Here is a 112,888-nt window from a genome sequence, read left to right as displayed (position 1 = left end):
CGCAGCCCGCCGTCAGCAGCGCCTGCTCACCGGAACCACCCGACATCGCGCCGGTCCTCAAGTCCGAAACGAAGGGCCAGGTGCCGAAGATCGCCGGATGGCCGGGCGACATGGCATTGACGTAGACGACACCCGCCAGGCATTCGGCGACCGCCTGCACGATCGCGGTCGCAAGCGGCGCCGGCGCAGTCGCCCCCGCCTGCCCTGCCGAAAGCAGCAGCACCGGCATGCCGCCTCTGATGCAGGCTTCCATGGTGATGCAGCTTTCCTCCGCGAATTTCATCGGCGGCACGACGAAGCAGTTGGAATTGGAAACGAAAGGCCGCGCCCGCCAGTTTTCCTCGCCGCCGGCGATCATATGGATCAGGTCGAAACAGCCCTCGACATGCGACGGATCGGAAAAGCTGGTGCCGACATGTTTCGTCGTTCCGGCGCAGCAGGCATAGAGCGTATTGATGTCCATCAGGAAGTTGTCGGGAACGTCGCGGCAGACCATCGCCCGCTGGAAGAAATGGACATTGTCCAGGTGGTGAACGAGTTGCGCCGCGTTCAGCAGGTCCTTCGCGGTCGACTCTCGGTATTCCCGCTTCTCGACATCGACAACGTGAACCGCCGCACCGGCGGTGCCGTAGTAGACGCGCGTACCGCTGAGCTCCAGATCCTGCTTCGGATCGCGGGCATGAAGCGTGATATCGCGGGCGGCAATGGCGAGCATGTCCTCGACCAGCGCGCGGGGGAAGCGAAGACGGCCGTCATCGCCGAGGACGGCGCCGGCACCAGTCATGATCTCGACGCCGGACTTCGGCGCATTGGCAAGCCCGATCTGCTCCAGCGCATCGAGCGCCGCTTCATGGATGCGCCGGACATTCGCCTCGCTCAGAGGCTTGTACTGACCGCCGGGAAGACCGGGGCGCACCGGCCGGATGTTTTCCGCAAGCGGCGCGGACCGAAGCGCCACACGCGCCGCTCGTCCGCCGGATCTCCTAGAAACCGCAACTGCGCATTCCTCAGCCATCATTCATCTCCCAATGGCGCTATAGCTCTTTGCCCTCACCCTGACCCTCTCCCCGCGCGCGGCGAGAGGGGACGAGCCGGCGCGGCAGGCCCTTCTCCCCGTATGCGGGGAGGAGATCGCGGCAGCGGGAAGAGGGGCATTGCGTGATTTGTCCGAAAGCCGGGCGGACCACCCCTATGCCCGCACCCGCTCCGCCTTCGGGTCATACATCGGCTTCAGCGAAGCCTCGGCCTTGACCCGCGTTCCGGCAATCTCGATCTCGTAGCTCGACGCCAGCACATCCGCGACGCTCTCGCCCCGGCAGGGCACATAGCCAAGGCCGATGGCGCCGCCGAGATAATGGCCGTAATTGCCCGACGTGATCGTGCCGACGATCTCGCCGTCGCGGACAATCGCTTCGTTGTGGAAGAGCAGCGGCTCCGGGTCGGCAAGCCGGAACTGCACCAGGCGGCGCAACAGCCCCTTGTTCTCTTTGGCAAGGACCGCCTCGCGGCCGATGAAATCATCCTTGTCCTGCTTCACTGCGAAGCCGAGCCCGGCTTCGAGCACATGATCCTCGTCGGTTATGTCGTGCCCGAAATGGCGGAACGCCTTCTCGATCCGGCAACTGTCGAGCGTATGCAAGCCGCAAAGTTTGAGGCCGACATCCCCGCCTGCCGCTTCCAGCGCCTCGAACACATGCGCCGCCTGGTCGGTCGAGACGTAGAGTTCCCAGCCGAGCTCGCCGACATAGGTCACGCGGTGGGCGCGGGCGAGGCCCATGCCGATCTCGATTTCGCGCGCCGTAGCGAAAGGATGCGCCTGGTTGGAGAAGGCGTTGGGGCTCACCTTCTGCATCAGCTCGCGCGCCCTCGGTCCCATCACGCAAAGCACGCTTTCGGCGGCGGTCACATCGGTGATCACCACGAACTCGTCGCGAACATGCTTGCGCAGCCAGGCGAGATCGCGCTGCAGCGTCGCGCCGGGCACCACCAGGAAGAAGGCGGTTTCCGAAAGTCGCGTCACGGTCAGGTCACTCTCGATGCCGCCGCGCGCGTTCAGCATCTGGGTGTAGACGATTCGGCCCGGCTCGACATTCATCTCATTGGCACAGAGCCGCTGCAGGAACGAAAGCGCATCGCGGCCCTCGACGCGAATCTTGCCGAAGGACGTCATGTCGAAGAGACCGACGCCATTGCGAACAGAGAGATGCTCCGCCCTCTGGTTCTCGAACCAGTTCTGACGCTTCCATGAATGGCGGTATTCGCGTTCCTGTCCGTCGTTGGCGAACCAGTTGGCACGCTCCCAACCCGCCACTTCTCCGAAGACGGCGCCGCGGGCCTTCAGATGTTCATGCAGCGGCGAGCGGCGGATGCCGCGCGCCGTCGCCATCTGGCGATAGGGAAAGTGATCGGCATAGAGCAGGCCGAGCGTCTCCGACACGCGTTCCTTGAGATAGCTGCGGTTCTTCTGGAACGGCTGCGCCCGGCGGATATCGACCTCCCAGAGATCGAAGGGCGGCTCGCCATCGTTCATCCATTGCGCCAGCGCCATGCCGGCGCCGCCGGAGGAAACGATGCCGATCGAATTGTAGCCGGCGGCAACCCAATAACCTTTCACCTCCGGCGCCTCACCGAGATAGTAGCGGTCGTCCGGCGTAAAGCTTTCCGGTCCGTTGAAAAAAGTGTGGATGCCCGCTGTTTCCAGCATCGGCATGCGGTTGACCGCCATTTCGAGGATCGGCGCGAAGTGGTCGAAGTCCTCCGGCAACTGATCGAAGCAGAAGTCCTCGCGGATGCCGTCCATGCCCCAGGGCTTGGCCTTGAGCTCGAAAGCGCCGACCAGCATCTTGCCCGCATCTTCCTTGTAATAGGTGCACTCGTCCGGCACGCGCAGCACCGGCAGACGGGTGAGGCCCGGGATCGCCTCGGTGACGATGTAGAAATGCTCGCAGGCGTGCAGCGGCACGGTGACGCCCGACTGGCGCGCGAACTCCCTGCCCCACATGCCGGCGCAGTTGACCACATTCTCCGTCTCGATCGTGAAGCTCTCGCCGTTCTGCTCGCAAGTGACGCCGATCACGCGGCCGTCTTTCTTGAGAACGGAGGTGACTTTCACACCCTCGATGATGCTCGCACCGTTCTGGCGTGCGCCTTTGGCAAGCGCCATGGCGATATTGGCGGGGTCGCACTGGCCGTCCAGCGGCAGATGCACCGCCGCCTTGACGTCGGAGGTGTTGAGATGCGGATACATCGCCTTCACCTCGTCCGGCGTAATTTCGCGGACATCGACGTTGAAGGCGCGGGCGAGCGAGGCCTGGCGGTAGATCTCTTCCTTGCGCTCCTCCGTCAGCGCGACAGTGATCGACCCGTTCTGGCGCATGCCGGTGGCGATGCCAGTTTCGGCCTCGAGCTTGACATAGAGGTCGGCCGAATATTTCGCGAGCCGCGTCATGTTCTGCGAGGCGCGGAGCTGGCCAATCAACCCGGCCGCATGCCAGGTCGTGCCAGACGTCAGTTGCTTGCGCTCGAGCAGCACCACGTCCGTCCAGCCGAGTTTCGACAGGTGATAGGCGACCGAGCAGCCGGAGACGCCGCCGCCGATGATGACCGCACGGGCCTTTGCAGGAATGGGCTTCGTCATGCTCTCAATCTTTCATTCGAGGAATCCCAGAGCGGCTGGTCCGGCTGAACGATCGCTTTGAAGCGGTCACCGAAAATCTCGACCTCGATTGCCTGACCCGGTACGGCGAGATCCGCGCGCAGCATCCCGAGCGCGATCGACTTTCCGACGCGATAGCCCCAGTTTCCGGAGGTCGTCTCGCCGACAACCTCGCCGTTCGACCAGAGCGTCGACATGTAGGGCGCGTCGCATTCGCCGGCCTCGACCGTCAGGGTGACGAAGCGCTTGCTGACACCCTGTTGCTTCTCGCGCTCCAGCGCCGCCTTGCCCTTGAAGGCCGGCTTCGACCAATCCACGAAGCGCTCCAGCCCGCCCTGCAGGATCGTGTAGTCGGTCGACAGGTCGCCCTTCCAGGCACGGTATCCCTTCTCGATCCGCAGACTGTCGAGCGCCTCCATGCCGAAAGGTTTGAGGCCGTGTTTCTGGCCGGCCGCCCAGACCGTGTCGAAGATCGCCGCCGTGTCGTCCACCTTAGTGTGGATTTCCCATCCGAGTTCGCCGGCGAATGATACCCGAACGAGCTGGCAGTAACGCCCGGCGATTTGTGCAGTCTGATGCGTGAGCCAGCCTTTCGAAAGGTCGGCGTCCGAAACTTCCGCCAAGATGTCGCGCGATTTCGGCCCGGTGAGGATCTGGCAGGAGAAATTCGCGGTCACGTCGTCAAGTGTGAAGGCCGCGTCCGCCGGGCGGTGCTTCTGCAGCCATTCGAAATCATGCCATTGCGCCGTCGCCGCGGTAATCAGGAAAAAGAAATCCTCCTCGATCGCTATCACCGACATTTCGGTGACGATGCGGCCCTTGTCGTCGGCGAAATAGGCAAGGCCGATACGTCCAGGCTTCGGCACACGACCCGTGATGAGCCCTGTCAGCCACTCCCGCGCCCCCTCGCCCTTGATGCGAAAGCGCGAGAAGCCCGGCAGGTCGAGAATGCCGGCGGCATCGCGGACCGCCAGGCATTCCTCCTCGATGCGTCTTGCCCACGGCCCTTCGCGACCCCAGGTCTGCGTCGCTTGCTCGGACGTGTCATCGCCGGGTTTCGCGTACCACATGGCACGCTCCCAGCCGTTATAGGGCTTGAACTGGGCGCCGAGCGCAGCGATACGGTCGTGGATCCGCGAGAGCTTCTTGCCGCGGCCTGCCGGCCAGTAGTGTTTCGGAAAATGCATCGCATATTCGTGGCCGTAGATTTCCATGCCCTTGGCGATGCAATAGTCCTGGTCGGTGTAGTCGGTGTAGCGGCGTGGATCGCAGGACCACATGTCCCATTCCGTCTGGCCTTCGGTCACCCATTCGGCGAGCACCTTGCCGGCGCCGCCGGCCTGGCAGATGCCGAAGGTGAAGACGCAGGCTTCGAAGGCGTTCGGCACGCCGGGCATCGGCCCGATCAGCGGATTGCCGTCCGGCGCGTAGGGGATCGGCCCGTTGATCACGCGCGAAAGACCGGCGGTGCCGAGGATCGGTACGCGCTCGACCGCGTCGTTCAGATACCATTCCAATCTTTCCAGATCGTCGGGGAAGAGCTGGAAGGAGAAGTCCTCCGGCATCGGATCATCAGGCGTTACCCAATGAGCGCGGCAATTCTTCTCGTAGGGCCCGAGATTCATGCCGTATTTCTCCTGCCGGAGATAATAGGAGGAATCGACATCGCGCAGCAGCGGCAGCTTGTGCCCCGCCTCCTTCGACCAGGCGGCGAGTTCGGGGATTTCATCGAAGAGAATATATTGATGGCTCATCACCATCATCGGCACGTCGCGGCCGAACATCTTGCCGACTTCGCGAGCGTAGTAGCCGGCGGCGTTGACGACATATTCACAGCGGATTTCGCCCTGCGGCGTGGAGATCACCCATTCGTCATTTTCGCGGCGCGCTCCCGTTACCGGACAGAAGCGGATGATCTTCGCGCCCAAGTCGCGCGCGCCTTTGGCGAGCGCCTGGGTGAGTTGCGCCGGGTCGATATCGCCGTCATAGGGGTCGTAGAGCGCGCCTGTCAGCTCGTGGGTTTCCAGGAAGGGATAGCGGCCGCGCATCTCGGCCGGCGTCAGGATGTCGAGATCCATGCCCTGGTAGCGCCCCATGCCGACGACGCGCTTGAACTCCAGCAGCCGCTCCTTCGAATGACCGAGGCGGATCGATCCGGTGACGTGATAGTTCATCGGGTAGTCGACCAGCGCCCCCAGATCGCGATAGAGCGAGGCCGAATAGCGCTGCATGTTCATGATCGACCAGGACGAGGAGAAGGTCGGCACATTGCCGGCCGCGTGCCAGGTCGAGCCTGCGGTCAGTTCGTTCTTTTCCAGAAGCACGCAGTCGGTCCAGCCGGCCTTGGCAAGATGATAGAGCGAGGAAGCGCCAACCGCTCCCCCGCCGATGATCACGACGCGCGCGTGAGACGGCAAATTCGACATGCGTAGTTCCCTCTTTTGAGGGGATATTTGACGACGAGCGAAAGACCATCAAGCAGCGAAACGAGGTTTTATTGATCGAGGATTTCGATTAGTCTTCCCGCGTTTTGGAGGCGGCGCGTCGCAAAGATGCAAGTTGAACTGATCGAGACGTTTCTGGACCTGATGGAAACGCGGAGCTTCAACCGCACGGCTGAGCGGTTGAACATCACCCAGTCGACCGTTTCTCATCGTGTGAAGGCGCTGGAGGCGCAGTTCAGCCGCAAGCTCTTCACCCGCAGCAAGGGCGGCACAGTCCCGACCGCATCGGGCCTGCGCTTTCTGGATTACGCGAAAGCGCTTCAAAATCAATGGCATGAAGCGACGCGAGCCGTCGCTAGCGCCGGTGCTTTCGAGCGTTCGATGCGGCTGGGTATCCAGCACGATCTGGCCGAGACCTTTGCCGGTGACTGGCTCGCCGCCGTCCGTCGCGAGTTGCCTCAGACCGAGATCTACATGGAGGCGGACTATTCCAACCAGATGAACCGCGATCTCGCGGCCGGGGAGCTTGACCTGGCGATTCTCTATACGCCCCACTACCTCCCTGATCTCCACTATGAACGGATCGGCGAACTGCATTACCTGCTGGTCAGCACCGAGGCCCGCGACATGGCCTCCGTCAATCCCGAAAGGTATATCCGCTCCAGCTATTCGCCGGCTTTCGACCGTGCCCATCGGCTGGCTCTGCCGCATCTCTCGGCCGCTTCGCTCTCCGCGGGGCAGAACATGGCGATCACGGGCCTGCTTCGCGCACTCGGTGGGGCCGCCTATGTGACGAAGGCCACCGCCGAACGACTCTCCGAAGATGGCGTCGTCGAAACGGTCGCCGACGCGCCCGTCATCCCGCAGGCCGTTTACGCGGCGACCAGCCTCCGCACCCGCCATGCGCATCAGCACCGCAAGATCATCGGCGCGATGGAGGGGCTGCTGTCTGCATTATAGCGGCGCAGCTTGGCGGAATTGCCCCTCACCCTAGCCCTCTCCCCGCAGAGGGGACTGGAGGGCGCGGCATTGTCCCTTCTCCCCGCGTGCGGGGAGAAGGTCGCGGCAGCGGGATGAAGGGCGCAAACCGCACACACTCCACTCACTGCGCCCCAAACTGCGCCTTCAGCCGGGTGACGTCCGCGGGCGTAACCGCCGGCGGATCGACCACCGCCATCCAGGCATCGATATAGTGCTCCGGCGCATAGACATGGCCGTAACCGATCGGCGACGTCGTCGCCAAGGCCATGTCGGCAAGAAGCTGCAGCCCGGTAACGACGGGAAACCAGCTTAGCGCTGGCGAGACATCGGGCCCCCGCGGCGCTTTCATCCATTGCGGCTCGCGATAGAAGGCATGGGGATCGAAGAAGGTCACGGGATCGCTCGCATATTGCAGGTAGACGATCCGCATCGCGCCCCAGCGCGCGCCTTCAATATCGAGCGCATTCTCCTGGCTCGTGAAGCGGATGACCGAACTGTCCCGGTAGCGCGGCAGCCATGCCGGGGAGGCAGGATCGCGGTCCGCGGTTACCGATTGCCACATCCCGCTTGGAAAGGGCGGCCCGCTCCAGAGCGCGCCCTGAAAAGGATCGCTTATGACGTCGAAGAGATCGACCGAGCCCTGCGAGTTCATCGCACCAAGACTCAAGCCGTGGAGATAGAGCTTCGGGCGCCGGTCCTTGGGCAGCGTCGTCCAGTAGCTGTAGACTTCATCGAAGAGCGCATTGGCGGCCTCGGCCCCGTAGCCCGGCTCGACCAGCAGCGACAACCAGCTCGTGAGATAGGAATATTGCACCGCGACGCTCGCGACATCGCCGTGCAGCAGATATTCGACCGGATCGAGTGCCGCCGGATCGATCCAGCCGGTGCCGGTCGGGACGACGACGAGCAGCGACTTGCGCTCGAAGCCGCCGGCGCGTTTCAGCTCTTCGAGGGCGAGCTTCGCCCGCTCTCTCGCGGTCTCAGCAGAATTCAGCCCCACATAGACCCTTACCGGGGCCTTCGCCTGACCGCCGAAGAGGGCACCGATTTCGGCAGCCGTCGGGCCGGAGGCAATAAACTGACGGCCCTGCCGCCCAAGCTCATCCCAATTGACCAGCGATGCGGCGCTGCCCGTCTTGACCGGATCCGATGGTGGTGGGATCTCGGCGTCGATATAGGCATCGAGCGTCTGGAACGAACTGTCGGCGGCACGCAACGCGAACTTGAAGATCAAGCCATCGGCCACGGACCAGAAAAGTGCAATGGCTGCAAGCCCGCCGATCGCCCTCGCGATGGGGCGGGTCACAAGGCGCTCCAGCATGCGCGAGAGAAAATGGAATGTCAGCCGGAACAGCCGCGCCAGAAAGACGAGCACGACGAAGATCGACGCCGCAATGAGACCGAGCTTCAAGGGTTCCGCCGTTTCGATCGGCGTGAGCCCCATGATGTTCCGGACGGTGTTCTGCCATCCCGCGGTCTGCCACAGGAACACAGCGACTGCCGCGCCGCAGACGAGCCCCGCCACGATCTTCAGCGTGCGTTGGCGCCGCGGAGACGCGTCCGGAAGTTCGAAGAAGGACCAGAGCCAGCGCAGGAAGACGCCGATTGCATAACCGGCCGCGAGCGAGAAGCCGGATATCGCTCCCTGGATCAGGTAGGGCCGCGGAATGAGGCTCGGCGTCAGCGAAACGGCGAAGAACAGCACGCCGACGAGCAGCCCGGTCGCAGAAAACGAATCCCAGAAGCTTGCAGGATTGCTTGAGAGCCGCGGCCGCGACATGTCCGTCCGTTGAAGGTGTTCCATGCGACCCTCCACTCTACAGCGCCGTGCGTCTTTTCAGACGCACAAAGGTCGCTGTAACACTTTGAATCGCTGCATGTTTTCTTCCTTAAATCGAATACGATTTAAGGAAACATGCAGTAGAGGCACTATCACCGGAATGTCCGGCGCGAGCGACGCGCAGGGAGCAATGTCGCCTCGCACTCTCTTGCAGTCAATTGTTGCGGCCAGCGCGATGCAGCCTAAATTCGTCGCTCCTTGATCGTGTTCATCACAAAACTCGTCTCGATCGAGGCGACGCATTTCAGCCGGGCGATCTTTTCCTTGATGAAGCGCTCATACTGTTCGAGCCCGGCACTCATGACTTTCAGCACATAATCGCGCGAGCCGGTGACAAGATGGCATTCGAGCACTTCGTCCCAGCCGCGGATCGCGTCTTCGAACATCACGATCTCGTCTTCGTGCTGGCGGCTCAGCCGGACGGTCGCAATCGCCGTCATCGTCCAGCCTTCGATCGCCGGATCGACGAGCGCGGTATAGCCGCGGATGACACCGCTTTCCTCCAGTCGCCGCAGGCGCCTGAGGCAGGGCGAGGCCGAGAGCCCCACCCGATCGGCGAGCTCGTTGTTGGTGATCCTTGCGTCGGCCAGCAATTCCTTCAAAATCCGTCGATCCATTTCATCGGCAATTTTCTGCGTCATATCTCTTCGTTTCCGGCAATTATTTGCGCTTATCAAAGCGAAGTGATCGCAAATAGCAAGGACCCGTCCAAGCGTCTGATATAATTTAGCGGTTAGTCGAGTCCGTTTCGTTCGAGGAGAAAAGCCATGACCGCGCCGCATCCTTCCAAGACCCACATCGGCAACCACAAGCTGCATCCTGAAACCCTCATGCTGAACTATGGTTACGATCCGGAGCTCTCGGAGGGCGCGGTCAAGCCGCCGGTCTTCCTAACGTCCACTTTCGTTTTCCGCTCCGCCGAGGAAGGCCGCGATTTCTTCGATTTCGTTTCGGGCCGACGCGAACCGCCTGCGGGTGTCGGTGCGGGGCTCGTCTATTCCCGCTTCAACCATCCGAATAGCGAAATCGTCGAGGACCGGCTGGCCGTTTTCGAGCGCGCGGAAAGCGGCGCCGTCTTTTCCTCCGGGATGGCGGCAATCGCAACGACCCTGCTCGCCTTCGTGCGCCCGGGTGACGCCATCCTGCACTCGCAGCCGCTTTACGGCGGCACCGAAACGCTGCTCGCCAGGACCTTCCTCAATCTCAACGTCTCGGCGGTCGGTTTCGCCGATGGCGTCGACGAAGTGGCTGTCAATCTTGCAGCCGAGGAGGCGATGAAAAACGGGCGCGTCGCCGTCATTCTCATCGAGACCCCCGCCAACCCGACCAACAGCCTCGTCGATATCGCCATGATCCGCCGCGTTGCCGACATGATCGGCGAGAGACAGGGGCACCGGCCCATCCTTGTCTGCGACAACACGCTGCTTGGTCCGGTCTTCCAGCACCCGATCGACCATGGCGCCGACGTTTCCCTTTATTCGCTGACCAAATATGTCGGCGGCCACTCGGACCTCATTGCCGGCGCAGTGCTTGGCTCGAAGGCAATCATAAAGCAGATCAAGGCGCTGCGCGGCGCGATCGGCACGCAGCTTGATCCGCACTCCTGCTGGATGCTCGGCCGCTCGCTGGAAACACTGTCGGTCCGTATGCATAAGGCGAACGACAATGCCCGCATCGCCGCCGAGTTCCTGCGCGACCATCCGAAGGTCGAGCGGATCCATTATCTGCCCTTCCACGACGGGGTCTCGCCGGTCGGGCGCACCTTTGCCGCCCAGTCGACCGGCGCCGGTTCGACCTTCTCCTTCGACATCGCCGGCGGTCAGGATGCCGCCTTCCGTTTCCTCAACGCGCTGCAGATCTTCAAGCTGGCCGTCAGCCTCGGCGGCACGGAATCGCTTGCGAGCCACCCGGCCGCGATGACGCATTCGGGCGTGCCGATCGAGGTGCGCCGCCGGATCGGCGTGCTCGAATCGACGATCCGCCTGTCGATCGGCATCGAGCATCCGGACGATCTCGTGGCCGATCTCGCAAACGCGCTCACGGTTGCCTGACGCGTTACGGGGCCCGTGCCATCATGCTCCCGGGGCCCCTCACAAAACACGGCACGCGATCACCGCCCCACTAGCGCGCTCTTCACCAGCAAGGCCGCCGCCGCGCCCGCGGTTTCCATATAGGTCGGGTCGCGGTGAAGCAGCACCACGGCAAAACTGCCGTCGAGGAGCAGCAGCACCTGCCGCGCCAGCATCAGAGGCTGTTCGACCCTTTCCGCTTCAAACACCTGCTGCAGCCAGGCCTCGAACCTCTTCTTGTGGGCGGCACCGACGCGGATTGCCGGATGGCCGGGCATGCTGGCGAGCTCGACGGACGTGCGCAAAAAGCCGCAGCCCTTCCATTTCGGGTGTCGGGCGGCGCGCGCCAGATTGCGAAAGATACCTTCGATCTTGGCTGCCACGTCACCCTCGGTGTCGGCAAACCATTTCTGAAAGAGCTTGAGGTTCGGCTGGTCGCGGCCATCAAGATAGGCGGCGATCAGATCGTCCTTGCTGTCGAAATGATAGTAGAGCGTGCGTTTCGTAACGCCGGCGGCCGCCGCTACGGCGTCGACGCTGACGGCGCGGATGCCTTCCGCATAGAAGAGCTTGGCTGCCGCGGAGACGATGCGGTCGCGAGTGGAGGAGGTACCCGTCATGCTATGTATACCGACTAGTGAATATACAGTCGCTTATCGCTCCCCTAGCCTGCTTCCGTCAACACCACGGGAGATCGCCATGTCCGACACAGTGCTTTTCGACGTCTCCGAAGGCGTCGCGCTGCTCACCTTCAACCGGCCGGAAAAGCTGAACGCGTTGAATTATGAACTGATAGACCGGCTGCTTGTCCTGCTCGACCTGATCGAAGTCGACGACACGGTCCAGACGGTCATTCTCACCGGCGCCGGCGAGCGGGCCTTTTCAGCCGGCGGAGACATTCCTGAGTTTTCCAGAAGCGTAGCGAAAGGTGTAAACGCGGCCGTCCGTGATTTCGTGCGGCGGGGACAAAGGCTTACCGCCCGTCTCGAAGCCTTTCCGAAACCGATCATTGCCGCCGTCAACGGCCTTGCCTATGGCGGCGGCTGCGAAATCACCGAAGCCGTGCATCTCGCCATAGCCAGCGAGCAAGCACGCTTTGCCAAGCCCGAGATCAGGCTGGCCATGCCGCCGACCTTCGGGGGCACTCAGCGCCTGCCGCGCCTCGCCGGTCGCAAGCGCACGCTCGAACTGCTGCTGACTGGAGACGACTTTCCCGCGAGCCAGGCGCTCGATATGGGGCTCGTCAACAAGATCGTGCCGCATGGCGACCTCATCACAGCCGCCCGCGAATTGGCTGCCCGCATCATGCGCCACTCGCCCCTTGCGACCGCCGCGATCATCACTGCTGTCACCCGGGGCCTCAACATGACGATCGGAGAAGGCCTGCTGAACGAGAGCGAACAGTTCGCGCGCATGGTGCCGAGCCATGATCTCGGTGAGGCACTCGCGGCTTGGAAGGAACGGCGCGAGCCGCACTACGCCGGACGCTGAACAGACGCTTAAATCGCGCCTAGCTGCGGGCGAAGCCAAGTGCGAAGAGCGCCAGCGCTCCGATCGACGCGAATGTCCGCACGTGGTTCCACCAGACCCAATCGGTCAGGTACCGTTTCTGCCAGAGCTCGTTGGCTGCCGGTCCGGGGGCCGCGGCCGCAAGCGAGTCATTCAACGGCACATTGAAGACGATCGTCACAAGCAGCGTGCCGACGACATAGGCAAGCCCGCCGGCCGCAAGCAGCCAGCTGCCCTGCCCGCCCGAAAAGAAGGCCGCGGCAATGAGGATCAGCCCGAGGAGCGCCGTTCCCATGAAGGCGCTGAGAAACAGCGGATTCTGGATCACCACGTTGATGGCATTCATTGCGGCGATGCCTTGTTCGGGCGGCAACCGCGACAAGGCCTGCATGATGCAGACGGAGAAGATGAAGAACAGGCCGGCCATGAGGCCGGAACCGACGACGGCGGCAAAAGCCAATGCGGGAATTAGAGCAGCCATCACATCATCCTTTTAGAAAATATGAGCAGTCCTCACATTTGCAAATGTGATAAACCCTCGTATTTTGAGTGTCAAGCAAATGTGAGGACTACTCATGAAATCAAATCCGGCGACCAGACCGACCGAAGAGGAACCAACCCTTCGCCGCAAGCCGAGCCAGAAGCGTAGCCGTGCGCGTGTCGAGCACATTCTCTCCTGTGCCATCAGGCTGATCGAGAGAAGGGGAAGCGACGCCATGCGCATGAGCGAGCTCGCGGAGATGGCCGGCATCTCCATCGGCTCGCTCTATCAATATTTTCCCGAGAAGGCGGCGATCGTGCGCACCCTTGCCGAACGCTACAATGCCGCCAGCCGAAACTGCATCGCGAGCGAATTCGCCAAAGTCACCACGCTCGCCGAATTGCGCAGCGCCTTTTCGGCACTCTTCGACACGTATTACGACATGTTTCTCGCCGAGCCGGTGATGCGCGACATCTGGTCGGCGATGCAGGCGGACAGAACCCTGCGCAAAATCGAACTCGTGGAAAGCCGGGCGAACGGAAAATTGCTCGCTGACACCTGGGCGAGGGTCGCTCCGGAAACGCCGCGCGAGAGAATCGAGAACGCCGCCTTTCTCATCATGCATCTCGGGGAATGCACGATGAGGCTCGCGGTCTCGGTCGACAGACCCGAAGGCGATCGCATCGTCAAGGCCTACGAGCACATGATCCTTCGGGAATTTGTCGCAGATGCCACTTGAGAAGCCGCAAGCTCAATTGACATCGCCGGCAACCGATCCTAATCATCTGAGATCGATTGGTTCCCGGAAAGCGAACGCCTTTCGGGAGTAAACGGGAACGTGACGGATGGACCCAAACTGGGCATCTCAATCACGGCCGACCCCGCGACTGTAGAGCGGCGTGAATTTGCCGTTCCGGAGCGATCCGGAAGAAGCCACTGGGAAGGACCGCGAGAGGGCGGTTCGATCCTGGGAAGGCGAGGCAAATCCCTGGTGACTAGAACACCGTGTGTTCAGATGAACGCGCAAGGATCTTGGCACCTGACGCCGTGAGCCAGGAAACCTGCCAGTTGATGCGGGCATTGTGCCCAACCCGGGAAACGTCCCAACGCCATCACGGAGGTTGTTATGGCTACGTCTACAGTTTCGAGCATTCCACTTTCCCTTAACGATCGTCTGGTCGCGGGCATCTCTGCCCTGTTGATCGGCGCTTTCCTTGTCTTCGGTGCAGGCCTCGCGAATTCGGCCGTTCTGCACGACACGGCGCACGACACCCGCCATTCCTATGGCTTCCCCTGCCACTGATCGATGCCATGGAACGCGCATGGCGTTCCATCGTTCGTCCGGCGTATAGCACGCGGGCGCAGTTGCCGTTTGGCATGCGCCCCAGCGTGCTCCGCTGGCATTTTGCATCCACGGAAACCGGAAATGGCGCCGGCTGTGGCGTCTGCACGGCGTTCGCGGATGCTGAATGACGCGCTGCGCTTCGGAGTGGCCGCGCGCCCGATTGAGGAATATCGACAATGATCGTCAAGACACTTCTGGCCGCGATCGTGGCCGGACTGATCGCCGGCGTCTTCATGACCGCCGCGCAGGAAATGCGCGTCGTGCCGCTGATCCTGCACGCCGAGAAATACGAGGGCGAAGCGCCGTCGGCGGATCATCCGGCAACGCAGGAGCCCGTCGCCGGTCACGACCAGCATTCATGGCTGAACGGGACTTCGGCGCTCGGTGCGCTGCTTTCCACGTTCTCGCCAGTCACACCGGCCCATGCACATGAACATGAGGGCGAGCATGAGGAAGGCGGCATCATGTTCGGCATGAGCCGCTTCTCCGGCACTCTTCTCGCCAATCTCGTGACCGGCGCCGGTTTTTCGCTGCTGCTTGCCGGCGTCAGCCTTGTGATCGGTTATCCGATCACGCTCGCGAACGGCGCCTTCTGGGGCGCCTTCGGCTGGCTGGCCGTCCACTTGCTGCCAGCGATCGGCCTTCCACCCGAACTGCCGGGCTTCCCGGCGGCCGAACTCGGCGACCGGCAGGTCTGGTGGGCCGCAACCGTGCTGCTTTCGGCAGTAGCCCTCTATCTGCTGGCGCTGCGCCGCGAACTGGTCGCCAAGATCGCGGGTCTGGCGCTCATCGCCGCACCGCAGATCTATGGCGCGCCGCAACCGCTCGACATTTCCAGCAACGTGCCCGCCGTCCTCGGTGCGGAGTTCGCCGTCGCCGCGCTTGCGACCACGCTTGCCTTCTGGCTCGTGCTCGGGGTGGTTTCCGGCTTCATCAACGACCGTTTCGTCAAGGCGCATTAGCGGAGACGGGGATCAAGGCACCGCCCGAAAATTCCAACGCCCCCACCTTCGGGGGGCGTTGGAGAGCGGCGGGCGATGAGGGCCGAAAAACTCAGCCCATTCGGTCGCGAGCAGTATCGAGCAGATGCGCGCGCAGCCGCTCGCGCCGAGTCTCGGGCTCCAACAGCACGCAGCTGTCGCAATAGCTGCCGCCGTCGGTGCGATAGTAGAGACAGCACCCGCCGCGCATCCTGTAGGTCCGCGTAAAGCCTTTCTCGCCCACGGCCGCTTCGATCTTCTCGTAGCAAAGCGCCTCGGAGCTGAGCGGGGACCCGACGCGCTTGACGATCGCCAGCGCCTGCGCGATCGCCTCCGCCTCCATTCCGCGCCGTCGTCCGACTTCGAGAAAGGCACCTGCCATGCTGTCGGCAGCAAGCCGCCATTGCGCGCGCGCCGACAGGCCGCAGCGCCACTTCAAGAGTGCGATGATCGGCTTCAGATGAGCGACAAAGAGATCGTGAAAAAGCTCGTCGGGATCGTCGGGCACGCAGCCGGCGACTTCCTTCAGTGTCATACAAAAACGAAAACGCCCAGCCTCGACGACACCCGCCTCGAGCGGACGCGCATAATGCTCGAAGCGCAAATGCTTCACGTCCGGAATGAGACTGCCGCAGAGATAGATGGCTGCCGCCGCAAGGCTGAGTTGATGACTATAGAGGGCGATGAGATGCGCCGCCCGCACCTTGTTGTCCATGCCGGCGGCGAAGCGCTCCTGATAAGCGAGACAGGTCTCCACATTGGGCGATCCCTCGGCCCAGAACGCCGACGGCAGCCGCATGTCCTCGTCCGGCGTTAGCGAGCAGGCAACCTCGGGAAACGCGGCCTCGAGCCAGGCGATGGCGGCCCTCGCCTTCCCCTCGCCGGCGGTGTCTCCCATCTCCCGCTTCCGCGCATTCTCCATCCCGTCTCCGTCGCGATCAGATTCGCGGGCCACCCGCCGACAGCCAGCCACCCTCGAAGCCGGCCCGGCGCAGTCCGCGGCCGAAGGCCGGGATGCTGCGTGTGATATCCCAGAGCAATCCGCTTCTCCAGTTCTCGATCATCATGACGGACAGGCCCTGGTCAAGTCCCACGACCCTGTCGTCCACCCAACCCTCGGCCCCCGCGCCCGGCAGGCTTGGATTGAAGCCGCCGGGAAGGCGGTCTTCGCTGAGCAGCGCCGGATAACGGGAAAGCAGATGACTGATGCCACCAAGGCCTGCCTCCGGTTCGAAGGGCAGGCAAGCGACCGGCGCCCAGGGAACGAGCGTCCCGTCGTCGGCTCCGAAGGGCGCGCCGCGCGCCGCGTAGCCGAGCATGCGCTGCCAACGGCCGTCACGAAGTCGCAACCGACCCTTCGGCGCGTGGCAGGCGCTGAAGCCCCAGAGATCGCGGCAATAGCCGGCGAAGGCGCCGGGGTTTTCCTCTGCATGCGCCCGCTGGAGCGCGATCGCCCGACGGGTGTTCTCAAAATAATCGCTCCCGGTCTTGCCCATCTCGGCATCGCGAAGGGCGCGGAAATCGATCCATGCATGGGGAAAGAGGTGGATGAAGAGCGCACCCGCGTGAAGATGCCGGCCGCCATCGATCGGTAGCCATTCATGAGCAGCGGTGAAAGCGTCGTAGTTCTCGGCCGCGATTGCGTGGCGCGGTGCGGCGAGCGCCAACACATAGAGCAACAGCGCTTCGCTATATCCGCGCCAGCGGTACCGCAGGAAACGACCGGGCGGACGCCACCCCATCGTCAGCGTGTCGCCGCGATTGAGTGCCCATGCCCAGTCCGCTCGCTCGAAAAGCCGTTCGGAAAGGCTGCGGATCTCCACCTCGTCCCGCCCGCGCTCCGAGAAATAGGCGGCTGCCGTCAGCATGCCGGCAAAAAACAGAGCGCTGTCGATGGTCGAAAGCTCGCTGCTCCAGGTGCGCTCGCCGGTGCGCATATCCAGGAAATGATAGTAGAGGCCGCGATAGCCGGTGGCGCGTGTATCGCTTGCCTGCCTGCTGGGCGCAAGAAAACGCAAGACCGTCAGCACGCGACGGGCGGCCTCAGCGCGGCCCATCCAGCCGCGTTCAACCGCGACAGGGTAACAGGCGAGGCCGAAGCCTGTCGCGGCGATGCTTGACGGCGATCCTGCGCGGGACGTGTCCGCGACGAGACCCGTCCTGGCATCGGAATATCGAAGAAAATAGCCAAAGCCAGCGCGTTGCAGCCGGTCGATCCGCGTATTGTCCGTGTCCAAGGTGAATTGAAGCATCCCAAGTTCCGTCTGACGCGCTTTCTCGCGGGATCGCTCAACGCGTTCGCGCCGACTGCGTCAGCGATATCTAACGCTCAACGCCCCTTACATGCACCCGCGGATAATACCCGTTCAAGGGCAAAATCGGGCGATGTTCGGCTCCACCTGCAGGCAAAGACATCGGCGATCACCGAATATTGTAGAGCGGATCGTTCGCAACGGTCGCACAGCCGCAATCCTGTGCTACATTCTCCCAGATGCCTTGATTTTGGCGTGATGCAATCCAAGCATCACTGATGTGATCAATTTTTTGAAGTGCAGGGTGCGGGCAGACCACCTTATATTTCTCCGCATTCAGCCACGAAGTGACCACGCAATAGGTTGATGCGATGTTGAGCACGTTGGCATTGATCCTGGCCCTCAGTGGGAGTCCGATTCAATCGGCCGCCATGCCGGCGGACGTCGATGTGGAACTGGTACTGGCCGTCGACATGTCCGGATCGATGGACATGGAAGAGGCTCGGGTGCAGCGGTCCGGCTATCTGCAGGCGCTGCGGCATCCGGACTTCATCAACGCGGTCAAGGGCGGCCTGCTCGGGCGTATCGCGATCGGCTACTTCGAGTGGGCGGGACTTGTGAACGAGCAGTCGGTGGTCACCTGGCAAGTGATCGACGATGCAGGCGACGCCGAGGCTTTCGCGGCCAAGGTCGAGGCCCGCCCGATCGGCACGCGCCGCGGCACGTCGATTTCCAACGCCATCCTGTTCGGCACGAGCCTGATCGATTCCAACGCCTTTTCCGGCGCACGCCGGGTCATCGATATTTCCGGTGACGGCCCGAACAATACCGGCCCGCCGGTGACGCCCGCCCGCGATGGGGCGGTTGGCCGCGGCATCATCATCAACGGGCTTGCGATCCTCATCCGCCCGTCGGTCTCGACCGGACCGCTCGACCAGTATTATTCGGAATGCGTCATCGGCGGACCCGGATCCTTCGTGCTGCCGGTGCATGAACCGGAGGATTTCGCGATCGCGATCCGCCAGAAGCTGATCCTCGAAGTGAGCGGGCTCACTCCACCGCCCGCTCTTCATCTGGCCGCAACAACTGCGCCCGGCACCGATTGCCTGATCGGCGAGAAGCTCCGACCGGGATTTCTCGACCGGATCTATCCGGAGCTCGACCGATAGACAGTGTCGCGGTCACTGAATTGACAACACTGCTTCCTTCATTCGCTGCCAGGCATGAGCGCGGAGACGCCGCCGTCGACGAAAAGGGTCGTGCCGTCGATGAAGTCGGAATCGGCGGAGACCAGGAAGAGGATGGCGCGGGCGAGATCGTCCGGAACACCGGGCCGGTCACGCAGGTTCAAGACGGGTCGGGTCGGATCGAAGGTATCCTTGCCGACCGGCGAGCCGATCTTGTTCGGCACCACGCAGTTGACCCGGATCTTGTGCTTGGCGAGCTGGATCGCCAGAGAGCGCGAGAGATTGGTGACACCCGCCTTGGCCGCCGTGTAGGCAACGGCACGCGGACGGCCGTAGAAGCCCGAGGTCGAGCCGACATTGACGATGTTACCGCCATGGCCCTGCGCCACCATCTGCTGGGAGAAATATTTGCTCATGAGAAATGTGCCGGTCAGCGTCACCGCGATCACCCGGTCCCATTCCTCCTTCGTGACGTCCAGAATGTGCTTGTTGTCACTGATGGCGACATTGTTGACGAGGATATCCACCTTGCCGAAGCGGTCGGCCACGCCTCTGACGAGCGAAATGACGCCTTCTTCGTCGGCAACGTTGGCGAGGAACACCTCGGCCGTGCCACCTGCTGCGCGGATCTCCTCCGCGACGCGTCCGGCACGCTCGGCGTCGATGTCGGTCACGGCGATGCTTGCGCCTTCCCTTGCCAGAAGCTTCACCGTTGCCTCGCCGATATTCCGGCCGGCGCCGGTGACGACCGCCACTTGATCGATCAGTTTCATTCTGTCCTACCGTTCTTTGGCGTGGAGTGATCCGGCCGGCCGCTGAGGGCCGGCCACGAGACTAGAGCTTGTTGTCCGGCCGCCACCGGTCGAAGCGGCGCTCGATCATCCTGAGTATGTTGGTGAGATCGACGCCGGCGGCCGCGATCAGAATGATGCCGAACATGACCCGGTCGGTCTGGAAGGTGGCGCCGGCGACGGAGATGAGATAGCCGACACCCGCCTGTGCCGAGTACATCTCGCCCACCACGATGCCGATCAGCGCGTGGCCAAGGCCGAGGCGCAGGCCCGTCAGCAGGAAAGGAACGGCCGCCGGGAAAGCGACGGTCAGGAACATCTGCCGGTCGTTCGCACCGAAGGAACGGGCCACCTTGATGTAGTCGCGCTCGACGGTCTGCACGCCGGCGGTCGTGTTGATGAGAATCGGGAACACGGAGCTCAGAAAGATGATCGCGAACTTCGAGCCGAGACCGATGCCGAACCAGATCATGATCAGCGGCAGGAGCGCAATGCGCGGCGTCGCGTAGAGCGCCGAAATGATCGGATCGAGTGCCGCGTTGAAGCGACGATACCAGCCCATCAGAATGCCGAGCGGGACGCCGACGACGATCGCCAGTCCATAGCCGACAAGCAGTTCCAGTCCGCTGATGGCAAGGTGCGGATAGATGCTGCTGTCGGCGAACATAGCATAGCCTGTTGCGATGATGCGGCTCGGCGAACTGGTGAAGAGCGGATTGACCAGGTCGAGGCGGACGACCGCCTCCCAGAGCAGGAGCGCCATGATCATGGTGAAGCCCCCGAGCAAGGCGTTCTCGTGGCGTACCAGAAACTCGTAGATGGCGAATTCCGATTTGCGCTGTCTTGGGATCTCTTGTTCTTCGGTAACGGACGTCATCTCTCGCTCCCTCAATGAACGCGCAGAAGGCCCATGCGGGCACTTTCCTCTTCGATCAGGCGCCAGATATGGCGAAAGATCTCCATGAAGCGCGGCGTATGCTTCAGATCGAGCGTGCGCTCCTTCGGCAGATCGATCTCGACGATTTCCTTCACCTTTGCCGGGCGTGCCGAAAACACGACGACGCGGTTGGAGAGGAAGATCGCCTCGTCGATCTGGTGGGTGATGAACACGCCGGTTTTCTGTGCCCGGTCGAGAATGCGCAGCAATTCGAACTGCATGAATTCGCGCGTCTGAGCATCGAGCGCCGCGAAGGGCTCGTCGAGAAGCAGCAACTCCGGATCCACGGCCAGCGCCCTTGCAATGTTGACGCGCTGGCGCATGCCGCCCGAGAGTTCGCTCGGATAGCTGTCCTCGAAGCCGGCGAGTCCGACAAGCTCGACGAACTTGCGCGCCCGTGCGCCAATCTCCTCCTTGCTGAAAATCTTCTGGATCTCCAGGCCGTAGGCGACGTTGCGCTGGACCGTACGCCAGGGAAAGAGCGAATCCTGCTGGAAGACGAGCCCGCGATCCGGCCCGGGTTTCGTCACCTCCCGCTCGTCGATCAGGATCCTGCCGCCATCGATCGCGACGAGGCCGTCGACGGCGGCGAGAAAGGTCGATTTCCCGCAGCCGCTCGGGCCGACGATGCTGACGAGTTCACCCTCGTTGACGCTGAAGTCGATGCCGTCGAGTACGCTCAGATCGCGTTTGGTGCGATCGTTGTAATAATTCAGCCTGACGCTGTCGGCCTTCAGCTTGACCGGCGTTGCCTGCAACATGGGTTTTCCTCCCGCCTTGTTCGCAGTTTCAATCGAGCGCTTTGAAGAAGCCTTCGCTGTCGAGCGCATCGAGCGTGCTTGTGTCGACGATCGCTTCCGGCTTCACGGAGGCGGCAGCCGGCAGCGTTTTTGAAAGCTCGGCCAGAACGGCAGCCACGCCCGGCATCGAGGGACGCAGGTTCTGCGGGAACACCTTCTCCGAATAGAAGCGGAACGCCTGCTCTACCGACGGCCCTTTCTCGAGTTTCAGGAAAGATGCCGTCACCTCCATCGCGTCCTGCGGGTTGGCACGGAAGCCGTGGAGGCCCTCGCCCATCGCCATGAAGAAACGCTTGAGGACGTCGGGGTGCTCGGAAAGGTAGTTCCGTGAGGTCACATAGGCGGTGTTCGGATAGTCCTTGACGATCTCGGTCACGTCCACGAGCATTTTCGAGCCAGCATCGACCATCTCCTGCGTGCGCGGATATTGTGACATCAACCCCTGCACCTGGCGGGTTTCAAAGGCAGCCGCCCGCGTGCCCTCGCCGCCGAGCTGCAGAATGTTGACGTCCGACGGCTCGAGTCCGAGCGATTTCAGGGCGAACTTGACGGCGGTATCAGTCGACGAACCGAGCTTGCTGATAGCGATGCTCTTGCCACGCAGCTGCTCGGCATTCTGGATCGAGGCATCGACGACGAGCTGGAACGGCAGTTTGTTGGCCATGCTGCCGATGATGACGACGTCGGCACCGGCAACGGCGGCGGCAATCGACGGGGTGTAGCCGTTCTGAGCGATATCGATCGAACCGCCAACGAGCGCCTGGGTGAGCACGGAGCCGCCCTCGACGTAGACGAGGTTGACGTCGAGCCCATGCTTCTTGAAGAGGCCCTTGGCAAGCGTGTACTGGATCGGCGCGCTCGTCATGGTGAAGCCGTCATAGGCGACGTTCACCTTTGTAAGGGCTTCTTCCGCCGCTGCCGGCGAGATGACGCCGGCAAACAGGCTCAACCCCGCCGCACAAACAACTTTCAATAGATTTCTCATGCTCTCCTCCACAGTTGGCTCGCCCTCACCCGGCTCTCCTCCAAGCTTCGGGTAGAGGGTAACAGTTTGAATCACTGCAAGTTTCGTCTCGATTACGCTCCGATTTAACACGCAGCAGTTTTAGCTAAGCAGGCTCTGCATTCGTTCCCTGTTCATCGACTTCATGAGCTGGTCGACGAGGCCGTTGAGCGGCAAGGGCAGCTTGACGCTCTGCGCAAGGTCGAGGGCGACGTCCATGTCCTTCTCCGCCCATTTGCCGGTGCTCTTGCCCCAGCGCGACAGCGACCAGTTGGCACCGGAAGAATGCATCAGCGCGGAGACCAGCGTCGGCACATCGGCACCGAGCTGCTTCGCGAGGCTGAGCGCCTCGAAGTTCGCGCAGATGCACGCCCACAGCAGCATATTGTTGGCCGTCTTGGCGATCTGGCCGGTGCCGCTCGGTCCGATGTGCAGGATGTTGCCGCCGAAGGCAGAGAGCACGGGGCGCGCCTTCTCGAGCCATTTCGCTTCGCCGCCGACGAAGACCGTCAGCGTGCCGTTGTCGGCCGCTTCCTGGCCAAGCACCACCGGCGTGTCGAGAACGCCGATACCCTTTTCAGCCGCCTCGCGCTCGAGCTGCCGGCAGGTGTCTGGCGCAATCGAGCTCGCAATGCAGATGACCGATCCCGGTGCCAGAGACGCGAGAAGTCCGCCTTTGCCGATCACGTCGACGACCTGCTTGTCGGCCTGAACCATGACGACGACGACGTCTGCGCCGCTGCCGACTCCGGCGATGTCCGCCTTGGTCGGAATGCCGATCGCCTGCGACTTGGCCGTGGCCTCGTCAGAAACGTCATAGCCGGAAACTGCGAAGCCCTTCTCCTTCAAGTGTCGGGCCATCTGGTAGCCCATGGCACCCAGGCCAATCACGCCGGCCGTCGGCTTGTTCATGATTCCATCCATTGTCTTCCTCCTGATCTCGCTTCAAGCCGCCCCGGCCTTCGACCGCGCCGCACGCAGTCTCTGCGTCGCCTCCTCGTCGAGGCGCGGCCCCTTCGGCCCCGCCACCAACACCACGCCATAGTCGCGCCCCGCCGCCTCGACCGAGACATACCCTTCCCTGACGTCGGCAAGCACCGATGCCGGATCGCGCGTCAGCGGATCGCCATAACCGCCACCGCCCGGCGTTTCGAGTTCGAACACATCGCCGGCCTTGAGCGGATAATCGGCGTAGCGCGAAGGCAGGCGCTTCCAGCTATCCTCACTCGGATTGATCCTGATATCGCCGGTCCGGCCCGGCAGGCCGTCGGCATAGCCCTCGGCGGGAATGACGTGCTTGGTCGAGCGGATGGAGAAACGCGCATCGGCGAGGTTCAGATATTTGCGCCGGATACCGAGTCCGCCGCGAAACTTGCCCGCTCCGCCCGAGTCGCGGATCAGCTCGAATGCAAGGAGCCGGGTCGGAAACTCGCTCTCGATGATCTCCACCGGCGCGATCTTGGCGTTGCTTTGGTTGACCGTCGTTCCAGAGGCGCCATCGCGTGTCGAGCGCGCCCCCGCCCCACCGCCGACGATCTCGTACTGCACATAGCTGCTGCCGGTATTGGTGCCGCGGCCGCCGAGGATGATCGACCGGCTGCCGCAGCCATCGGCTCGTGAACGTTCCGGCACCAATTGCCCGAGCGCCGCGAAAATCGCGTCGACGACGGCGTGCACCGTCGGATTGTAGGTGTTGACCGGCGCCGGATAACGCGGGTTCAGCACACTTGACGACCGGGTCTCGACGGTAAATGCGCGCAGGATACCGCTGGTGATGAAGATGTTCGGATCGACCAGCGAGATCAGCGCATAGGCGCAGGCCGCCTGGACGAGCGGCGGGCGGATGTTCGCAGGCCCTCGCGTCTGATCGGCCGAGCCGGTGAGGTCGAAGCGGATGGCGTCGCCTGTTTTTTCCACCCGGACATGGATGCGCACCGGTTTCGACAGCTCGACGCCGTCGTCGTCGACATAGCGTTCCGCCTCGAAGACGCCGTCCTGCCACGTCTTGATGATTGCCCGCATCCGCCGCTCGGCGATGCTGCCCAATTCATCGAAGGCCGCAACGCATTTGGCCAAGCCGAATTTTTCCAGAAGGGCGGCAAGCCGGCGCTCGCCAAGCCGTGCGGATCCCAACTGGCCGCGAATGTCACCGAGCACCAGTTCCGGCGTGCGGCTGTTGGCGGCAATGATCCGTTCGACATCGCCGAAGGGAAGGTAGTTGCGCTGGTAGCGCACCGGCGGCAGCTGCAGGCCTTCGTTGAAGACTTCACGCGCCTGGCCGGAGCAACTCCCCGGCACCGGGCCGCCGATATCGCCCTTGTGCGCAATGCTGGCGCAGAAGGCGACCAACGTGTCCTCGAAGAAGAGCGGCGTGATCACCGCCATGTCCGGCGCATGCGGGCTGCCACCCTCATAAGGGTCGTTGATGAGGAACGCATCGCCGGGCGCGATTTCGCCGGCAAACGCCCGCAGCACAGCCTCAGTGCACGCCGGGAAAGCACCGATATGCAGCGGCAGGACCACATGCTGGGCGATGACTGCCGCATTGGCGTCGAGCAGCGCGCAGGAAGCATCCTGCGATTCCCGGATGATGGTTGAAAAGCCGGTGCGGAACAGCGAGTTCTGCATTTCCTGCACGATGCCGCCAAGGCTCGCGCGAATGACTTCAAGTTCGACGGCAGTCGGCCTGCCAAGCGAAGCGCTACGCTGCAGCATCACGCGACCTCCGTTACGATGAGATTCTTGAACTCGTCGACCCGAACCTGCTGGCCCGACAGGATGACGGTCGTGCAGTCGAACTGTTCCACGACGGCCGGCCCGGCAAAGACGAGCCCGACGTCCAGGCGTTCGCGCTGGTAGACGGCGCAATCGAGGTTCTCGCCGTCGAAACGGACCGGACGGCGGCCGAGAAAGGCGTCGGCAAGCATTCCGCCGCTCGGTTGGTAGCGCTTGGCGTCGACCGGCGGCACGAGGCCGACGGCCTTGACCCGGTAGGACACGATCTCTACGGATTCGCCCGACGCCTTGTGGCCGAACATCACTTCATGCGCGGCATCGAAGGCGCTGCGCACGGCGTCGACCTCCGTGGCATCGGCCAGCGCACCGATCGGAACGGTCAGTTCGTACCCCTGCCCGGCATAGCGGAGGTCGAGAGCCCGCTCGATGCGAATGTGGTCCGCCGGGAACCCTTCCTCTGCGAGGTCGGCAAGCGCCTGCCCTTCCATGCCGGCGAAAATCGCGTTGAGTTCGCTCGCCGAAGCGCCGTCAAGCGGTGTCAGCCGTGAGCGCACATAGTCATGCGTGACATCCGACATCACCAGGCCCATGGCCGAGAACACGCCGGCATGCAGCGGCACGACGAGACCGGCCATGCCGAGCTCGCGGGCGATGCGGGCGGCATGGAGCGGACCGGCGCCGCCGAAGGGCAGCAGCATGAAGTCGCGAAGATCGTGGCCGCGCATCGTCGAGATGGCCTTGATCGCCTCCTCCATCTTGACGTTGATGATCCTGACGATGCCCTCGGCCGCTTCAAGCACATCCATGCCGAGCGGGGCGGCCACGTGGGTTTCCACGGCCAGGCGCGCTTTCTGCGCATCGAGGCGCATCTTTCCGCCGAGGAAATTTTCTTCCGAGAGATAGCCGAGCAGGAGGTTGCAGTCGGTGATCGTCGGCTTTGTGCCGCCGCGGCTGTAGCACGCGGGGCCAGGAATAGCGCCGGCGCTTTCCGGCCCGACCTGGAGGACGCTGAAGCGGTCGACTTCGGCGATTGTGCCGCCGCCGGCGCTGACCGTGTTGATGTCCATCATCGGCATTGCGATGTCGCGACCCTCGACCTTGCCGCGGTTGGCAATCACCGGGGCGCCGTTCTTGATCAGCGCCACGTCGCAGGATGTGCCGCCCATGTCGAAGGTGACGATGTCGTGGTAGCCGGTCGAGCGTGCCATCGCGACGCTCGCAGTCACGCCGCCCGCGGGACCGGAAAGCACGGTGGTGACGCCTTTCTTCGCCGTCGCCTCGAATGTCGCCATGCCGCCGTTCGACTGCATGATGTATTTCTGCGGCGTCTTCACGCCTGCCGCTTCCAGCCGGTCGGCGAGCCGGGCGATGTAGCGGGCAAGGACCGGCTGCAGGTAGGTGTTGATCACCGTCGTGCTCACGCGGTGATATTCGCGGATCTGCGGCACGATTTCCGACGAAAGCGATACCTCGCAGTCCGGCAGTTCCTCGCGAACGATCTCGCGAATCCGCTCCTCGTGGCGCGGATAGAGGAAGGAGAAGAGCAGGCAGACCGCAACCGATTCCACGCCCTGGCCACGGAGTTCGGCAAGCGTCTCGCGGAGCGCCGCCTCGTCGAGCTCGGCAAGAACACTGCCATCGTGAACCACCCGCTCCGATACTTCGCCGGTCAGCGACGGCAGCACGATCGGCGAAGGCTTCTCGTAGAGGATATCGAAGATCGCCGGCCCATGCGGACGGCCGCCGCAATGCTATCGCCCGCGATGTCAAGCGCGCAATGGCGTTTCGTTCCTTAGGTCCGACTTACCGCGATGGCCGGTCAAGCCTGCACGGATCTCATGCAACGACGATGCGGAGTCGTTCGCTCCAGTCGCCGACATGGGCACAAGGAAAGGGTCGACACACTTAGGGAAGACGTTTCGCCAGGAGCATGCGAAGGCACAAACCACTGCCTTTCGCATCCACATCAAGGATCCGAAGCTCGAAGTCGTCGGCCTTCAACGGTCCACGCCGACAGTGCATTGCACGCCAAGCGCTGCGGCATCCCCTCGCCGTCGTTCGCAGAGCCCATAGGCCACATTATCGACGATCAGCGGCAAACCGGAATTGCCGAGACGTCAAATCTGATCCTTGGTAACCTTCGGCGGAACCCGACCAGTATGGTGGACCGGATTGTCCTTTCCGGCTCCTTCCGTGGGCTGCTCGCGCCGCGCCGCCTGGCCACTCCTTGCCGGCGGCTGATCAGCATCTTCCGTGCCGGATTCTGCAGCCTGGTCGGGAAGCGGTTGGGGATCCACGTGCATCTCCTTGGTTTCAGGCTTCCACGTCGGAGACGGCATCGGCTGGTCGGTGAGGTCATCGTATTTGGGGTCACTCATCTTTCAAATCCTTTCTTTCGAGGTCTCAACCTATGGCACCCGTGAAGGTTCCTTCTTGTGACGAATGGGTTGATTACGATCGGCCGAACAGCAGCGACTCGTCGAAATGCCACGGCGCGCCAGAGGAACAAGTTCGCGGCAAAGGGCCCGAGTGGACAGCCAATCAGCTCACCCGACGAGTCGTTGATTTTAAAAGGCAATGGTGGGCCCGGAGGGACTCGAACCCCCAACCAAGCGGTTATGAGCCGCCGGCTCTAACCATTGAGCTACAGGCCCGTGCCGGTAATCCACCGGTGACCGCGAACCAATGGTAATTCGCGGGTCGCAATGGCTCTAGCGGAAAACCTTTTTGACGACAACCCATTGCCGCAATGCCTACACAATCGATAAGCAAGAGTTCGGCATAAAACAACCGGAGAGAAATAACCATGTTTTCTACACGCATCGCCCGCACGGCTCATGTCGCTGCCATGGCCGCTGCCCTTGCCGGCGCCTTTGCGGCTGCCGCTCTTGCGGATGACAGCAACGGCAACAAGGGGGGTGGCAATGGGCGTCCGGATGGCGTGCGGGGCCGGCAGGCATTGATCAAGGTCTCCGGTGAGGGCCGTGCAACCGCAGCGCCCGACATGGCGATCGTGCAACTGAGCGTCGTCAAGGATGCCAAGACCGCGCGTGAGGCGCTCGACGCCAACAACAAGGCCATGGCGGAGGTGCTTGCCGCGCTGAAGCAAGGCGGCATTGCCGAGCGCGACCTGCAGACCAGCGGCTTCTCGATCAACCCGCAATACCACTATCCGCAGAACAACGATGGCAGCAACCGCCCGCCGGAACTGATCGGTTATCAGGTCGTCAACGGCGTCACAGTCCGTGTGCGTGAGCTGAGCGAACTCGGCGAGGTCCTCGACAAATCCGTGACGCTCGGCGTCAACCAGGGCGGTGGCATCGAGTTCACCAAGGACAAGCCCGACGATGTCATCACCGAGGCCCGCAAGGCCGCCGTGGCCGATGCCATCGTGAAGGCGAAGGTGCTGGCCGAAGCCGCCGGCGTCTCGCTCGGCCGACTGATCGAGATTTCGGAACAGGCCTCGCGCCCGGAACCGGTTCCGATGGTGCGCAGCATGGCCAAGGAATTCGCCGCCGATGCCGTTCCGATTGCGACCGGTGAAAACACCTACAACGTCACGGTCAACGTGACCTTCGCTATCGATCAGTGATGCAACCCCGGCTCGGCGCGGACAAGGAATCCTCGCCGGCCCTGTTCGCCCGAGATTAAACGGGCCAGGGCAATTCAAAGGGCTTTCGCGCGAAGACAACTGAAAGCCCCGGGCGAGTCGCTTCGCGCGGGAATTTATCGAATCAGAAGCCCCTCGCGGAGACCGTGAGGGGCTTGTTTCCGCCAGCCGGGGGAGACGAGACGGAAATCCGGCAGCTTACCAGCGGCCGATCACCGGGCATCCGCGCACATTCGCGAAGATGATTGCCTCGCGGTAACCGTGGCGGCGGCCCTCGACGATAACCTTGCGCCGCGCGACATTGGCGACATGGGCCCGGCGTAGACCGAGATCACGTGCCTTTTCAACGGCAAGCCACCGGTCACAACGGCCGCGGCGCTCACCGCCCCAGCGGGGCCGATCCCGGCGCCAGTCGCGATCGTAGTCGCGGTCGTAGTCACGGTACTGCACGTCGACGCCGCGCGGCGAGCCGAATTGAAAGACGAGCGAATCAGCGGAAGCCGTGGTCGCCGTCCCAACAAGACCGGTCAATCCGATGACGGCGGCAACGGCGGCTTTGACGAGGAACTTTTTCATAGCTTTTCTCCGGTATGGCGAAGGTTCGAGATTGGCGATTACCGCTCTCGACCATTGAGCCAAACATAGACTGGATAAACTGAACGGTACCGGAATCCTCCGTTCATGTGCTGTTCAGGTTGATGAATCCCGCGTGGACGAAACAGGATTGCAAGACAATTCGCTGCCTCGGCCCCTCGCATCTCTTGGCGCGCTGCCCCGACGCAGGAGAAAAATACGACAGAGATTCAAAAGGTTACGCGCGGAGAACCACTCAACCCGCCAGTTCCCGTTCGAAGATGCGTAGATTGCGGTAGTGGCTGAGGCGGGTAATGGCGCCATCCTCGATTTCGAAGATGAAAACGCTCGGAATGGCGTAGCTCTGGCCCGAGGCCTCGGGGAAGCCCGACATGGTCTCGCGATAGGTGCCGCGGGCTGTCATGTCGGCGGCGACCCGCTGCCCGAAGGCATCGTGCATCAGCACGACGTCGTTGAACGTTTCGTCGAAATGGCGCAGATAATTCATGATCCAGGCCCTTAACGGATCGACGCCGAGGGTCCGCTGACCGGTAAGCGAATCGAGCGCGATGTCCTCATCGACGAGGCGGGAAAGCGCATCGAAATCGCGTTCGTTGACGGCCTCGATGAAACGGCTGGCGATGGTCTGCGCGTCTGTCATCATCTCCCCCTGAAGCTGAATGATCACTCACTGTACTGCTGAATTTCCGTCCGGAGCAGAGGTTCACGCGCCCAGATGCAGGACGACTTCACGCTGGTGCGGCCGGTCACGATGCTCGAAGAGGTAGAGCCCCTGCCAGGTGCCGAGCACCATGCGCGCATCGGTTACCGGGATGCCGATCGAGACCTGCGTGAGCGCAGCCTTGATGTGCGCCGGCATGTCGTCAGGACCCTCCTGGGTGTGGACGATCCAGCGCATGGAGGGATCGGAGGACGGCGGCACCAGGCGATGGAAGAATTCATCGAGGTCGCGTTTCACATCCGGATCAGCATTCTCCTGGATGAGCAGGGACGCGGACGTATGACGCACGAATACGGTGAGCAGCCCCTCCTCGACGCCGGACTTCCGCACGTAACCGGCCGCCGCATCGGTGAACTCGTATAGTCCCTGGCCACGGGTAGCGATGGGGATGACTGTCTGCGGCATTGCGGCTCTTCCCGTTCACTGGCGGCGACGAAGGAACACGTCCTTGAACGAATCTATTTAGGAAAAATATCCGGCAATTCAAAATTCGCCGCCGCCCATTTAGGAACGAGCAGAGCGTCAAGGGCCGGGCGTCACCGGCGCAGCCGGCGAGCGCTACTGCGTGTCTCCTTGGATCGTAGCCGATTTAAGACGCACGGCGCTGCGGCCCCTGTCCCGCTATAGCTGCAGAAACGGTTGGAAGCCTCCATAAATCATACGCTTGCCATCGAAGATGGACTTCCACTCGTCACCTTGAAGCCGCGGATCGGCCATGACTTTGGCGACGATCGCATCGCGATCCTGGCGCGACCCGTAAAGGACCCAGGAGAAGACCACCGTCTCGTCGTCCTTCGCCTGCACCGCGCGAGGAAAGGACGTCAATTCGCCGTAAGGTACGTCGTCCGCCAGGCACTCGACATAGCTGAGCGCCCCGTGCTCCTTCCAGACGTCGCCCGCCCGACGCGCGAGCGCCTTGTATTCCTCGACCTTCGCCTTCGGCACGGCGATGAGAAAACCATCGACATAGGGCATGTATCTCTCCTCCTGTTTTGGCTGGACAGGCAAAGGACGATCGAAGCGGAAAGGTTCCGACAAGGGATGATGATTTTTCGTGATCTTCGTCGGGAGGCGAGACCGCTTTCGCTGACGTCCATGGGCGACGGAGCAGAACGCGTCGATTGCGCTCTCGGAACGCCCACTTCCCATTCATCCAGCGTAACGGTTTGCGTCTGGAAAGACGCGCGGTGCTGCGGTCACGAACCACAGCCGCGCAGTTGCCCCGCATAGATCGCCGCCACACTGGCCGCGCGCTTCGCGCCTGTCTGCGCCGTTGCGCTCCAGTTGCCCCGCGCGTAACCGCCATGACCGTGATAGTAGGCAATGTAGAGCCGGTAGGGATCGTTGAGCGCGATGCCGTTCCTCTGATGGCTTTGATTGTGGTACCAGGCAATGAAGCGGATCGCGTCGGCGAAATCCGTCCGGCGCGCCATCCAGCGTCCGGTTTCGGCCTGGTAGCGGGCCCAGGTGCCATCGAGCGCCTGCGAGTATCCATAGGCGGTCGAGACGCGCGTCCAGGGAATGAAGCCGAAGAGCTTGGTGCGCGGCGGCCTTGCATTGTGGCGGAATCCGGACTCCGTGTAGATCGTCGCCATCAGCACGGGCACGGGCACGCCATATTCGCGTTCCGCCGCATAGGCGGCCCGACGCCAACTGTTGAAAAGACCGTCTCGCTGCTCGAAAACCGCACAGGCGTTCCGGGTGTCCCTCGGCACCGTTCCGCAGCCGGCCAGCAACAGGAGGACGACGACAAAAACGCAACGCATCGTGGAACCTCTCGTTTGCGAGAGATTGATAAAGCGTAAATGTTAAGGATCGGTTTTGAGGCGAAGTTGAATGACCGCCAGAATGACAGCCGTCCTGCCGGTTCTCGTCATGCTTGCCGGCGTGCTCTCTCCGGTGCGAGCGTGGGCCGGCAACACGCAGGATCTCTACACGAGCGACGCGATCGTCACCGGCACCGGCGAGGAAAATCGGCAGATCGGTTTCCGCGAATGCCTGGGCGAAGTCCTCGTGAAGGTCTCCGGCGACCAGCATGTGCTCGCCTCGCCCGCGCTCGCACCGCTCATCGAACGCGCCGGCAGCTTCGTTGCGTCCTTTGCCTATCGGGATCGGCTCGAGGGCATCCCGATCCACGATGAACAGGGGACGCACGACCGGCCGCACGACCTGACCTGCCGATACGAGCCGGCAACGATCGACCACCTGCTCGATACGCTCGGATCGAGGCCCTGGCTTCAGCCGCGGCCACGGATTGCCGTCTTCCTCGCCGTCCATGACCAGAAACGCAGCTTCATGCTGACCAGCGACGGCGACGAAAGCCCCTATATGGCCGAGTCGCTCGCCGCCGCGACCGTGCCTCTCGCACTTGAAGCAAGGCTGCCGGCCCGCAAAACGCTTGCCGCGGAAAAGCTCGGCCTCGACGTCCTGTCAGCCGAAGAAGCTGCGCAACTGGAACGGCTCGCAAAGAAGATCGGCGGCGATGTCGCGCTCGCCGGGACGATCTCCTGGAGCGACAAGGCGCTCGGCTGGATAGCCGCGTGGCAACTCGCTAGCGCCGGGAAGACGCACCGGTGGCAGCTCCGCGGCGTCAGCTTCGACGACGCCTTTCGCAATGCGATCCGCGGGACAGCGCAGGTCCTGTCGGGTAACGGCGAGCCTTGACGCAGACTGGAGCGCCGTGCGTTCAAATGAACGCACAAAGGATGCTCCAGCGCTTCGATTCTAGAGCACCTTATCTGCTTTGGGTGATTCCATCTGAAAACGGGATGCTCTAGGCCTTCGCGCGCCAGTGGCGTGCCAGTCAGTCTCAGCGATGGAAATCACCGGGCCGTCGACCAGCCGTTGCTTTAGCCGAGCGTACCGATCAGTTCCCGATAGGCCGCTTCCGGAAATGCCTTCAATGTGCGGGTGCGGACATTGCCGTTCATGCCGAGCGTTAACGCAAACCGCGCAGCGACCGCGTCATCAGGTGCTTCGCAGATTGCGACCATGTCGTATTCACCCATGGTCAGATAGAAATCCTTGAAGGACCCGCCCATTTCGGTAAGTACCTTCTTGGCAGCATCCAGCCGCTTCGGAGACTCGCGCACATTCTTGATACCCTGCTCGGTCCAATTGAGAAGCACGACATAAGTAGTCATCTCACACCTCCCGCAGAACATCCCGCTTTCGGATGAAAGCGAACAAAATGCTCTGGATTTAAAGAACTAGCGGGATGAGGAAAAGTGTACGCGGCCCGCATCCCGCTCCAACTCACTAGAATCGATCACAATGATTTTTGGTCGATTCGATCTAAAATCATTGTGATCTCGCGCGCCGATGATGCGTACATCGCATGGGCGCTCTCGGTTCACACCCGCGGTGCGTCCTCTCCTGCGTCGCGGGCTCGTTGCGAGCCGCAAATTATAATCCCGTGGTCATGGGCGAACAAGCGCGACCGGAACAGGGTGCGTCCGCAAAAACCAGAAAGATGGCCGCACAAAAAAGCCGGACGCGAGGCCCGGCTTCTTCGAAATCTCAGTGGCGCTTAGCTGTCGAGGAACGAGCGCAGCTTGCGCGAACGGCTCGGGTGCTTGAGTTTCCTCAGCGCCTTCGCTTCGATCTGGCGGATACGTTCGCGGGTGACCGAGAACTGCTGGCCGACCTCTTCGAGCGTGTGGTCCGTGTTCATGCCGATGCCGAAGCGCATGCGCAGCACGCGCTCTTCGCGCGGCGTCAGCGAAGCGAGAACGCGGGTCGTCGTTTCACGCAGGTTCGCCTGGATGGCGGCGTCGATCGGCAAGAGCGCGTTCTTGTCCTCGATGAAATCGCCGAGATGTGAATCTTCCTCGTCGCCCACCGGCGTTTCGAGCGAGATCGGCTCCTTGGCGATCTTCAGCACCTTGCGCACCTTCTCGAGCGGCATGGCGAGCTTTTCGGCCAGTTCCTCCGGCGTCGGCTCGCGGCCGATTTCGTGCAGCATCTGGCGCGAGGTGCGAACGATCTTGTTGATCGTCTCGATCATGTGCACCGGAATGCGGATCGTGCGGGCCTGGTCGGCGATCGAGCGGGTGATCGCCTGCCGGATCCACCAGGTGGCATAGGTCGAGAACTTGTATCCGCGGCGATACTCGAACTTGTCGACCGCCTTCATCAGGCCGATATTGCCTTCCTGAATGAGATCCAGGAACTGCAGACCGCGGTTCGTGTACTTCTTGGCGATCGAAATGACGAGACGCAGGTTGGCCTCGACCATTTCCTTCTTGGCGATACGCGCCTCGCGTTCGCCCTTCTGCACCATGGAGACGATGCGGCGGAACTCGGCGATGGAAATGCCGGTTTCCGTCGCGAGATTCTGGATCTCCTGGCGGATATCCCGGATCGTCTGGTTCTCGGCCCTTGCAAACTCCTTCCAACCCTTGCCGGCGAGATTGCTGATCGACTTCATCCAGTTCGGATCGAGTTCGGCACCCGAATACTGTTCCAGGAAGGAGTCGCGCTTGACGCCGTAGGACTCGGCAAGGCGCAGCAGCCGGCCTTCGTTCTGCATCAGGCGCTTGGAAATGTCGTAGAGCTGCTCGACCAGCGCATCGATGCGGTTCTGGTTGAGCGACAGCGACTTCACCGCCTTGATCAGCTCGTCCTTCAGTTCCTTGTAGCGGCGCTCCTGTGCAGGCGACAGGGTGCCGGTGGCGGCAAGACGCGCCTCGACCTGCTGGTCCTGCAGCTTGCGGAGCTTCTTGTAGGTCTCGGCGATGATGTCGAGCGTTTCCATCACCTGCGGGCGCAGTTCCGCTTCCATCGCGGCGAGCGAGAGGTTCGATTCATCATCGTCCTCTTCTTCTTCCTCCGGTGGCTGGCCATCGCCGCCGACATTGGTGATGTCGTCGTCATTGGCTGCGGCTGCGCGCGTCTTGCGCACCTTTTCCTTCTCTTCGGCGGCCTTGCGGTCAGCCTCGATCTTTTCCGGGCTCTGGAACTGCGGGGCAGCCTTCGCCTCGGGACCGGAATAGGTGGTTTCGAGATCGATGATCTCGCGCAGAAGCGTCTGCCCTTCGTTCAGTTCATCGCGCCAGATGATGAGTGCCTGGAAGGTAAGCGGGCTCTCACAGAGACCCGCGATCATCGTTTCGCGACCGGCCTCGATGCGCTTGGCGATCGCAATTTCGCCTTCACGGGAGAGAAGTTCAACCGAGCCCATCTCGCGCAGGTACATGCGCACCGGATCGTCGGTACGATCGGTCGGTTCCTTCTTCTTGCCGGTCGCAAGCGCGGTACCGGTGGAGGTGGCCAGTTCGCCGCCTTCGCTGTCGCCGTCGTCACCGCCGTCTTCGTCGTCACCGCCACTGGCAGCTTCCTCGGCTTCCTCATCTTCGATGACATTGATGCCCATGTCGGAGAGCATGGCCATCGTGTCTTCGATCTGCTCGGAGGTGACTTCTTCGGACGGCAGGACCGAATTCAGTTCGTCCATCGTCACGTAGCCGCGCTTCTTGGCGGCCTTGATCATCTTCTTGACAGCGTCGTCGGAAAGGTCGAGAAGCGGGCCGTCCGGAGCGCCTTCGCGTTCAACGTCTGCTTCTTCGTTTTCTTTGACTTTAGTTGCCATTTATTCGTCGCTTTCCTTGTCGCAACCAGCGTGCGCCTGGTGCCAATGCCGCTTCGTGGTTCGGGCGCCGCGCACCCGCCACCGAATCATTTCCCCTGACGTAACGGGATGATGTTTAATTCCTGATTAACCACGACAGCGATCGCGGTTGAGCGGGCAGGCTTCGACAGCCCTGCCACTGAAACCTCTCAGGCATGATTTTCCTATCCGCCGTACCGTGTCGCCATTTCTGCCTGAAATGGTGATTCCCAGAATTTTTGATCCCGTCAAGCATTTCCGGTGAAAAACCGCGTAAATCGGCAAAAAACGCTACTCCGCGGGTTTTTGCGCTGTTTATCAGCTTTCGCTCAAGATGTAGGAGCAGTCCAAAAAAAGACAAGGGTGGCGCTGGTTTTCCCGAGATCCAAGCCGGCAAAGCAGCAATCCGGCAGCGCGCATTGGCGCGATCCGCGGCGCTTACCAGTCCATCACCACCTTGCCGGAATTTCCCGACCGCATCGCCTCGAAGCCCTCACGGAAATCGTCGATCCCGATCCGGTGGGTGATGACCGGCGAGAGATCCAGCCCGCCCTGGACGAAGGCGATCATCTTGTACCAGGTCTCGAACATCTCGCGTCCGTAGATGCCCTTCAGGTTGAGCATCTTGAAGATGACCTTGTTCCAGTCGATCTCGAATCCGGCCGGTGCGATGCCGAGGATGGCGATCTTGCCGCCGTTGTTCATCTTGTCGATCATGTCGCGGAAGGCCGGCGCCGCGCCCGACATTTCAAGACCTACGTCGAAACCTTCGGTCATGCCGATCGATCGCATGACGTCGGCGAGGTTTTCCTTGGAGGCATCCACGACATGGTCGATGCCGACCTTGCGGGCGAGTTCGAGGCGCGTCGGGTTGATGTCGGTGATCACCACCTTGCGTGCGCCAGACCGCTTGGCAACCATGGCACCCATGATGCCGATCGGTCCCGCCCCGGTGACGAGCACGTCCTCGCCGACGAGATCGAAGGAAAGCGCCGTGTGGACGGCATTGCCGAAGGGATCGAAGATGGCGGCGATCTCGTCCGGCACATCATCCGGGATCGAGACGACATTATATTCAGGGATGCAGACGAACTCGCCGAAGGAGCCCGGACGATTGACCCCAACTCCAAGCGTGTTGCGGCAGAGATGGCCCCTGCCTGCCCGGCAGTTGCGGCACTTGCCGCAAACGATGTGGCCCTCGCCCGACACCCGTTCGCCCACGTGATGCTTGGTGACGGCGGAGCCGACCTCCGCTATTTCGCCCATGAACTCATGGCCGACGACCATCGGCACGGGAATCGTCTTCTGCGCCCACTGATCCCAGTTCCAGATATGAACGTCGGTGCCGCAGATCGCCGACTTCTTCACCCGGATCAAGACATCGTTGGGGCCTACTTCCGGCACCGGCACGCGCTCCATCCAGAGCCCGACTTCCGGCTTCGTCTTGACCAGCGCCTTCATCATGTTCGTCATCGCAAGATCCTCCGCCCCTCACCCTAACTCGTCAGATCACGCCGAGATCGCGACCGACCTCTTCGAAAACGGCGATCGCACGCCGGACGTCCTGCTCGCTGTGGGCGGCCGACATCTGGGTTCGGATCCGCGCCTGGCCCCGCGGCACCACGGGGAAGGAGAAGCCGATGACATAGACGCCCTTCTGAAGCATCCGGGCGGCCATCTCCTGGGCAAGCGTGGCGTCACCTAGCATAACGGGAATGATCGGATGCCCTTCGCCGGCAAGCGTGAAGCCGAGCTTCGACATTTCGGCGCGGAACAGCGCGGCGTTCGCATAAAGCCGTTCGCGCAGCTCATCGCCGTTCTCGATCAGATCGAAGACCTTGAGCGAGGCGGCGGCGATGACGGGAGCCAGCGTGTTGGAGAAAAGATAGGGGCGCGAGCGCTGCCGCAGCCAATCGACGATTTCGGCCTTGGCCGAGGTGTAACCGCCCGAGGCACCGCCGAGCGCCTTGCCGAGCGTGCCGGTGATGATGTCAATCCTGCCCTCGACGCCGCAATGCTCGGCGGAGCCGCGTCCGTGCTTGCCGACGAAACCGACCGCATGGCTGTCATCGACCATGACCATCGCGCCGTATTTCTCGGCAAGGTCGCACACACCCTGAAGATTGGCGATGATGCCGTCCATCGAGAAGACACCATCGGTGGCGATCAGCTTGAAGCGGCTGCCTTCAGCCTTCTTCAACTCCTCCTCGAGCGCTGCCATGTCGTTGTTGGCGTAGCGGAAGCGCTTCGCCTTGGAGAGGCGCACGCCGTCGATGATCGAGGCATGGTTCAACGCATCGGAGATGACCGCGTCTTCTTCTCCGAGCAATGTCTCGAACAGCCCGCCATTGGCATCGAAGCAGGAGGAATAGAGGATCGTGTCCTCCATTCGAAGGAAGGAGGAGATGCGGGCCTCGAGTTGCTTGTGCTCTTCCTGTGTGCCGCAGATGAAGCGCACCGAGGCCATGCCGTAGCCGTAGCGATCGAGCGCCTGCTTGCCGGCCGTGGCAAGCTCTTCGTTGTCGGCGAGACCGAGATAGTTGTTGGCGCAGAAGTTCAGCACGCGATCGCCGGACGCCACCTCGATTTCACCCGCCTGCTTCGAGGTGATGACACGCTCGGACTTGTAAAGGCCGGCGGCCTTCAGGCCCTCAAGTTCAGAACGAAGATGGGACAGAAAGGCTTGGGTCATGGCGGCCGCTCTCGCTGTAAGAAGGACGTTCGAATCGGGGCACCGCGCGTTCGCACGCTGTGGGCACCCGACATCTTAAATCTGCGCATAGGCTCCTGCGAAGCTCGATTTCGAACTTCACTGGAGCGTTAGACGACTACCACGACAACCCGCCTCTTGCAGCAATTTCCAGCGCCCTCGGAGGGCCGGAACGCATGGACCGGCGAAAACGACAGGGGCTTTCACGCAGGGCGCCGCCTCCGGATAGTTTCTGTCTCCCGGAGCGCCTCAGGCGACATTTTCATTCGCGAGATGCGGAGCGGTCCACGGGGCCAGACTGAAGCTGCTATCCATCGAGATAGCTGTCGATGACGGCCAGGAATGCCTCGCCGTAGCGTTCGCGCTTGCTCTCGCCGATGCCGGGAATATCGAGAAGGTCGTCGAAATCGCGCGGACGCTGCTTCGCCAGCGCGATCAACGTTGTGTCCGGGAAGACGACATAGGGCGGCACGTTCAATTCCTTGGCGATCGAGAACCGCTCGGCGCGCAGACGTTCGAAAAGCTCGAGATCGGAGCCGGCGAGATCGGCTCTCTCACGCTGGGCGCCGGATTTCGCTGTTCGTGCGGCCTTGCCCGAGGTCGGCCTATCCTTGCGGAAGAACACCTGGCGCTCGCGTTTGAACACCGCGCGCGCCTCCGGCTCGAGCTGGATCGCCCCGAAGGCGGATTGATCGACCCGGACGAGGCCGGCGGCGAGCAACTGTCGAATCACCGATTGCCACGTTCGTGCCGGCAGGTCCTTACCGGCACCGAAGACCGGCATATCGACATGGCCGAAGCGCTCAGTCTTCTCGTTGATCGTCCCCATGAGCACATCGATCACGTGGCCGGCGCCGAAGCGCTCGCCGGTGCGGTAGACGGCGGCGAGCGCCTTGATCGCGGCTTCGGTGCCGTCCCAGGTCTCGACCGGCTTCAGGCAGGTGTCGCAATGGCCGCAGCGGCCGGGATGCGCCTCTCCGAAATGCGCAAGGATCGCCTGCCGCCGGCAGCCCGCGGTCTCGCAGATCGCAAGCAGCGCATTGAGCTTCGCCCGCTCGATGCGCTTGATCTCCTCCGCGGCGCCGCCCTCGTCGATCATCCTCCGGCGCTGGATGACATCGGCCATGCCATAGGCCATCCAGACCTCCGAGGGCAGCCCATCGCGCCCCGCGCGGCCGGTTTCCTGGTAATAGGCTTCGACCGACCCCGGCAGATCGAGATGGGCGACGTAGCGGACATCCGGCTTGTCGATGCCCATGCCGAAGGCGACCGTCGCCACCAGACAGAGATCCTCCTCCTTCAGGAATGCATCCTGATGGGCGTCGCGCAGGACGCGGTCCATGCCGGCATGATAGGGAAGCGCGCGCACCCCTTGCGCGTTCAGCCATTCGGCCGTGTCCTCGACCTTGGCGCGGGACAGGCAATAGACGATGCCGCTCGATCCCTTGAAGCGGGAGAGAAAGCGAAGAAGCTGATGGCGCGGTTGGTCGCGCTCCACGATCTCATAGGCAATGTTCGGCCGGTCGAAGCTGGTCGTGAAGATCTTCGCTCCGGTGAGCGCCAGCCGCTCGATGATATCGTCGCGCGTATGCGGATCCGCCGTGGCCGTCAGTGCGACGCGCGGCACGCCTGGAAAGCGCGACGCGAGGCAGTCGAGGCCGCGGTATTCCGGCCGGAAGTCATGTCCCCATTGCGAGACGCAATGGGCTTCGTCGATCGCGAAGAGCGCGATATCCATATCGCCGATCATCTCGGTGAAACCGTCGGTGACGGCGCGCTCCGGCGTGACATAAAGCAGGTCGAGCGCGCCCGCCGAAAGCGCGCGTCGGACCGCGATCGCCTCGTCGCGCGTCAGAGAGGAATTGAGCGCAGCGGCGCGAATGCCGAGCTGCTTCAGCGCCTCGACCTGGTCGCGCATCAAGGCGATCAAGGGAGAAACGACAATGCCCACACCTCGGCGGCAGAGTGCCGGGATCTGGAAGCAGAGCGATTTGCCCGCGCCCGTCGGAAAGAGGACCACCGCATCGCCGCCCGCCGCCACGTGCTCGACGACGTCCTGCTGCTTTCCCCGGAAAGCGGAGTAACCGTAGACGCGTTTCAGAACGTCGAGAGGATTGGCGGCGCCTTCTCTTTCGAACAGGGGCACAGTACTGTGGGTTCTTTCGGACATGGAATCGCTTTCGTGAGGCGTGCAGTATGGGATTTGTGCACGCCGGATGTAAACGGGACGGAGACTTGCCCTTCACCCTGCCCTCTCCCCGCGAGCGGGGCGAGGGTGCGTCGCATCTGGGGCTCGCGTTGTGCACCAACTGCACGAGGCCTTGCAGAGCCGGCGCGGCAGACGGATGAGGGGCAGTCCATGCGACGCTACCGCGCGGCCGGACCCTTCACCCTCCCCGAAAGCACGCCGAAGCCTTCGATGATGGCTTCCTGGTTCTCAAGCCGCGTCACTTCGAGCTGGACCTCCTGGAGCGTCCGCAGCAGCTGTGGCACGACCTCGAGGTCCCCCTCCTCGGTGGCGTGCGCCAGTTCACGTTCCAGCTCGCGCCGCTGCCAATGAAGGGCTTTGCTGCGCCTGTGGAGCGCAAGCGCCTGGAGATAGCCTTCGCGCGCATCTTCCGGCGCCGCCGCGGTCGTCGCGGTCCAAAGGCGCGCATAGCGGATCTGCTGATCGAGCGCACCGATCAGTGCGCCGAAACCCTCCGCCTCCAGTTGCTCGATGAGGGCTTCCCGCGTCAGCCGCGGCCCGTTTGCCGCCGCAGCATTCAGCACCGCCGCCCAGCAGCGCTGTAGATCGCGGTTATCGAACTCGATGGTCGAGATCTCGTCATATTCATCGAAGAGCAATTGCGGATGGTTGACAATGGTGAGCGCCAGCACGCTCTCGCGCAGAAGCGGCACCGCCTGCTGGCCGCTGACGATGGAGGAGCGCGCGAGCCGCTCTGATATGGCCGTCGGACCGGCTGCGGTGCGCCCACCGCCGGCGCCTCTCTGGCCGCCACTCTGGCGCCCGCCCCGCTCGAACGACCGCCGTTCGTTCCTGAACAGCGCACTGCCCTGCAGAAAGGCATTGAGGCGGTCGCGCATGTCCTGCCCATAGTGGCGGCGCACGCTTTCGTCAGCGATGACGGAGGTCACCTGCCGCAGCCGCGCTTCGAGTTCGGCGCGTTTTTCCGGCGTGTCGAATGCGCCGCCCTGCACTTCACGCAGCCATACCATTTCGGCGAGCGAGCGGGCGTTGGCGAGCACCTTGTCGAAAGGTTCGCGCCCGTCATGGCGGACGAGATCGTCCGGGTCCTTGCCGTCCGGCAGCATGGCGAACCGGACCGATCGCCCGGGTTTGAGATGGGGGAGCGCCAGATCGACGGCGCGGTTGGCAGCGCGGATGCCCGCACCGTCGCCATCGAAGCAGAGCACCGGCTGCGGCGTCATCTTCCAGAGAAGGTCGAGCTGATTTTCAGTGAGCGCGGTTCCGAGTGGCGCGACGGCATTCTCGATGCCGGCCTGATGGAGCGCGATCACGTCCATATAGCCCTCGACCGCGATGATCGTTCCCGCCCCATCGGCGCCCTGCGAAGCCCGCCTGGCGCGCGCGAAATTGAACAGAACGTTGCCCTTGTGGAAAAGCTCCGTCTCGTTCGAGTTCAGATATTTGGCCGGCGCGTCGGGCGACATGGCGCGGCCACCGAACGCAATCACCTTCTCGCGCGAGGAAAGGATCGGAAACATGATGCGGTCGCGGAAACGGTCGTAGGAGACCGGCACGTCGGGCCCATGAACCACCAAGCCGCACGCTTCGATCTGTTCCTTGCCGACGCCCTTGCCGGCCAGAAATTCCTTCAGCGCATTGCGGCTGTCGGGCGCGAAGCCCAGGCGAAAGGTCTCGATCGTGCGGCCGGTCAGCCCCCGCTCACGCAGGTAGGCCCGTGCCTTGGCACCATTCGCCGTCTGGAGCTGGTCCTGGAAGAACTGCGTCGCCATTTCCATGACGTCGAGCAGGCTGGTGCGCTCCTTCTCGCGCCGCTCGGCCTGCGGGTCGGGTTGCGGCATCGCGACGCCGGCCATGTCGGCGATCTGCTGCACGGCTTCAGGGAAGCTCAATCCTTCGAGGTCGGTCAGGAAGCGGAAGTGGTCGCCGGAAACGCCGCAGCCGAAGCAATGATATCGGCCCTTGCGGTCCTCGCAGTGAAAGCTCGGCGACTTTTCGCCATGGAACGGGCAGCAGGCCCAGTAGTCGCCGCGCGAAACATTGGTCTTGCGCCGATCCCAGGTGACGCGCTTGCCGACCACGTCCGAAATCGGAACGCGATCGCGTATCTCGTCAAGGAAGGACGGTGAAAAGCGCATGAATACCTCTGATCAGTCTTCCATATAAGCGGCATGGCGAGCGGAAGCCACAGCCGCCCTGCTTCGTGCCCGCAATTCACAGGCACGAACTCCAGGCTGAAGGCATGATCTTTGCGAGGGCGCGCCGATAAATTGAGGCGTCGCAAGATTTCCGAAACAGATCGGAAGGGTAGCGGCGCCCGCTGCAAAGCGGGCGCACAGGCTTACTTCAGCAGGTCCTTCACAAGGCCGGACGCCTTGGCGAAGTCCATCTGGCCGGGATAGCGCTCCTTCAGCGCGTTCATGCACTTGCCCATGTCCCGAAGGCCGTGGGCGCCCGTCTCCTGGACGACGGCGGCGCAGGCCTGCTTCACCTTGTCCTCGGAAAGCTGTTCGGGCAGGAACTGATTGATGACAGCAATTTCCTGGCGTTCCTGCTCCGCGAGCTCGGGGCGTCCGCCCTCGTCATAGATGCGGGCGGATTCCTCGCGCTGTTTGATCATCTTGGCGAGGATCTGCATGATCTCGTCATCGCCGACCGGGTCCTTTCCGTGGCCGCGATTGGCAATGTCGCGATCCTTGATCGCCGCCTGGATCAACCGGACGGTCGATGTGCGCCGCGTATCCTTGGCTTTGAGTGCGTCTTTCAATGCGTTCGCGAGTTGGTCGCGCATGTCTTTACTCCATGTCGAAACCGGCCCGCGGTGCTTGTGCCCGGAACCGGCTCGATTACGTCGTTGTTGTCGTCGTCTTAAACCAGTGCGGCAGGTACAATCAAACGGATTAGGCAACCAATTGAATTATAAGGAACTTTATTTCCTTACAATTCACGGCGGCCGGTTGACCCGATCGACGCCTTTGGCTATTTTCCGGCACCTGCACGACATCGGCATGAAACCTTTTCTCGCGGGGTTCCCGCGCGCCATGCCGCATGCACTTGAAATGGCGATGAACCGACCGGCTTTCAAGCCGCGCTTTCCGCCGCAACGGGATAGGAACGATGACCGCGACACCCGCATGGACAACTCAAAAACCCACCGCCCTTCTCGTTCTGGCCGATGGTACCGTGATTGAAGGCAAGGGCATCGGCGCGACCGGCAAGGTTCAGGCCGAAGTCTGTTTCAACACGGCGCTGACCGGATACCAGGAGATCCTGACTGACCCCTCCTATCTCGGCCAGATCGTCACCTTCACGTTCCCGCATATCGGCAACATCGGCACCAATGACGAGGATATCGAAGACCTGACGCCCGCCGCCCGCCACGGTGCCGTCGGCGTGATCTTCAAGGCCGACATCACCGAACCGTCGAACTACCGCGCCGCCAAGCACCTCGACGCCTGGCTGAAAGCGCGCGGCATCATCGGCCTCTGCGGCATCGACACGCGCGCCCTGACCGCCTGGATCCGCGAAAACGGCATGCCGAACGCAGTCATCGCCCACGACCCCGCCGGCGTCTTCGACGTCGATGCGTTGAAGGCTGAGGCCAAGGCCTGGAGCGGCCTTGAAGGCCTCGACCTCGCCAAGGTCGCGACCTCCGGTCAGTCCTACCGCTGGAACGAAAAGCCCTGGGTCTGGAACGAGGGCTACTCGACGCTCGGCGAAACCGACGCCGCCTATCACGTCGTGGCCCTCGACTATGGCGTCAAGCGCAACATCCTCCGGCTCTTTGCCGGCCTCAACTGCCGGGTCACGGTTCTGCCGGCTCAGTCAAGCGCCGAGGAAGTGCTCGCCCTCAATCCGGACGGCATCTTCCTCTCGAACGGTCCGGGAGATCCGGCCGCGACCGGCGAATACGCCGTACCGGTGATCCAGGACCTGCTGAGGACCGACATTCCAGTCTTCGGCATCTGCCTCGGTCACCAGATGCTGGCGCTGGCGCTCGGCGCCAAGACCGAAAAGATGCATCAGGGGCACCACGGCGCCAACCATCCGGTCAAGGATCACACCACCGGCAAGGTCGAGATCGTCTCGATGAACCACGGCTTCGCAGTCGATTCGAAGTCCCTGCCGAAAGGTGTTGAAGAGACTCACATTTCGCTCTTCGATGGCACGAACTGCGGCCTGCGTGTGACCGGCAAGCCCGTCTTCTCGGTCCAGCACCATCCGGAAGCCTCGCCGGGTCCGCAGGACAGCCACTATCTCTTCCGCCGCTTCCTCAATCTCGTGCGCGAGAAGAAGGGCGAACCGGCGCTCGCCGAACGCTGAGAAACACAATCCGCTTCTTAAAGGCCCGCTCCCGCGGGCCTTTATTTTTTCGACGTCTGCGGCAGCATCAAATTTCGCCGAGCCGCGCCGCGATGAAATCGACGGCGGCACGCACGGACGGCAACTGCCCGCGCCGGTGCGGCATCAGGATCGTCGTTGTCACACGACCCGCAGTCCACTCCGGCAGGATGCGCACGAGCGCGCCGCGGGCGATCTCGTTGCGGCAAAGCTTGCCGGGCGAGGCGGTAATGCCGAGCCCCGCCACCGCGGCCTCGCGCAGAACATGCGATTCATCCGCCACGAAGCGCGGCTTCGGCGACACGCCGACAATCGTTCCGTCCGCATGCTCCAAGGTCCAGCCCGCCGATGCCAGCGATGTCAGCAAGCCGTCGTGATGCTCCAGATCTTCAGGATTTTCGGGAACGCTGCGCCGATTGAGATAGGCTGGCGACGCCACCAGCCAAATCGTTTCGGAAGCGACACGGCGCTGCACGAGGCCGGAATCCGGAAGCGGCCCGAAATGGTCGCGCACGGCGATGTCGAATCCTTCCTGGATGAGGTCGACGAACCGATCCGTCGCATGCATCACGACGCGGATTTTCGGATAGGCGACCGCCAGTTGCGGCAATAGCGGTGCGAGTGAGAGCTGCGTCGTCGGGACGGATGCCGTGATCCTCACCGTGCCGCTTGGCTCGGCAAGCCTGCCCTTGACCACGCTTTCGGCCGCTTCCGCTTCGATGAGCATTGCCGCCGCGTGACGATAGAAATCCTCCCCCGTTTCGGTCACCGCGAAACGGCGCGAGGTGCGGTTGATGAGCCGAACGCCTAGCGCTTTTTCGAGTTCCGCCACGCGCTTGCTAAGCGTCGATTTCGGTACGCTGAGCGCGCGCGCCGCCGGAGCGAAGCCCCCGTGATCCACGACGTGGACGAAGAGCATGAAGTCGTTAAGGTTCGCCATAGTCCCGATCGATCGTCCACATTCATAGATGATAAGTCCACACTTTCCCATCTAGCACAAGTTCGTCCACGAATGCATCTCTTCCTCATCGTTCATTCGAAACCAAGAGGAATAGATCGTGACCATCTATCAAGGAAAGAAGGCCGTCGTGATCGGCGGCACCCACGGCATGGGACTGGCGACGGTCGCACGGTTGGTCAGTGGCGGCGCAGACGTGCTGCTGACCGGACGCAACGAAGGCAATGTCGCAACGGTCAGAGAGACGTTCGGCGCGCGCGTCCACGCCCTGCGCTCTGACATCGCCGATCTCAACGACATCGCGGTTCTCGGTGCGGCCGTTGGTCAGAAGCTCGGCGCGATCGACCTTCTCCACATCAACGCCGGCATTTCGGAACTCGAGGCGTTCGACAAGGTTAGCGAGGCCTCCTACGATCGTCAGTTCGCCATCAACACCAAAGGCGCGTTCTTCACTGTCCAGCGGCTGGCGCCGCTGATCCGCGAGGGCGGTTCCATCGTCTTCACCTCATCGGTTGCCGACGAAGGCGGGTACCAGGGCATGAGCGTCTACAGCGCCACCAAGGCGGCGCTCGTCTCCTTCGCCTCCGTGCTCGCTACCGAGCTTCTGCCGCGCGGCATCCGCGTCAACACGGTCAGCCCAGGTTTCATCGACACACCGACCAAGGGTGCCGCGGGCCTTACGGATGCCGAACGCTCAGACTTCAAGGCGCTCGGCGACGCGGTCACACCGATGAAACGCAACGGCACCGCCGACGAAGTGGCGCGCGCCGTGCTGTTCCTGGCCTTCGACGCAACCTTCACCACTGGCGCAAAGCTCGCCGTTGACGGTGGCCTTGGCCAGAAGCTGTCCACCGCAGCCTGACACCCGGGAGAAAGATCATGAGCAGGATTTCCATTCTCGGCCTTGGCGCCATGGGTTCGGCGCTGGCGGCAACGCTCATTCGAAAGGGCCACGACGTCACGATCTGGAACCGGACATTGCTACGGACCGAGCCGCTTGCCGCCATCGGTGCGAGCGTTGCGGCGAGCCCGGCCGAGGCGGTCGCGGCCAGCGAGCTTGCGATTGTGTGCGTCGTCGACTACGCCGCCGCCCGTGCGGTTCTGGCGCTGGCAGGAGATGCACTCCGTGGCCGCGATCTTGTCAATCTCACCAATGGCACGCCCGACGATGCGAAGAGTCTTGGCGCATGGGTGGAGGCAAAGGGCGCGCGTTATCTCGACGGCGGCATCATGGCGGTCCCGCCGATGATCGGCGAGGCCGGTGCCCTGATCCTCTACAGTGGCTCGGGCGCCCTTCTCGAAAAGCATGAGGCAGCGCTCGGCGCGCTCGCTACCTGCCGTATGCTCGGCGAGGACCCAGGAATTGCGGCGCTCTATGACCTCGCCCTGCTGTCTGCAATGTACGGTCTCTTCTCAGGCTTCCTGCATGCCGGCGCGCTGGTGGCAAGCAGCGGCGGCAAGGTGGCTGATTTCCTGTCGCTCCTCCGGCCTTGGCTCGAAGCGATGAGCGGCACCCTCCCCGACCTTGCTGAGAAGATCGACAGCGGCCTGCATAGCCGCAATGTCGTCTCCAACCTCGCCATGCAGACGATCGCTCTTGAGAACATCGTCAGAGCGAGCGAGGAGAGTCACATTTCGCCCGACTTCATCGAACCCATGCGACAGCTCGCCGCCGCTCGGGTCGGTCAAGGTCATGGCGGGGACGATATCTCTGGCGTCGTCGAGCTGATCCGGAAGCAAAAGTGAATCCGTTTTCAACGCGATAGGCGCGTTGCGTGAATCGAATTCTCAGGCTGTTGAATCGACTTCTGAACAACAAAGCCCGCCAGTGCTGGCGGGCTTTCCGTCGTCGAGGATCGTTGCTGTTACCTGCAGGCGGCGCAGAAGCGCTGAATGCGCCGGCAGGCCTCTTCGAGCAGCGCCTCGGACGTCGCGTAGGAGATGCGGAAGTTCGGACCGAGGCCGAAGGCCGAACCATGGACAACCGCTACGCCTTCCGCCTCCAGAAGCTCCGATACGAAGTCCTCATCCGTCTCGATGACCTTGCCCGACGGCGCGGTCTTGCCGATGAGGCCAGCGCAAGACGGATAGACGTAGAATGCACCTTCCGGCGTCGGGCAGGAAATGCCCTTGGCCTGGTTCAACATCGAGACGACGAGATCACGCCGGCCTTGGAAAATCTCCTTGTTGCGCGGGATGAAATCCTGCTGACCGTTCAGCGCCTCGACAGCGGCCCACTGTGCGATCGAGGTCGCGCCCGAGGTCTGCTGCCCCTGGATCATGTCCATCGCCTTGATGAGTTGCAGCGGGCCTGCGGCATAGCCGATGCGCCAGCCGGTCATGGCATAGGCCTTGGAGACACCGTTCATCGTCAGCGTACGGTCGTAGAGGCCAGGCTCGACCTCGACCGGCGTTGCGAACTTGAAGTCGCCATAGGTCAGGTGCTCGTACATGTCATCCGTCAGAACCCAGACATGCGGATGCTTCATCAGCACGTCCGTCAACGCCTTCAGTTCGTCATGCGAATAGGCAGCGCCCGAAGGGTTGGATGGCGAGTTGAACACGAACCACTTGGTCTTCGGCGTGATCGCCTTTTCAAGGTCCTCGGCCTTAAGCTTGAAATTGTTTTCCTGCTTCGTCGAGACGAAGACCGGGGTGCCGCCGCAAAGTGCCACCATCTCCGGATAGGAGACCCAGTAAGGCGCCGGGATCACGACCTCATCTCCCGGGTTGAGCGTGGCCATAAAGGCGTTGAAAAGAATCTGCTTTCCACCGGTGCCGACGATCGTCTGCGCCGCGGTGTAATCGAGATTGTTCTCACGCTTGAACTTCTTCGCGATGGCCTCGCGCAGTTCCGGGATGCCGGAAACGGGCGTGTACTTCGTCTCGCCGCGGTTGATCGCATCGATCGCGGCCTTCTTGATGTTGTCCGGCGTATCGAAATCCGGCTCCCCTGCACCGAGGCCGATGACGTCGCGGCCTTTCGCTTTCAGCTCACGGGCTTTCTGCGAAACGGCGATGGTAGCGGAAGGCTTTACACGGGAAAGGGCATCGGCAAGGAAGGCCATGGTGTGAGGTCCTGATCGTTTCGAAACGGCGTGAAGCGCTACGGAACGGGAAGTCAGGCTCCATAGCGGTTAGGTCTATGTCGAAAGAAGCCCGGTCTTGCAAGCGCTTGAGGGGGAAAAACGCCGCCAAGGCCGCTCAAAATGCGTCACCATGACAAAGTTTCATGAATACCATCAAGGCGATCGATCGCCACGCCACGACTTCGACACCCACACCTTCTGACAAGGCCGGTTTTCCGTGACAGCCAGGCGGTCCGCACGATGGCGAACATGGGGCACCAGGCGACGCCGCCCGCTTCGGATTTTTCTCAAGAAAATCAGCGTGTTTTGCCCTTTTTCGCAACGCCTTAATTTGGTCACAACAACTGTCGCAGAGCGCCGCAATTTAGTCCAGCAACAGCCGATTTCCGGGTCTTTTCTACCCTGACGCGAATGCATTGGCATCGTGGGGGTATGCAATGTTTCTCGATGACGAAATCGCCGCCGCGCGAACGCGGCGCAACGAGGTGCGCTGGGGCTTCTACCTGGCGCTCGCAGCACTTGCAGCCTGCATCGTGATGATACTCGGTCTGATGGCACAAGCTTCGGCGCAAACGGCCAAGGCCAAACCGCAGCGGCTGGTCACGCTTCTCGAGCAGCAGCGGCCGAACATATTTGAAGCGGCAGTCGGGAATCGCGACGAACGCGCCATGGTGGTCGCGGACCGCGTCGCGGACGCGCCGACGGCCCATGCCGCAAGCCTGATGGCCGAGGCAAACAGCCAGGTGAACCTGCCGCAGACGGCAACTGCGGCCGACCGGCAGATCCTGATCGGCCTGATGTTGCTTGCCATGGCGCTGATGTCCGGCACGACCTTCGCCCTCTGGCGGCAGCAGATCGCCTCCTTGGTTGTCGCAAGGGTTCACCACCATGGCTGACGACGATCTGCCCGAACAGCGCGCCGGCTTCCTCGCCCGACTGTCGGCAATCGAAACGATCGTCGTGGCGATCATCGCCCTCATTGCCCTTGCCGGTCTGCTGCTGATCGGCAAGGGTTTCTACATGAAGGCCAGGGCCGAGCTCGCTGGCGAACAGCGCGCTGTTCCGCTCACCACCGGCTCGATCTCCCGATAAAGCCGTTTTGATCCGATTTGACTTGAAACGCACCCCGCTGCGTCCCAGCTTACGCTACAGCGTTGCGCGTCTCATCGGTCGCGCAAGAACGCTGGAGCACTTTGAATTGCCGCATGTTTCCTTAAATCGGCTGAGATTTAAGGAAACATGCGGTAGACAAACGCAGCCCGGAGAATGCCATGCAGCGCTGGCTCTTAAGAGCAGGTTTGACCAATATTCAGGCCGGCTTGGCGCGGTCCACGGCCGCTCTGCTTTCCGGGCTTCTCTGCCTCGCTGCCCCGCAGCCAGCCTCCGCGCAGCGGGCGCAGGAATTTTCGACCCAGTCCGGCACCGTACTCGTCGAGACGCTCGCAACCGGGCTCAGCCATCCCTGGGCAGTCGAGGTGATGCCGGACGGCGGCCTCGTCGTCACCGAGCGCCCGGGACGGTTGCGAATCCTGCAGGACGGCAAGCTGTCGCCCCCGATCGAGGGTGTGCCCGACGTGGCCGCACGCGGCCAGGGCGGATTGCTCGATGTCGCCCTGGATCCAAAGTTCGCCACCAACCGCGTGCTTTATTTGACCTATTCCGCCCGAGGCGACGGCGGCTACGGTACGGTCCTCGTCCGAGCGGAACTCTCCGACGACCAGCGCAGCTTGACCGATGTGAAGGAAGTGTTCCGGATGAGCAAGTTCACCGGCGGGGGCCAGCATTTCGGCTCGCGCATCGCCATCGACAAGGACGGCAGCCTGTTCTTCGGTATCGGCGATCGGGGTCAGCGTGACCGTGCCCAGGACCCGCGGGATCATGCCGGCGCCATTCTGCACATCAACCCCGACGGCAGCATTCCGACATCCAACCCCTATCGCGGTGGCACCGAGGGTCGGGCGGAGATCTGGTCGAAGGGGCACCGCAATCCGCAAGGCATCACTTTCGACCAGGGCTACGGCAGGCTTTTGACGGTCGAGCATGGCGCGCGCGGCGGTGATGAAGTGAACAATCCACAGCCGGGCAAGAACTACGGCTGGCCGGTGGTCACCTACGGCAAGGATTACTCCGGCGCGGAGATCGGCGAAGGCACGGCCAAGGAGGGTTATGAACAGCCGCTCTACTATTGGGATCCGTCGATCGCCCCCGGAGCGCTTGCGGTTTACCGCGGCAGCATGTTTCCGGAATGGAACGGCGACCTGCTGATCGCCGCGCTGAAATACAAGCTGCTCGCCCGCCTGGAGCGGGACGAAAATGGCGCGATCACCTCCGAGGAGCGGCTGTTCGATGGCGAATTCGGCCGCATTCGGGACGTGATCGTCGCGCCGGACGGCGCGCTTCTGATGGTGACCGACGAAGAGAATGGCGCCGTACTCCGGGTCTCCAAGGCCCCGACGCAGTAACCGCGTTTGGAGCAATTCCAGAAACGAGGGTCTCCAGTCCCGAATTTCGGAGTTCGAAGCGTTGGATCATGTTCGAAGCGATGCCCGCACTTCCTTGCGAAACATGAACTTGAGCCCCGACCAGGTCGAATCGACGGCGCAGACCTTCACGTCGACGAGATCAAGCGGCAGAAATATCTCGCGCAAGGCATCCTCGGTCAGGGTCGTTGCGACACCCGAGGCCCTCTTCGGCCAAGAAACCCAGAACATTCCATCGGCCTTCAGCCGCGCCGCGAGCAGCACGGCCCGGGCTTCGAGCGCGGTCCGCTCGGTTTCGAAGACATGGATGTAGTCATAGCGGCGCGAGGCGACACGGTCGCTCGAGAGATCCATGAGCGACGTCTCGACAAGCGCAAGACCGGGGAAGGCTGCGATCTCGGGAAGTTCGGCTGGAACGGCGAGAAGGAGCGCGGCCTGCCCGTCGCGCAGCCCGAGCTTTTTTGCCAGCGGCGTTCCGGAATAGCCGGCGTTGCTCATTGCCGTTTCCTTCGTGGCTGCAGACCCCGATTTGTCGAGCGTCATCGTGGCGCGCCGATCTTGAGCCACAACGAAAGCGCGAGGATGAGGCTTGCCCGGCAAAAACGCAACTGATAGAGCGGCAAGGCAATTACCGGAGCGGCATGGCTTTGGATTGCTTCGATCCAAAACCGTTACGATCCGGGAGCACAGCCGTGACTCGCCTTCAGGCCAATCTCTTCCTGCTGTTTTCCGGCGCGATCTGGGGCGCCGGTTTCGTCGCCCAGTCGACGGCGATGGAGGCAATCGGTCCGCTCTGGTTCATCGGCCTTCGCTTCGCGATCGCGACGATCGTCGCGCTGCCGCTGGCGCTGGTCGAAACGAGGCTCGCCACGGCTCCGCTTCCGCGCAAGTCGATCCCCAACTTCGTTTTCATCGGCCTGGCGCTCTTCGGCGGCGCGGTGACACAGCAGGTCGGGCTGCTGACCACCAGCGTCACCAACTCCGGCTTTCTGACGGGGCTTTACGTCGTCTTCGTGCCGATACTGACCGTCGTGTTCCTGCGCCGCAAGCCGCACTGGGTCATCTGGCCGGGTGCCTTGCTTGCGAGCTTCGGCATCTTCCTGTTGAGCGGCGGAGCTCTGTCGAGCCTGACCGGCGGAGACCTTCTGACAATCGTCTGCGCCGTTTTCTGGGCGATCCAGATGCTGCTCGTCGGCATCTTCGCCTCCCATACCGGTCGGCCAATGCTGCTGTCGATGGTGCAATTCGCCGTCTGCGCCGTACTCGGTTGCCTGTTCGCGGCCTTCTCCGAACCCCTCAGCCTCGATGTGATCAGGAACGCCCTGCCCCAGATCCTTTACGCCGGCGTTTTTTCGAGCGGCGTTGCCTTCATCTGCCAGGTTGTCGGCCAACGCTACACGACCGCGCCACAGGCGGCGATCTTCCTGTCGAGCGAAGCCCTGTTCGCCGCCCTTTTCGGCGTACTGCTGCTTGACGAAGTCATCATGCCGATCGGTTATGTCGGCTGTGCCGTCATCTTCGTCGCGATGCTGGCGGTCGAGCTTGTTCCGGAACTGGCGAGAAGGCGTGAGGAGGCGGAAGCAGCCGCTTGAAGCGGCGCGCCGCGGCAAGATCTTCTGCACTGCTGCAAGCTGAACTTACCGTATTACTTATTACTGTCCAACAGTGCCGATTTTGCTTCTAATCGAGACGCTTAAGCGGATCGCGCGAGAGCACCGTAGTATTCCTTGCAGTTTTTCTGCAAAATTTGCGGCTTCGCTTTGATCGCGTGCGGAACATGAGACATATCAGACGCTTGCGATTTTTCGGCGAGGCTGCACAAAGCAGCGGCATGATCGAGAGCGACAAAATATGGCGCAAACAGTGTAGCCAAATCGCAGCTTTGTTCAAAAAGCTGTGATTTCAACAGCTTGCGATGCATTCCGAATATTCCACGCTTAAACCGCAACTGACCGGTTTTTGAGCAATGGGAAGCGGCAATACCTCGTCAGAAAAGTTTTGCTTGCCAATTCAAAATAAACCCATCAATCTTACTCTGTTCGGGCAATCTGCGAACACGGGAAGATCTTGAATATAAGCGGGCCGGAGACGCAAACCACTCCGGGCGGCCAGACCGGGGGGAGGCTTATTTCCCTTCCTATGGCTGGCTGCGAGAACAGGACCCTTTCCTCAAATGTCGAGAACTGCCTGCCGCCACGCCCATTTTGGGCAAAACTGCAATGCTGCCCGCGCCGTCAAGCGGGTGGAGAGAAAAGGACCTGACGCATGGCCGAAACTGGCACTGTAAAATTCTTCAACACCGACAAGGGCTTTGGTTTCATCAAGCCAGACAACGGTGGTGCAGACATCTTCGTACATATTTCTGCCGTGCAGGCTTCGGGCCTGAGCGGCCTTACGGAAAATCAGAAAGTAAGCTTCGACACCGAACCCGATCGCCGCGGCAAAGGCCCGAAGGCGGTCAACCTGCAGATCGCCGGCTGATACGGCGCCTTTTGACAGATTCAAGTTGGAGCCCGGCAACCTTGCCGGGTTTTTTCATTCAGGCTCCGTTCAGTTTGGGCGCCATAGAGTCCGGTCATCATGAAAACCGGAACTGATTCCGGCCCCATGCATAGGATTGAAGCCATGAACAAGTTCTTCAAAGCCGCCATTCTCTCGGTTGCCGCAGCCACGATGGTTCTCCCGACCGTCGGTACCGCCCACGCGGGTGGTCGCGATCACGACGACGCGTGGGCGGCGGGCGCCGTGGGCCTGGTCGCAGGCACGCTCATCGGCGGCGCGATCGCCTCGCAGCCGCGCTACTACAACGAGCCGGTCTACGTCGATCCGGAACCCGAATATTATGAACCGCGCCCGGTCTACCGGCCTCGCCCCGTTTACCAGCCGCGCCCGGTTTATCAGGCCCGCCCGGTCTATCGCCAAGTCGTTGTCGACAGCTATGATCTCGAGCCCTGGACGCCGGCCTGGTACCGCTATTGCTCGCAGCGCTACCGCTCGTTCGATCCGGACTCCGGCACCTTCGTCGGCTATGATGGTCTCCGGCATTTCTGCAGCGCCGGCTGATCTCATTTAAACGCAATGGCTTAAACAAAGGCACATGCCTCGCGTGAGGCATGTGCCTTTCTGATTCTCCCGGCCACCCATAGCTACGGCATGTTTCCTTCGATCGTTCACGGAGGAAACATCCAGCAGTATCAGAGGCCCCTGAGATAAGGATTGCTGCGGCGCTCCTCGCCGATCTGCCCGCCCGGGCCGTGGCCGCAAATGAATCCGACATTGTCACCGAGCGGCAGGATCTTGTCGCGAATCGAGGCAAGCAGTTGCTGGTGGTTGCCGCCCGGCAAATCGGTGCGCCCGATCGAACCGTGGAAGAGCACGTCACCGACATGAGCGAAGTTCTGCACCCGGTTGAAGTAAACGACGTGGCCCGGCGCATGACCCGGGCAATGCAGCACCTCGAAAACATGATCGCCGAACGAAACCGTGTCGCCGTCTTCGAGCCACCTGTCGGGCAGGACGTTCTCCACCTTCATCGTCAGGCCGAAGCGCTCCGCCTGGCTCTCCAATCGCTCAAGCAGGGGCTGGTCGTCCTTGTGCGGGCCGATGATCTCAAGCCCGAGCGCCTCCTTCAGCTCCTTGGCGCCGCCGGCATGATCGATGTGGCCATGCGTAAGCCATATCGCTTTCAGCGCGATACCGTTCTCACGAATGGTCTGCAGGATGATATCGACGTCGCCGCCCGGATCGACGATCACGCCCTCTTTGGTCTCACTGTCGAACAGCACCGTACAGTTCTGCTCGAAATGCGTAACCGGGATAATGCCCGCCTGTAACATGCAACCGCGCCTCGCTGCTGGATCGTCTTCAGGGTTAATGCAGGCGTACCTCCACGCTTCCCGTTCCGATCTGGACCTGTTTCGCGCCACCTATAGCGACATATGGGTGGGATGACAGCCCAATTCAGCGCAGCGCGGCGATTTCCGGTGCAGGCGTTGGCGAAGGGAATTGCACTGTCGTCAGCAGCAGGGCCGATACCGCCAGTTCCGATGCCACTACGACGATCACCAGCGGGCGAAGCCGCTGGGCCGTGGTCCTGCTTTCGTCGATGAGTTCCTGCTTCATTTCATCGCCCCCGGATTGCAACAGACCGCCCCTCCCGGCACGGGAAAGTACCGGCGCTTCAAGCGGCCGTTCGAGGAACTCGCCGGCCGGCCTTCTCGACCTGATCGCTTCTCGCAAAGCAATGTGTCTCATCCTCACATTTAGTGATGTCACGGGGGGAACATCCCGGCTGCACGAGGCGTTTCGCCTTCATCACGTAAGAGGAGCAAGACGATGAAAACCCCTTCCCCCCACCTGTTTCGAGCGGTCGCGGCAGCGGGTTTGATGCTCGCCGCCGGCGCGTCGACGGGTTATGCAGCAATGAGCGCCACCGCGGTTACGGATCTGAACATCCGCGCAGGCCCGGGGCCGCAATATCCGGCAATTGGTCTTGCAACGCGCGGCAGCGCCGCGGTTCTCGACGGATGCATCCAAGGCAGCAACTGGTGCCGGGTCAGCGTCAACGGTATGCGCGGCTGGGCCTATGCCAAATATCTGGCAACCGATATGGGCGGGTCCACCGTCGTTATCGAGCAGCGGCGCGCGGATCTCCCCATTCCTGCCGTGACCTATGAAGTGCAGCCTGGGGATCCGGTGATCGCCACGAGCCCCGAACCACTTGAACTGATCGGGCCGGTCGAGGAGGTTGATGCCATCACGCCGCCACCGGCGGTGCGCACTTACATCACCCAAAATCCTGCCGATACGGTCTATCTCGATGGTGAGGTCGTCCTCGGGGCCGCATTGCCGAACACGGTCGCCGTCCGGCAGATCCCGGACTACGAGTACCAATATGTCAGCGTGAACGGACAGCCCGTTCTGGTAGAACCTGCGACACGGCGCATCGTCTACGTCTATCGCTGACACCGAGAGCGGTCGAGGATCGGGGCTCCGCCTCGCTTCCCCTCTCAACAGACACAGCGCGCCACGCTAGGCGCGCTGGAGAGCAGTGGTTCGCCGAATCACGTGCTTATATGCGCCCTCTGCGGCGGAAGAAATCCTTGACTTCTGCAAAGTGTATTCTTCAACCAGCCAAGCGTCGATAAAAAGAAGAAAAAGTGATATAGCTCAAGGCGTTATAGCGGCTCCGGCACTCTGCCCGGCACTATCCGCAACGACCGTCCCGCACAGTCGCGACGGCAAAATTGACAAGTTTCCAGTTTCGGTCTCAACCTGACCGTGCCGGATCATCGGCGCATCGCGACTCTCGGGCGAGGGCCGCAAGACGGAGGGATCAATGGAAGCATTAATGCCTATCATTACCCAGTTGATTGCGGGGGCGGCTGGCGGCAACGCGGCCAGCGCCATGCTGAAGCAGCAGGCATTCGGGGTCGTCGCACGCACGATCGTCGGAGCCATCGGGGGCCTTGGCGGCGGGTTCCTGATCCAGACGCTCGGCGGGGAAGCAGCCGCCACCGGCCTTGTCATGCAGGCAATTGGCGGCGTGGTCGGCGGCGGCGTGTTGAGCGGCCTCGTAGGACAATTCCTCGGCAAAACAGCATGAAGTCTCGCGAACAATATCCGTAGCAAGACAAAGGCGGCCGCGGGCCGCCTTTTCTGTTTCGGATTGCTTCAAGAATATTTCCGTTTCGTCAGAGAGGCGCAAAAAACGTTGCGTACTTTCCTGAAACTGCTCTATTCCGCCGCGGCGGCGACCGGATGAACTTCCTTCGTATAGTCGTTCATCAGCGTTTCGGTGATCGCGGCCGGCGTGAAGCGATAGGGGCCGATCTCGGATACCGGCGTGACCTCGGCGGCCGAGCCGGTCAGGAAGCATTCCGAAAAACCGGAAAGCTCTTCCGGCATGATCACCCGTTCAACCACCTCATAGCCTCGGCGCTTGGCAAGCTCGATGACGGTTCGCCGCGTGATACCGTCGAGGAAGCAGTCCGGCACAGGCGTATGCAGAACGCCGTCCTTGACAAAGAAGACGTTGGCGCCGGTCGCCTCGGCCACCTGGCCGCGCCAGTCGAGCATCAGCGCATCCGCGTAGCCCTTGGCTTCGGCCGCGTGCTTGGAGATCGTGCAGATCATGTAGAGGCCCGCCGCCTTCGACTTCGACGGAGCGGTTCTGGGATCGGGGCGACGATACTCGGCGATATCTAGACGAATGCCCTTCAACTTTTCCGCGGGGTTGAAATAGCTGCCCCATTGCCAAATGGCGATGGCGACGTTGATGCGGCTGTTCTGCGCGGAGACGCCCATCTGCTCGCTGCCGCGCCAGGCGATCGGACGCACGTAAGCCTCGGAAAAACCTTGGCGCGTCAGCAACTCCTTGCTGGCGCTGTCGAGTTCCTCGACCGAATAGGGAATCTTGAAGCCCAGAATGTCCGCCGACTGGTGGAGCCGTTGATTGTGTTCTGTGAGCTTGAAGATGCGCCCGCCATAGGCGCGTTCGCCTTCGAATACGGCGCTCGCATAATGCAGCCCATGTGTCAGCACATGTATCTTGGCATCCTTCCAGGGCACGAACTCGCCGTTGAACCAGATTTCACCGTCCAACTGATCAAAAGGAATAGCTGCCATGGTGTTATCCTCCGGCGCCTATGCACCATATCTACTGTTGATTATCTTGCTGTTTCCAGTTTATCGGCAAACAGACTAAGGGAAAATTCAATTTCACGATTTTGGATTTGCGAACCGAAACACGCAGCATATCCTCCAACGGCGAAGCCGGGTCCGATATCTCGCCCGACGAACCGACCGCTATCAACGCGGTAAAAATACGTCAACAAAACTGACATATTTTGCGATATATTTCGCGAAGTGCAATTTGGTTGAAAGGAAATGACTGCGTGCCCGGCCGACCCAAGGACAACACCGATTACCTGACCGAAGTTGTCGGTGAGGACGAAGACACGATAGATTTCGAGATCATCGAGCTGCTGTTCTTTGCCTATCGCGACTTCACCGGCGACCCGGACGCAATACTCGAAAAGAGCGGCTTCGGCCGCGCGCATCACCGCGTCGTGCACTTCGTCAACCGTGAGCCCGGCATGACCGTTGCCGATCTCCTTGAGACACTGAAGATCACCAAGCAGAGCCTTGCGCGCGTGCTGAAGCAGCTCATTGATTCCGGCTATATTCGGCAGGTAACCGGTCCTGAGGACAGGCGGCAGCGAATGCTCTACACCACCGAGGAAGGCAAAGCGCTGGCGCGGGCGCTTGCGGAGCCACAGTCCCGCCGCATAGCCGAGGCATTGGCAAAAACGGGTCCCGGCGCGCGTGAAACCGTGAAGCGTTTTCTCGCTAACATGAAGAATGCCGCCGCGGACTGATCTTCATGGGGCCTGCGTTTTGAGCTTTCGAGCGAAGCGGGCAGCCCCGGGATCGGGGAATTGGTGGGCCGCCGCCGCGCGTCCGCCTGAATGCGTGATCCAGCCAGCGCGGCTTTGCGGAAAATGAGGGTAGTCGAGCTATGACAGTAAAAGCGAAAGTCTCCGATGATGCGGCGCATCTTCTGATTGTCGATGACGACAGGCGGATTCGCGACCTGCTCAACCGCTACCTGATCGAGCAGGGTTTTCGGGTGACGACCGCGGCCGATGCCGACGAGGCGCGGCGCAAGCTGATCGGCATCGATTTCGACCTTCTGATCGTCGACGTCATGATGCCCGGCGAGAGCGGCATTCAACTGACGCAGAGCCTGAGGCAGATCAAGACAGTGCCGATCATCATGCTGACGGCGCTGGCGGAATCGAATTCGCGCATCGAGGGCCTTGAGGCCGGCGCAGACGACTATCTGCCGAAGCCTTTCGAGCCGCGCGAACTCGTGCTCAGGATCAACAACATCCTGCGCCGCAACCAGCCGACCCAGGCACCGAAAGTCGATCAGGTCATTTTTGGGCCCTACACCTTCTCCGTGGTCCGCAAGGAGCTTCGCCGTGGCGCCGACCATATCCGGCTGACCGATCGCGAGCAGGAAATCATGACCCTGTTTTCCCAGCGCGCCGGCGAGACAATCCCCCGGCATGAACTGATCGGAGACGATGCCGAGGTTGGCGAGCGGACGATCGACGTGCAAATCAACCGGTTGAGGCGCAAGATCGAGGACGACCCGTCCAACCCCGTCTGGCTTCAGACGGTACGCGGCATCGGCTACCGGCTGAGTGTGGACTGACATGCGGAATATTCCGGCGAGCGCGGCAAAGAATTATGGCGAGCTTTGACAGCATCAGGCGCGAAAGAACGGGTCCCGCCGACGGCGCCTGGAAGCGCCTGACGCGATGGCTGCGCCGGCGCCTGCCGATGGGCCTCTACGCGCGCTCGCTGCTGATCGTCATCATTCCGATGGTGCTGCTGCAGTCGGTCGTCGCCTTCGTCTTCATGGAGCGCCACTGGCAACTCGTCACGCAGCGCCTTTCGGCCGCGGTGACCAGCGACATCGCCGCGATCGTCGATCTGATCACGACCTTTCCGCGGGAAGGCGATATCGACCAGGTCGTGCGCATCGCCCGTGAAAAGCTCAATCTCAACATTACCGTCGAGCCCGGCGGCGAATTGCCACCGCCACGGCCCAAACCCTTCTTCGAAATCCTCGACCAGATCCTCAGCGAGGAGATTTCGGACCAGATCCGCCGCCCCTTCTGGATCGACACCGTCGGCAATTCGAAGATCGTCGAGATCCGTATCAAGCTCGATGACGGCCGCATCCTCAGGGTCTATGCGCGGCGCAACCAGGCCTACGCGTCCAACACTCATATCTTCCTGGTCTGGATGGTCGGCGCCTCGCTCGTGCTCCTGACAATCGCAATTCTTTTCCTGCGCGGGCAGATCCGGCCGATCCTGGCGCTGGCGAGCGCCGCGGAAAGTTTCGGCAAAGGCCAGAAGATCAACGATTTCGCGCCGCGTGGTGCCGAGGAGATCCGCCGCGCCGGTCTTGCCTTCATCCTGATGCGCGAGCGCATCGAGCGCCAGATCGAGCAGCGGACCGCAATGCTGACCGGCGTCAGCCACGACCTGCGCACGATCCTCACGCGCTTCAAGCTGCAGCTCGCGCTCGCCGGCAACAATCCGGACCTCGAAAGTCTCAACCAGGACGTCGAGGACATGCAGAACATGCTGGAAGGCTACCTGTCTTTCGCGCGTGGCGAAGCAGAAGAGGACGTCGGCCAGCTGAAACTCAGCGATCTCATGGCACGTCTTGCGGCCGAGGCGGAGCTATACGGCAAGACACTGACGACCTCCATCGAAGGCGAAGACGATATCCGCGTGAGGCCTGCGGCCTTTACGCGTCTCATCGCCAATCTGGCCTCGAATGCCTATCGTTATGCGAACACGGTGAAGATCGAGGCGCGCCACAGTGCCAAGTGGCTGACGATCACAGTCGACGACGACGGCCCGGGTATTCCCGAGCGCTCCAGAGAGGACGTGTTCAAGCCGTTCTTCCGCCTCGACGAGGCGCGCAACCTCGACAGCTCCGGCACCGGGCTCGGTCTCGCGATCGCCCGCGATATCGCGCGAAGCCACGGCGGAAACGTCATTCTTGGCGACAGCCCGCTCGGTGGCTTGCGCGCAACCGTACGTGTGCCGACATGATCAGTCGCGGCGCCCTGCGTGCCTGTTTCCGGATCCGGATTACCGCGAATAGGTGGCGGTCAGGCCGCGCCGACGGTTGAAGCGATGCCAGGCCTCGATCCGGAGCGGATAACGAGCACGCATCGCATCGAGCGGGGCAAGGAGCCTGCCCTCACGGCCAAGGGACGCATCGAAGATTTCGATGATACGGCGGTTCGGCCAGGGCTTGCGCGTGATCGTCAGCAGCGCGGCGAAGGCTTCCTCTTCCCTGCCCTCTCCAAACTGATGGGCAATGAGCCCGTAGGCGAAGGCCGTCGAGCGGCTGACGCCGGCATGGCAATGGACAAGGATGCGGCTCGATCGATCGTCGGCCACCGACCTCATCGCCGCGAAGACTTCCTGAACGAGGTCGGGGAAATGCTGCGTCGCACCGGCATTTTCCTGATCACGCATGCGCACGACGCGGTGAGCGACTCCGGCGATGACCGGCACGTCCGCTTCCGGCAGCTCCGGATCGAGAAGCGAAAGCACGTGGCTCGCCCGCCATTCTCGCGCCGCGTCCGCCGCCCGCCAGAGGCAGGAGACCTTGACGCGTTCATGGATCAGATCGCCGCTGGATACCATCACACTCACATCAGCTTCTTGCCGTTCGGAACCGGCCTGTCGGTCGCCGCTAGCACGATCGCGCCGGCCTCGTCTTCAAAACCGAGGGTCAGCACTTCGGAACGAACGGGACCGATCTGACGTGGCGGAAAATTGACCACGCCCAGCACCTGCCGTCCGACGAGATCCTCCGGTTTGTAATGCACCGTAATTTGTGCGGATGACCGTTTTATGCCGATCTCGGGACCGAAATCGATTTTCAGTTTGAGGGCGGGCTTGCGCGCCTCCGGAAACGGTTCGGCTTCGATGATTGTGCCGACGCGAATGTCGACGCGCTCGAAATCGGCGAAGGAGATCGTTTCGGTCATGATTGCACTCTGAATTATCCGGCCAGTTCCTCGGCCCGTTTGCGCGCAGCGGCTATTGCCTTGTCGAAGAGCGGCTGCATTCCGTCGTCGGCCATAAGGACGGCGAGCGCCGCGGCCGTGGTTCCACCGGGAGAGGTCACGTTCTGGCGCAACCGCGCGGCTTCGTCGGGGGACTGATGCAGGAGTTCACCAGCCCCCGCGACGGTTTCCCGAGCGAGACGCATGGCGAGGTCCGCCTTGAGGCCGGCCTTGCGCCCGGCCTCCGCCATGCACTCGACGAGATAGAAGACATAGGCCGGTCCGCTGCCGGAAACGGCCGTGACGGCATTGATGTCGGCTTCGGTTTCGACCCATTCGACAGGACCGCTGACCTTCAGGAGGTCGTGAACCAGCGCACGCTGCGCGCCCGTCACATGAGCATTCGCGTAGGCGCCCGTCACGCCGCGACCGATCATCGCCGGCGTGTTCGGCATCGCCCGCACGGTTGCAGCGTCGCCAAGATGGCTTTCGATGAAACCGAGCGTCTTGCCGGCGGCGACGGAAACGATGACCGTTTCGGGACCGACGAGCCCTTTGAGCGGCGGCAATACCGCATCCATGACCTGGGGTTTGACAGCCAGGAAGATCACGCCTGCCTTGACGCCATCAGGCGCGGACGTGGCGTGGCTGACACCATTGTCGGCGATAAGCTTGGCCATCGCCGGCTGCGGCCCCGGATCGATGACGAGGACATCGGCGCCCTTGACCCCGCTCTTCAGCCAGCCGCCAAGCATCGCGCCGCCCATATTGCCGGCACCGATGAGAACGATTGGACCGGAAACGGCTACAGCCACCTCACGCCTCCCCGACGGTTTCGAACAGCACCGCATCGACTGCACGCTGCGCATCCATTCCGGACCAGACGACGAACTGGAACGCCTGGAAATAGGATTCGCAAGCATCGAGCGCACTCGACAACAGCACCTCGACCTGCTGGTTCGTCGGCTCCGCGCCGCCCGCGAGCAAGAGAGATTGACGGAAGATGATGACTTCTTCTTGGCGCCAGAGATCGAAATGACCCATCAGCACCTGACCGTTGATGTGGGAGAGGAGCCGGATCACCTCGTTGACGCGGCCCTCCGGCACCTTGATGTCAAAGGCGCAGGCCAGATGCAGCGCCTCGAACTCCTCCATCCAGGAGAAGGAAACGTGATAGTCCGCCCATTTACCTTCGACCGTCATGGCGATCTCGTCTTCGCCGGATCGCTCGAACGACCAGTCGTTGTTTGCGGCCACGAACTCGATCATATCGACCGGGTTGGATTGGCGCTCGACTTCCATTTCCAAAAGGCTCATGCATCACCCTACGGTGCGGCACAGGCGTGCATGATCGCGCTCACAAAACGCAACGCTGCAAACCCAATACCAGATACGGACACACTATGATTGCTGGACGCACGGCCATCCTGGCTTACTTACCCTGCCCGGAGCTTACGTGATCCGTTTCGAATCATCATTTAAAATCAGTGTATAACGGCAGAGTCAGCCTGCCAGCCCCTCAGGCGAAAAATTGCGGCGAAGAACGAGGGCCGCGTTGTGATTTTGATTCAGCGCAGGTGCATAAACGACTCTGCCATAAGGATTTTTTGGCAGTGTCCACAGGTGGAAAACTTTCGAGATTTTATTAACCCTAGCGCGCCATGCATCCTCTCGGACGCGCAACGGTCGCCGTAACACTTTGAATTGCCGATCATGGTATCAGTCGGAACCGATTAAGGAATCATCAGCAAACGGAAACCCGTCGGAAACGGTGCCGTCATCGTCGCTCGCTTCAATTCGGCCGAAGGTGAAGCGAGCAGAACCGCGCAAGCGCGGTTCTGCAGGTCTTACTTTATGTTTCCGGTCTCCGCGAGGCGCGCTTCCAGCGCTTCGATGCGGGCAAGCAGCGCGTCGTTTTCCTCGCGTGCCTTGACGGCCATCTCCTTGATGGCCTCGAATTCCTCGCGCTTGACGACATCGAGCGAATTCAGCCAGCTTTCGGCCTGTGCGCGGAAAGCCGTTTCGACCTCGCGTCGCACGCCTTGGGCGGCGCCCGCCGCATCGGTCATCAGCTTGGCAAAATCGTCCAGAATGCGGTTGGCTCCAGTGCTCATCGTCCAGATCTCCATTTCAGCATCGCGCGTAGCAGCGCGGTCTTGAAATTCAGGTAGGATCGTCGGCGGAAGGATGCAAGAAAAATAAGACGGCAGCGGGATCACGGACCGGCACCCGCCGGCTTGACCCGCCCGATTTCGATCGCCATGTTCCGCCAAAACAACCGGCCGGCACGAGACAAGACCTTGGAAACAATCGCCACCCGCCTCGCCATCCTCCCTTTCCCGGAAATCGACCCCGTCATCTTCACGATCGGGCCGCTTGCCATCCATTGGTACGGCCTCGCCTACGTCGCGGGCATACTCCTCGGCTGGCTCTATGCGCGCCGCATCATCCAGAACGCTTCGCTCTGGCGCAACGATACCCCGGCCTTCAATCTGACGCAGCTCGACGATTTCCTGCTCTGGGCCGCTGCCGGCATCGTGCTTGGCGGACGCATCGGCTACATCCTCTTCTACGACCTGGGCTCTGTTCTGCAGGATCCGATCCGCGCCATCGAAATCTGGAACGGCGGCATGTCGTTCCATGGCGGCCTTCTCGGCACGACACTCGCGATCATCGTCTTCGCTCGGCGAAACGACATTGCGGTCTGGAGCCTGTTCGACGTCGTCGCCACCGTGGTGCCGATCGGCCTGTTCTTCGGCCGCATCGCCAACTTCATCAATGGCGAGCTCTGGGGACGCCTGTCCTCGATGCCCTGGGCAATGGTCTTTCCGACTGGCGGCCCCTTCGCCCGCCATCCGAGCCAACTCTACGAGGCGGCGCTCGAAGGCGTTCTGCTCCTTCTGGTGCTTGGCTATTTCGTCTATCGCCGCAAGGCGTTGAAGATACCCGGGCTGATCTGCGGCATATTCGTCTGCGGCTATGCCGCAAGCCGCATTTTTGTCGAATTCTTCCGCGAACCGGACGCTCAGATCGGCTATCTGGCCGGCGGCTGGCTGACCATGGGCATGGTGCTTTCACTGCCGATGGCGCTCGCAGGCATATGGGCGATCGCGCGCGCACGCCGGGCGGCGGCAGCGACCGCATAACTGGACGGGTGCATGACGAATCCTCTCGCCGACAAGATCAAGTCCCTGATCAAGGCCAACGGGCCGATCAGCGTCACCGACTATTTTTCCCTCTGCCTCGCCGATCCGCAGCACGGCTACTACCGCACGCGCGAGCCCTTCGGCCGGGCCGGCGATTTCACCACCGCGCCGGAGATCAGCCAGCTTTTCGGCGAGATGATCGGCATCTTCCTGGTGCATGCGTGGCAGCAGCACGGTTGCCCCGAGCCCGCGATCATCGCCGAGATCGGCCCCGGCCGAGGCACTATGATGTCCGATATGCTGCGCGTCATCCGTCGCCTTGCGCCAGATCTTTATCAGTCTGGAAGCGTGCATCTCGTCGAGACAAGCGAGCGCCTGCAGAAGGTGCAGGCCGAAACGCTCGCGGACCACGAAGGCAAGATTCATTGGCACGCGAGCTTCGAAACCTTGCCCGCAGGCTTTCTCCTGCTCGCGGCAAACGAGCTTTTCGACGCTATCCCCATCCGGCAATTCGTGCACACGACGCAGGGATTCCGCGAGCGCATGGTAGGCCTCGATGCGGGTGGCGAATTGACCTTTGCAGCGGGTGTCGCTGGCATCGATCCGTCGTTTCTGCCGTCGCCGGCGCAATCCCTTGGCGAAGGCACGATTTTCGAGATCGCCCCCGCGCGCGATGCCGTCATGGCCGCACTCTGCGAGCGCCTCCGCGCCGGCGGCGGCACGGCGATCATCATCGACTACGGACATCTGGCGACCGGCTACGGGGACACGCTGCAGGCGGTCCGCGAACATCGCTACGATCCTCCGCTCGCCAATCCCGGCCGGGCGGATCTCACGAGCCACGTCGATTTCGAGCAGCTTGCCCATCGCGCCGAAATGGAAGGAGTGCAGGTCAACGGCCTTGCCTACCAGGGGGATTTTCTCATCGGCCTTGGCCTCCTCGAGCGCGCCGCGGCACTCGGCCGCGGCAAGGACACGCTGATGCAGGAAGGTATTCGCTCTGCCGTCGAACGGCTCGCGGGCTCAGGTTCCGGCAAGATGGGCGAGCTGTTCAAGGTGCTGGCAGTCAGCAGTCCCGAAGTCACGCTGGCACCCTTCCAGAAAAAGGCGCAGTGACGATCCGCTTTCTGCGGCGCCCTGCTTTTCAGACGCCCGAAGCTCGCGGTAGCACGTTGAATTGTTGCAGGTTTCATCCTCATATCGGTTTCGATTTAAGGGAATATGGAGCAAGCCGGCAGCGGTTCGGCGATTGACAGTATCGGCATGCCGCGTCAACATCGCGCCGGCAAATCAGCCGCAAATCACCGGGCCGCGACGCGCCCTCATTTCCAATGAAACCTTAGAATCACAAGGGCGAGAACACCGATGCAGGACGATGCCTCGCTTTCCCCGGTTCAGAGTCCGCTCTTCAGCGCCAAGGCGGGACCGGCGATCGCACACGGCTATTTCACGCGCAAGGGCGGCGTTTCCGAAGGCATCTATCGCGGCCTCAATGTCGGCCTCGGTTCGAATGACGACCGCGAGCGCGTCGGCGAGAACCGTGCCCGGGTCGCCCGCTGGTTTGATGCCGAACCGCGGCGCCTTGCAACCGTCCACCAGATCCACTCGCCGGACGTCCTCGTCGTCGACGGCAGCTATGACGGCGCGCGTCCCGACGCCGACGCGCTGGTGACCGCGACCCCCGGCATCGTGCTCGGCGTTCTTTCGGCCGATTGCGGCCCTGTCCTCTTCAGCGATCCGCAAGCCGGCGTGATCGGTGCGGCCCATGCCGGCTGGAAAGGCGCCCTCGGCGGCATTCTTGAAAGCACCATCGAGGCGATGATTTCGCTCGGCGCGCGCCGTGAGCGGATCATCGCCTGCCTCGGTCCGTCGATCAGCCGGACACATTATGAGGTGGGAGCCGAATTCGTCGAGCGGTTCCTTGCCGCCGACAAGGATAACGCATCTTTCTTCAGCCCTTCCGGACGGAACGGTCATGCCATGTTCGACCTGCCGGGACTGACCATCCGACGACTGACGGAAGCCGGCGTGACGGCGGAAAACCTCGACATCTGCACCTATGCGGACGAGGACCGTTTCTTTTCCTATCGGCGCACGACGCACAGACAGGAGCCAGACTACGGCCGGCAGATGTCGGCGATCTGCATACGGGAGGTTTGAGATGGCGCTTCACTTTGCGGCAGAGGAATATGCGGTCCGCCTTGCGCGGCTTACGGCGAGGATGCAGGAAGAGAAGCTCGATGCGCTACTGCTCTTTGCCCAGGAGAGCATGTACTGGCTGACGGGATACGACACCTTCGGCTATTGCTTCTTCCAGACGCTGGTCGTCAAGAAGGACGGCTCGATGGTGCTGCTCACCCGCTCGGCCGACCTGCGCCAGGCCCGCCATACCTCGAATATAGAACGCATCGAGATCTGGGTGGACCGGGTCAACGCCGATCCGGCCATGGATCTCAAGAATCTCCTCAGCGAACTCGATCTTCTCGGCTGCCGCATCGGCGTTGAATACGACACCCATGGCATGACCGGCCGGACAGCCCGGCTTCTGGACCATCAACTCGCCAATTTCGGCGAAATGATCGATGCCTCCTTGCTTGTAAGCCGCCTTCGCCTGATCAAGAGCCCCGCGGAAATCGCCTATGTCGAAAAGGCCGCGAGCCTCGCCGACGACGCGCTTGAGGCGGCCTTGCCACTGATCCGGCCGGGCGGCAGCGAGGCCGATATTCTCGCGGCCATGCAGGGCGCGATCTTTGCGGGCGGCGGCGACTATCCGGCCAACGAGTTCATCATCGGCTCGGGTGCCGACGCCCTGCTCTGCCGCTACAAATCGGGCCGGCGCACACTCGACGCCAACGACCAGCTGACCCTTGAATGGGCAGGCGTCAGCGCCCACTACCATGCGGCTATGATGCGCACAGTCGTGATCGGCGAGCCGAGCAACCGCCACCGCGAGCTTTACAGCGCCTGCCGCGAGACAATCCAGGCGATCGAAATGGTGCTCCGGCCCGGCAATACTTTTGGCACAGTCTTCGACGTCCACGCCAGGATCATGGACGAACGCGGCCTCGCCCGCCACCGGCTGAACGCCTGCGGATATTCGCTCGGCGCGCGCTTTTCGCCCTCCTGGATGGAGCACCAGATGTTCCATGTCGGCAACCCCCAGGAGATAGAGTCGGACATGTCGCTGTTCGTGCACATGATCATCATGGATTCCGATACCGGCACGGCCATGACCCTCGGCCAGACCTATCTTACGACACCGGATACGCCGCGCGCGCTCTCACGCTACGGACTGGACTTCATTTCTGCGTAAGGAAATCCGCCTATGATCCCCGACCGAGACGGACGAACGGCGACGGCTTCATAGAACCGCCGCGAGCCGGAACGGGATGAGGAAGTGCGAAAGCGGTTTTCCGACCCATCCCGCTCCAACTGTTAGAGTCGAGACGGACGGTGGGAACGATGCGTAAACCGATCATGCCTATCGCAAGCCTTGGTCTTGCAACAGCACTTGCAGCCTGCAACAGCACGGATGTGCTGATACCGCAGGTGGACGTGGGCGGAGGGACATTCCGTTCCCCGCCGGTGACGCAATCCGATCTCGACACCATGTCCACACAAACGGCCATCGTTCCGGTACAAAGCGTGCCGCCAAGCCGCACGGCCGCCTTTTCCGCACAGCCGAACATCTCCGGCCCGCCGACGCAATATGTCACGGGCGACGCCACCTATACGGATCCTGCCGGCACGCTCGACGCCCAGGCAAACCGCCTCGCCCAAGGCGAAACGCCGATCCAGAATACAATGCCTCACGCCAACGCGATGCCCGAAGCCAATGCGATGCCTGAAGCCGAAGAGGTCCGGCAGCAATCGGCCCCGGCGGAGGCTGCCGCTGCGACTCCGGAAGAGCCAGAGCAGGCCGCCGCCGCGCCGCCCGCCGCGGCAACGTCCGGCTCGGGCGGCATTCGGTTCCTGCCGATCATAGGCGCACCGGTCCAGGCGGTGACCCCGCTTTCGAAGCAGCTCGGAGCCGATGCCCGTGCGCAGGGGCTGGCGATCAAAGGCTCCGCGGACGCGACCAGCGAGCACATCCTGAAGGGCTATTTTTCGGCGCTCAACGACGGCGGGAAAACGACGGTCGTCTATGTCTGGGACATTCTCGATGGCAGCGGCAACCGCCTGCACCGTATTCAGGGACAGGATACTGTCGGGAGCACCGCGGCCGAGCCCTGGAGCGCGGTTCCGCCGGAAACTATGCAGGCAATCGCCACCAAAACGATCAGGGCCTATCTCGATTGGCGGCAATCCAAAGCGGGATGAGGAAAAGCGCGCGGTTTTCCGCCCGCATCCGGCTCCGACTTGCGAGAACCGATCACGATCTATGATTCTGGGTCGGTCGACCCATAATCATCGTGATCTTGGCCAGTTGACGCAAAGTTTTTAGGAGAATGGCCTTTGCGCCGCAGCATTCCCACTTGCATTCGAGTTCAGGGACGCTAAAAAGCGGCCGATCAGCTCTGAATAGCGGCCCTCCGTAAAGATTGCCCGCGATCGGAATGGCTCACGGATTTCGCGCGGAAAAAGCCGCCCCGGACTGCACCCGGACGGTGGCCGCGCCAGCTCAAGGCGGACCGTCAATGAAGGTTTTCGCAGGCAATTCGAACCGGCTGCTTGCCGAAGCGATCTGCAACTATCTAAATCTGCCGCTCGGCAAAGCCACAGTCAGGCGGTTCGCCGATCAGGAAATCTTCGTCGAAATAGGGGAAAACGTGCGCGGCGAGGATGTGTTCATCGTCCAGTCCACCTCCTTTCCCACCAACGATCACCTGATGGAACTGCTGATCATGATCGACGCGGTGCGCCGCTCCTCCGCCCGCCGCATCACCGCTGTTCTCCCTTATTTCGGCTACGCCCGACAGGACCGCAAACCCGGGCCGCGCACGCCGATCTCGGCCAAGCTGGTCGCCAACCTCATCACCAGAGCAGGCGCCGACCGCGTTCTCACTCTCGACCTTCATGCCGGCCAGATCCAGGGCTTCTTCGACATCCCGACCGACAATCTCTACGCCGTTCCGATCCTGGCGCGCGATGTCAAGGAGAACTACGACCTGAGGAACGTCATGGTCGTCTCCCCGGACGTCGGCGGCGTCGTGCGTGCGCGCGCACTTGCGAAGCGGCTCGACTGTCTGCTGGCGATCGTCGACAAGCGCCGCGATCGCCCCGGTGAATCGGAAGTCATGAACGTCATCGGCGATGTCAACGGCAAGGACTGCATCCTGATCGACGACATCGTCGACTCGGGCGGTACGCTCTGCAACGCCGCCGAGGCACTTTTGAAGAATGGCGCCACCAGCGTCACCGCCTATATCACCCACGGCGTTCTCTCCGGCGGTGCGGTTACCCGTGTCGCCTCATCCATGCTGAAGGAACTGGTCATCACCGATTCCATCCAGCCGACCACCGCCGTCCAGTCCGCGCACAATATCCGCGTGATCTCGACCGCGGCGCTCATCGGCGAAGCGATCAGCCGCACCAGCCAGGAAGAGTCGGTTTCGAGCCTCTTCGACTGAGATCGATTACTCGGGAGCGGAAAATGTATCCGGCGCCGCAAGCGCCGGCGTTTTTCTGCAGCCTAACGGCTTTTTCCCAAAACCTGCGCCACAGGCTGATCGGCAAGATTGTCGATGAACCAGTTCGGATACACTGGGGCGGGGACGGTTTCGGCGTCGAGCGCCGACAGTTCGCCTTCCGATAAAGCAAGCTCGGCGGCGCCGAGATTGTCTTCAAGCTGATGCAGCTTGGAGGCGCCGAGCAGCACGCTCGTCACCGCATTCTTCGCCAGCAGCCAGGAAATCGCCACCTGCGCGACGCTTGCCCCATGCGCGTCGGCGATTGTGCGCATGCGCTCCACGAGACGGAAGCCGTGTTCCTTGTCGAAAGGCAGAATGTCGAAGCCGGAGTAGCGATTGTCCGGATCGCCGAGATTGTCGCGGGTGTATTTGCCCGAGAGGAAGCCCGCGGCGAGCGGGCTCCACACCGTCAGCCCCAGGCCGTAGCGCTGCATCATCGGGATTACGTCGCGCTCCACATCGCGGCCGAGAAGAGAGTAATGCATCTGTCCGTGCGTGAAGCGCGCGAGGCCGCTGGCCTTCTGGATTTCCAACGCTGCGGCGACCTTCCAGGCCGACCAGTTCGAGAAGCCGATGTAGCGCACCTTTCCCGAGCGGACGACCTCGTCCAACGCCGACAGTGTCTCTTCGAGCGGCGTATAGGGATCCTCCTTGTGAACGATGTAGACGTCGATCCAATCGGTGCCGAGGCGCTTCAGGCTCTGGTCCACGGACCAGAGAATGTGGCGGCGAGAGAGTCCGGCCTGCGTCAGCGGCGTGCCGCTGCGAAATCCGACCTTGGTCGCGATCACCACCTCGTCGCGGCGTGTCCTGAGCGCCTCGCCGAGAATGCGCTCCGATTGACCTGAGGCGTACGCATCGGCCGTGTCGAAAAAGTTGATTCCGGCGTCGAGCGCCCTGCCAACAAGAACAGCTGCGGCCTCCGCATCCGTCTTGTAGACGGCGCCGAGGCTACGGTCGCCCGCCGTGAAGGTCATGGCGCCGAATGCGAGGCGCGAAACCACGAGACCGGTATTGATCATGGCAAATCGAATTATTGCGGAAAATAGGCGTCAACTGTAAAGGTTATGAAGAAAGGCTTCATAATAGCGGAAACAAGTGACGACCGACGCCTTCAGCGGATTGACGGAGTTTCTGGCGGTAGCGGAGCATAGCAGCTTCACCGTCGCCGCAGCCACGCTCGGCGTTACGCCGAATGCCGTCAGCCAGACGATCAAGGCGCTCGAGAGCCGGCTTGGCGTTCAGCTTTTCGTCCGAACAACGCGGCGCGTGGCGCTGACGGAAGCAGGCAGCTCATTCCTCCTGCGCGTGCGCCCGGCGGTGTCCGAGATCGCCGAGGCCTATGATCTGCTGGGCGGTTTTCGCGACCGCCCGATCGGCAACCTGCGCCTGACCGCTCCGCGCATGGCAATCCCGCTGGTCCTGATGCCGCTGCTACCGCGCTTCCGGCAGGGTTATCCGGATGTGTCCGTGGAAATCTCGATCGATGACGCGGCGATCGATATCACCGAACGCCGCTTCGATGCCGGTATCCGCATCGGTGAGGCCGTAGAAAAGGATATGATCGCCGTCAGGCTGACCCCTGACATTACCTGGGCCGTGGTCGGCGCACCGTCCTATTTCGCCAAGAGGGGCCGACCGGCAACGCCGGAGGAACTGACGCACCACGAGGCGATCCGCTATCGCTATCCTACTTCGGGCACGATCTATCGCTGGGAGTTCGAGCGCGAGGGGCGCGATTTCTCCGTCAACGCGCCGGGCGGGCTCACCGTCGACGACTTCCTGCTGCTCGTTGACTTGGCGGAGGCCGGCGTCGGCCTCGCCTATCTGCCCGAGCCGTCGGTCCGCGAGGCAATCGCAACCGGGCGTCTCGAACGCGTGCTCCAGGCCTACTTGCCGACCTCGCCAGGCCTCTTCATCTATTTTCCTGCCAAGGCCCAGACCCAGCCCAAACTGCGGGCGTTCCTCGATCTGGCGGCTAAGATTGGACGCCCGCAGAAATAACGCCTGCATTCACAACCAGGCCTAAAGTCCACGCATATTGACAATCTTGAGGCGTACTCCGCATACTCCCGTCTAATTTCAGAAATTTAGATGTATAGGCGTGTGTAAAAATGGGAATTAGCTCCAGGAGGCAGCGTGATCGCCTGGCGATATTGATAGACGCCGATAATATTCGCTCCGATTTTCTGCCGCTTATCATCCGCGAAGCATCGGCCATCGGCACCGTAATCATCAAGCGCATTTATGGACATTTTGGCAATCGTGCGATGGAAGCGTGGCAGCCGCGGATGCATGAATATGCACTGTCGCCGGTCCATGTCGCGCCGGTAGTGAGGAGCAAGAACGCCACTGATTTGAAGCTCGCGATCGACGCGATGGATATCCTGCATCGTGGGCAAGTTGATGGCTTCTGCATTGCTTCCAGCGACAGCGATTTCACCTCTCTTGCAGGTCGCATACGAGAGAATGGTCTGTCCGTTTACGGCTTTGGAGAGAAGAAGGCGCCAGATCCCTATGTGAAAGCTTGCGATAAATTCTTTTATTGCGACCACCTTCTTCAGGAAACATCGGAGCAGAAGCCGAAGCTGCCTGAGGCAGAAATTCTCGCGACGATCAAGGAGATAGCGCGAGGGGATGGCTGGGCCCCCCTCAGCGCAGTCGGAACCGCACTCGGAAAACGGATCTCGGGCTTCGATTCCCGAAATTACGGATACAAAAATCTCAATACGTTGATGAAAAGTATTTCGTCTTTGGAGTGTAAATCGAACGGTGATAGCCCGGCCCGCGTAAGGCAGAAATGACTGGAGGGCCGCGCTATCCGCGCGCTACGGCGCAACCCTCACCACCGCCGAAGAGCCGCGACCGGGTGAGGAAGCGCTTCTCTCGGCCATTGTCGAGCGAGAACATTCCGCCCCTTCCCGGAACGACATCGATGATCAGTTGCGTGTGCTTCCAGACCTCATACTGGCTGGCGCTGATATAGACCGGCACGCCATCGATCTTGCCGAGCCTCACATCATTGTCACCGACGATATAGTCGCCGGCCGGATAGCACATCGGCGACGAGCCGTCGCAGCAGCCGCCCGATTGATGAAACAGGATATCCGGATGGCCGCGCCGGATTTCGCGGATGAGTTCGATGGCCGCATCGGTCGCGAGCACGCGCGGCTCGCCACTTGTTTCTGTCATCATTTTCTCCCTTCCACACGCCCGACAGGCCCCCGATAGAATATCGGGAGCCCGCCCGGAGGATCACCGGCAAGGCCGGCGCGGGATCAGAAGAAGCCGAGCGCTTTCGGGCTGTAGCTCACCAGCATGTTCTTGGTCTGCTGGTAGTGGTCGAGCATCATCTTGTGCGTCTCGCGACCGATGCCGGACTGCTTGTAACCGCCAAAGGCGGCATGCGCCGGATAGGCGTGGTAACAATTCGTCCAAACGCGGCCGGCCTGGATGGCGCGACCAAAGCGATAGCAACGGTTGGCATCCCGGCTCCACACGCCGGCACCGAGGCCATAGAGCGTGTCATTGGCGATCTCCAGCGCCTGCGCCTCGGTCTTGAAGGTCGTCACCGAAACGACGGGTCCGAAGATCTCCTCCTGGAAGATGCGCATCTTGTTGTGGCCGCGGAATACGGTCGGTTTGACATAGTAACCATCGGAAAGTTCGCCTTCGAGCACGTTGCGCCCACCACCGGTCAGCACCTCGGCGCCCTCCTCCTTACCGATCTCGATATAGGCGAGGATCTTTTCGAGCTGCTCGCTCGACGCCTGTGCGCCGATCATCGTCGCCTGGTCGAGCGGGTTGCCCTGGCGGATCGCCTCGACCCGTTTCAGCGCCCGCTCCATGAAACGGTCATAGACGCTTTCCTGAATCAGCGCGCGGCTCGGGCAGGTGCAGACCTCGCCCTGATTGAGCGCGAACATCGCAAAGCCCTCGAGCGCCTTGTCGAAATAGTCGTCATCCTCGTTCAGCACATCGGCGAAGAAAATGTTCGGCGACTTGCCGCCAAGCTCGAGTGTTACCGGAATGAGATTCTGGCTGGCATATTGCATGATCAGCCGCCCGGTCGTCGTCTCGCCGGTGAAGGCGATCTTGGCGATGCGGGGGCTGGTGGCGAGCGGCTTGCCCGCTTCAAGGCCAAAACCGTTGACGATATTGAGAACGCCCGGCGGCAGGAGGTCGCCGACGAGTTCCGCCCAGACGAGGATGGAAGCAGGCGTCTGCTCCGCCGGCTTCAGTACCACGCAGTTCCCGGCCGCGAGCGCCGGCGCGAGCTTCCATGCAGCCATCAGGATCGGGAAGTTCCAGGGGATGATCTGGCCGACGACCCCGAGAGGTTCGTGGAAGTGGTAGGCGACGGTATCGTGGTCGACCTCGCCGATCGAGCCTTCCTGCGCCCGGATGCAGGCGGCGAAATAACGAAAATGATCGATCGCCAGCGGAATGTCGGCGGCCATCGTCTCGCGGATCGGCTTGCCGTTGTCGAAGGTTTCCGCCCGCGCCAGAAGCTCGAGATTCTCCTCCATGCGGTCGGCGATCTTCATCAGGATGTTGGAGCGCACCGTCGTCGACGTCTGCCCCCATTTCTCCTTGGCCGCATGCGCCGCATCGAGCGCCAACTCGATATCGGCCGCATCAGAACGGGCGATCTGGCAAAGCGTGCCGCCGGTGACCGGCGTCGTGTTGTCGAAATAACGGCCTGCGACCGGTTCTCGCCATTCGCCGCCGATGAAGTTTCCGTATTTCTGCTTGTATGGGTTCTCGACGATCTTCTGATGCAGCATGATTTCCTCCCTTCGAACAGCAGTCCGATTGCTGTGCGAGGAAGGGTGCGGCCGAATGCGGATTTTCGATAGCCGGCCGCGACAGCCGGCAGTGCCATCTGTTTCAGAATTGAGACAGGTTGGTTAGCTTCGGCGTGCTGCAGCGCAGCAATGAGGCTCGAAAGTGACCTGATCCGACCTGCCTAGCACCTTCTCCCGCAAGCTCGGGTGAGGGAGGAGTAAAACCTCCCAGTTCCCTCGCCCGACCTGCGGGAGGGGCTAGGCAACGCTGCTCAGTTCAGCGAAAGCCGCTTCATCTTGCGGTAAAGCGTGGCGCGGCTGATGCCGAGCAGGTCGGCGGCCATCGAGACATTGCCGTTTGCGCGCGAGAGCACACGCCGCAAGGCCGCCCTCTCGGCGTCCGGCAGTTCGCCGCCCTCACCGGGCGCGTCTTCCTGAAGCAGGTCGGACGCCGGAACGCCCGCGGCAATCCGCGCGTCGTCGAGGCCGAGCCGTTGCCGCGCGGCCCGAGTCGCGCCAAGGACGAGGTCGTCACGGTCGACCGCAAGCAGCGCTGGCCCTGCCCGATCGGCGGGCACGAGCACGATCCGGGCCCCGGCAAAGGCTCGCCGGAAAAGGTTCGCCTCGATCCGCGAGGCAGCGTCGCGCACGGCCTGGGAGAGGATCGACAGCGTTGCCTCGGACGCATCGTCGCGGCAGGTGGAAATATCGATCGCCGCCGCAAGGCGCCCGGCCTCGTTCCGGATCGGCGCGGTGGCGCAACTGAGGCCAATATTGCGGCTCAGGAAATGCTGATCGCGCTGGATAATGACGGCGCGCTCGTCGGCGATCGCTGTGCCGATGCCATTCGTGCCGACGCTCGCCTCGCTCCACACGGTCCCCGACCAGAGACCGACATCGCGAAAATCGGCATCGTCGCCGACCGCGCCGCGGCGCTCGAGCGCGACGCCCTTGTCGTCCGTGAGCAGAAGGCAGCACCCGGCCCTGCCGATCACAGCGAAAAGCCGGTCGAGTTCTCCCGCCGCCTCCGCAATCAACACGCCGGAACGCTCGCGCGCCTGACGGAATTCGCTTTCCGCAAGCCGCCAGGGCGTTCGAGGCTCCTCTGGAGCCAACCCGTGAAGCGTCATGCAGCGGCGCCATGATGCTGCGACCGGCGAACTCGCCGCAGCCGACGGTTGATGCGCAATCTTGTAGACGTGTTCGGAATGATCCCTGACAGCAGGCATCCGCTCCCTCCCTGAAAGCGTCCTCCGGCGGAGACAGGTTTGCCGGATCTCCCGGTCGGCATACCTGCGGCTGCCGCACTATAGGCATCGATTGCGCAGCGGGTCCAGCCAGACGAAGGTCGTGCCATCGAACGACTACATGGAGATATAGCCGGGCGGTATCGACATGCCCCTACAGGCGCCGCGTCTTGTCAGACGCGCGAAGGACGCTGCAGCATTCTGAATTGCTGCATGTTTTTATCCTTGAATCGGCTACGATTTACGGAAACATGCAGCAGGATACTTCACGCGCCCCGCCCCGCAACAGCCGGTTGTCCATCATGCTTCGCGACTTTTCCATTCAAAGCCTGTTCATGGGCCTGTTGATTGCCTTTGTCGGTTTTGCGAGCTCTTTCGCCGTCATCCTCAACGGACTTGCCGGCGTGGGCGCTACCGAAACCCAGGCCGCCTCCGGCCTGATGGCGCTGTCGATTTCGATGGGCGTGTGTGCGATCGTCATTAGCATCGTCACACGGCTGCCGGTCAGCATCGCCTGGTCGACGCCAGGTGCGGCATTGCTGGCGAGTTCGACCGCCGTCGAGGGCGGTTTCAACGCCGCGGTCGGCGCCTTTCTCGTCTGCGGCATGCTGATTGTCGTTGCCGGGCTTTGGAAACCGCTGGGTAGGATGGTCTCTTCCATTCCTTCGGCCCTGGCGAATGCGATGCTTGCCGGCGTGCTCATCGGCCTGTGCTTCGCGCCGGTCAAAGCGATCGCGTTCAACCCTCTCTTCGGCCTGCCGATCGTTCTCGCCTGGGTCCTGGTCGGCGGCATCAACAAGCTCTATGCCGTTCCCGCCGCTCTTCTGGCCTTCGTCCTCGTCATCGCCTTCGGCATTGACATGCCCGAAGGCACGTTTGCAAAGCTCTCGTCGGCCCTTGCGCCCAAGGCAGAATTCGTCTTCCCGGCTTTCAACGCCGCCGCCATGGTCAGCATCGCCCTGCCCCTCTTCATTGTGACGATGGCGTCGCAGAACATTCCCGGCATCGCCGTGCTGAAGGTCAATGACTATCATCCCAATCCCGGTCCGCTCTTTGCGGCGACCGGCCTCTTTTCGATGCTGAGCGCGCCCTTCGGCGGCCATGCGGTCAATCTGGCGGCGATTACCGCAGCCATGTGCGCTGGCGTTGACTCCCACCCCGACCGCGCCCGCCGCTACTGGTCGGCGATCAATGCTGGCATTGCCTATATCGTTCTCGGGCTTCTCGCCGGCGCTGTCACCACCTTCGTCAGCCTTGCGCCGCCGGTCCTGATCGAGGCCGTCGCCGGTCTGGCGCTGGTCGGCGCCTTTGCAAGCTCGGCCATGGCCGCCTTCAGCGAAGCGCAGACGCGCGAAGCTGCCGCCATCACCTTTCTGGTAACCGCATCAGGCGCCGGCTTCGGTGGCGTCTCCGGTGCCTTCTGGGGTCTGATCGCCGGCGGCCTCATGCTCGCGCTCGCCCGCTTTTCCAAGCGAAGGGCGTGAACCGCCCGCCGCGCCTTGCATTTCCGCCCATACTCGGCTATGGACCGCGCGTCCGCGCAGACACCCTTGGAGGCAACGCGGATGAAGCTGCCGGTCAGCTTCAGGTTTTTCCGCTTCTTGACGGACAAACTCTCCAAATAACCAGAAAGGTCTATCCATGAGCCACGCAACTTACGAGCTCAAGGCCGAGACGCGCGAACGGGTTGGTAAGGGGTCCTCCCGTGAACTTCGCCGCAACGGTCTTATCCCGGCTGTCATCTATGGTGACAAGCAGGCCCCCCTTTCCATCGCGCTCTCCACCAAGGACGTGACGATGAAGATCCACGCCGGCGGTTTCATGACCACCGTCGCGATCATCGACGTCAACGGCGAGAAGATCCGCGTCCTGCCGAAGGACTACCAGCTGGATCCGGTCCGCGACTTCACCATGCACGTCGACTTCCTGCGCGTCACTAAGGACAGCCAGGTTTCCGTTGCCATTCCGGTTCACTTCGAGAATGAAGAGAAGTCCCCGGGTCTGAAGCAGGGCGGCGTTCTCAACATCGTTCGCCACGACGTCGAGCTGAACGTTCCGGCCGACGACATTCCGGAATTCCTGACCGTGGACCTCACTGGCCTGAAGGCCGGCGAAACCATCCACATCTCCAACATCAAGCTGCCGAAGAACGCGACTCCGGTCATCACCGATCGCGATTTCACCATCGCGACGATCGCGGCTCCGGCCGGCGGCCTTCAGGAAGAAGGCGAAGAGGAAGAAGCCGAGGGCGAAGCAGAAGAATAATCTGCTTTTCGTCAGTCGGCCGGCGACTGGCGCGGGACGCAGATCAGGGCTCATTCCTTGGGCCGGCCCGCCAGCCATGTCGACGCCTACATGACAAACCCGCTCCATGTCGCATGGGGCGGGTTTTTCAATTCGGCCGGCGACCCACGACCTGTTTTCCCGACGCCAGACCTGACTTCATCAGGAAGCATCACCGCCCGATGCAAGCCCAGGTCTTCCCCGCACCATCATGAAATCTCGGGGTGCAGTTTCAGTAACATTTAAGGATTAGATGATGTTCTGCCGGGCGGGGAGCCTATCGGTGGCAGTCGAAGAGAATTGACGATGAATGAAGTGGCAACGACTGCCGAGGGGGGCATGCGGTGATGCACTCGGTGGAAAACCGGTTTATTGCCATCATCTGCGGCGCGATGTTTGTATTCGTCGCTCCGTTGCTCGCACTCTTCCTCACAATATCGAGCGAACGTGTGGCGCGCGAGCGCCTGCAGAACATCGAGCTTCTGATGGAAGCAAGCGCCGAAGCACTCGGCAAGCCGATCTGGGACTTCGATCAGCAAGGCATCGACCGCATCGCCCGATCCCTGATGAACGCCACCGAGATCCGCGCCGTTACTGTCCGCGACGCCAGCGGAAATATCCTTGCCCAACTACCTGTGGGTGGCATCGGCGGCACGACGGCAAGCCGCTCCTTGAAAACAGCTATCGCCTTTGACAGCATCGATGGTGTCAAGGAAGTAGGAGCGCTTGAGGTGGTCGTTCCGAACCCCGGCATCCTTTCGCGCTTCAGCAAGGACGAATGGACCGTCCTCGCCATCCTTCTATTTGCAGTCACGATCGTCTTCGCGGCGGCCTTCGTCGGCAATCGTTTCACCGTGATCCGCCCGCTGATGCGGTTGACCGCCGCGATCGAGGCGACGCGGCGGCTGGGCTCGCGCCATCGGGTCGACTGGACCTCGGACGATGAAATGGGCGCGCTCGCCGCGAACTTCAACGAAATGCAGGATCGGCTGGAACGGGAGGAAACCGAACTCAAGATCGCGCATGATCGCGCAACCGAGATTTACAATCTCACGCCGGCGATGCTCTTCTCGCTCGACGCTGCAAACCGGCTGAGCGCTGTCAGCGACTATTGGCTGCTTGCGACGGGCTATGCCCGCGAAGAAGTCATCGGCCGCAATTTCACCGATTTCATCGACCCGCTGTGGCACGAAGCCTATCGCCTTCGCGCGAAGACGACCGCGAGCGACAATGACAATATCAGCGAGGTGACGCTGCCATTCCGCAAGGCCGACGGCGAGTTCATGACCGTCCTGATCCTCGAAACCGAAACGGCCCATGGCGGCGAGCTCTCGCTGTCCGTCATGACCGATGTCACCGCGCTCAAGCAGGCGGAAAGCCGCAACCATGCCCAGGCGATCACCGATCACCTGACTGGACTGCTTAATCGCCAGGGTTTTGAAAGCGCTCTCGATGACGCGATCCGCAACGCCGACGCGTGCGGCATGCAGCTTGCCTGCCTGTTCATCGACCTCGATCGCTTCAAATGGATCAACGACAATTTCGGCCACGCCGCCGGCGACGCCGTTCTGCGCCGGACCGTCGAACTGATCCGCGCGACGCTCGGTGCCGATGACGTGATGTCGAGGCTCGGCGGCGACGAGTTTGCCATTCTCGTTGCGGAAACGGATGTCGCCGCTCTCGCCAGCGAGATTGGCGAGCGCATCGTCGCGGCACTGCGCGAGCCGATGCCGATTGCCGGCAACGAGCTGTCGGTCAGTGCGAGTGTCGGCGTTTCCGTTTACCCGACCCATGCCGCAAACGCTTCCGACCTGCTCTTGAACGCAGACATGGCGATGTATGCGCGCAAGCGCGACGGCAAGAACGGTCTGCGGATCTTCGACGCCAGCATGCTCGACACCGCACGCGAGCGCCACGAGATCGAGCAATGCATCGAAGCCGGTCTGAAAGAGGATCGGTTCGAGGCCTGGCTGCAGCCGATCGTCGGTCTCGGCGATGGCCAGATTGTCGGCTTCGAAGCGCTGATGCGGCTCGATCATCCGGAAAAAGGGCTGATGCCGCCCGGCAAGATCATCGGCATTGCCGAGGAGACGGGCACGATCGGCCGTATCGGCGACCGCGTGCTGGACAAAGCGATCCGCCATCTCGCCGCGATCTCCAAGCTGGACGGAACACAGAACACTTATCTGGCAGTCAACTTCTCGCCGCTGCAGTTCGAGTTGTCCCTGCCCCATAAGCTCGCCGCCCTGCTGCTCAAGCATCACATTTCGCCGCAACGGATCGTCATCGAGATCACCGAGGCGGTGCTGATGCTCGACAATCCCGAGGTCCACGCCGTCCTGAAACAACTCAACGAGTTCGGCTGCCGCATCGCGCTGGACGATTTCGGCACCGGCTATTCGTCGCTCAGCTATCTCAACCGCTTCCCCGTCGATATCGTCAAGGTCGACCAGTCCTTCACCCGGTCGCTGAGTTCCGGGACCGCCGACGTCAGACGCAAGAGCCGCATGCTCATCAAGGGCATCCGCACCATTTCGCATCAGATGGGATGCACGGTTGTCGCCGAAGGCATCGAGACGAAGGAGCAATGGCAGCTTCTGCGCAAGCTCGGCGTGGATAATGGCCAGGGATATCTCTTCAGCCGCCCGATGCCCATCGACGGCATGCTGGCCCTCCTGGAAAACGATTCAGAAGCCAAGGCTGCCGACCCGGCATAGTGCCGTCGAAAAGGAGAAATGGGCGTGAAGCATCTGATCCTGGCATTCCTCCTAGGTCTTTCCACCACTGCCCGCGCCGAGACGATCCATTTCGTAACCGAGGAATATCCGCCCTACAACTTCTCGACCAGCAGCGGCGCGAACGGCGCGTCGGTCGAACAGATCGCGCTGATCATGGAGGCCGTCGATCTCCCTCACGACATCGAGGTCCTGCCTTGGGCGCGCGCCCTCGCCCTTGCTGAAAGCCAGCCTTTCCATTGCGTTTTCACCACCGGTCACGATGCCGAGCGACACGAGAACTTCAAATGGGTCGAGCCACTGCTCGTCGATCATATGATTCTGGTGCGACGCAAGGGTTCGGCAATCGCGCCGCAAACGATCGATGAGGCGACCAGGTTCGTCGTCGGAACACAGCGGGAGGATTTCTCCGCAACCTATCTGAAGGCGCATGGCTTCGAGCGGATCGATTATGCGGCCAATCTCGATTCCACAATGAAGAAGCTCGCCGCCGGGCGCATCGATCTACTCATAACGTCAGAAAAAACCTTCGAGAGCATGCGAGCCGGCGGCAAACCGGTCGAGGCGGCACTGGTGCTCGAAGGCAAGCAGTACGGGATCGCCTGCCACCGGGACATGCCGGACGACACGGTTGCCCGCATGCAAGCCGAACTCGACCGCCTGATCGCCGGCGGCACTCAGGACCGAATATTCGAACGCTACGGCCTGCGTCCGAACCGCATCGAGCAGGCGGCGAAATAAGGATTGACTTGCCGCGGCCTCAGTGATTTTGGGTTTGTCAGCGGGATTTGGATGCCCCTCAATCTAGCCGTCTCCCCGCTCGCAGGAGAGCGGACGAGAAGGGCGCCGCTTGTCACTTCGCCCCGCTACTGCATGATTCCTTAAATCGGAATCGATTTAGGGACGCTGGCGGAAGCCCAAGGAGAATGGCGACATGCTGATTATCGCGGGACTTGGCAATCCAGGTTCGAAATATGCCGGCAACCGCCACAATATCGGCTTCATGGCCGTCGACGCCATACAGCGTCGCCCGAGCTTTTCCTCGTGGTCGAAGAAGTTCAAGGCGGAGATTTCCGAAGGCGAGATCGCGGGCGAACGTGTGCTCCTGATGAAGCCGCAGACCTTCATGAACCTGTCGGGCGAAGCTGTGGGCGACGCCATGCGCTTCTATAAGCTCGCGCCAAAGGACATCGTCGTGATCTACGACGAGCTCGATCTTCCGGCGGGCAAGGCGCGGATCAAGACCGGCGGCGGCCATGGCGGCCACAACGGCATCAAATCGATCGACGCCCACTGCGGTAAAGACTACCGCCGCCTGCGTCTCGGCATCGGCCATCCGGGCGTCAAGGACCTGGTGCACGCCCATGTGCTCGGCGATTTTGCCAAGGCGGATCAGGTCTGGGTGTCACCGCTTCTCGACGCCATCGCCGATAATGCGGACATGCTGGTGAAGGGCGAGGATTCGCAACTCATGAACAAGATCGCGCTTGCGACCGGCGGCAAGGCGAGCGAGGAAAAGCCCCAGGCGGCGAAGAAGCAGCCCGCGCAATCCCATATTCACCAAGCCCGCAACGCCGCGCAACCGAAGAAGCTTCCGGCCACCGGACCGATGGCCGAGATGCTGAAGAAGATGTTCGGCTCGAAAGGGGATTAGATCCCGGCCGGCTTTCAGATCAGGCGGCGTTGAGGCGTCATTCCTCCGGCTCGGTGGTGAACATCAGCGGATAGCCCGCTTCCTTGCCGAGATCGGTCGCCTCCTTGGCCTTGGTCTCGGCGATGTCCCTGGCGCAGACGACCACGACCGAAGTTCCGAATTTGTGTGCCGTCATCATCACCCTGTAGCCAGCTTCCTCGCTCATGCGGAACACGGCCTTGAGCACCACGACGACGAATTCGCGCGGCGTGTAGTCGTCGTTGACGAGCATTACCTTATAGAGCTTCGGCCGCTCCAGTTTCGGCTTCGACTTGATCTTCGGCTTTGCGGCAACATCATTGTCACTCATCGGAATCCACCCGTTGATGACATGAAAAGAGCAGACTACAGAGCCCGCGCATCCTATCGGACGCGCAACGAACGCTGTAGCACTTTGAACTGATGCATCTTTTGTCCTTAAATCGGCAACGGTTTAAGGACAAAAGATGCATCAGGGTCGAAGAACAATATTGCGCGTCGGGCATCGCCATTCAAGGGAAAGCCGTATCATAACGCGCAGAAGCGCGCGAAGACCTTGACCGCTCCGCTCCTTTATCCCATAGCCACCGCCAAGCAATTCCGAGAACGACAGGTTTCAGCCATGGGCTTCAAATGCGGTATCGTCGGGCTGCCGAATGTCGGCAAGTCCACACTTTTCAATGCGCTCACCAAGACCGCGGCAGCGCAAGCGGCAAACTATCCCTTCTGCACGATCGAGCCGAACACCGGTGAAGTCGCGGTCCCGGATCCGCGTATGCGCAAGCTCGCCGATATCGCGAAGTCGAAGGAAATCATCCCGACGCGCATCTCCTTCGTCGACATCGCCGGGCTCGTGCGCGGCGCATCCAAGGGCGAAGGTCTCGGCAACCAGTTCCTCGCCAATATTCGCGAGGTGGATGCCGTAGTCCATGTGCTGCGCTGCTTCGAGGATGACGACATCACCCATGTGGAAGGCCGCATCCACCCGGTCGCCGATGCCGAGACGATCGAGACGGAATTGATGCTTGCTGATCTCGAAAGCCTGGAGCGCCGTACGGAACAGACGCGCAAGCGCGCCGTCGGCAAGGACAAGGACTCGATGGCGCAGCTTCCCATAATGGAAGCATCGTTGAAGCTCTTGCAGGAGGGCAAGCCGGTACGTACGCTGCTGTCGAAGCTCGACGCCGACGAACTGCGCATTCTCCAGGGCCTCAACCTCCTCACCTCCCATCCGGTGCTCTACGTTTGCAACGTCGCGGAAAGCGACGCCGCTACCGGCAATGAACACACCCGCACCGTAGCCGAAATGGCAAAGGCCCAAGGCGCCGAATCCGTTGTCATCTCGGCCGCGATCGAATCCGAAGTGGCGCAGTTGCCGGAAGAGGAAGCCAAGGAATTCCTTGCCGCGCTCGGTCTCGAGGAGGCTGGTCTCGACCGGCTGATCGGCGCCGGCTACAAGCTGCTGGACCTCATCACCTACTTCACGGTCGGCCCGAAGGAAACGCGCGCCTGGACCATCCCGCGCGGCACCAAGGCGCCGCAAGCCGCAGGCGTTATCCACACGGATTTCGAGCGGGGCTTTATCCGCGCGAACACCATCGCTTATGATGACTATATTTCGCTCGGCGGCGAAACCGGCGCGAAGGAGGCCGGCAAGGCGCGCGACGAAGGCAAGGACTATGTCGTCCAGGACGGCGACGTCATTCATTTCCGCTTCAATACCTGATGCGGTGGCGATACGGCTCTACAGCGCCGGTTCCGATTAAGGAAACATGCAGCAGAGCCGCATAGCTGAACATCTCCGGCAGCGAGGGAGGCCGGCATGCTCTATTTCGAGGATTTCACGCCAGGCAGGCGCTTCGACTATCAGCCGGTCGTAATGCAGGCGCCCGACATCATCGCCTTCGCCAGTGAGTTCGACCCGCAGCCGATGCATCTGGATGAGGAGGCCGGCAAGCGCAGCATTCTTGGCGGGCTCTCTGCCTCCGGCTGGCACACGAGCGCGATTGGCATGCGCATGATGATCGACGCTTTTCTTGGCGATTCCTCCTCTCAGGGCTCCCCTGGCATCGACTTCATGGATTGGAAGAAGCCGGTGCTCGCCGGTGATGTGCTGACAGGCTTCAGCCTGGTGCTCGGAGCGCGGCAATCGAATTCGAAACCTGGCGTCGGCATCGTCAAGTTCCGCAACGAGATCGACAACCAGACGGGCGAGGCGATCGCGGTTTCGGAATGTTCCGTGCTTTTCCGCCGCCGCGACTGGGGGCTGCGGCGATGATGACCTTGGGCGAAATCTACGCAGCCGGCCGAAAAACGGTGATCGGCAGTCTGACATTCTCAGCGGAAGATATCATCCGCTTCGCGCGCGACTTCGACCCGCAACCATTCCACCTCGACGAGGAGGACGCCAAGCACTCGCTGTTCGGCGGCCTTTGCGCTTCCGGTTGGCACACGAGCGCCGGCTGGATGCAATGCTTCGTGCGGTTCTGGAAGGATGAAATCCGACGCCTGGCGGCCGAAGGGCTGCATGCGCCGAGACTCGGCCCCTCACCCGGCTTTCGCGAACTCAAATGGCTGAAGCCGGTCTATGCCGGCGACACGATAACCTACGCGGTCACCTTTCTGGAGGCGCGGGTCGTCGCGTCGAGACCGGGGTGGCGGATCAACACCATCTTCTGCGAGGGCGAGAACCAGCACGGCGAGACCGTCATCCAGTTCGAAAGCAAGGTGATCGAATTCACCTGAGATAGCGCGCGAAACCGCCGAGCGGCTAATGCCCTGCGAACTCGATCAGTGTGCGCACGTTGACGCCGAGAGCCTCGAGTTTCCTGCGACCGCCGAGTTCGGGCAGATCGATGATGAAGCAGGCTCCCACAATGTCCGCCCCCATTTGCTTCAGAAGCTTCACGGCGCCTTCTGCGGTTCCGCCGGTGGCGATCAGGTCGTCGACCAGGATCACCTTCTCGCCCGGCTGGATCGCATCCCTGTGCATTTCCATCTCGTCCACGCCGTATTCGAGGCTGTAGGCGATGCGGACGGTATCGTGCGGCAGCTTGCCCTTTTTTCGGATCGGGACGAAGCCGGCCGAAAGCTGGTGCGCGATCGCGCCGCCCAGGATGAAACCGCGCGCCTCGATGCCCGCTATCTTGTCCACCTTGGTGCCGGCATAGGGGTGGACAAGCTCGTCGATCGCCCGGCGGAAAGCCTTCGGATTGCCGAGCAAGGTCGTGATATCGCGAAACATGACGCCTGGCTTCGGGTAATCCGGAATGCTCCGGATGGCGGAAATCAGTTCCGATTGAACGGTCGCGGTCATGATGGGAAAACAGCCTCTGCGAGTCTCAGGAAGCCAAAGCCATAACATCAACGGCGTGCAATTCTATAGAATTTTCTTCGCCCTGCAGTCACAAGGCCGGGCTTCCCACTGCACCCGCGGCAACCCTTTGAAATCTCCGCAGGTGCGCGGGAACAATTTTGCTTGCCGGGTGTTATCGTAAGCTTGAACTTTGCAGGGCAGCCAATTGGGGCGTTACTGCACCAAAGCGCCGTGCGTTCAAACGAACGCACAAACGGACTTAGCACTTTGATTCTAGAGCGTCTTATCCGCTTTCCGTGGTTCCATGTGAAAGCGAGAGGCTCCAGGAGCCAGCAGTAAGAGGAAGGAGGAGACCATGCGCCTGTTTGAATGCGGTTCGCTCGTCCCGGGTTGTGAATGGCACACCCGCGCCGACAATGATGCAGAAATCGTCCGTCGCGTTGTGGAGCACATGCGCGTGACCCATGGCGAAACGACGATACGCGAGAACATGATCGACAATATCAAAGTTCGGATCGTCGACGAAAGCAAGGCCGCCTGACCGGAGCGGGGCAAGGGCCGTCTTTGCCGCGTTCAGGTCGCGCGGGATGAGGAAAGGCACACAGCAGTTTCCCGCCATCCCTGATCACTTGGTATCTGGCACCATCAACTCGAGCCGGGCCGCGAGCGCTGCCCGGTCGGGGGCGAAATTGCGCTCGATCCAGAAATTCTCGAGTTCGGAAAGTACTTCCCCGACTTTTGGGCCGGGCGGAATGCCGGCCTTTAGGACATCGGCGCCGGTCAACGGAAATGCCGGGCGATGCCACTTCTCCGCGCGCGACAGTAGCCGTTGAAGCGCCGCGGTTTCAGAAAGACGCGACGGATCGTTTTCGGACAGACGGCGCGCGGACGCCAGGGAGAGCCGCAGGCGGGTGGTAATCCCCTCGACGCCATACCGGTAAAGCTGGCGGTCGAGAGCCGCATCCGCAAGCGTCGCGGGGATCGCCGGAGCGCCTGCATACCGTGCAAAATAAGCTGCCTCCGCCTTCGACAAGCGCAGGCGCGCTGCCATGGCCGCAAGCCGTTCCGTATCAGGGGGAACGATCGCCGCTAACCTCAGCAGCGGATCCGGCTTCCAGGAAAAGGCCTTCTCGGCGGCAATGAGGCCGGGAATGGCATCGATACCCCACTTCTCGGTCTCCGGCAGGATTTCGGTGAGCACGCCTGCCTGGCGCATCCACAGGAGCGCGCGGCCAGGATCGTCGGCGGCGAGCAGTTTCTTTGTTTCGGACCAGACCCGTTCCGCAGAAAGCGTCGCGAGCTTTGCGCGGGCCTGAGCGCAGGCCCTGAGCCCGTCCGCGTCCGGACGGCCGGCACCGTAATAGGCGAAGAAGCGGAAGAAACGCAGAATGCGCAGATAGTCCTCCCGGACACGCTCGGCGGCATCGCCGATGAAACGCAATGTCCGGCTCTCGATGTCGGCGAGGCCGCCGACATAGTCGAAGACCTTACCGTCGCTGTCCGCATAGAGGGCATTGATCGTGAAGTCGCGGCGCTCCGCATCCGCCCGCCAATCGGTGCCGAAGGCCACTTCGGCGCGGCGCCCGTTCGTTGCGACATCGCGGCGAAGCGTCGTCACTTCGTAGGGCGTTCCGTCGATGACGAGCGTGATCGTGCCATGATCGACACCCGTCGGCACGACCTTGATACCCGCAGCCTTCGCCCGTTCGGCAACGTCGTCCGGCCGCCAGGTGGTCGCCATGTCGATGTCGCCGGCCGGCAGCCCCATGAGGCTGTTGCGGATCGCCCCGCCGACGACGCGCACCTCGTGGCCATCGGCGTTCAGAACATCGAAAACGCGCTGTAGCGAAGGAGCCTGAAACCAGGCCTCAGCGGCAACGGAAGTCATGCATAAAGCCTTTCGTAGAGCATGCGGACGATGCCCGCCGTAATCCCCCAGATATTCCGTTCGCCATAGGGCATGCGATAGAATTGCCGCTCCGCGCCCTGCCAATGGCTGCGCCCACGCCCGTGGTTGACGGGGTTCATCAGGAAGGAGAGCGGCACTTCGAAGACGCTTTCCACCTCTTCCGGATTGGGCATGAGCTCGAATCCAGGCTGCACCACCGCAAGCACCGGTGTGATGCGGAAGCCCGACATGGCCATATAATGCGGCAGACGGCCGATCGTCTCGACGAAGCGAGGATCAAGGCCGATCTCTTCCTGGGCTTCGCGCAGGGCCGCAACTTCGATGGACTGGTCTTCGGGATCGACGGCCCCGCCTGGAAAGGCGACCTGACCCGAGTGCTTGCGCAATGTCGAGGTGCGCTGCGTGAAGATGACGCTCGCATCCTCGCCGTCGTCGACCACCGGGACGAGCACTGCCGCATCCTTCAGATGCAGGGACTCGAGATAGGGAACGATACCCGGATTGAGCAGAAAATCGCCGTGATCACGCCAGGCCGTCTCGATCGGCCCGCCCGTCTGGGTGAGCGCCCGGCGGCGAAACTCGTCGGCGGAAAAGGGATGATTTGTCATTGCGACAGAGCTTCCAATTCAGCCGCCGGCATGATCGGAAACACCGCGCCGACCGACTTTACGCAGAACATATCGATGCCGTCGATCTCGACCGTTTCGCCCAGTTCGACAAGGTCGTACATGACAGGCCTCGATACGAGCGCCTCAAGTCGCCCACGCACGTGGAGATAGGGCTTCAGCTCGCGATTTTCGCCGTGGACGACAAAGCGCAGAGAATGCTCCGGCCCCGCCTCCACGACGTCGCCGACATTGGTGCGGAACGTCAGGACATTTCCGCCTTTCTTGGAAGTAACGTTCATTTCGACGGCGATGAACGGAGCATCGGCGATGCGGATACCGACTTTTTCCACCGGCGTAACCAGATAGGTCTTGCCGTCCTCGTCCTTGCGCAGGACGGTGGAAAACAATCGGACAAGCGGCTGGCGGCCGATCGGTGTGCCCATGTAGAACCAGGTTCCATCGCCGCGGATTTCCATGTCGATATCGCCGCAAAATGGCGGATTCCAACGGTCTACCGGCGGCAGGCCCTTCGCTTCACCGCCCCTTTCGCCCGCGGCGCGGGCGATCAGCGCGGCAAGACCCGCCGCATCGCCCGTTTGCTGAATCTTGGCTTCTGCCATCGTTCTGTCCTGTTTGGTCCCGATCTTGCTTCTGAAGCATAACGCGTTCAGACGAACGTGCGAGGGATGCGCCAGCCTTCGGTTTTGGCATTCCGTCCGCATCGATGAGAATGCGGGATGCACGGCGAGCGTCCTGCAAGCTCACGACATAGTGCGTTGGCGCCGGCTTGTCAGCCGTCCGCCAGGGTCTAAATTGAAAAACAGGAACTGAATACCGCGCAATGGCGATTCGGTTCAGCAGCGACGATCGGAGAGAATGGCGATGAGTGTTATGAAAAGCGCGGTCGATGCGGCCGACGAGAAGGCGATCGTCGCGGCCGCGGAGGCCGCGCTTGGGGAGATCGCGCTGATACGCGCCGAAGTCGGTAAGGTGATCTTCGGCCAGGAAAGCGTGGTCGAGCAGACGCTGCTTGCCGTGCTGTCCGGCGGCCATGCACTGCTTGTCGGCGTACCGGGCCTCGCCAAGACCAAGCTCGTCGCCACGCTCGGTACGGTCCTCGGGCTCGACAACAGCCGCATCCAGTTCACACCCGACCTGATGCCATCAGATATTCTCGGCTCCGAGGTCATGGATCAGGACGCAGCAGGCTACCGGTCGTTCCGGTTCATCCCCGGCCCGATCTTCACGCAGCTGCTGATGGCGGACGAGATCAACCGTGCTTCGCCGCGAACCCAATCGGCACTTTTGCAGGCCATGCAGGAATATCACATCACCGTCGCCGGCGCCCGCAAAGACCTGCCCCAGCCATTCCATGTGCTGGCGACCCAAAACCCGCTCGAACAGGAAGGAACATACCCGCTTCCCGAGGCGCAGCTTGACCGTTTCCTGATGCAGGTGGATGTCGGCTATCCCGAGCTTGGTGCCGAACGGCAAATCCTGCTGGAGACGACCGGTGTGGTCGAGACCGAGGCCCGGCCGGTGATCGACGCACAGCGCCTCTTGCAGGTCCAGAGCCTGATCCGCCAGATGCCGGTCGGCGAAAAGGTGGTCGATGCCATCCTGTCGCTCGTGCGTTCCGCCCGCCCCGGCAACGGCAATTCGACGACTGACAAGAATGTCGCCTGGGGGCCGGGTCCGCGCGCGGGCCAAGCCCTGATGCTGTGCGCTCGGGCGCGCGCCCTCTATGACGGCCGGCTGGCGCCTTCCGTCGACGATATCCTGGCGCTTGCCGAACCCGTGCTGCAGCACCGCATGGCGCTCACCTTCGCGGCCCGTGCGGAAGGCATGACCGTGCGCGACGTCATCGCCGGCCTGGTGAAACGAGCCAAGGGTTAGTGCATGGCCTCCATCGGGCACATAGTCGCGCGTACCCCTTCCGGCGAGGTCCTGTCGCGCGCACAGCAGCGCGCCATGCTCGTTCCGGATTGCCTCGTCGAGGCACGCAGGATTGCCAACACGGTGATTTCTGGCTGGCATGGCCGGCGCAAACGCGGCATCGGCGAAAATTTCTGGCAGTTCCGCCCCTATAGCGAAGGCGAAAGCCTGTCGCGCATCGATTGGCGCCGCTCCGCCCGGGACGACCATACCTATGTACGCGACCGCGAATGGGAGGCCGCCCATACCATCTGGCTCTGGGCCGATCTCTCGCCCTCGATGATGTACAAGTCGACGCTCGGCGCCGTCTCCAAGGAAAGCCGTGCGCTGGTGCTGATGCTGGCGCTTGCCGAAATTCTCGCCCGCTCCGGCGAACGGATCGGCTGCCCCGGCGTCATGGAACCGGTGTCGGCCCGCAACGCCGCCGAGCGGCTGGCAACCGCGATCATGCTGAGCCCGCTCGCCGAGGGACTGCCTGAGACCGGCATGATCCGCAACGCCAGCGATCTGGTGCTGATCGGAGATTTTCTCGACCCCGCCGAAAAGGTGATGGAGCGCCTTGCGCCGCTCGCGCGCCGCGGCTTCCGCGGACATATGGTCGAGATCGCCGATCCTGCGGAAGAGGTCTTCCCCTATGCCGGGCGAACCGAATTCACCGACCCGGAAACCGGGGAAAAGCTGACTGCGGGTCGCGCCGAGATTCTGCAGGAGGATTATCAGCGCGCCTATCTCGCTCGCCGTGACAGCCTCGGCTCGAGCCTCCGGCACCTCGGCTGGACCTTCATTCCGCATCGGACCGACCGCCCCGCATCCGAGGCGCTGGTAGCCGTGCACATGTATCTTTCAGGAATGCCCGGAAGGGCGACGCATGGAGGCCTGCTATGATCGGCGGTCTCGCCTTCGTCTTCGCCAATCCCGCAATGCTGGCCGCGCTTGTCGCGCTCCCGGTCATCTGGTGGCTTTTGCGGATGACGCCGCCGAGGCCGGCGGCCGAGGTCTTTCCGCCACTCCGCATCCTCGCCTCCGTTCTGAAGCGCGAGGAGACACCATCGAAAAGCCCCTGGTGGCTGACGCTTCTCAGGATGCTGATGGCCGCCGCCGTCATTTTCGCAATCGCCGATCCGGTCTTCAATCCGCGCAGCAATACGCTCGCCTCCTCCGGCCCTCTCGCGCTCTTGATCGACAACAGTTGGGCGACAGCGCCCGATTGGGAGCGCCGCATCGAGGCCGCCTCGGCGCTGATCGACGACGCGGAGGCACGAGACCTTGCGGTCTCGATCGTCTTCACCGGCGATCGGCAGCACGATGCAACGCCGGGGTCGGCAGGGGCCGCGCGCAACCGCCTCGCCGCCGCATCGCCTGAACCGCTTCCGGCCGACCGTCGCTCCGCGATCGCGGCAATGCAAACGGCCTTCGAAGAAGCCGTACCCGGAACGCTCGCCTTCGTCACCGATGGCATCGAAGCGACAGAAGGCAAGACGATGGAGGCGCTCGCGGGAATTCGCGCCGCCAACCTCCGGGTGATCGAGGCCGACGGCAGTCAGGCAATTGCACTCACCAACAGCAGCAACGAATCCGCGGGCATGTCGGTGACGGCGAGCCGGTTGAAAACCGATGATCGCCGTTCCGTGACGATTGTCGCTTACGATACGCGTGGCCGCGCGATCGCGGACGGCACGATCGATTTTGCGCCAGATGAAGCGGTTGCGAAGGGAACGATCGCAGCACCTTTCGAGTTGCGCAACGATTTCGCTCGCATCGGCATCGAGGGTGCCGCGACCGCCGGTGGCGTCCATCTGCTCGACGACGGTTTTCGCCGCCGCCGCGTCGCCCTCTTGAGCGGCGAGGCCCGAGACCTTTCCCAACCGCTGCTCTCGCCGCTCTACTATATCAACCGGGCGCTAGCCCCCTACGCCGATCTCGTCGAACCGCGCGAGACCGATCTTGCCGTCGCCATTCCGGAACTCTTGGAACAACGACCTTCGGTCCTGATCATGGCCGATATCGGCCGCTTGCCGGAAGAGATGTACCCGCTGATGAAGAAGTGGATCGAAAACGGCGGCACCCTGATCCGCTTTGCCGGGCCGCGCCTTGCAGCGGCACCCGCCGATGACCCGCTGGTGCCCGTGACGCTGAGACAGGGCGAGCGGGCGCTTGGGGGCGCGCTTTCCTGGTCGGAGCCGCAGCCGCTCGCCGACTATCCCGGCAACAGCCCCTTTGCCGGCATGGCTCGCCCCACCGACATCTTGATCAAGCGACAGGTCCTGGCCGAGCCGACAGCGGATCTGGTCGAGCGGACCTGGGCAAACCTCGCCGACGGAACGCCTCTGGTGACGACGGCCGCACAAGGGGCGGGACGCATCATCCTGTTCCATGTCAGCGCCGAGGCAACCTGGTCGAACCTGCCGATTTCCGGGCATTTCGTGGAAATGCTTCGACGCAGCGTGCAGCTTTCGCGCAGCGGCGGCGTCGCGAGCGAAGGCAAGACGCAGGCGCAGACATTGGCCCCTTACCGGCTGCTGAATGCCGACGGCGTCCTCGTCGCCGAAACCGGCAATGCGCGGCCGCTCGACATCGTCCCCGGCAAGGCGCCGCTTGCAACTCCGGAAAACCCGCCGGGGCTTTACGGCTCCGAAGACGGTTTCACGGCGTTGAACCTGCTCCCGCGCGATGCCGAACTCAAAAAGATCGACATGGTGGCTGCAGGCCCGCATACCTCCGAACGGCTGAGCGGCGCGGAAAGCTGGTCGCTGAAGCCTGCTCTCCTGACGCTGGCACTGCTGCTGCTCCTTGCCGACGCCGTCGTCGTCCTCTTCATGAGCGGCGCCTTTTCGCGCGTTCGAATGGCAAGGACGGCCACCACAATACTCTTCCTGCTGTGCGGCACCCTTGTCCTCCTTCCACCGCAGGCGCTCGCGGATGACGCGCGTCCGGATGACCAACGCGTCCTGGAACGTCTCGATACGACCCATCTCGCCTATGTCGTCACCGGCGAAGACGAGGTCGACCGCCTCTCCGAACGCGGCCTCATGGGCCTCACGGATTTCCTCACCTATCGCACGACGCTCGAGCCGGGCGCACCCATCGGGCTCGACATTTCCAAGGACGAGCTCAGCCTTTACCCGATCATCTACTGGCCGATTTCCGCCAATGCGCCGATGCCGAGTCCGCAGGCTGTAAGCCGCATCGACGCCTATATGCGCGCGGGCGGCACGGTGCTCTTCGATACACGCGACCAGTTTTCCTCGTTGGGCGCCTCGTCGAGCGGGACGAGCGCGAACACCGAGCGGCTGCAGGCGATTCTGGCCAATCTCGACATTCCGCCGCTGGAGCCCGTTCCGGGCGACCATGTGCTGACGAAAGCCTTCTATTTGCTCTCTAATTTTCCGGGGCGCTACACCGGCAGCCCGCTCTGGATCGAGGCGCAACTCGACAACCGCGAGGAGGTAAGCGACCGCCCAGCCCGGTCCGCGGATGGCGTCACGCCGATCATGATCACCGGTAACGACTTTGCCGGCGCCTGGGCCGTGGACACGAATGGCGTCGCGCTCTTGCCGACGGTTCCGCCGGACGAGATGCAGCGCGAATATGCCTTCCGCTCCGGCGTCAACATCATGATGTATATGCTGACCGGCAACTACAAGGCCGACCAGGTGCACGTGCCCGCCCTGCTCGAGCGGCTCGGTCAGTGAGGATCGTTCGATGACCGTCGACTTTGCACCGTTTCTTCCCTGGCCCTATTTCGCGGCGCTGACGCTCGTCGCGGCCGCGCTTGCGGCGCTCGGGCTCTGGCGTCGCGTTCGCGGCGCCTGGTTGCGGACAGCCGCGCTCGCAGCGTTCTGCCTGGCGATTGCCAATCCGTCTGTTTTCCAGGAGGAGCGCGAGCCTCTCTCGACCATTGTTGCCGTCGTCGTCGATCGCAGCCAAAGCCAGGACAATGCCGATCGGCGAGAACAGACCGACAGGGCGCTTGCCGACCTCAAGGATCGCCTCGCCCGCTTTCCGCAGATAGAGACCCGCATTGTCGAGGCCGCCGATAGCGCCGAAAGCGAAGCGCCGTCGACGAAGCTCTTCGGTGCATTGGCGACAGCGCTTGCCGACGTGCCGCCGGCCCGCGTCGGCGGCGCCGTCTTCATAACCGACGGCCAGATCCATGACGTTCCCGATGTCAATCAGAAGCTCGGTTTGGATGCGCCCATCCATGGCTTGATCAGCGGCAAACCGGATGAATTCGATCGGCGTATCGAAATTGTCAGCGCACCGCGGTTCGGCATCGTCGGCGAACAGCAGAAAATGACCTTTCGCGTCGTTGACGACGGAGCGGCTCCCGGTGGTGGCGCCGAAGTGACGATCCGTCTCAATGGCAACGAGATCGCCACCGAGCAAGCCGAGCCGGGCACGGACGTGCCCTTCAGCTTCACCGTACCGCGCGGCGGCAACAACATCCTCGAATTCGCGGTGAACCCCATCGCGGGCGAAGTGACGGAGGTCAACAACCGCGCCGTCCACGTGCTCGACGGGATCCGGGAAAATCTGCGCGTGCTGCTCGTATCGGGTGAGCCGCACGCGGGCGAGCGCGCATGGCGCAATCTGCTGAAGTCCGATGCGGCGGTGGACCTCGTCCACTTCACCATTCTGCGTCCGCCGGAAAAACAGGACGGTACGCCGATCAACGAACTTTCGCTGATCGCCTTCCCGACCCGCGAGCTCTTCGTCGACAAGATCAGCGAGTTCGATCTGATCATCTTCGATCGCTATCAGCATCGCGGCGTGCTGCCGATCCTCTACTACGACAACATCGCGCAATATGTGCAGAACGGCGGCGCCTTGCTGATCGCCGCCGGCCCGGAACACGCCGGCGACGATTCGATCGCCGCCACGCCGCTTTCGGCGGTTCTTCCCGCGAGCCCCACCGGTGCCATGAATGAAAAGGCTTTCTTCCCCCGCCTTTCCGACGAGGGAAAGAAGCATCCGGTAACGCGCGGTCTCGAAGGCGCGGCGAGCGAACCTCCGGGCTGGGGCCGGTGGTTCCGCACCGTCGACGTCGACCGGCCCCTCGGGCAGACCGTAATGGAAGCGGCAGACGGAAAGCCGTTGCTCGTCCTCAACCGCGTCGGCAAGGGGCGTGTCGCGATGCTTTTGTCCGACCAAGGTTGGCTGTGGGCGCGCGGCTTTGAAGGTGGCGGACCGCATGTTTCGCTCTATCGTCGCACGGCCCATTGGCTGATGCAGGAACCGGCGCTCGAGGAAGAGGCGCTGACGGCGCGCGCCTCCGGCCGTACGCTCGAAATTACCCGGCAGACGATCGAAGGCGACCCCGGCCAGGCGACGCTAACCTATCCATCGGGCAAGACCGAAGAGGTCACACTCACAGAACGCGAACCGGGTCTCTACACGGCCGAGGTCAAGACGACGGAAACTGGCCTCTTCGAGGTCGCCAACGACGAGCTGACGACGCTTGTCCACGTCGGCAACGTCGATGCGCCGGAGTTCAAGGCGGCAATTTCCACGGAGGAAAAGCTCCGTCCCTGGGCGGAAAAGACCAAGGGACTCGTGCGGCGGCTGGCGGATGCGGACGGCTCGGTCGATCTTCCTTCGATCCTGCCGGTTCATGGCGCTGTCCGCGTGGCGGACAACGAGCGCCTTTCGCTGCGCATGACCGACGAGACCGTGCTGAGGGGCATCAATTCGCTGTCTCTGTTCTCCAGCCTCTTCGGGCTCGCCGCCCTGCTCTTCCTGATCTCCTCCACCTGGTATCGCGAGGGTCGATAGAGCGGGGTGAGAAAAAGTGTGAGCGGTTTTCCGCCCGCATCTAGATGAGCGACGCTTCAGGGCACCCTGCCTATTCCGCAGCGAGCGGATGCGGAAGCTGCGGGACACTGGCGGAGAGACAAGCGCGAATGTGCTGCCGCAGCCAGACGCCGGCCGGATCATTGTCGGAATGCAGCGGCCAGACCATGGTAACCGGCGGAAACCGCAGCGCCAAAGGGACCGGACTAACCTCCAGTCCCAGCAACGGACCATAACGCTCGGCAATGCGCGAGGACACGGTCGCAATGACCGGCGACAAACTCGCGGTCGCCAGGACGGACATGAAATCAGGAGCGGCGGCGACCACGTTCAGCTCGGTCCCGGCATGTTCAAGTGCATCTTTCACGCACCCATGAAGGCTTTCCGATTGCGAGATCACCACATGGTCGGCCTGGAGATAGGTATCGAGGGTCACCGGGCTCGGCAAGGGCAACAGACCGCGATTGAAACAGCAAAGCACCTCCGCCTCGTAGAGCACTTCGGAGATGTAGCGTGAGGTAGGCGCGTAGGTGCAGCCGACGGCCATGTCGATCGTACCTGCGCTGAGCATCGCATCCACCTCGTCCGGCGTGCACGTCCGCACCAGGAGCCGGATACCGGGGGCCATGCGTCGCAACAGCGCCGTTAAGTCCGGAAGCAGCAGAAGCTCGGCCTCGCATGATAGCCCCAGGCGGAAAATTCGCCGTTCGGTTGCCGGATCAAACACGTCGGCAGCGAGGAGCGCGGCCTGCGCCTGCTTGAGTGCCAGGCGGATCGGGCCGGCCAGTGCCCGCGCCCGCGCGGTCGGCTGCATGATCTGGCCAATCCTCACGAAAAGATCGTCCTGAAACAGAACCCTTAACGTCGACAGGTTGTGGCTCATAGCCGGTTGCTGGATCTTGAGGCGGCGAGCCGCCTTGGTCACGCTGCCCTCCTCCATCATCGCATCGAAGGCGATCAACAGATTGAGGTCGAAGGAGCGCAGATTGAAATGATCGATGACTTCCATGATTCGTATCGATTTGATTGCTGACCGCACCATAAATAGCTTTCAGCTGAGGTCTGGCAAGAGCCAGATCAGCAATCAGAGCGGGGGTGAGGAAAACGTGAGCGGTTTCCCGCCGGCATCCCGCCCCAACCAGGAGTTGAACCTATGCATACGCGCCGATCGATCCTAAAGGGAACCGCCACTGCTCTCGTCGCGGCGAGTTCGATGCCGGTTATCTCGACGCTTGCCGCTGCCAAAGCGCCCTTCGCCGAGGTCCAGGCTCCCGCTTTCTATCGCATGAAGGTGGGCTCGATCGAGGTGACGGCGCTTTCAGACGGAACTATCCCGATACCACTCGCAAGCCTTTACACGAATACGACCGACGAACACGCGCAGTCCGCGCTGGCCGCAGCATTTCAGGGCACACAGAGCGAAACGTCCGTGAACGCATTTCTGATCAACACCGGCGAACGTCTCGTCCTGATCGACGCGGGGACAGGCAGCTATCTCGGTCCGAAGCTTGGCAAGCTGATCCGGAACATCGAGGCATCAGGCTACAAGGCGAGTGACATCGATGACGTGATCCTCACGCATATCCACACTGACCATTCCGGAGGTCTTTCCGCCGACGGCGAGCGGCTCTTCGCGAACGCCGTTGTGCGCGTCAACAAGCGAGACGTCGATTTCTGGCTCGATCCCGCCAAACGGGAACGTGCAACCGGCCCGCTTAAGAACCAGTTTGTCGAAGCGCAACAAAGCCTTGCGCCCTATCTGGACGCAGGCAGACTGGAGACATTCGACGACGATGTCGCGCCAGTCGCGGGAATCGGTTCGATCCTGCGCTCGGGCCACACGCCGGGCCATAGCTCGCTGGTGATCGAAAGCGAACGAGAGAAGATGGTCTTCTGGGGAGACATTACGCACGGCGATGTCCTGCAGTTCGACGAACCAGGCGTTGCCATCGAATTCGATGTCGACCAGCAGAAGGCAGTCGAGGCACGCCGGGCCGCATTTGTCGAAGCAGCATCGGAACGTTACTGGGTCGCCGGCGCGCATATTGCCTTTCCCGGTATCGGTCACCTGCGGACGGACGACACGAATTACGACTGGGTACCGGTCAACTATACAGCTGGTTGATCCAAGAACGGTAAGAGTGCAAGTTTGCGCTTGTGGTCTCAACACAGCGATCCGGTGGGCGCCACCGGATCGCTGTTGCTGCTTCTGATCACACGAATTTTCGTCCGATACTGTCAGCTGAAAAATGCGAGGACCGGTGACCGACAGAAACGTGGCAATATCAGATCTTCGCGCCGTCCCGCATTTTTCGGATGCGATTGCCGACCGCGTCTGGCGAGCTTGGTGGAAACCGAAAGGGTTCCCTCTGGAGCATATCGCCGACTTGGTCCGGGAGAATCTCGGAAGTGGTCCGCTACCCATGGCGATGGTCGCCCATCAAGGTTCAACCTTCTTCGGCACCGCCTCGGTTATTGCATCCGACATGGAGGATCGGCCTCAATATACACCCTGGGTCGCCGCCGTTTGGGTGGATCCCACGTTTCGGCGGCAAGGCATCGGCGGCACCATCGTCGGCCATGCCGCGCGCGCAGCCTTCGCAGCGGGCGCCGATACCGTCTACCTCTGCGCCGTGCCAGCAAAAAGAACTTTCTACCAAGGGCTTGGCTGGTCGCTGCACGAGCAGGATGTGGGAGACCACCGGCTCGACGTCTTCACGCTCAAGTCAATCTGATTACCCACCTGTCAGGCAGCAGCGCCTTCGGCCTGCGCCGCGATGGCGAGTTCTGTCACGGGAGCGGCGCTGTCGTCTCGCCAGCGGATCACGCCGCTCAGGCGAGCATGAACGTCCGCCGCCATCGGCACGACGAGAACTCTTGCCGGATCGACCGGCCCTGGAAATTCGAGTGCGGCGTAACGCACCTTCTCGAAGCCGAGCGGCTGGTAATAGGGCGGGTCGCCGACGAGAATCACCGCCTCGGAACCCTTCCGCCGCGCAGCTTCGACGGCAATCCGCACGAGTTCGCGGCCAATGCCCCGGTTCTTGTGCGAGGGCCGCACGGCGAGCGGGCCAAGCAGGTGTCCCCTCACCGACCCGGCTATCACCGGCGTCATCCGCACGGAGGCGATCGTCTCGCCATTGTCGGTGCAGATGAAGGACAGCGAACGGTCATGAGGACCCTGCTCGCGAATCCGGGCGGCGGCGCGCACGAACCGGCCGGGACCAAAGGCTTCTTCGTTGATGATTTCGATGGCTGCGTCGTGTGACGCATCTTCAGTCAGATAGACGATGTCGTGCTTTTTCATGGATATCGAGAACCAAGCATGCGGACGGACAATAGAGATGGCGCGCCCCGAAAGGGCGTTGGCAGCATCAGCGTCGTCGCAGGCTTCCCGACAGGATCATGGTTACGATCGTTCCGAACACGAAAAAATTGCCTGATCGCGATAGCAGAAAATTGCCGCCTGTCAAAGCCCAAAACGCAGTGTTCAGAATTTGACACCTATCACCGGCACGCTGCTGCGTTATCTATCAATGGTAAGAGAAAACATGAAGGAGCTCATGCATGGGCAGGCTGGTCAACGGAGTCTGGCAGAACGTCTGGTACGACACCAAGGCGACGAAAGGCCATTTCAAGCGCAGTGAGGCGCAGTTCCGCAACTGGATCACCGCCGACGGATCGCCTGGCCCCTCAGGCGAAGGCGGCTTCGTGGCCGAGCCGAACCGTTATCATCTCTATGTCTCGCTTGCCTGTCCCTGGGCTCACCGCACGCTGATTTTCCGCGAGCTCAAGAAGCTTGAGGACATCATCTCGGTCTCGATCGTCGATCCCTTGATGCTGTCTAACGGCTGGGAGTTCAAAGGCGAGAACGGCGGCACCGTCGATCATCTCTTCGGTTCCAAGACCCTTTGGCAGATTTATGTCCGCGCCGACCCCGGTTATTCCGGCCGAGTGACCGTGCCTGTGCTCTGGGACAAGAAGACGAAGACGATCGTCTCCAATGAATCGGCTGAAATTATCCGCATGTTCAATTCGGCCTTCGATCATCTCACCGGCTCGACCGAGGATTTCTGCCCAGAGGAACTACGCGGTGAAATCGACGAACTCAACGCGCGCATTTATGACGCCGTCAACAACGGCGTCTACAAGGCCGGCTTCGCGACCACCCAGCAGGCCTGCGACGAGAGCGTGACGGCCTTGTTCGCCATGTTGGATGAACTGGAGGATCGCCTCGCCTCACAACGGTATCTCACCGGAAATCGCATCACCGAGGCCGATTGGCGCCTGTTCACGACGCTGGTGCGGTTCGACCCGGTCTATGTCGGCCATTTCAAATGCAACATCCGGCGCATTGCCGACTACCCGAACCTCTACGGGTACCTGCGCGATCTTTACCGGGTGCCGGGCGTGTCCGACACCGTGAACATGCGCCATATCAAGGAGCACTATTACCGCAGCCACACGATGATCAACCCGACGGGCATCGTGCCGGCCGGCCCGTTGCTCGACCTTACGGCGCCGCACGGACGCGATCGCCTTGACAAGGCGATACGTTCAAGCGAGACCGCAAAGCGAGTGGCTACCGGTACGCGTTGACGCTCACCAGAACGTGTCGGGCGCCTCCGTTCCCGCGAGTTCGGCAATCCGCCGGCGCGTCGCGGGCGTCGTATCCGCCGGCAGTTCGTCGAGCGCGAAGAAGCCCGCGGCGGCTATCTCCAGATCGGGAATCTTCGGTCGTTGTTGGCGGACACTGTCGCAACGGAAGAAGATGACGTGATCGCGTTTGCTGGTGCCCCGGTTGTAATAGACCTGCACCAGCTGCGGCGGCGACGTCAGTTCCAGATTGCCTTCTTCCCTCAGTTCGCGTGCGAGCCCCTCCACTGCAGTCTCATGGCGATCGAGGCCGCCACCCGGCAGGTGCCATCCGGGAAGATAGGAATGCCTGACAAGGAAGATCCGCCCTTTGCCGTCGAAGCAGGCAGCGCGCACGCCGAGTGTCATGCCGCGCGAGAGCGCGAAATAGACATGTGCGAACCGCGTCAGCAGGCGAATTCGCCAGTTGCGCAACTCCGCCGGTCGGTCCTGCTCCAAGCACGTCTCCCTGTGGGCCGCGGTTCTCATCCGAAATCGTTACGATCTGGTGATTCCACTCTGACGGAATATGCGCTAGACGGGGGCGATGTTCAAACTCGCGCATATTTCGGACGTTCATCTCGGACCCTTGCCGGATCTGTCCCTGAGGGAACTTGCTTCCAAGCGGATCACCGGTTTCGTCAACTGGCACAGAAACCGGGCGCGCCATCTCTTTCCCGGCACGCTCGCCTGCCTGATGGACGACATCGAGAAGCGCAATCCCGACCATCTCGCGATCACGGGAGATCTCGTGAACCTCGCTTCATCCCTGGAGATCGAGGCTATGACGGCGTGGCTTTCCCAGGCGGGCGACCCCGGGGATATCTCCATTGTACCGGGCAATCACGATGCCTATGTGCCAGGTGCCTACGAGAAGACGACGCGCGCCTGGTACGCCTACATGCGGGGTGACGAGGATCCGCCCGGCTGGGCCCGCAATCATCACTGCTTTCCCTATGTGCGGGTGCGCGGCTCTGTGGCCCTTATCGGCTGCTCGACAGCGGTCGCGACGCCGCCCTTCGCCGCAAGCGGCTACTTCGGCCCGCGGCAGGCGCGTGCCACGGTCAACCTGTTGCGGGCGGCAGGCGAGGCTGGACTCTTCCGAGTCGTGCTGATCCACCACCCGCCGATCCGTGGCGCGACCTCCATGCACAAGCGCATGATCGGCATTCGCCGTTTTGCGGCGACCATTTCGTCGGGCGGCGCCGAACTGGTGCTTCACGGCCATACCCATCTCAACACGGTTTACTGGCTGAAGGGGCCGACTGCGCCGGTCCCGGTCGTCGGCATTGCCTCGGCGTCGCAGGGGCCGGGCGGCAGCAAGCCGGCGGCCGCCTATAATCTCTTCTCGATAGCAGGCGAGCCGGGCAACTGGCAGCTCAGCCGCGAGCGCTACACGCTCAATGCCGACGCGACCGGCGTCGAACTCGCCGAAACCACCCGTTTCTAGCGTTCAGGCCGTCCACGATAAAGACAAACGTCAAAGAAAAATCCTACCGGCGCGAATAATTCGTCATGCCTGTGCGTCATATTGCGGTTCGGGTGCGGCAGCCTGCGAGACGCATGTGCGTCGGTCGGGTCACCGGCCGTGCTGCGCGACGTTCGAGGGAGACAGGCACGATGTATCGAAAAACGACTTTCCTTGTCCTTGCTGCATTCATGGCTTCGGTCGCGGGCCAGCCGGCCATGGCCATCGGCGAAGACACCAGCGAGCCGCCACGCAAGACCAAGACGACCACCCAGTGCAAGAACGGCAAGATCTGGGATGCGCGCAAGGGCCAGTGCGTCAACGCGAAGAAGAGCGGTCTCAGCGACGATATTCTGTTCGAGGCCGCGCGCGAACTTGCCTATGCCGGCCAGTACGAAAATGCGATCAAGGTGCTCGGCGCGGTAAGCGATCAGCGCAGTGCCCGCGTGCTCAACTATCTCGGCTACGCCAATCGCAAAGCCGGGCGCATGGAACTTGGCATGCAGTTCTACAAACGCGCGCTTCAGGCGGACGAGAACTACATTCTCGCCCGATCCTACCTCGGCCAGGCCCTGGTCGAGCAAGGCCGGATCGAGGAAGCGAAGGTGCAACTCGTCGAGATTCGTGACCGTGGCGGCGAAAACACCTGGGCCTACAAGGCTCTGCTCCAATCCCTCGGCGGCACCCGCCATCATTACTGACGAGCCGGACCGCGACGGCCCGCTCTTCTGCGCGTTGCAGCGCCGCCTTCTGCCGTCGCCCCCTTGCGGCAGAAGGGAGCAGACAGCCGGAAACGACGCCGGAATGCAAAAACCTGTTTCCGTTCCGGCTCTTCCCTTGCAGACTTCGGATCAAATGTTTCATATCATTGGGCAGTGCGTTTCGCACGGTGAATAGATGCCCGATCCGGTACGTCTCATTGGAAGAGCAATGCGCCCAGCGGCAGAGACGAAAGACTTCAGACGGGATTTGGTCAGCCTGCTGCCCAAATTGCGCCGTTTCGCGATGACGCTGACGCGCAACGCCAACGACGCCGATGACCTTGTCCAGGAGGCTTGCGAGCGGGCCATCGCGCGCAGCCATCTATGGAACGGGGAAGGCCGACTGGAAAGCTGGGTTTACGCCATGACGCGCAATCTCTGGGTCGACGAAGTCCGCAAGCGCAAGGTCCGCACCGGCGGCGGCGCGGTCGACATCTTCGATCAGAGCGAACTGCGTGTGGAAGCCGTTGCCGAAAAGGCGGTCTATGCCAACCAACTGCAGAAGATGATCCTGTCCATGCCGGAAGGTCTTGCCAGCGTTTTCCTGCTGATCAATGTCGAAGGGCACAGCTACCGCGAGACCGCAGATATTCTCGGGGTGCCGATCGGTACCGTGATGAGCAGGCTGTCCACCGCCCGCCTGAGGCTCGCCGCCATGCTGTCCGAGAATACCGAAAGGAGGGCCTGACCATTGCAGCAGACGACAGGTCAAGCGCTTGAGGTTCGGTTGTCCGCCTATATCGACGGAGAGCTCGGCGACGCCGAAAGGGCCGAACTCGACGCGCTGCTGGCGCGTGACGAGGACGCCAAGGTCATGCTCGAGAAGCTCAAAGCCGGTAGCGCCTTTGGCAACAAGGCCTTCGAGGATTTCCTTCATGATCCAGTGCCGTTGGCGCTGGTGCGCCAGATCAAGCAGGGGCCCGGCATCAGTCCGAGGGCCGAGCGCGTAGCAACGGCCAACCTTCCGGCTCCCACCATTCGCGTCTGGCCGCGGGTCACGGCCGCGGCCGTGGCACTACTGCTTCTCGGTGGCGCTGTCGGCTTCATCGTTGGTAGCACGCAGTACGTGGCCGAACCCGAAGGCAGCGCCTCCACGCGTCCATGGATCGATGAGATCGCCGAGTATCATCGCATCTATTCCCGGCAGAAGGAGCACCTTGTCGAGGCGCCTGCGTCGGACGGGCCGAAGATCGAGACCTGGCTCGCCTCCAGTGTCGGCATCGGCTTCAAGACCCCGGATCTCGCAAGCAAGGGCCTCAATTTCGAGGGTGCAAGGCTGTTGGTGGTCGATGGCAAGCCCGTCGGTCAGCTCGTCTACCGCGATCGCGAGGGCGATATCTTCGCGATCTGCTTCCTCAAGGGTAGCGAGGAGCCGCAAACGGATCAGTTCCGCGAGGACATCCGCGACAACCTCGGGCTCGTCTCCTGGCAAAAAGACGGCGCATCCCTGGTGGTGGTCGGTCCATCCTCCCATGCGGGCCTGCGAGACCTCGCCGAAACGGTGGCCGCGAGCATCTGATCGGACGGGCAACGCGCGCGGGTGCACGGCACATGGCAGGCGGGCCCCGCAAAGGAAAAGCCCCGCGGTTCGAGAACCGCGCGGCTTTTCTCCACGATGGGTTCGTGCCCGCCGGGTCCTACGCCGCCTTCATCTCCAGCACCCGATTGGCCGCCGACACGATAGCCTCCAGCGAGGCGGCGACGATGTTGGTGTTGATGCCAACGCCAAACAGCGTGCCGCCGGGATATTCGACCTCGACATAGGCAATGGCCGCAGCATTCGAACCATGCTGCAGCGAATGCTCCGAATAGTCCGCCACCGAAAGCTCAATGCCGAGATAAATCGACAGTGCGTTGATGAAGCCATCGATCGGGCCGGTGCCCTTGCCCTCGATTCGCCTGGTCTCGCCTTTGTCGGTGATCTCCGCGGCAACGACACGCAGACCGCCCTTGTGCTCGCCGGCCGGATAGGTGTGGTGGTCGACGAATTTCAGCCGCGCGTGGGGCTGCTCCACGTAACGTTCGAGGAAACGGGCATGGATCCGCTTCGACGGGAGTTCCTTGCCCTCTTCGTCCGTGATGCGCTGGATGTCCTCGCGGAACTCGACCTGCAGGTTGCGTGGCAGATTGATGCCGTAGTCTTCCTGCAGGATATAGGCGATCCCGCCCTTGCCGGACTGGGAATTGATGCGGATGATCGCCTCGTAGCTGCGGCCGACGTCGCGCGGGTCGATCGGCAGATAGGGCACCTCCCAGAGCGGCTTGTTTGCCTGCTTGATCGCCTTCATGCCTTTGTTGATCGCGTCCTGGTGCGATCCGGAGAAAGCCGTGTAGACCAGTTCGCCGACGTAGGGATGGCGCTCGGGAATGACCATCTGGTTCGAATATTCGTAGACTTCCTTGATCCGCTCGATATCCGAGCAGTCGAGCTTCGGATCCACGCCCTGCGTGAACATGTTCAAAGCCAGCGTCACCACATCGACGTTGCCGGTGCGCTCGCCGTTGCCGAAGAGCGTCCCCTCGACGCGGTCGGCGCCCGCCATCAGGCCCAGTTCGGTGGCGGCGATGCCGGTGCCGCGGTCGTTGTGCGGATGCAGTGAGATGATCAGGTTCTCGCGGTTGTCGAGATTTCGACACATCCACTCGATCTGGTCGGCATAGATGTTCGGCGTCGCCATCTCGACGGTCGAGGGCAGATTGACGATCAGCTTGTTATCCGGCGTCGGTTTGACGATTTCGGTGACGGCGTTGCAGATCTCCAGCGCCACTTCGAGTTCGGTGCCCGTGAAGCTCTCCGGCGAATATTCGAAGCGGTAGCCGCCGCCCGCCTTCGCCGCCATGTCGGTGATCATCTTGGCGGCATCGGTCGCGATCTGCTTGATGCCGGCGACGTCCTTGCCGAACACGACGCGGCGCTGCAACTCGCTGGTCGAGTTATAGAAATGAACGATTGGCTGATGGGCACCTCGGAGCGCCTCGAACGTGCGGGCGATCAATTCCGGCCGGCATTGCACCAGCACCTGCAACGACACGTCGGCGGGGACATTCCCCTCCTCCACGCACCAGCGGGCGAAGTCGAAATCGGTCTGCGACGCGGACGGGAAGCCGATCTCGATTTCCTTGAAGCCCATGTCGAGCAGCAGATGGAACATGCGCGCCTTGCGGTCGTGCCCCATCGGATCGACCAGCGCCTGGTTGCCGTCACGCAGATCCACCGAGCACCAGATCGGCGCTTGAGCGATGGCTTTGGACGGCCAGGTACGGTCAGGCAGCGCAATCTGCGGGTAAGACTGATATTTCACCGCCGCCTCGGGCATGCCCGTCTTGATGGAATGCGATTTCAGAATCATTGCAGCTTCTCTTCGTCACTGGAGCGTGGCTTGCCACATGCAATAGCCGATCGTCGAAGACATTGCGATGGCTAACGCCGCGTGGGCCGCGCCTTTTGTTTCAGCTCTTTAGGGATTCGAGGAGCATCTGCCGGCCAGGCTTTTCGGCCGCCGGGCGCTCCTCAGCGAACCCGGCAACCGCGAATAAGGCCGAGAAGAAGAAGCGATGCAACGGCGCGAGACGGCGCACGATCGTGATCGTGTCCGGAGAAGATCGCTGCGATCTTATGTGCGTTCGCGCTGGTCATGCGAAAGCCTATACACGGCTTGCCGAAACAGGGCAAGGGAGACATCGCGCCGAAGCCTCTTCATCCGAGGAATCGGAAACAAAGCAAAGAAAAAGGGCACCGGCGCCGCCGATGCCCTCAATGCATTTTGGCTTTACCCGGCTCAGACGTCGGCGATCGATGTGATGATCCGCGAAACGAGGCCGTAGGACTTCGCGTCATCGGCCGAAAGCCAGTAGTCGCGGTCGGTATCCTTGGCGATCTTCTCGACCGGCTGGCCGGTCGCTTCGGAGAAGATCTTGTTCAGGCGCTCGTTCATCTTGAGGATTTCGCGAGCCTGGATCTCGATGTCGGATGCCATGCCGCGTGTGCCGCCGGACGGTTGGTGCAGCAGGAAGCGCGTGTTGGGCAGGCAGAGCCGCCGTTCCTTCGGCGGAGCGACATAGATCAGAGCGCCGGCGGAAGCGACCCAGCCGGTCCCGATCGTCCAGACCTTCGGCTTCACGAACTTGATCATGTCATGAATGCTGTCGCCGGATTCAACGTGACCGCCGGGAGAATTGACGAAAATGCGGATATCGTCATCGCTGGCGGAAGCGAGCGCCACGAGCTGCGAGCAAACCTTCTGCGCCAGTTCCTGGGTGATCGTGCCGTAGATGAAAATCGAACGCGACTTGAAAAGGTTCGCCTCCGTTTCCTTGCCGAGCGGCAATTCGGTCTTCTTTTCTTCCTGTTCGTCGTCGTTCCGCATTCTTCGGACTCCTCATGAAATGTCTTTAAGTCAGATAATGCGACTCGACGGCGAAGACAATGCAACAGGCACTCGAAGACGGGTTCGGATGGCAGGCGCTGCCGCCATGGTAAATGTTGGAGCTGCAAACGCTGGTTGGACAGCGCGTGAAAGGCCAATAAGATCAGCGTGTCATGAAAGCGGCGCAGGGACATGGCTTTGCAGTTCAGCCAAGCCGACCCTAGCCGTTTTGCAAAGGAAATCTGAATGCCGGTAATTCGCTCTGCCATGCCGCACGAGCTGGAAGCTCTTGCTCAGATCGGTCTATCTGCCTGGCGCAAGGGAATAAAGCCGCTTGTGCCGGTGCATGTTGCAGTGAAGATCGAGCGAAGCAACCCATTCCTGCTGTTCCTGCAGGAACTGGGTTCGCGCGTTCTGGTCGCTGAAATCGATGGCGAACCCGCTGGCCTCGGGGCGTGCGAGCACGCAGACGACGCCATCAGCGACATCTGGGTAGCCCCCGCCTTTGAAGGGAGAGGCGCCGGATCAGCCCTTATAAGGGCACTTGAAACGCAGATCGCCGATCGTGGATACACGGACGCTCGAATTCACGTAGCGGCTGCGAACGAACGAGCGCTTCAGCTCTATCAGCATCTCGGTTACCGGATGCTTTGGAGGAAGGTCGCGTTCGACCCCATACTCGCGACCGACCTCGAGAAGATTGGCCTGTCCAAAGCACTATTTCATCCCCAGGTCAGCGGATCCAACCGGAGGTAGAACGCGAGCCGACCTTCGTCTGGGGGAGCGATTGCATGAATGTCGAAGAGGCTGTCCCGCGCCATCTGCGCGTCGCCCGTCGCGGTCCAGCTTTCCCGGGCATTTCCGAGAAGAAGCGAAAAATCGACATAACGGTCCGCTTTTCCGAGGCGGCCGAGGTCGATGACGCCCGTGCAGTGATGCGTTTCCGGATCGACCATGAAGTTCGGCAAGCAGGCATCGCCATGGCAGATCACGAGATCTCGAGGTTCCTCGGCCAACCGCTTCGGCAACTCGGTCCGCAGAGCCGCAAGCAGTTGGCTCGACGGAACGGTCCAATCCTCCGGGGCCAGAAAGTCCGGGTTGACGGCGTCGCGGGCAACAACGTCCGTGGCGCGGTCGAACATCAAAGCCAGACGCCGCTCGAACGGGCACGCTTCCACAGGCAGTTCGTGCAGGGCCTTCAGCTGCCGCACGATCGACGGCCACGCCTTCTTGAGTTCGGGGGTGGCGAGGTCACTCGCCGGCACGCCCGGAATGGCACTGATGACGAGACATGCCTCATCCTGGACGGCGATCCAGTCGTAAACGGCTGGTGAGCCTATGCGGCACGCGGCCAGCCAGGTAACGCGATCACGCTCTCCCTCAAGCAGTCTTGCGGCCTTGCCGGTCGCGATCTTCGCATAGGCGGCGCCGTCGCTGCGACGATATACGCGGTCGCCTGATTCGCCGTGACGAACTGGGACCCACTCCCTGCCTTCAGGCAATCTTGGGAGAAGCCTCTCGGCAACAGCGTCTTGCTTACTCATGAAAAGCTGCCATCGCCTTCTGAAAGCGCCAGTCACCCGCGACCGCGATAGGTCGGCACACCCTGATCCGGCAGCCAGACGCCCTCCGGCGGCGCACCGGTCTGCCAGAAGACGTCGATCGGAATGCCGCCGCGCGGATACCAATAGGCGCCGATCCTCAGCCACTTCGGCGAAAGCAGCGACACCAGCCGCTTGGCGATGTCGATCGTGCAATCCTCGTGGAAGGCGCCATGATTGCGGAAGGAGTGCAGGAAGAGCTTGAGTGACTTCGACTCCACGAGCCAGCCATCCGGCACATAGTCGATGACGATATGCGCGAAATCCGGCTGCCCGGTCATCGGGCAAAGTGAGGTGAATTCCGGCGCTGTAAAGCGGACGACGAAGTCCGTGCCCGCATGATTGCTCGGCACCCTTTCGAGCACCGCCTCGTCCGGGCTCTGCGGCAGGTCGATCTTTGCCCCGAGTTGTGAAAGTCCCGATACGTCCGTTTTTGTCATTTCCTTACTGCTCCACTAGATCACGAGGATTTGGTCGGTACGACCCAATTCCTGGCCGTGATCGATTCTAAATAGCGGGATGCGGGCGGAAAACCGCATACACTTTCCTCATCCCGCTCTGGTCTTCACGCGCACGCCGTGCGCCTTCTCGCCTTCCGGCTCGACATGTATGGCTATTCTCGCACCCGGATGAACGACGCGGATGGCGTCCTCGATACGGTCGCAAATGTCATGGGCGTCGCCGACGGGCATGGCTTCCGGTACGACCATGTGGAAATCCACGAAGATCGCCGGGCCTGCCTGCCGCGTCTTCAGATCGTGGACGCCGAGCGAGCCGCCGGCATTTGCCGCGATCGCCTGCTTGATCGCCTCTTCCTCCTCCGCCGGCACGGCCCTGTCCATCAGTCCGTCGACCGAACGCGAGATGACCTTCCAACCCTGGAAGAGGATGTTCCCGGCGACGATCACCGCCAGCAGCGGATCAAGGACCGCGTAGCCGGTGGCAATGGCAAGAAGAAGGCCGGCGAGCACGCCCACCGATGTAACGACGTCGGAGAGAATATGGTGTCCGTCGGCGCTCAGCGCCGGCGAACGATGTCGCGTGCCGGCGCGGATCAGCAGGTAGGCCCAGATCGCATTGATGATGCCGGCGACGAAGTTGATGGCAAGGCCGAGCGCCGGCGCATTCAGCAGGACCGGCGCCATCATCTCGGGTACCGCCTCCCATATGATCAGAAGCGCTGCCACGACGATCAGCACGCCTTCGATGACCGCGGAAAAATACTCCGCCTTGTGATGGCCGAACGGATGGCCAGCGTCCGCCGGTTTTGCGGCGTAGCCGATCATCGCATAGGCGATCACCGCAGCGATCACATTAACGGAAGATTCCAGCCCGTCGGACAGAAGCGCCACCGAACCGGTCACCCACCAGGCGAACATCTTCAGCCCCATGACGCCCAAGGAAAGCGGTATGCCCCAAAAGGCGAGCCTCTGGACGCTTCGATTGTCGGATGCGGTCATCTTCATTCCTCATGCAGATGCAAACGAGTTGCAAATGCAAGCCCATTCAAACGCAAAACCGCCCACGCGAATTTCGCGCAGGCGGGTTCCAAAGACCATATGGGCAATAACGACCCTCTTGTCAAAGGGCTGCGCGGCACTGTAGCGCCAACGCTGTTCAAAGGTCTCAGGCGGCCTTGGTTTTCGCCCGTTTGGCGAGATGCGCGACCACGTTCTCGATCATCCGCATGCCGGCGTCGCCGCCGAGCGTCATGATCGATTCCGGATGGAACTGCACTGCTGCCACCGGCTCTTTCATGTGTTCGATGCCCATGATCGTGCCGTCCTCGCTCTCTGCCGTTATCATGAACTCGCGCGGCAGACTGGAAGGATCGGCAAAGATCGAATGGTAGCGTCCGACCGTGACCTCCCTGCCGAGGCCGGAGAACACGATGCCGGGCTCCAGCACGCGGATGCGCGAAGGCTTGCCGTGCATCGGGATCGCCAGTTGCCTGAGATCGCCGCCGTAGGCTTCGGCCAGCGCTTGCAGGCCGAGGCAGACGCCGAAGATCGGCAGCTCGCGCGCCCTCGCCTTCTTGATCGTCGCCTTGCAGTCGAAGTCCTTCGGGGTGCCCGGTCCAGGCGAGAGCACGACGAGGTCCGGCTTGACGCGGTCGAGGATCTCGTCGGCAACCGGCGTGCGAACGGTGGTGACGGTCGCGCCCGTCTGCCGGAAATAGTTCGCCAGCGTATGGACGAAGCTGTCCTCGTGGTCGACGAGCAGGATATTGACGCCCGCGCCGACCGGCGCAACATCACGCCCGACCTTGGCGCTGTTGGCGGATTTGGCGTCGCGGATGGCTGCAATCATGGCGGATGCCTTCAGTTCGGTTTCGGCTTCTTCTTCTTCCGGATTGGAATCGTAGAGCAGCGTGGCGCCCGCCCTCACCTCGGCGATCCCGTCCTTGATGCGGATGGTACGCAAGGTCAGGCCGGTATTCATGTCGCCATTGAAGCCAACCATGCCGATGGCGCCACCATACCACGCGCGCGGGCTCTTCTCATGGCTCTCGATGAAGCGCATCGCCCAGAGCTTCGGCGCGCCGGTGACCGTCACCGCCCAGGCATGGCTCAGGAAGCCGTCGAAGGCGTCCATGTCGTCACGCAAGCGGCCCTCGATATGGTCGACCGTGTGGATCAGCCGCGAATACATCTCGATCTGGCGTCGGCCGATCACTTTCACCGAGCCCGGCACGCAGACGCGGCTCTTGTCGTTGCGGTCGACGTCCGAGCACATTGTGAGTTCGGATTCGTCCTTCTTCGAATTCAGGAGCTTCAGGATCTGCTCGCTATCGGCGATCGGGTCGTCGCCCCGCTTGATCGTGCCGGAGATCGGGCAGGTCTCGATGCGGCGGCCAGAAACCCGGACGAACATCTCCGGAGAGGCGCCGACAAGATATTCCTGGTTTCCGAGGTTGATGAAGAAGGAATAGGGAGACGGGTTGATCGCCTTCAGCCGCTTGGAAATCTCCGAAGGGCGGCTCTCGCAGCGCTCGTAGAACTTCTGTCCTGGCACGACCTCGAAAAGATCGCCACGACGGAAGCTTTCCTTGGCCTTGACC

112 protein-coding genes, 1 tRNA gene and 1 riboswitch (2 of these 114 cut by a window edge) are annotated in these 112,888 nt (G+C 62.1%); of the genes, 52 read left to right on the top strand and 61 right to left on the bottom strand.

From position 1 onward, the window contains the following. The 3 genes from QN219_RS08950 to QN219_RS08940 form a co-directional block, all read right to left on the bottom strand. Positions 1–1,015, bottom strand: partial view of a trimethylamine methyltransferase family protein gene (locus tag QN219_RS08950; protein WP_283999260.1) — the 5' portion only. Its footprint begins 530 nt before the window's first position; 1,015 of the gene's 1,545 nt are visible here — the first part of the coding sequence; the start codon lies at positions 1,013–1,015; its stop codon lies beyond the left edge, outside the window. Between the two features lie 174 nt (positions 1,016–1,189). Further along, the gene (locus QN219_RS08945; protein WP_283999259.1) at positions 1,190–3,637 is read right to left on the bottom strand and encodes an FAD-dependent oxidoreductase; all 2,448 of its coding nucleotides are present in this window, start codon (positions 3,635–3,637) and stop codon (positions 1,190–1,192) included. Next, positions 3,634–6,081: an FAD-dependent oxidoreductase gene (locus tag QN219_RS08940; protein ID WP_283999258.1), complete on the bottom strand. Its 2,448-nt coding sequence runs from the start codon at positions 6,079–6,081 to the stop codon at positions 3,634–3,636. The genes QN219_RS08945 and QN219_RS08940 overlap by 4 nt, the downstream gene beginning before the upstream one ends. A gap of 126 nt (positions 6,082–6,207) precedes the next feature. On the opposite strand from QN219_RS08940, the gene QN219_RS08935 reads away from it, so the two are divergent. Continuing rightward, positions 6,208–7,059 (top strand): LysR family transcriptional regulator, encoded by an 852-nt coding sequence (locus tag QN219_RS08935; protein ID WP_283999256.1) that lies wholly within the window; start codon positions 6,208–6,210, stop codon positions 7,057–7,059. A gap of 142 nt (positions 7,060–7,201) precedes the next feature. Here QN219_RS08935 and QN219_RS08930 read toward each other — a convergent pair whose 3' ends face one another. Beyond that, on the bottom strand, positions 7,202–8,884 hold the full coding sequence (locus QN219_RS08930; RefSeq protein ID WP_283999255.1) for an alpha/beta-hydrolase family protein: 1,683 nt from the start codon (positions 8,882–8,884) through the stop codon (positions 7,202–7,204). A 218-nt stretch (positions 8,885–9,102) separates the two neighbouring features. Then, the gene (locus QN219_RS08925; RefSeq protein ID WP_283999254.1) at positions 9,103–9,561 is read right to left on the bottom strand and encodes an Lrp/AsnC family transcriptional regulator; all 459 of its coding nucleotides are present in this window, start codon (positions 9,559–9,561) and stop codon (positions 9,103–9,105) included. Positions 9,562–9,687: 126 nt separating this feature from the next. On the opposite strand from QN219_RS08925, the gene QN219_RS08920 reads away from it, so the two are divergent. Continuing rightward, positions 9,688–10,971, top strand: a complete 1,284-nt coding sequence (locus QN219_RS08920; RefSeq protein WP_283999253.1) for a cystathionine gamma-synthase family protein — start codon at positions 9,688–9,690, stop codon at positions 10,969–10,971. A 59-nt stretch (positions 10,972–11,030) separates the two neighbouring features. On the opposite strand, the gene QN219_RS08915 is transcribed toward QN219_RS08920, so the two are convergent. Then, positions 11,031–11,609 carry a TetR/AcrR family transcriptional regulator gene (locus QN219_RS08915; RefSeq protein WP_283999252.1) on the bottom strand — a complete coding sequence of 193 codons (579 nt, stop codon included), beginning with the start codon at positions 11,607–11,609 and terminating at the stop codon, positions 11,031–11,033. 79 nt (positions 11,610–11,688) lie between these two features. Between QN219_RS08915 and QN219_RS08910 the strand changes: the two genes are divergently transcribed. After that, positions 11,689–12,480, top strand: coding sequence for a crotonase/enoyl-CoA hydratase family protein (locus QN219_RS08910; RefSeq protein ID WP_283999251.1), 792 nt, complete (start codon positions 11,689–11,691; stop codon positions 12,478–12,480). Between the two features lie 19 nt (positions 12,481–12,499). On the opposite strand, the gene QN219_RS08905 is transcribed toward QN219_RS08910, so the two are convergent. Next, entirely contained in the window at positions 12,500–12,979 is a 480-nt protein-coding gene (locus tag QN219_RS08905; RefSeq protein ID WP_283999250.1) for an anthrone oxygenase family protein, read from the bottom strand. 94 nt (positions 12,980–13,073) lie between these two features. Between QN219_RS08905 and QN219_RS08900 the strand changes: the two genes are divergently transcribed. From QN219_RS08900 to QN219_RS08890, 3 genes are all read left to right on the top strand, one after another. After that, positions 13,074–13,718, top strand: coding sequence for a TetR/AcrR family transcriptional regulator (locus QN219_RS08900; protein WP_283999249.1), 645 nt, complete (start codon positions 13,074–13,076; stop codon positions 13,716–13,718). A gap of 40 nt (positions 13,719–13,758) precedes the next feature. Next, positions 13,759–14,063, top strand: a riboswitch (cobalamin riboswitch). A 42-nt stretch (positions 14,064–14,105) separates the two neighbouring features. After that, the gene (locus QN219_RS08895) at positions 14,106–14,282 is read left to right on the top strand and encodes a CbtB-domain containing protein (protein ID WP_173509653.1); all 177 of its coding nucleotides are present in this window, start codon (positions 14,106–14,108) and stop codon (positions 14,280–14,282) included. Positions 14,283–14,500: 218 nt separating this feature from the next. After that, complete coding sequence (locus QN219_RS08890) at positions 14,501–15,286, top strand: CbtA family protein (protein WP_283999248.1); 786 nt, start codon at positions 14,501–14,503, stop codon at positions 15,284–15,286. A 91-nt stretch (positions 15,287–15,377) separates the two neighbouring features. Here the strand turns inward: QN219_RS08890 and QN219_RS08885 are convergent, their stop codons facing one another. The 3 genes from QN219_RS08885 to QN219_RS08875 form a co-directional block, all read right to left on the bottom strand. Beyond that, complete coding sequence (locus tag QN219_RS08885; protein ID WP_283999247.1) at positions 15,378–16,202, bottom strand: IucA/IucC family C-terminal-domain containing protein; 825 nt, start codon at positions 16,200–16,202, stop codon at positions 15,378–15,380. Positions 16,203–16,242: 40 nt separating this feature from the next. After that, complete coding sequence (locus QN219_RS08880) at positions 16,243–17,556, bottom strand: glucoamylase family protein (RefSeq protein WP_283999246.1); 1,314 nt, start codon at positions 17,554–17,556, stop codon at positions 16,243–16,245. A 169-nt stretch (positions 17,557–17,725) separates the two neighbouring features. Further along, the gene (locus QN219_RS08875; RefSeq protein ID WP_283999245.1) at positions 17,726–17,938 is read right to left on the bottom strand and encodes a hypothetical protein; all 213 of its coding nucleotides are present in this window, start codon (positions 17,936–17,938) and stop codon (positions 17,726–17,728) included. On the opposite strand from QN219_RS08875, the gene QN219_RS08870 reads away from it, so the two are divergent. Further along, positions 17,928–18,725, top strand: a complete 798-nt coding sequence (locus QN219_RS08870) for a DUF1194 domain-containing protein (protein WP_283999244.1) — start codon at positions 17,928–17,930, stop codon at positions 18,723–18,725. The two genes, QN219_RS08875 and QN219_RS08870, sit on opposite strands and share 11 nt — an antisense overlap. A gap of 38 nt (positions 18,726–18,763) precedes the next feature. Here QN219_RS08870 and QN219_RS08865 read toward each other — a convergent pair whose 3' ends face one another. The 9 genes from QN219_RS08865 to QN219_RS08825 all read right to left on the bottom strand — a co-directional run bounded on the left by QN219_RS08865 (position 18,764) and on the right by QN219_RS08825 (position 27,664). Then, positions 18,764–19,516 (bottom strand): SDR family NAD(P)-dependent oxidoreductase, encoded by a 753-nt coding sequence (locus QN219_RS08865; RefSeq protein ID WP_283999243.1) that lies wholly within the window; start codon positions 19,514–19,516, stop codon positions 18,764–18,766. Between the two features lie 61 nt (positions 19,517–19,577). Then, positions 19,578–20,411, bottom strand: a complete 834-nt coding sequence (locus QN219_RS08860) for an ABC transporter permease (protein ID WP_283999242.1) — start codon at positions 20,409–20,411, stop codon at positions 19,578–19,580. Between the two features lie 11 nt (positions 20,412–20,422). Then, a complete protein-coding gene (locus QN219_RS08855; protein WP_283999241.1) occupies positions 20,423–21,232 on the bottom strand; it encodes an ABC transporter ATP-binding protein in 810 nt (269 codons plus the stop codon). Between the two features lie 28 nt (positions 21,233–21,260). After that, positions 21,261–22,256, bottom strand: a complete 996-nt coding sequence (locus QN219_RS08850; protein ID WP_283999240.1) for an ABC transporter substrate-binding protein — start codon at positions 22,254–22,256, stop codon at positions 21,261–21,263. A 120-nt stretch (positions 22,257–22,376) separates the two neighbouring features. Further along, positions 22,377–23,198, bottom strand: coding sequence for an NAD(P)-dependent oxidoreductase (locus tag QN219_RS08845; RefSeq protein WP_283999239.1), 822 nt, complete (start codon positions 23,196–23,198; stop codon positions 22,377–22,379). A 21-nt stretch (positions 23,199–23,219) separates the two neighbouring features. After that, positions 23,220–24,989 (bottom strand): hydantoinase B/oxoprolinase family protein, encoded by a 1,770-nt coding sequence (locus QN219_RS08840; RefSeq protein WP_283999237.1) that lies wholly within the window; start codon positions 24,987–24,989, stop codon positions 23,220–23,222. After that, positions 24,989–26,731 (bottom strand): hydantoinase/oxoprolinase family protein, encoded by a 1,743-nt coding sequence (locus QN219_RS33950; protein WP_283999501.1) that lies wholly within the window; start codon positions 26,729–26,731, stop codon positions 24,989–24,991. The genes QN219_RS08840 and QN219_RS33950 overlap by 1 nt, the downstream gene beginning before the upstream one ends. A gap of 396 nt (positions 26,732–27,127) precedes the next feature. Further along, a complete protein-coding gene (locus tag QN219_RS08830; protein WP_283999236.1) occupies positions 27,128–27,388 on the bottom strand; it encodes a hypothetical protein in 261 nt (86 codons plus the stop codon). Between the two features lie 200 nt (positions 27,389–27,588). Next, positions 27,589–27,664: transfer RNA gene (locus QN219_RS08825), tRNA-Ile, on the bottom strand. A 152-nt stretch (positions 27,665–27,816) separates the two neighbouring features. Between QN219_RS08825 and QN219_RS08820 the strand changes: the two genes are divergently transcribed. Continuing rightward, positions 27,817–28,602: an SIMPL domain-containing protein gene (locus tag QN219_RS08820; RefSeq protein WP_283999235.1), complete on the top strand. Its 786-nt coding sequence runs from the start codon at positions 27,817–27,819 to the stop codon at positions 28,600–28,602. Between the two features lie 216 nt (positions 28,603–28,818). On the opposite strand, the gene QN219_RS08815 is transcribed toward QN219_RS08820, so the two are convergent. The 5 genes from QN219_RS08815 to QN219_RS08795 form a co-directional block, all read right to left on the bottom strand. After that, complete coding sequence (locus tag QN219_RS08815; RefSeq protein ID WP_283999234.1) at positions 28,819–29,196, bottom strand: hypothetical protein; 378 nt, start codon at positions 29,194–29,196, stop codon at positions 28,819–28,821. A gap of 253 nt (positions 29,197–29,449) precedes the next feature. After that, positions 29,450–29,854 (bottom strand): ketosteroid isomerase-related protein, encoded by a 405-nt coding sequence (locus tag QN219_RS08810; RefSeq protein ID WP_283999233.1) that lies wholly within the window; start codon positions 29,852–29,854, stop codon positions 29,450–29,452. 63 nt (positions 29,855–29,917) lie between these two features. Continuing rightward, positions 29,918–30,340, bottom strand: a complete 423-nt coding sequence (locus QN219_RS08805) for a secondary thiamine-phosphate synthase enzyme YjbQ (protein ID WP_283999232.1) — start codon at positions 30,338–30,340, stop codon at positions 29,918–29,920. 216 nt (positions 30,341–30,556) lie between these two features. Then, on the bottom strand, positions 30,557–30,910 hold the full coding sequence (locus tag QN219_RS08800) for a DUF1428 domain-containing protein (protein ID WP_173509635.1): 354 nt from the start codon (positions 30,908–30,910) through the stop codon (positions 30,557–30,559). 221 nt (positions 30,911–31,131) lie between these two features. Next, positions 31,132–31,701 carry a transglycosylase SLT domain-containing protein gene (locus QN219_RS08795; RefSeq protein ID WP_283999231.1) on the bottom strand — a complete coding sequence of 190 codons (570 nt, stop codon included), beginning with the start codon at positions 31,699–31,701 and terminating at the stop codon, positions 31,132–31,134. Positions 31,702–31,771: 70 nt separating this feature from the next. On the opposite strand from QN219_RS08795, the gene QN219_RS08790 reads away from it, so the two are divergent. Continuing rightward, positions 31,772–32,599: a DUF2066 domain-containing protein gene (locus QN219_RS08790; RefSeq protein WP_283999230.1), complete on the top strand. Its 828-nt coding sequence runs from the start codon at positions 31,772–31,774 to the stop codon at positions 32,597–32,599. Positions 32,600–32,784: 185 nt separating this feature from the next. Here the strand turns inward: QN219_RS08790 and QN219_RS08785 are convergent, their stop codons facing one another. The 7 genes from QN219_RS08785 to QN219_RS08755 all read right to left on the bottom strand — a co-directional run bounded on the left by QN219_RS08785 (position 32,785) and on the right by QN219_RS08755 (position 43,253). Then, complete coding sequence (locus QN219_RS08785) at positions 32,785–33,078, bottom strand: GYD domain-containing protein (RefSeq protein ID WP_283999229.1); 294 nt, start codon at positions 33,076–33,078, stop codon at positions 32,785–32,787. Between the two features lie 386 nt (positions 33,079–33,464). Next, positions 33,465–35,525: an RNA polymerase sigma factor RpoD gene (gene rpoD, locus QN219_RS08780; RefSeq protein ID WP_283999228.1), complete on the bottom strand. Its 2,061-nt coding sequence runs from the start codon at positions 35,523–35,525 to the stop codon at positions 33,465–33,467. Positions 35,526–35,981: 456 nt separating this feature from the next. After that, positions 35,982–37,016, bottom strand: a complete 1,035-nt coding sequence (gene tdh / locus QN219_RS08775) for an L-threonine 3-dehydrogenase (RefSeq protein WP_283977683.1) — start codon at positions 37,014–37,016, stop codon at positions 35,982–35,984. A gap of 31 nt (positions 37,017–37,047) precedes the next feature. Beyond that, positions 37,048–38,235, bottom strand: coding sequence for a glycine C-acetyltransferase (locus QN219_RS08770; protein ID WP_283999227.1), 1,188 nt, complete (start codon positions 38,233–38,235; stop codon positions 37,048–37,050). A gap of 325 nt (positions 38,236–38,560) precedes the next feature. Continuing rightward, positions 38,561–40,423 carry a DNA helicase RecQ gene (recQ, locus tag QN219_RS08765; protein ID WP_283999226.1) on the bottom strand — a complete coding sequence of 621 codons (1,863 nt, stop codon included), beginning with the start codon at positions 40,421–40,423 and terminating at the stop codon, positions 38,561–38,563. A gap of 197 nt (positions 40,424–40,620) precedes the next feature. Beyond that, positions 40,621–42,600 carry a DNA primase gene (dnaG, locus tag QN219_RS08760; RefSeq protein ID WP_283999225.1) on the bottom strand — a complete coding sequence of 660 codons (1,980 nt, stop codon included), beginning with the start codon at positions 42,598–42,600 and terminating at the stop codon, positions 40,621–40,623. A 203-nt stretch (positions 42,601–42,803) separates the two neighbouring features. Then, complete coding sequence (locus tag QN219_RS08755; protein WP_283999224.1) at positions 42,804–43,253, bottom strand: GatB/YqeY domain-containing protein; 450 nt, start codon at positions 43,251–43,253, stop codon at positions 42,804–42,806. Between the two features lie 326 nt (positions 43,254–43,579). Here QN219_RS08755 and carA point away from each other — a divergent pair, with 326 nt between their 5' ends. Beyond that, positions 43,580–44,785 (top strand): glutamine-hydrolyzing carbamoyl-phosphate synthase small subunit, encoded by a 1,206-nt coding sequence (gene carA, locus QN219_RS08750; RefSeq protein ID WP_283999223.1) that lies wholly within the window; start codon positions 43,580–43,582, stop codon positions 44,783–44,785. A gap of 67 nt (positions 44,786–44,852) precedes the next feature. Here carA and QN219_RS08745 read toward each other — a convergent pair whose 3' ends face one another. Next, positions 44,853–45,743 (bottom strand): LysR substrate-binding domain-containing protein, encoded by an 891-nt coding sequence (locus QN219_RS08745; RefSeq protein WP_283999221.1) that lies wholly within the window; start codon positions 45,741–45,743, stop codon positions 44,853–44,855. Between the two features lie 118 nt (positions 45,744–45,861). Here QN219_RS08745 and QN219_RS08740 point away from each other — a divergent pair, with 118 nt between their 5' ends. Both QN219_RS08740 and QN219_RS08735 read left to right on the top strand, forming a co-directional pair. Beyond that, positions 45,862–46,623 carry an SDR family oxidoreductase gene (locus tag QN219_RS08740; protein WP_283999220.1) on the top strand — a complete coding sequence of 254 codons (762 nt, stop codon included), beginning with the start codon at positions 45,862–45,864 and terminating at the stop codon, positions 46,621–46,623. A gap of 17 nt (positions 46,624–46,640) precedes the next feature. Then, a complete protein-coding gene (locus QN219_RS08735) occupies positions 46,641–47,507 on the top strand; it encodes an NAD(P)-binding domain-containing protein (protein WP_283999218.1) in 867 nt (288 codons plus the stop codon). 119 nt (positions 47,508–47,626) lie between these two features. On the opposite strand, the gene QN219_RS08730 is transcribed toward QN219_RS08735, so the two are convergent. Then, positions 47,627–48,829, bottom strand: a complete 1,203-nt coding sequence (locus tag QN219_RS08730) for a pyridoxal phosphate-dependent aminotransferase (protein ID WP_283999216.1) — start codon at positions 48,827–48,829, stop codon at positions 47,627–47,629. A gap of 458 nt (positions 48,830–49,287) precedes the next feature. Between QN219_RS08730 and QN219_RS08725 the strand changes: the two genes are divergently transcribed. From QN219_RS08725 to QN219_RS08715, 3 genes are all read left to right on the top strand, one after another. Further along, a complete protein-coding gene (locus QN219_RS08725; protein ID WP_283999215.1) occupies positions 49,288–49,746 on the top strand; it encodes a hypothetical protein in 459 nt (152 codons plus the stop codon). Then, entirely contained in the window at positions 49,739–49,942 is a 204-nt protein-coding gene (locus QN219_RS08720) for a hypothetical protein (RefSeq protein WP_283999214.1), read from the top strand. The genes QN219_RS08725 and QN219_RS08720 overlap by 8 nt, the downstream gene beginning before the upstream one ends. A gap of 179 nt (positions 49,943–50,121) precedes the next feature. After that, positions 50,122–51,312, top strand: a complete 1,191-nt coding sequence (locus tag QN219_RS08715; RefSeq protein WP_283999213.1) for a PQQ-dependent sugar dehydrogenase — start codon at positions 50,122–50,124, stop codon at positions 51,310–51,312. A 66-nt stretch (positions 51,313–51,378) separates the two neighbouring features. Here the strand turns inward: QN219_RS08715 and QN219_RS08710 are convergent, their stop codons facing one another. Beyond that, positions 51,379–51,828 carry a hypothetical protein gene (locus QN219_RS08710; RefSeq protein ID WP_283999211.1) on the bottom strand — a complete coding sequence of 150 codons (450 nt, stop codon included), beginning with the start codon at positions 51,826–51,828 and terminating at the stop codon, positions 51,379–51,381. 194 nt (positions 51,829–52,022) lie between these two features. Here QN219_RS08710 and QN219_RS08705 point away from each other — a divergent pair, with 194 nt between their 5' ends. Further along, positions 52,023–52,922: a DMT family transporter gene (locus QN219_RS08705; RefSeq protein WP_283999210.1), complete on the top strand. Its 900-nt coding sequence runs from the start codon at positions 52,023–52,025 to the stop codon at positions 52,920–52,922. Between the two features lie 101 nt (positions 52,923–53,023). Here QN219_RS08705 and QN219_RS08700 read toward each other — a convergent pair whose 3' ends face one another. Then, positions 53,024–53,251 carry a hypothetical protein gene (locus QN219_RS08700; protein ID WP_283999209.1) on the bottom strand — a complete coding sequence of 76 codons (228 nt, stop codon included), beginning with the start codon at positions 53,249–53,251 and terminating at the stop codon, positions 53,024–53,026. Between the two features lie 344 nt (positions 53,252–53,595). On the opposite strand from QN219_RS08700, the gene QN219_RS08695 reads away from it, so the two are divergent. Both QN219_RS08695 and QN219_RS08690 read left to right on the top strand, forming a co-directional pair. Then, the gene (locus QN219_RS08695; protein ID WP_128442587.1) at positions 53,596–53,811 is read left to right on the top strand and encodes a cold-shock protein; all 216 of its coding nucleotides are present in this window, start codon (positions 53,596–53,598) and stop codon (positions 53,809–53,811) included. Positions 53,812–53,955: 144 nt separating this feature from the next. After that, the gene (locus QN219_RS08690) at positions 53,956–54,393 is read left to right on the top strand and encodes a BA14K family protein (RefSeq protein ID WP_283999208.1); all 438 of its coding nucleotides are present in this window, start codon (positions 53,956–53,958) and stop codon (positions 54,391–54,393) included. Positions 54,394–54,524: 131 nt separating this feature from the next. Here the strand turns inward: QN219_RS08690 and QN219_RS08685 are convergent, their stop codons facing one another. Further along, positions 54,525–55,166, bottom strand: a complete 642-nt coding sequence (locus tag QN219_RS08685; protein ID WP_283999207.1) for an MBL fold metallo-hydrolase — start codon at positions 55,164–55,166, stop codon at positions 54,525–54,527. 124 nt (positions 55,167–55,290) lie between these two features. Then, positions 55,291–55,452: a hypothetical protein gene (locus tag QN219_RS08680; protein ID WP_283999206.1), complete on the bottom strand. Its 162-nt coding sequence runs from the start codon at positions 55,450–55,452 to the stop codon at positions 55,291–55,293. 213 nt (positions 55,453–55,665) lie between these two features. Between QN219_RS08680 and QN219_RS08675 the strand changes: the two genes are divergently transcribed. Continuing rightward, complete coding sequence (locus tag QN219_RS08675) at positions 55,666–56,295, top strand: DUF1236 domain-containing protein (RefSeq protein ID WP_405052118.1); 630 nt, start codon at positions 55,666–55,668, stop codon at positions 56,293–56,295. Positions 56,296–56,668: 373 nt separating this feature from the next. Then, a complete protein-coding gene (locus QN219_RS08670) occupies positions 56,669–56,935 on the top strand; it encodes a hypothetical protein (RefSeq protein WP_283999205.1) in 267 nt (88 codons plus the stop codon). Between the two features lie 131 nt (positions 56,936–57,066). Here the strand turns inward: QN219_RS08670 and QN219_RS08665 are convergent, their stop codons facing one another. Beyond that, on the bottom strand, positions 57,067–57,957 hold the full coding sequence (locus QN219_RS08665) for a branched-chain amino acid aminotransferase (protein ID WP_283977697.1): 891 nt from the start codon (positions 57,955–57,957) through the stop codon (positions 57,067–57,069). A 269-nt stretch (positions 57,958–58,226) separates the two neighbouring features. On the opposite strand from QN219_RS08665, the gene QN219_RS08660 reads away from it, so the two are divergent. From QN219_RS08660 to QN219_RS08650, 3 genes are all read left to right on the top strand, one after another. After that, on the top strand, positions 58,227–58,709 hold the full coding sequence (locus QN219_RS08660) for a MarR family transcriptional regulator (protein WP_269282091.1): 483 nt from the start codon (positions 58,227–58,229) through the stop codon (positions 58,707–58,709). 140 nt (positions 58,710–58,849) lie between these two features. Further along, the gene (locus tag QN219_RS08655) at positions 58,850–59,551 is read left to right on the top strand and encodes a response regulator transcription factor (protein WP_283999204.1); all 702 of its coding nucleotides are present in this window, start codon (positions 58,850–58,852) and stop codon (positions 59,549–59,551) included. Between the two features lie 35 nt (positions 59,552–59,586). Next, positions 59,587–60,969, top strand: a complete 1,383-nt coding sequence (locus QN219_RS08650; RefSeq protein ID WP_283999203.1) for an ATP-binding protein — start codon at positions 59,587–59,589, stop codon at positions 60,967–60,969. 39 nt (positions 60,970–61,008) lie between these two features. Here the strand turns inward: QN219_RS08650 and QN219_RS08645 are convergent, their stop codons facing one another. The 5 genes from QN219_RS08645 to QN219_RS08625 form a co-directional block, all read right to left on the bottom strand. Continuing rightward, positions 61,009–61,572: a protein-tyrosine phosphatase family protein gene (locus QN219_RS08645; protein WP_283999499.1), complete on the bottom strand. Its 564-nt coding sequence runs from the start codon at positions 61,570–61,572 to the stop codon at positions 61,009–61,011. 5 nt (positions 61,573–61,577) lie between these two features. Then, entirely contained in the window at positions 61,578–61,919 is a 342-nt protein-coding gene (locus QN219_RS08640; protein WP_283999202.1) for a tRNA-binding protein, read from the bottom strand. Between the two features lie 14 nt (positions 61,920–61,933). Beyond that, positions 61,934–62,752: a pyrroline-5-carboxylate reductase gene (gene proC / locus QN219_RS08635; protein ID WP_283999201.1), complete on the bottom strand. Its 819-nt coding sequence runs from the start codon at positions 62,750–62,752 to the stop codon at positions 61,934–61,936. 1 nt (position 62,753) lies between these two features. After that, positions 62,754–63,254 carry a YbjN domain-containing protein gene (locus tag QN219_RS08630; protein ID WP_173509603.1) on the bottom strand — a complete coding sequence of 167 codons (501 nt, stop codon included), beginning with the start codon at positions 63,252–63,254 and terminating at the stop codon, positions 62,754–62,756. Positions 63,255–63,784: 530 nt separating this feature from the next. Continuing rightward, on the bottom strand, positions 63,785–64,051 hold the full coding sequence (locus tag QN219_RS08625; protein WP_283999200.1) for an accessory factor UbiK family protein: 267 nt from the start codon (positions 64,049–64,051) through the stop codon (positions 63,785–63,787). A 186-nt stretch (positions 64,052–64,237) separates the two neighbouring features. On the opposite strand from QN219_RS08625, the gene lgt reads away from it, so the two are divergent. From lgt to QN219_RS08595, 6 genes are all read left to right on the top strand, one after another. Then, positions 64,238–65,083, top strand: a complete 846-nt coding sequence (lgt, locus tag QN219_RS08620) for a prolipoprotein diacylglyceryl transferase (RefSeq protein ID WP_283999199.1) — start codon at positions 64,238–64,240, stop codon at positions 65,081–65,083. A gap of 12 nt (positions 65,084–65,095) precedes the next feature. Continuing rightward, positions 65,096–66,199 (top strand): class I SAM-dependent methyltransferase, encoded by a 1,104-nt coding sequence (locus QN219_RS08615; protein ID WP_283999198.1) that lies wholly within the window; start codon positions 65,096–65,098, stop codon positions 66,197–66,199. Positions 66,200–66,448: 249 nt separating this feature from the next. Continuing rightward, positions 66,449–67,243 carry a peptidoglycan editing factor PgeF gene (gene pgeF / locus QN219_RS08610; protein ID WP_283999197.1) on the top strand — a complete coding sequence of 265 codons (795 nt, stop codon included), beginning with the start codon at positions 66,449–66,451 and terminating at the stop codon, positions 67,241–67,243. 1 nt (position 67,244) lies between these two features. Then, on the top strand, positions 67,245–68,396 hold the full coding sequence (locus QN219_RS08605; protein WP_283999196.1) for a Xaa-Pro peptidase family protein: 1,152 nt from the start codon (positions 67,245–67,247) through the stop codon (positions 68,394–68,396). 149 nt (positions 68,397–68,545) lie between these two features. Continuing rightward, positions 68,546–69,403 (top strand): hypothetical protein, encoded by an 858-nt coding sequence (locus tag QN219_RS08600; protein ID WP_283999195.1) that lies wholly within the window; start codon positions 68,546–68,548, stop codon positions 69,401–69,403. A gap of 317 nt (positions 69,404–69,720) precedes the next feature. Continuing rightward, positions 69,721–70,653, top strand: a complete 933-nt coding sequence (locus QN219_RS08595) for a ribose-phosphate pyrophosphokinase (RefSeq protein WP_283999194.1) — start codon at positions 69,721–69,723, stop codon at positions 70,651–70,653. 62 nt (positions 70,654–70,715) lie between these two features. On the opposite strand, the gene QN219_RS08590 is transcribed toward QN219_RS08595, so the two are convergent. Then, on the bottom strand, positions 70,716–71,735 hold the full coding sequence (locus QN219_RS08590) for an aldo/keto reductase (protein WP_283999193.1): 1,020 nt from the start codon (positions 71,733–71,735) through the stop codon (positions 70,716–70,718). 76 nt (positions 71,736–71,811) lie between these two features. Here QN219_RS08590 and QN219_RS08585 point away from each other — a divergent pair, with 76 nt between their 5' ends. Together QN219_RS08585 and QN219_RS08580 are read left to right on the top strand one after the other, a co-directional pair. Continuing rightward, positions 71,812–72,717, top strand: coding sequence for a LysR family transcriptional regulator (locus tag QN219_RS08585; RefSeq protein WP_283999192.1), 906 nt, complete (start codon positions 71,812–71,814; stop codon positions 72,715–72,717). 110 nt (positions 72,718–72,827) lie between these two features. Next, complete coding sequence (locus QN219_RS08580) at positions 72,828–73,517, top strand: NYN domain-containing protein (RefSeq protein WP_283999191.1); 690 nt, start codon at positions 72,828–72,830, stop codon at positions 73,515–73,517. Between the two features lie 13 nt (positions 73,518–73,530). On the opposite strand, the gene QN219_RS08575 is transcribed toward QN219_RS08580, so the two are convergent. The 3 genes from QN219_RS08575 to QN219_RS08565 form a co-directional block, all read right to left on the bottom strand. Further along, a complete protein-coding gene (locus QN219_RS08575) occupies positions 73,531–73,908 on the bottom strand; it encodes a DUF779 domain-containing protein (RefSeq protein WP_405052117.1) in 378 nt (125 codons plus the stop codon). A gap of 83 nt (positions 73,909–73,991) precedes the next feature. Then, positions 73,992–75,500: an aldehyde dehydrogenase gene (gene adh / locus QN219_RS08570; RefSeq protein WP_283999188.1), complete on the bottom strand. Its 1,509-nt coding sequence runs from the start codon at positions 75,498–75,500 to the stop codon at positions 73,992–73,994. 272 nt (positions 75,501–75,772) lie between these two features. Further along, positions 75,773–76,729, bottom strand: a complete 957-nt coding sequence (locus QN219_RS08565; RefSeq protein ID WP_283999186.1) for a helix-turn-helix domain-containing protein — start codon at positions 76,727–76,729, stop codon at positions 75,773–75,775. 320 nt (positions 76,730–77,049) lie between these two features. Here QN219_RS08565 and QN219_RS08560 point away from each other — a divergent pair, with 320 nt between their 5' ends. From QN219_RS08560 to pth, 5 genes are all read left to right on the top strand, one after another. Beyond that, positions 77,050–78,231 carry a benzoate/H(+) symporter BenE family transporter gene (locus tag QN219_RS08560; protein WP_283999498.1) on the top strand — a complete coding sequence of 394 codons (1,182 nt, stop codon included), beginning with the start codon at positions 77,050–77,052 and terminating at the stop codon, positions 78,229–78,231. 157 nt (positions 78,232–78,388) lie between these two features. Continuing rightward, positions 78,389–79,012 carry a 50S ribosomal protein L25/general stress protein Ctc gene (locus QN219_RS08555; RefSeq protein WP_283999185.1) on the top strand — a complete coding sequence of 208 codons (624 nt, stop codon included), beginning with the start codon at positions 78,389–78,391 and terminating at the stop codon, positions 79,010–79,012. A gap of 362 nt (positions 79,013–79,374) precedes the next feature. Beyond that, positions 79,375–81,747 carry a bifunctional diguanylate cyclase/phosphodiesterase gene (locus QN219_RS08550; RefSeq protein WP_283999184.1) on the top strand — a complete coding sequence of 791 codons (2,373 nt, stop codon included), beginning with the start codon at positions 79,375–79,377 and terminating at the stop codon, positions 81,745–81,747. A gap of 24 nt (positions 81,748–81,771) precedes the next feature. Continuing rightward, positions 81,772–82,506 (top strand): ABC transporter substrate-binding protein, encoded by a 735-nt coding sequence (locus QN219_RS08545; protein ID WP_283999183.1) that lies wholly within the window; start codon positions 81,772–81,774, stop codon positions 82,504–82,506. 193 nt (positions 82,507–82,699) lie between these two features. After that, complete coding sequence (gene pth / locus QN219_RS08540; RefSeq protein WP_283999182.1) at positions 82,700–83,419, top strand: aminoacyl-tRNA hydrolase; 720 nt, start codon at positions 82,700–82,702, stop codon at positions 83,417–83,419. A 37-nt stretch (positions 83,420–83,456) separates the two neighbouring features. Here the strand turns inward: pth and clpS are convergent, their stop codons facing one another. Then, positions 83,457–83,768, bottom strand: coding sequence for an ATP-dependent Clp protease adapter ClpS (gene clpS, locus QN219_RS08535; protein ID WP_173509587.1), 312 nt, complete (start codon positions 83,766–83,768; stop codon positions 83,457–83,459). 291 nt (positions 83,769–84,059) lie between these two features. On the opposite strand from clpS, the gene ychF reads away from it, so the two are divergent. The 3 genes from ychF to QN219_RS08520 all read left to right on the top strand — a co-directional run bounded on the left by ychF (position 84,060) and on the right by QN219_RS08520 (position 86,182). Then, positions 84,060–85,163, top strand: coding sequence for a redox-regulated ATPase YchF (gene ychF, locus QN219_RS08530; RefSeq protein ID WP_283999181.1), 1,104 nt, complete (start codon positions 84,060–84,062; stop codon positions 85,161–85,163). A gap of 96 nt (positions 85,164–85,259) precedes the next feature. Next, entirely contained in the window at positions 85,260–85,715 is a 456-nt protein-coding gene (locus tag QN219_RS08525; RefSeq protein WP_283999180.1) for a MaoC family dehydratase, read from the top strand. Beyond that, the gene (locus QN219_RS08520; protein ID WP_283999179.1) at positions 85,712–86,182 is read left to right on the top strand and encodes a MaoC family dehydratase; all 471 of its coding nucleotides are present in this window, start codon (positions 85,712–85,714) and stop codon (positions 86,180–86,182) included. The genes QN219_RS08525 and QN219_RS08520 overlap by 4 nt, the downstream gene beginning before the upstream one ends. Positions 86,183–86,207: 25 nt before the next feature. Here the strand turns inward: QN219_RS08520 and QN219_RS08515 are convergent, their stop codons facing one another. Continuing rightward, the gene (locus QN219_RS08515) at positions 86,208–86,753 is read right to left on the bottom strand and encodes an adenine phosphoribosyltransferase (protein ID WP_283999178.1); all 546 of its coding nucleotides are present in this window, start codon (positions 86,751–86,753) and stop codon (positions 86,208–86,210) included. A 355-nt stretch (positions 86,754–87,108) separates the two neighbouring features. Here QN219_RS08515 and QN219_RS08510 point away from each other — a divergent pair, with 355 nt between their 5' ends. Further along, on the top strand, positions 87,109–87,294 hold the full coding sequence (locus tag QN219_RS08510) for a DUF1059 domain-containing protein (RefSeq protein WP_173509582.1): 186 nt from the start codon (positions 87,109–87,111) through the stop codon (positions 87,292–87,294). Positions 87,295–87,378: 84 nt separating this feature from the next. Here QN219_RS08510 and QN219_RS08505 read toward each other — a convergent pair whose 3' ends face one another. The 3 genes from QN219_RS08505 to QN219_RS08495 are packed head-to-tail and all read right to left on the bottom strand — an operon-like array spanning position 87,379 to position 89,890. Then, positions 87,379–88,641, bottom strand: a complete 1,263-nt coding sequence (locus tag QN219_RS08505) for a CCA tRNA nucleotidyltransferase (RefSeq protein WP_283999176.1) — start codon at positions 88,639–88,641, stop codon at positions 87,379–87,381. Next, entirely contained in the window at positions 88,638–89,270 is a 633-nt protein-coding gene (locus QN219_RS08500; RefSeq protein WP_283999175.1) for a CoA pyrophosphatase, read from the bottom strand. The genes QN219_RS08505 and QN219_RS08500 overlap by 4 nt, the downstream gene beginning before the upstream one ends. Then, on the bottom strand, positions 89,267–89,890 hold the full coding sequence (locus QN219_RS08495; protein ID WP_283999174.1) for a DUF1285 domain-containing protein: 624 nt from the start codon (positions 89,888–89,890) through the stop codon (positions 89,267–89,269). Before QN219_RS08495 ends, QN219_RS08500 begins: the two co-directional genes overlap by 4 nt. A gap of 262 nt (positions 89,891–90,152) precedes the next feature. On the opposite strand from QN219_RS08495, the gene QN219_RS08490 reads away from it, so the two are divergent. Genes QN219_RS08490 through QN219_RS08475 form a run of 4 tightly spaced genes read left to right on the top strand, consistent with a single transcriptional unit; the run spans position 90,153 to position 96,977 of the window. Beyond that, on the top strand, positions 90,153–91,166 hold the full coding sequence (locus tag QN219_RS08490) for a MoxR family ATPase (RefSeq protein WP_283999173.1): 1,014 nt from the start codon (positions 90,153–90,155) through the stop codon (positions 91,164–91,166). Positions 91,167–91,169: 3 nt separating this feature from the next. Continuing rightward, positions 91,170–92,090, top strand: a complete 921-nt coding sequence (locus tag QN219_RS08485; protein WP_269282067.1) for a DUF58 domain-containing protein — start codon at positions 91,170–91,172, stop codon at positions 92,088–92,090. Then, a complete protein-coding gene (locus QN219_RS08480) occupies positions 92,087–94,897 on the top strand; it encodes a DUF4159 domain-containing protein (RefSeq protein WP_283999172.1) in 2,811 nt (936 codons plus the stop codon). The genes QN219_RS08485 and QN219_RS08480 overlap by 4 nt, the downstream gene beginning before the upstream one ends. Positions 94,898–94,907: 10 nt before the next feature. Then, on the top strand, positions 94,908–96,977 hold the full coding sequence (locus QN219_RS08475; RefSeq protein WP_283999171.1) for a hypothetical protein: 2,070 nt from the start codon (positions 94,908–94,910) through the stop codon (positions 96,975–96,977). 70 nt (positions 96,978–97,047) lie between these two features. Here QN219_RS08475 and QN219_RS08470 read toward each other — a convergent pair whose 3' ends face one another. After that, complete coding sequence (locus tag QN219_RS08470; RefSeq protein ID WP_283999170.1) at positions 97,048–98,004, bottom strand: LysR family transcriptional regulator; 957 nt, start codon at positions 98,002–98,004, stop codon at positions 97,048–97,050. Positions 98,005–98,148: 144 nt separating this feature from the next. Here QN219_RS08470 and QN219_RS08465 point away from each other — a divergent pair, with 144 nt between their 5' ends. Both QN219_RS08465 and QN219_RS08460 read left to right on the top strand, forming a co-directional pair. Then, positions 98,149–99,120 (top strand): MBL fold metallo-hydrolase, encoded by a 972-nt coding sequence (locus tag QN219_RS08465; protein WP_283999169.1) that lies wholly within the window; start codon positions 98,149–98,151, stop codon positions 99,118–99,120. A gap of 124 nt (positions 99,121–99,244) precedes the next feature. Continuing rightward, entirely contained in the window at positions 99,245–99,730 is a 486-nt protein-coding gene (locus QN219_RS08460; RefSeq protein ID WP_283999168.1) for a GNAT family N-acetyltransferase, read from the top strand. 11 nt (positions 99,731–99,741) lie between these two features. Here the strand turns inward: QN219_RS08460 and QN219_RS08455 are convergent, their stop codons facing one another. Beyond that, positions 99,742–100,302: an N-acetyltransferase gene (locus tag QN219_RS08455; RefSeq protein WP_283999167.1), complete on the bottom strand. Its 561-nt coding sequence runs from the start codon at positions 100,300–100,302 to the stop codon at positions 99,742–99,744. Positions 100,303–100,562: 260 nt separating this feature from the next. Here QN219_RS08455 and QN219_RS08450 point away from each other — a divergent pair, with 260 nt between their 5' ends. Continuing rightward, positions 100,563–101,594, top strand: a complete 1,032-nt coding sequence (locus QN219_RS08450) for a glutathione S-transferase family protein (protein ID WP_283999166.1) — start codon at positions 100,563–100,565, stop codon at positions 101,592–101,594. A 3-nt stretch (positions 101,595–101,597) separates the two neighbouring features. Here the strand turns inward: QN219_RS08450 and QN219_RS08445 are convergent, their stop codons facing one another. Beyond that, positions 101,598–102,089, bottom strand: a complete 492-nt coding sequence (locus QN219_RS08445) for an NUDIX domain-containing protein (RefSeq protein WP_283999165.1) — start codon at positions 102,087–102,089, stop codon at positions 101,598–101,600. Between the two features lie 88 nt (positions 102,090–102,177). On the opposite strand from QN219_RS08445, the gene QN219_RS08440 reads away from it, so the two are divergent. From QN219_RS08440 to QN219_RS08425, 4 genes are all read left to right on the top strand, one after another. Then, complete coding sequence (locus QN219_RS08440) at positions 102,178–103,080, top strand: metallophosphoesterase (RefSeq protein ID WP_283999164.1); 903 nt, start codon at positions 102,178–102,180, stop codon at positions 103,078–103,080. Between the two features lie 170 nt (positions 103,081–103,250). Next, on the top strand, positions 103,251–103,799 hold the full coding sequence (locus QN219_RS08435) for a tetratricopeptide repeat protein (RefSeq protein ID WP_405052116.1): 549 nt from the start codon (positions 103,251–103,253) through the stop codon (positions 103,797–103,799). A 229-nt stretch (positions 103,800–104,028) separates the two neighbouring features. Then, positions 104,029–104,547 carry an RNA polymerase sigma factor gene (locus QN219_RS08430; protein ID WP_173509567.1) on the top strand — a complete coding sequence of 173 codons (519 nt, stop codon included), beginning with the start codon at positions 104,029–104,031 and terminating at the stop codon, positions 104,545–104,547. Positions 104,548–104,550: 3 nt separating this feature from the next. Further along, positions 104,551–105,378, top strand: a complete 828-nt coding sequence (locus tag QN219_RS08425; RefSeq protein ID WP_283999163.1) for an anti-sigma factor — start codon at positions 104,551–104,553, stop codon at positions 105,376–105,378. 118 nt (positions 105,379–105,496) lie between these two features. Here QN219_RS08425 and leuA read toward each other — a convergent pair whose 3' ends face one another. Together leuA and QN219_RS08415 are read right to left on the bottom strand one after the other, a co-directional pair. After that, positions 105,497–107,209, bottom strand: a complete 1,713-nt coding sequence (gene leuA, locus QN219_RS08420; RefSeq protein WP_283999162.1) for a 2-isopropylmalate synthase — start codon at positions 107,207–107,209, stop codon at positions 105,497–105,499. A gap of 429 nt (positions 107,210–107,638) precedes the next feature. Further along, a complete protein-coding gene (locus QN219_RS08415) occupies positions 107,639–108,226 on the bottom strand; it encodes an ATP-dependent Clp protease proteolytic subunit (RefSeq protein WP_283999161.1) in 588 nt (195 codons plus the stop codon). A 246-nt stretch (positions 108,227–108,472) separates the two neighbouring features. On the opposite strand from QN219_RS08415, the gene QN219_RS08410 reads away from it, so the two are divergent. Then, positions 108,473–108,982 carry a GNAT family N-acetyltransferase gene (locus QN219_RS08410; RefSeq protein WP_283999160.1) on the top strand — a complete coding sequence of 170 codons (510 nt, stop codon included), beginning with the start codon at positions 108,473–108,475 and terminating at the stop codon, positions 108,980–108,982. On the opposite strand, the gene QN219_RS08405 is transcribed toward QN219_RS08410, so the two are convergent. The 4 genes from QN219_RS08405 to QN219_RS08390 all read right to left on the bottom strand — a co-directional run. Beyond that, positions 108,949–109,770, bottom strand: a complete 822-nt coding sequence (locus QN219_RS08405; protein WP_283999158.1) for an APH(3'') family aminoglycoside O-phosphotransferase — start codon at positions 109,768–109,770, stop codon at positions 108,949–108,951. The two genes, QN219_RS08410 and QN219_RS08405, sit on opposite strands and share 34 nt — an antisense overlap. Positions 109,771–109,802: 32 nt before the next feature. Next, entirely contained in the window at positions 109,803–110,267 is a 465-nt protein-coding gene (queF, locus tag QN219_RS08400; RefSeq protein ID WP_283999156.1) for a preQ(1) synthase, read from the bottom strand. 108 nt (positions 110,268–110,375) lie between these two features. Continuing rightward, on the bottom strand, positions 110,376–111,287 hold the full coding sequence (locus QN219_RS08395) for a cation diffusion facilitator family transporter (RefSeq protein WP_283999155.1): 912 nt from the start codon (positions 111,285–111,287) through the stop codon (positions 110,376–110,378). A 166-nt stretch (positions 111,288–111,453) separates the two neighbouring features. After that, positions 111,454–112,888, bottom strand: partial view of an anthranilate synthase gene (locus QN219_RS08390; RefSeq protein ID WP_283999154.1) — the 3' portion only. It continues 755 nt past the right edge of the window; the window shows 1,435 of its 2,190 coding nt (coding positions 756–2,190); its start codon lies off the right edge, out of view; its stop codon occupies positions 111,454–111,456.

Origin of the sequence: Sinorhizobium sp. 8-89 (assembly GCF_030124325.1) — a bacterium.
In the GTDB taxonomy this organism is placed as follows: domain Bacteria; phylum Pseudomonadota; class Alphaproteobacteria; order Rhizobiales; family Rhizobiaceae; genus Sinorhizobium.
The sequence above is the reverse complement of the archived record's forward strand: the minus strand, read 5'-3'. Positions and strand labels throughout refer to the sequence as shown.

Coding starts and splice junctions, on each gene's coding strand:
- QN219_RS08940 (WP_283999258.1), bottom strand. CDS start 6,081: ATGTCGAATTTGCCGTCTCACGCGCGCGTCGTGATCATCGGCGGGGGA.
- QN219_RS08810 (WP_283999233.1), bottom strand. CDS start 29,854: ATGACAGACGCGCAGACCATCGCCAGCCGTTTCATCGAGGCCGTCAAC.
- QN219_RS08460 (WP_283999168.1), top strand. CDS start 99,245: ATGCGAGGACCGGTGACCGACAGAAACGTGGCAATATCAGATCTTCGC.
- QN219_RS08850 (WP_283999240.1), bottom strand. CDS start 22,256: ATGAGAAATCTATTGAAAGTTGTTTGTGCGGCGGGGTTGAGCCTGTTT.
- QN219_RS08795 (WP_283999231.1), bottom strand. CDS start 31,701: ATGCGTTGCGTTTTTGTCGTCGTCCTCCTGTTGCTGGCCGGCTGCGGA.
- QN219_RS08625 (WP_283999200.1), bottom strand. CDS start 64,051: ATGAGCACTGGAGCCAACCGCATTCTGGACGATTTTGCCAAGCTGATG.
- queF (WP_283999156.1), bottom strand. CDS start 110,267: ATGACAAAAACGGACGTATCGGGACTTTCACAACTCGGGGCAAAGATC.
- QN219_RS08890 (WP_283999248.1), top strand. CDS start 14,501: ATGATCGTCAAGACACTTCTGGCCGCGATCGTGGCCGGACTGATCGCC.
- QN219_RS08685 (WP_283999207.1), bottom strand. CDS start 55,166: ATGTTACAGGCGGGCATTATCCCGGTTACGCATTTCGAGCAGAACTGT.
- QN219_RS08910 (WP_283999251.1), top strand. CDS start 11,689: ATGTCCGACACAGTGCTTTTCGACGTCTCCGAAGGCGTCGCGCTGCTC.
- QN219_RS08450 (WP_283999166.1), top strand. CDS start 100,563: ATGGGCAGGCTGGTCAACGGAGTCTGGCAGAACGTCTGGTACGACACC.
- pgeF (WP_283999197.1), top strand. CDS start 66,449: ATGCAGGACGATGCCTCGCTTTCCCCGGTTCAGAGTCCGCTCTTCAGC.
- adh (WP_283999188.1), bottom strand. CDS start 75,500: ATGCTGCATCAGAAGATCGTCGAGAACCCATACAAGCAGAAATACGGA.
- QN219_RS08670 (WP_283999205.1), top strand. CDS start 56,669: ATGGAAGCATTAATGCCTATCATTACCCAGTTGATTGCGGGGGCGGCT.
- QN219_RS08590 (WP_283999193.1), bottom strand. CDS start 71,735: ATGATCAATACCGGTCTCGTGGTTTCGCGCCTCGCATTCGGCGCCATG.
- QN219_RS08435 (WP_405052116.1), top strand. CDS start 103,251: ATGTATCGAAAAACGACTTTCCTTGTCCTTGCTGCATTCATGGCTTCG.
- clpS (WP_173509587.1), bottom strand. CDS start 83,768: ATGAGTGACAATGATGTTGCCGCAAAGCCGAAGATCAAGTCGAAGCCG.
- QN219_RS08860 (WP_283999242.1), bottom strand. CDS start 20,411: ATGACGTCCGTTACCGAAGAACAAGAGATCCCAAGACAGCGCAAATCG.
- QN219_RS08560 (WP_283999498.1), top strand. CDS start 77,050: ATGCTTCGCGACTTTTCCATTCAAAGCCTGTTCATGGGCCTGTTGATT.
- QN219_RS08870 (WP_283999244.1), top strand. CDS start 17,928: ATGTTGAGCACGTTGGCATTGATCCTGGCCCTCAGTGGGAGTCCGATT.
- QN219_RS08665 (WP_283977697.1), bottom strand. CDS start 57,957: ATGGCAGCTATTCCTTTTGATCAGTTGGACGGTGAAATCTGGTTCAAC.
- QN219_RS08395 (WP_283999155.1), bottom strand. CDS start 111,287: ATGACCGCATCCGACAATCGAAGCGTCCAGAGGCTCGCCTTTTGGGGC.
- QN219_RS08580 (WP_283999191.1), top strand. CDS start 72,828: ATGGGAATTAGCTCCAGGAGGCAGCGTGATCGCCTGGCGATATTGATA.
- QN219_RS08885 (WP_283999247.1), bottom strand. CDS start 16,202: ATGGGAGACACCGCCGGCGAGGGGAAGGCGAGGGCCGCCATCGCCTGG.
- rpoD (WP_283999228.1), bottom strand. CDS start 35,525: ATGGCAACTAAAGTCAAAGAAAACGAAGAAGCAGACGTTGAACGCGAA.
- QN219_RS08690 (WP_283999208.1), top strand. CDS start 53,956: ATGAACAAGTTCTTCAAAGCCGCCATTCTCTCGGTTGCCGCAGCCACG.
- QN219_RS08830 (WP_283999236.1), bottom strand. CDS start 27,388: ATGAGTGACCCCAAATACGATGACCTCACCGACCAGCCGATGCCGTCT.
- QN219_RS08675 (WP_405052118.1), top strand. CDS start 55,666: ATGAAAACCCCTTCCCCCCACCTGTTTCGAGCGGTCGCGGCAGCGGGT.
- QN219_RS08915 (WP_283999252.1), bottom strand. CDS start 11,609: ATGACGGGTACCTCCTCCACTCGCGACCGCATCGTCTCCGCGGCAGCC.
- QN219_RS08905 (WP_283999250.1), bottom strand. CDS start 12,979: ATGGCTGCTCTAATTCCCGCATTGGCTTTTGCCGCCGTCGTCGGTTCC.
- QN219_RS08600 (WP_283999195.1), top strand. CDS start 68,546: ATGCGTAAACCGATCATGCCTATCGCAAGCCTTGGTCTTGCAACAGCA.
- QN219_RS08800 (WP_173509635.1), bottom strand. CDS start 30,910: ATGCCCTATGTCGATGGTTTTCTCATCGCCGTGCCGAAGGCGAAGGTC.
- QN219_RS08515 (WP_283999178.1), bottom strand. CDS start 86,753: ATGACCGCGACCGTTCAATCGGAACTGATTTCCGCCATCCGGAGCATT.
- QN219_RS08840 (WP_283999237.1), bottom strand. CDS start 24,989: ATGCTGCAGCGTAGCGCTTCGCTTGGCAGGCCGACTGCCGTCGAACTT.
- QN219_RS08935 (WP_283999256.1), top strand. CDS start 6,208: ATGCAAGTTGAACTGATCGAGACGTTTCTGGACCTGATGGAAACGCGG.
- QN219_RS08755 (WP_283999224.1), bottom strand. CDS start 43,253: ATGCGCGACCAACTCGCGAACGCATTGAAAGACGCACTCAAAGCCAAG.
- QN219_RS08700 (WP_283999209.1), bottom strand. CDS start 53,251: ATGCATCGCAAGCTGTTGAAATCACAGCTTTTTGAACAAAGCTGCGAT.
- QN219_RS08470 (WP_283999170.1), bottom strand. CDS start 98,004: ATGGAAGTCATCGATCATTTCAATCTGCGCTCCTTCGACCTCAATCTG.
- ychF (WP_283999181.1), top strand. CDS start 84,060: ATGGGCTTCAAATGCGGTATCGTCGGGCTGCCGAATGTCGGCAAGTCC.
- QN219_RS08770 (WP_283999227.1), bottom strand. CDS start 38,235: ATGACCCAAGCCTTTCTGTCCCATCTTCGTTCTGAACTTGAGGGCCTG.
- QN219_RS08805 (WP_283999232.1), bottom strand. CDS start 30,340: ATGCCGCAGACAGTCATCCCCATCGCTACCCGTGGCCAGGGACTATAC.
- QN219_RS08555 (WP_283999185.1), top strand. CDS start 78,389: ATGAGCCACGCAACTTACGAGCTCAAGGCCGAGACGCGCGAACGGGTT.
- QN219_RS08565 (WP_283999186.1), bottom strand. CDS start 76,729: ATGCCTGCTGTCAGGGATCATTCCGAACACGTCTACAAGATTGCGCAT.
- QN219_RS08855 (WP_283999241.1), bottom strand. CDS start 21,232: ATGTTGCAGGCAACGCCGGTCAAGCTGAAGGCCGACAGCGTCAGGCTG.
- tdh (WP_283977683.1), bottom strand. CDS start 37,016: ATGACGAACATGATGAAGGCGCTGGTCAAGACGAAGCCGGAAGTCGGG.
- QN219_RS08730 (WP_283999216.1), bottom strand. CDS start 48,829: ATGGCCTTCCTTGCCGATGCCCTTTCCCGTGTAAAGCCTTCCGCTACC.
- QN219_RS08845 (WP_283999239.1), bottom strand. CDS start 23,198: ATGGATGGAATCATGAACAAGCCGACGGCCGGCGTGATTGGCCTGGGT.
- QN219_RS08920 (WP_283999253.1), top strand. CDS start 9,688: ATGACCGCGCCGCATCCTTCCAAGACCCACATCGGCAACCACAAGCTG.
- dnaG (WP_283999225.1), bottom strand. CDS start 42,600: ATGCGCTTTTCACCGTCCTTCCTTGACGAGATACGCGATCGCGTTCCG.
- QN219_RS08695 (WP_128442587.1), top strand. CDS start 53,596: ATGGCCGAAACTGGCACTGTAAAATTCTTCAACACCGACAAGGGCTTT.
- QN219_RS08480 (WP_283999172.1), top strand. CDS start 92,087: ATGATCGGCGGTCTCGCCTTCGTCTTCGCCAATCCCGCAATGCTGGCC.
- QN219_RS08900 (WP_283999249.1), top strand. CDS start 13,074: ATGAAATCAAATCCGGCGACCAGACCGACCGAAGAGGAACCAACCCTT.
- QN219_RS08745 (WP_283999221.1), bottom strand. CDS start 45,743: ATGGCGAACCTTAACGACTTCATGCTCTTCGTCCACGTCGTGGATCAC.
- QN219_RS08410 (WP_283999160.1), top strand. CDS start 108,473: ATGCCGGTAATTCGCTCTGCCATGCCGCACGAGCTGGAAGCTCTTGCT.
- QN219_RS08440 (WP_283999164.1), top strand. CDS start 102,178: ATGTTCAAACTCGCGCATATTTCGGACGTTCATCTCGGACCCTTGCCG.
- QN219_RS08605 (WP_283999196.1), top strand. CDS start 67,245: ATGGCGCTTCACTTTGCGGCAGAGGAATATGCGGTCCGCCTTGCGCGG.
- QN219_RS08680 (WP_283999206.1), bottom strand. CDS start 55,452: ATGAAGCAGGAACTCATCGACGAAAGCAGGACCACGGCCCAGCGGCTT.
- carA (WP_283999223.1), top strand. CDS start 43,580: ATGACCGCGACACCCGCATGGACAACTCAAAAACCCACCGCCCTTCTC.
- QN219_RS08595 (WP_283999194.1), top strand. CDS start 69,721: ATGAAGGTTTTCGCAGGCAATTCGAACCGGCTGCTTGCCGAAGCGATC.
- QN219_RS08630 (WP_173509603.1), bottom strand. CDS start 63,254: ATGAGCCTTTTGGAAATGGAAGTCGAGCGCCAATCCAACCCGGTCGAT.
- QN219_RS08735 (WP_283999218.1), top strand. CDS start 46,641: ATGAGCAGGATTTCCATTCTCGGCCTTGGCGCCATGGGTTCGGCGCTG.
- QN219_RS08465 (WP_283999169.1), top strand. CDS start 98,149: ATGCATACGCGCCGATCGATCCTAAAGGGAACCGCCACTGCTCTCGTC.
- QN219_RS08930 (WP_283999255.1), bottom strand. CDS start 8,884: ATGGAACACCTTCAACGGACGGACATGTCGCGGCCGCGGCTCTCAAGC.
- QN219_RS08865 (WP_283999243.1), bottom strand. CDS start 19,516: ATGAAACTGATCGATCAAGTGGCGGTCGTCACCGGCGCCGGCCGGAAT.
- QN219_RS08880 (WP_283999246.1), bottom strand. CDS start 17,556: ATGCTTCAATTCACCTTGGACACGGACAATACGCGGATCGACCGGCTG.
- QN219_RS08715 (WP_283999213.1), top strand. CDS start 50,122: ATGCAGCGCTGGCTCTTAAGAGCAGGTTTGACCAATATTCAGGCCGGC.
- leuA (WP_283999162.1), bottom strand. CDS start 107,209: ATGATTCTGAAATCGCATTCCATCAAGACGGGCATGCCCGAGGCGGCG.
- QN219_RS08455 (WP_283999167.1), bottom strand. CDS start 100,302: ATGAAAAAGCACGACATCGTCTATCTGACTGAAGATGCGTCACACGAC.
- QN219_RS08505 (WP_283999176.1), bottom strand. CDS start 88,641: ATGACTTCCGTTGCCGCTGAGGCCTGGTTTCAGGCTCCTTCGCTACAG.
- QN219_RS08925 (WP_283999254.1), bottom strand. CDS start 9,561: ATGACGCAGAAAATTGCCGATGAAATGGATCGACGGATTTTGAAGGAA.
- QN219_RS08710 (WP_283999211.1), bottom strand. CDS start 51,828: ATGAGCAACGCCGGCTATTCCGGAACGCCGCTGGCAAAAAAGCTCGGG.
- QN219_RS08495 (WP_283999174.1), bottom strand. CDS start 89,890: ATGGCAGAAGCCAAGATTCAGCAAACGGGCGATGCGGCGGGTCTTGCC.
- QN219_RS08575 (WP_405052117.1), bottom strand. CDS start 73,908: ATGATGACAGAAACAAGTGGCGAGCCGCGCGTGCTCGCGACCGATGCG.
- QN219_RS08430 (WP_173509567.1), top strand. CDS start 104,029: ATGCGCCCAGCGGCAGAGACGAAAGACTTCAGACGGGATTTGGTCAGC.
- QN219_RS08415 (WP_283999161.1), bottom strand. CDS start 108,226: ATGCGGAACGACGACGAACAGGAAGAAAAGAAGACCGAATTGCCGCTC.
- QN219_RS08615 (WP_283999198.1), top strand. CDS start 65,096: ATGACGAATCCTCTCGCCGACAAGATCAAGTCCCTGATCAAGGCCAAC.
- QN219_RS08785 (WP_283999229.1), bottom strand. CDS start 33,078: ATGACTACTTATGTCGTGCTTCTCAATTGGACCGAGCAGGGTATCAAG.
- QN219_RS08485 (WP_269282067.1), top strand. CDS start 91,170: ATGGCCTCCATCGGGCACATAGTCGCGCGTACCCCTTCCGGCGAGGTC.
- QN219_RS08895 (WP_173509653.1), top strand. CDS start 14,106: ATGGCTACGTCTACAGTTTCGAGCATTCCACTTTCCCTTAACGATCGT.
- QN219_RS08790 (WP_283999230.1), top strand. CDS start 31,772: ATGACCGCCAGAATGACAGCCGTCCTGCCGGTTCTCGTCATGCTTGCC.
- QN219_RS08525 (WP_283999180.1), top strand. CDS start 85,260: ATGCTCTATTTCGAGGATTTCACGCCAGGCAGGCGCTTCGACTATCAG.
- pth (WP_283999182.1), top strand. CDS start 82,700: ATGCTGATTATCGCGGGACTTGGCAATCCAGGTTCGAAATATGCCGGC.
- QN219_RS08640 (WP_283999202.1), bottom strand. CDS start 61,919: ATGACCGAAACGATCTCCTTCGCCGATTTCGAGCGCGTCGACATTCGC.
- QN219_RS08945 (WP_283999259.1), bottom strand. CDS start 3,637: ATGACGAAGCCCATTCCTGCAAAGGCCCGTGCGGTCATCATCGGCGGC.
- QN219_RS08490 (WP_283999173.1), top strand. CDS start 90,153: ATGAGTGTTATGAAAAGCGCGGTCGATGCGGCCGACGAGAAGGCGATC.
- QN219_RS08500 (WP_283999175.1), bottom strand. CDS start 89,270: ATGACAAATCATCCCTTTTCCGCCGACGAGTTTCGCCGCCGGGCGCTC.
- recQ (WP_283999226.1), bottom strand. CDS start 40,423: ATGTCCGAAAGAACCCACAGTACTGTGCCCCTGTTCGAAAGAGAAGGC.
- QN219_RS08510 (WP_173509582.1), top strand. CDS start 87,109: ATGCGCCTGTTTGAATGCGGTTCGCTCGTCCCGGGTTGTGAATGGCAC.
- QN219_RS08820 (WP_283999235.1), top strand. CDS start 27,817: ATGTTTTCTACACGCATCGCCCGCACGGCTCATGTCGCTGCCATGGCC.
- QN219_RS08405 (WP_283999158.1), bottom strand. CDS start 109,770: ATGAGTAAGCAAGACGCTGTTGCCGAGAGGCTTCTCCCAAGATTGCCT.
- QN219_RS08475 (WP_283999171.1), top strand. CDS start 94,908: ATGACCGTCGACTTTGCACCGTTTCTTCCCTGGCCCTATTTCGCGGCG.
- QN219_RS08645 (WP_283999499.1), bottom strand. CDS start 61,572: ATGGTATCCAGCGGCGATCTGATCCATGAACGCGTCAAGGTCTCCTGC.
- QN219_RS08725 (WP_283999215.1), top strand. CDS start 49,288: ATGTTTCTCGATGACGAAATCGCCGCCGCGCGAACGCGGCGCAACGAG.
- QN219_RS08655 (WP_283999204.1), top strand. CDS start 58,850: ATGACAGTAAAAGCGAAAGTCTCCGATGATGCGGCGCATCTTCTGATT.
- QN219_RS08520 (WP_283999179.1), top strand. CDS start 85,712: ATGATGACCTTGGGCGAAATCTACGCAGCCGGCCGAAAAACGGTGATC.
- QN219_RS08650 (WP_283999203.1), top strand. CDS start 59,587: ATGGCGAGCTTTGACAGCATCAGGCGCGAAAGAACGGGTCCCGCCGAC.
- QN219_RS08720 (WP_283999214.1), top strand. CDS start 49,739: ATGGCTGACGACGATCTGCCCGAACAGCGCGCCGGCTTCCTCGCCCGA.
- QN219_RS08815 (WP_283999234.1), bottom strand. CDS start 29,196: ATGAAAAAGTTCCTCGTCAAAGCCGCCGTTGCCGCCGTCATCGGATTG.